Genomic DNA, 114815 nt, shown 5'->3' with positions numbered 1-114815 from the left:
GAAGTGCAGGTGGTGTCCGAGGAGCGGCGCCAGCGCACCGACGACAACCCGAACGCGCTGGCCTGGGAGAAATTCAGCGGCATCCTGCGCCCCGGCACCGGCTACGCACACCCGATCATCGGCTGGCGCCGCGAGATCGAGCAGTACCATCCTGACCAGGCCGTAGCGTGGTATCAGCAGTGGTATGCGCCGGGCAACGCCGTGCTGGTGATCGCGGGCGATGTCACCCGCGAGCAGGTGAGCCCGCTGGTGGAGCAGTTCTTTGCACCGATCCCCGCCGGCACCGTGCCGTTTCGCCCGGCACCTCGGCTGGCCGACCCAGCAGGGAGCCGCCATCTGGATCTGGTGCTGCCAGTGCAGGTGCCCGCGCTCTACATGGGCTGGAACGTGCCCTCACTGGCCACTGCCAGCGACAAACACACCTTTTATGTGTTGAGCATGCTTGCCGGCGTGCTGGATGGCGGCAGCAGCGCTCGCATCGAAACCAATCTGGTGCGTGGGCAGCGGCTGGCAGCCGGCGCAGGTGCCGGATATTCCGGCCTGTCCCGTGGCGATGGCGTGTTTACCGTCACCGCCACGCCGGTGCCGGGCGTGTCGCTGGCCTCCTTGCAGCACGCCATCGAAGCCGAGATTGCCCGGCTGGCTGAACACCCGCCGGCCCCGGCAGAGCTGGATCGCGTGCGCGCTCAGGTGCTCTCCGGCCATGTGTTCGGCCAGGATTCGGTGTTCGGTCAGGCCATGGAGCTGGGTTATCTGGCGATGATCGGCGAGGATTGGCGCCTGTCCGCCGAGATGGCCGACGCGCTGGCCCGCGTCACGCCCGAAGAGGTGAGCGCCGCTGCCCGCGAATGGCTGGTGCCGGCGCGCCGCGCTGTCGCCCATGTGATGCCCGAGGTGGCCAGCCCGGCTGATGAGGAGGGCACCCATGAATAAGCTGTATCTGCCGCTCGCTGTGCTGATAGCGCTGGCCGCCTGGCTGCTCTGGCCAACCACACCACAACAGGCCGCCGCCCCGGCGGCCAGCTTCCCCACCACGCTGGAAACGGTCGTGAACGCCATGCCGGCGCGGCGGCAGCTGGATATCCAGCGCTGGCAGACCGACGCCGGCAGCCGCGTGCTGTTTGTACGCACCGAGCAGCTGCCCATGCTGGATGTGCGGCTGGTGTTCGATGCCGGCAGCGCCCGCGACGGCGAGCACGCCGGGCTTGCCTCGCTGACCAACGCCATGCTCGATCAGGGCGCCGATGGCCTTGATGTCGGCGAGATTGCGCGCGGTTTCGAAGACATCGGCGCCGCCTTCGGCACTTCGAGCCATCGCGACATGGCGCTGATTACGCTCACCACCCTCAGCGATGCCGAATTCCGCGAGCCGGCGCTGGCGCTGCTGCGCCGGATCATCCACGCCCCGGATTTCCCCGAGGATGCGCTGGATCGGTTGCGCACCCAGCGCTTGCAAAGCCTGCGCATGCAGCAGCAAGTGCCCGGCCCGCAGCTGGCGCGTGCATTCAATACACTGCTGTTTGGCGAGCACCCCTACGCCATTCCCTCCGGTGGCACCGCGGAAAGCCTGCCAGCGCTGGCGCCGGCACATCTGGCGCGCTTTTATCAGCAGTATTACACCGGCGCCAACGCGGTGATTGCGCTGGTGGGTGATATCACCGAGGAACAGGCGCGCACTATTGCAGAGGCGCTCAGTGAAGCACTGCCGCAAGGTGAGCGGGCAGCGCGCCTGCCGGTGGCGGCAACACTGGTCAAGCGCCGCACTACCCATATTGATTTCCCCTCGTCGCAAACACACATTTCGCTGGGCAACCAGCTGATCCAGCGCGGCCATGAGGACTATGTGCCGTTGTATGTGGGCAATCACATTCTTGGCGGCGGCGGTTTCAGCGCCATCCTGATGGACGAAGTGCGGCAAAAGCGTGGTCTGGTGTATGGCGTTTCCTCGCATATTTCGCCAATGGCCTCCGGCGGGCCGTTTTCGGTATCGCTGCAAACGGCCAACAGCAACGCCGACGATGCTCTGGCGCTGACGCTGGCACTGATTCAGGATTTTGTCGATAACGGCCCGACCCCGGCACAGCTGCAACTGGCCATTGATGACCTCACCGGCAGCTTTGCGCTGGCCACCGCCTCCAACCGCGATATCGTCGGCCAGCTGGGCGCGATGGGCTTTTATGATCTGCCGCTGGGCTATCTTGACGATTTTCAGCACGCCATCGGCGAGGTCACGGCCGAGCAGATCCGCGCCGCGTTTCAGCGCCATCTGAACCCCGAGCACCTGGCCATCGCCAGCATCGGCCCTCGCGCTCCCGATCCCGATGGCAGCGGCACGGAGGCAGAAAAAGAGCCAGAAACGGAAGCGGAAACAGACAGCGGAGCCGCCCGCCAATGAGTGTTCGCAAAGGCAGCGTGCGCATTATCGGCGGCCAGCACCGGGGCCGCCGCTTGCTGTTCACCGATCAGGATGGCGATCTGCGCCCCAGCGGCGACCGGATGCGGGAAACGCTGTTCAACTGGTTGCAATTCAAACTGCTCGACCGACGTGTGCTGGATCTGTTCGCCGGCTCCGGTGCGCTCGCCGCCGAGGCGCTCTCCCGAGGCGCCGCTCATGCTGTCGTGGTCGAGAAAAAACGCGAACGGGCCGCCGATCTTTCCCGTCAGCTCAAGCCAATTTTCGCCGAACGAGTATTCGTGCAGGCTGCCGATGCTCTTGAATGGCTGGCTGGGGATATCCCGCAGGCGCCGTTTGATCTGGTGTTCATCGACCCGCCCTACGACCTGGGGCTGGCCTCCCCCGCCTGCGAGGCGCTGGAGCAGCGCAACCTGCTCAGCACCGAGGCGCTGATTTATGTGGAGTCGCGCCGACATGATCCGGCGCCGGTCGTGCCGGCCAGCTGGCAATTGCTGAAGGAAGCTAGCGGAGGCGACATGCGCGCCCAGCTGTTCCAGCGCTCGGCCGGCCGATAAGCGCGCCATAAATGCGGCAAAGGGCACCGAGGCCACACGGCGAGGGCGCATGGCAAGAACACGGAAAGAACACGGAGAGAAACATCATGAAGCATCTGGCTCTCGCAACAGTCACTGGCCTGGCACTGCTGGGCGGAGGAACGGCCATGGCAGAGACAATCGTTGAAACCGTGCCCTACGAGATCGACGGCGAAGCGTTCGCGGGCCTGCTGGTTTATGACAGCAGCCTCACGGGCACCGCGCCGGGCATCCTGATGGTGCCCAACTGGATGGGGCCGACCGACGACGCCGCACGCAAGGCGGCTCGCGTCGCCGGGGATCGCTATGTAGTGTTGGTGGCCGACATGTATGGCAAGGCAGCGCGGCCACAAAATCAGCAGCAGGCCGCCCAGGCGGCCGCCGCCGTGCGCAGCAATCGCGCCCTCATGCGCCGCCGCGCCACCGTCGCGCTGGATACCCTGCGCACCGTACAGCCCCGCCAGAAGGCGCTAAAAGTGGATAGCACACGTTTGGGCGCGGCAGGGTTCTGCTTCGGCGGCACCAGCGTGCTGGAGCTGGCCCGCGCCGGCGCGGCAATCAGCGGCTTTGTCTCGTTCCATGGCAACCTGGATACCCCTCGCCCTGGCGATACCACAGCGTTACCCGCCCCGGTGCTGGTGCTGCATGGCGCCGATGATCCCTACGTGCCCGCCGAACAGGTGCGCGCCTTTGAGGAAGAAATGCGCAACGCCGGAGCAGATTGGCAACTGGTCAGCTTTGGCGGCGCGGTGCACTCGTTCAGCGACCCGACCGCCAACACGCCGGGGCAGGCTCAATATCATCCGCGTGTGGCCGCCCGCGCCTTCACAATGATGAACCAGTTTTTCGACGAGCAATTTGCACACTGAAGCCGATGACCGCTTTTCGCACTCACCCGATGCTGCGCTCGCCCCACCTGCAAACGCTTTGGGGGCCGCTGCTGCGCCGGCACCGGCCACTGGCGCGCCGTGAGCAGCAACTGGCGCTGCCAGATGGCGATCATCTGTGGCTGGTGTGCCGGCGCCGGGGCAAACCCGCGTGCTGATCCTGCACGGGCTTTCCGGCAGTGCCGAATCACATTATGCACGCGGTATGCAGGCCGAGCTGGCAGCACGGGGCATTCCCAGCGTGGTGATGAATGCGCGGGGCACTGGCCAGCGCCCCAACAATCTGGCGCGGGGTTATCATGCCGGCGAGATTGATGACCTCACTGCCGTTATCCAGCACCTGCACCGTGCCGATCCAGCCGCCGCCATCCCGGTGATCGGTTATTCCATCGGCGGCAGCCGGTTGTTGAACTGGCTGGCGGAACACGCACCTTCGTGCGTGCCGGCAGCGATTGCCGTTTCCGTGCCGCTGGAGCTGGCCCCGTGTGCCACGCGGCTGGAGCAGGGATTCTCAAAACTGTACCGGCGCAACCTGATCGACGAGCTGCTACGCCAGGTGCGCGCCAAACACACCCATCTGGCGCAGAGTGCACCGGATCAGGCCGCCCAGCTGGCTGCGCTGGGCCCGCTTGAGGGCATTCGCACTTTTCGTGATTTTGATAACCGGATTGTGGCGCCGCTGCATGGGTTTCGAGATGCCGAGGATTACTATGCGCGTGCCAGCGCCGGGCCGAAACTATGCCGCATCACCACGCCCACCTTGCTCATTCAGGCGCTGGATGATCCGTTCATGCCCACTGGCATGGCCCCTGGCCCAGCGGACGTGAGCAGCGCCGTAGCGCTGGATCTTCAGCGCTACGGCGGGCATGTGGGGTTTGTCAGTGGCAGCGCTCGCCAGCCTCGATACTGGCTGGAGGAGCGCATCCCGGCGTTCCTGCAATCCTGCCACGTGCCGGGGTTTGGCTAGCAACGGCCGGGCGGCCGTTGCTGATTTGCTCAGGCTATTTGCCTTGATTCTCTTGTTCAGAAGAACAGTTTTGCCATCAGGTACGGCGAGGTGCGCGAGTAATCGCCACCGGCCGGATCATCATAGCTGGCGTGCTCCAGACGAATACCCAGCTGCAATTGGCCTTTGTTCATCACATCGAACAGCAGATCGGTTTGCGACAGAATATTGGTGCCGAAATCATCGGTGGATTTGACCAGCACCAGCCCGTCGAAATGCGCGCCGACACGGCCGATGTTGAACGGCGCCAGCCACACGATGCGCGTCAGCCACTTGGTGCCGTCATCCACATTGGTTTTGCGCGCCAGAAAATCAATTTCGAAGAACTGGGTGCCGGGCACGGCAAGATCCAGCGAAATACCGGCGTTATCGGAGTAGAAATCGCCGTAGCTCCCCTGCTCGCGCCGGTAGGAAAAATACGCATTACGAATAAAGGATTCGCCATTGGCAATGTTTTTCAAGCCCGGCAGAAATACCCGTGGCTGATACACAAAGAACGACTGGTGTTTGGTGTCGGCACCGAACGAGCCCGCCGCGCCACCGCCCACGTCATCACCGTGGAAAATATCCATGGCGAGATAATTGTCACCGTACTGCCAGCCACTGAAATGCTCTGCACGGAATACTGTCAGGTCTTCATCAGCGGTGCCATAGCCGTTGAACGCATCGGCTTTGGCTTTGTTGGTACTGAACAACTGGATGTTGGTCATGGAGAAGCCTTCGGCCTGCGCCAGGCCGGTGGTCGCGCACCAGGCCAGCAAGGATACGCCGGCCACTTTGCATAGCCCCTTGAAAGAACGGAGATTACGGGTCGTTTTCATGATGAATATCCTTTTTTGTTAGACGTTTATTGGAACCTGGTTACTGTTTCCGCCTGCGGCCAGACACCTTTCTTCAGGCACAGCACTCCCGTTCGCGGGTCGTGCTGCGACCCGCGTCAATGTATTTGCGAGAGAGCGCTTTCCCGGCGCTAGTGCACAGCGGCGTACATGATTTTTTCTTCGGTAGCGGTATCCGGCTGGAATTCTTCCACCACCCGGCCCTGACGTGTGACCAGAATGCGATCCGAGAGCGATAGAATTTCCGGTAAGTTGGACGAAATGACCCACACCACCAGGCCATCATCCGCGAGCTGATTGATAAGCTGGTGAATCTCCGCGATGGCACCGACATCCACGCCGCGTGTCGGCTCATCAAAGATGATCACCCGTGGTTTCTGCACCAGCGTTTTCGCGATCACCACCTTTTGCTGGTTGCCGCCTGAAAGCTCGATCACCCGCGCATCGCCGCTGATGGCCCGCACATTGAGCGCTTTTCGCCAATGCTCGGCGACCACCGCCACTTCGCTGTAGGTGATGACCTTGGGCACAGCTTCGCGAGACGCGAGCTTGCCGGCAAAGATGTTTTCCGAGATCGACAAGGTTTCAAAAAAACCTTCCAGCTTGCGGTCTTCGGTGACATACATGATGCCGTCACGAACCGCTGGCCGGGGGGTGCGATAGCGCACCGGCTCGCCATCGAGAAACACCTCGCCGCCGTGCAGGAAATCCCGCTTCAGCACACCGGCCACCACCTTCGCGGCTTCCGTGCGGCCGGAGCCGACCAGCCCGAACATGCCGGTGACCTGTCCCTCGTAGAGGGAAAAGGCGGTGTTCTTCACCATCGAGCCCATGGAAAGATTCTGGATACTCAGCACCTTTTTGCCTGCCGGGCGCGGCTTGCGGTGTGCACCAATGCCGCTGTACAGCTCTTGCGACAGATCCCGGCCCACCATCGCCTTGATCACATCATCCTGCGTCAGCTCGGCGGCCGGCGCGGTGAGCACATGCTCGCCATCTCGCAGCACGGTGATGCGATCGGAAATCGCCAGCGCTTCTTCCAAGGCGTGCGAGATAAAGACAATCGCTACGCCTTGCTTTTTCAGCCGCTCCACCAGGCCAAAGAAGTGATGTTTTTCCTCCGGTGTGAGTGTTGCTGTGGGCTCGTCAAACACGATCAGGCGTGCTTTGTGTTGCAGCGCTCGGGCAATCTCCACCATCTGCCGCTCTGCCGCGCCCAGCTGCGATACCAGCTTGGTCGGCTCGACGTTGAAGTTCAGCGTCTGCAAAAACTGCTGTGCGGAAATATACAGCCCGCGCAGGCGGTTGAAGAACGGCTCGCGGCCAAGGTACAGGTTCTGCGCCACCGTCAACGACGGCACCAGACTGGTTTCCTGAAAGACCATGGCAAAGCCATGCCGCAACGCCTCGTTCGGCGTCTCGAAGCGCATTGGCTCGCCGTCGATCAACAGGTTGCCGGCGGTGGGCACTACCGCGCCGGCCATCATCTTGGTCAGCGTGGATTTGCCCGCGCCGTTCTCACCCAGCAGCGACAATGTTTCGCCGGGATAAATACTCAGGCTGACATCCTTGATCGCCGGCACACCGCGATATTCCTTGGTGATATTTTGCAGCTCAATCAGCGGCTTCATCAGGCTTCTCCCGTCACATCGCTGGCCAGGCCAAGAATGCAGTGGCCCCCTTTGCTGGCGACCAGCAATTGTTCGCCGTGCTCCAGTGCGCTGGTGACGCCATGGCGGGTGCCATCAGCGCGGCTGTGCAGGCTGAAGCGCGGCTGCCAGGCGCCGTCCAGGCGCACTAGCAGGCCATAGGAACGTGTTGGTGCCCACGGCTTGAGAATGCCCATGGATTTGATCGCACCGCCTTGCAACGGCTCGCGGAAATCGCGGCCGCTTTCCAGCGCTGGCGCCACCCAGAAACGCTGATCGATATCGGCAATCATGCGCAGCCGGTATTCTTTTTCCCGCAGTACGAATTCCACCAGCTGGCTGCGTGGTGCAAACAGCGCCAGCCAGTATCCGCCACCTTTGGCCGGCACAAGGCGGCCCGGATAGCCCGGCAGATCGGTGAGCAGATCGCTGCTTCGGGGCGCGCCAGCGCCAGTTGCAATACGGCGCAGCCGATGGCGCCAGCTCTCGCTGATGATCAGCGAGCCGTCGATGTCCTGTGCCACCCCGGCCGGCCACGCCAACCCGGTGGCAAGGCAAGCACTTTCGCCGCCGGCAAGATCAAGCCGCCAGACACTGCCAGAGCAGCCTTTCATCATCAGATCACGCTGCCATTGATCGCAGCGGTGCTCGGCGGAGCCTTCCAGCACGATCAGGCCGGTTTCGCCGTCGGCCAGCAACGCGGTGGGACAAAAGCCGCGATATCGGCCCAGCCCGGTCAAGACGCGGCTGTGGGAACCATCAACACGCAGTAGCTGGCCATCGACCAGCGCCACGGCCAGGCCGCCATCCGGCAGCGATGTCATGGCAGTCACAGCAGCCTCGAATTCGATCCAGGGCGTCAACGCACCCGACGCTGCATCCAGCCGCAACAGGCGCGCACCGCTGCTGCACAACAGCTCGCCGCCGTGGCACACCAGATTGTCCGGCGCCTGCACTTGCGCCAGTACGCTGGCGTGCTCAAGCAGAGTGTTCGGCCGCAAGGCGCCGTCCATCGGCGGCAGCGTCACGGCGGCTTCACCGCGCCCGAGCAGGCAATCCGTGAACCGTCTGAATTTCGTTACCATCGCCGTCACTTTGCGCCTCCCCAATAACTGGCCACGCCTGTCCATTCCGGATCGGCATCGTCGAGCTTGTATTTGCCGATCCGGTTGTTCAGCAGGCCGCCGAGATACAGATAGCCCTTGTGCTCACGCATGGAGGTGATCATCGGGTGGTTTTCGCCGCTGAGATCCCACAGGGTGTCCAGCACCTTGCCGGCTTCATCGAACTTCAGCACACAGCCGGTATTGATGTTCGGAAAGATCAGCTCCTGCGGTGAAATGCGCCGCGCCATGCGCCGCCGGAAACCGGGCATCTTCAATGCCAGATCCATGGATGGCGTGCGCATCCCCACCAGCGCCAGCCAGTAGCTGCCATCCGATGCGCGGTTGATGTTGTCGGGATAGCCCGGCAGATTGTCGATCACGTTTTCCACCGTGCCGGCCTTGTCACCCGCAAACCAGTAGCGGCTGATACGGCAGGCCCAGGTTTCGGCAAAGAAGAACGACTGGCCATCGTGCGCCATGCAGATGCCGTTCGGGAAAATCAGGTTACGCAGTACCGTGCGCGTGCGGTTGGTGGCCGGGTCGTAGCAGATGATGCGGCCGTTGCCACGGCTTTCCAGTGCGTCATAGGCCCAGTTCGACATGCCGTAGCGAATCGTTGCTTCACTGAAAAACACGCGCCCGTCCGGCGCCACGTCAAGGTCATCGGCCAACTTCAGGCGCGAATCATCAATGATCGACCAGGGCGTGCGGTTGGTTTCATCGGTCATCTTGCGAATTTCGGCATCGGGCGTGATCAGATACAGCCCCATGCCCGCCACGCACACCAGCAGATTGCCTTCGCGATCGAATGCCAGCCCCAGCGGGTGCCCGCCGGTATGGGCAAAGATTTCCGGCGTGTCGTAATCCGGTGCGCGGAACCGCACGATGTCACCAAAGCGCGTGCCGGTATACAGGTGCCCGTCGCGATCGAAAATGACGTCCTCCGGGCCTTCCACTTCACCCAGGCCGATCAGTCTCACATCACGCAGCTTGTCGTTTTGCGCGTAAGGGGAATCCGCACCGGGATCGGTGGCCGGGCACGGCGGCAGGGCCAGATACGCCGGCGACACATACACCTTGGCCAGCAGCTTGTAGCGGTTTTTCAGCCAGCGCACATCAATTGCGATGGCGGCCAGCAGGATGATGCCCAGCGCCAGCGGCGCCGCGCCGCTTTGAAAGCCGAGCCGCACCAGGCCGTTGGTAATCAGCAGCACGATCACTGCACCCATCAGCGCCTTGGTGGCCGAACCCCGGCCACCGCCGAGGCTATTGCCGCCGACCACGGCGGCGGTCAGCGCCATGATTTCCAAACCGATGCCGGTATCGGAGCCGGCGCTGTTGAGGCGTGCCGCAAACAGCGCCCCGGCAACACCACACAGAGCGCCGGAGATCACGTAGCTGATGCAGACCATGCGCCGCACCGGAATGCCGACGTTATAAGCAGATTTGCGAGAGCCACCGATGGCCATGATGTGCCAACCCGGCCGCGTGCGGCTCAGGAACAGGTGCACCACGATCACCAGCGCCACCGCCAGCAGGAAGCTGAACGGAATCCCCATCGGCGAACCGATACCGATATATTCCCAGATCATCGATTCCGGCATCGCCATGGAAATATCCACGGCGTACTGAAGCAGCAGCATGTCCACCAGCGCGCGCACGATAATCAGTGTCACCAGCGTGGTGATGAAAGCGCGCAAGCCGAGATAGCCGATCAGAATACCATTGAGCAGCCCCACCAGAGCACAGGCCACGACCACCAATGGCATCGCCACGCCCACCGGCAGGCCAACCAGGTTCATCAGATACAGCGCGACAAAATTGCCAAGCGCATAATTGGAGCCCACGCTCAGATCTATCCCGCCCCCTACCATGACAATCATCATTGCCATGACAATGAACATGAACTCGCCGAGCTGGCGTGTGGTGTCGCTCATGCTGGATAACGAGTAGAAATCGGGAATGACTTGCCCGAACACTACTATCGTTACCACCAGCGCCAGAAACGGCACCATGTTGTCAATCCAGTTCTTGGACAGGATTTCTCCCACCACATGATCCGGAATGTACTTGTTCCGCCACCGGGTCAATGTTTCTTGCACCGACATTTTGTCCTTCTCCTCACTACCTGGCTGGCCTGTACCGCTACCGGTGTACGCGCTCGCCCGTTATTTATTTGTAATCACTGAGCTTCCAGCAGGAGTTTTCTGTCAGGTTGTCAGCATCAATGACGTTTACCGCCGTCATACGATCCAGGCGCTCGCCACCCGGACGGATATCTTCCGTGAGGATCTTGCGCACCAGCTCGGCGATATCGGTGGATTGTTCACGCACGTTGTAAGTCATGTATTTGTCGAACGTGCCGTTGGCAATGTTGTCGCAGGCCGCAGTCTGCTCTGTGCCGCCGTTGGTGATCAGCAGCACTTTGTTGTCGCCACGCTGGCGCCGGATGGCCGCTGCGGAGCCGACCGCCTGGCCGTCCCAGAAATCGATCACGGCACACAGATCGTTATGCTGCTTGAGCACGGTGTCGGTGATGGCGCGCGCTTGCGACGGGTCCCAGTTTGCCGCCTGGCTCGATACCACGGTGATGTCCTCGCGGCCTTCAAGCGCAGCGTTGATGCCTTCCATCTGATAGACCGACGAGGCAGAGGTGAGCGGGCCTTGCACCAGGCTGACCTTGCCGGACTGGCCGCTGCCTTCGCCACAGGATTCGATGGCGGATTCCGCCATGGCGCGGCCGATGCCAACCCAGTCAGCACCGACAAACGCAGTCGTTTCCACACTGGAGCGCATATTGATCTGGAGCACCGGTATGCCTTCGCCTTCCGCACGGCGCAGCAAGCGCGCATAGGACTGCACGTCCGGGTTCTGCACCATCAGCAGATCCGGTTTTTGCGAGATCAGCGATACCAGTGCCTGGGCGCCGGTGGCGGTGCTCCAGTTGGGATCGCGCACGATAATATTCAGGCCCTCTGGCTCCAGCTCTTTCTTGAGCATGTTGTACCAGCCATCAGTGAGATCGTAGCCCAGCGAAGTCGGCACAAACGCCAGCGTCTTGCCAGCCAGCGGCTTGTCGTCGGCCATCGCTGCACCCGATAAACCGGTGCACGCCAAAGCAGTAGCAAAAGCAGCCGCGAGGATCGTCGTGTTATTCTTCATATCTCTTCTCCGAACACGTTTAGCGTATGAATGCGTCAGATATCGCCTTGCTGGGCGGTCTGTTCATCGCGTGGGTTGATGAGGCTGTCGAAAATCAGCGCCGCCAGCAAAATGGCGCCCTTGATAAAGTTCTGCACCGTGTACTCGATATTCATGATGGTCATGCCGTTGAGCAGAATGCCGATCAGCATGGTGCCAACCACCACGTTTCGTACCCCGCCCTTGCCACCGCTGAGCCCGATGCCGCCCAGCACGACCACAAGAATCACGTCGTAGATCATGGTGGAGTTGACGATGCGGGTGTTCATCGAATCAACCGATGCCGCCGTCACCAGCCCGGCAACAAATCCGATCAGCGCCACCACACCATATTGCGTCACCAGCATGGGGCGCGTGGGCACGCCGGTAATGCGCGCCGCGTGATAGTTATCGCCCATGTAATAGGTGTAGCGACCGAAGCGGGTGTAGCGCAGCACCAGCGTGGCCGCCAGCGCAAACAGCACGAACACGATTACCGGTGCCGGTATGCCGAACACTTCGCCCTGGCCCAGCGCACCAAACCAGCCCGGATCAGCCGGCATGTAAATCACATCGGCGGGGATCAGCGCGATACGGCCGAAGCCGTACACCAGCGTGCCCATGGCCAGGGTACAAAACAGCGCCGGGATTTCCGCGTAGGCGATCAGCCAGCCGTTGAGCACGCCGATGCCCACCGCCAGCAACATGCCGTATAGCAGCGCCATCTCCACACTCAGGCCGCCACGGATCAAGGTCAGCGACCAGGCCACCGAAATCGCCATGGTGGCAATCAGCGACAGATCGATACCACGCCCGATAACCACCAGTGCCATAGCCAGGCCAAGCACGCCCAGCACGGAGACGTTGTAAAGTAGGCCGAGCAGGTTATCGACGGAGGCAAAGCCGTTCAGTGTCAGGCTGAAAGTCACAAACAGCACCACGGCTAACAGGAATACGATCTTTTCCTGCGTCAGTGATAACCACTGCATTTTTGAAAATCGGGAAAGCACGGTGTTGTTACTCATTGTTATCCTCATGCACTCTTTGGCGGGCAGCCTGGCGCCACCGCATCAGTCATACGTTGCTTGCCGGCGCTGGCTGAATGCCTCAAGCCCGGCCTGCGCATCGGCGCTGGTAAAGGCCTCCTGGCCGAGCACGGCTTCGCGAGCAAACGCATCCGCCAGGCCGAGATCACCCAGCTCCAGCACAGCGCGCTTGATGAGCTGCACGGCAGTGGGGCTCAGCGCGGCAATTTTTTCTGCTTGCGCCATCGCGGCCGGCAGCACTTCGTCCGCCGGCAGCACCTGGTTCAGTACGCCGAATTCCAGCAGCCGAGCGGCACTGAAACGATCCGCTGTCAGCAGCAGCTCCATCGCCTGCGCGTAAGGAATCTGCCGCGCCAGCCGCACCAGGGTGCCGCCGGCAGGCACCACGCCAATACCCGGCTCCGGCAGCGCGAACACCGCTTCGCTGGAGGCAATGCGCAGATCGGTGCCAAGCATGATTTCAAAGCCGCCGCCCATGCACAGGCCGTTGATGGCCGCGATGACCGGCTTGGTAATGCGGCCGGTCTTCAGGTGTGCACCATCCCACTGTGAAATATCGAAACGCCCGCTGGCCAGCGCCGGGATCGATTCGGTGAGATCGGCGCCGACACAAAAGGCACGCTCGCCGGCACCGGTGAGCACAATCACCCGCACTGCATCATCCTGCTGGGCGCGCTCGAACGCGGCGCCCAGATCGTCGTACATGGCCAGCGTCAGCGCGTTGAGCTTGTCCGGGCGATCAAAATGCACCAGCGCAATCCGGCCCTGCACCTCATAGCGGATATAGCTCATATCACACCGCCTTCGCGCAATTGCGTCAGCTCATCATCAGACAGCCCCAGCCAACCACCGAGCACGTCATCGGTATGCTGACCCAGCAACGGCGCCTCGCCACCCACTTGTGCGGGTGTTTCCGACAGCTTGATCGGCGAGCCGAACACATCGAAGCTGGCACCACCTAGCAAGGTTTGCGTCATCATGCCGCGTGCCAGAATGTGCGGATCGGCCACCACCTCGGCCACATCCTTGATCGGTGACAACGGAAAGCGATCACCCGCCATGGTTTCCAGCTCGGCCTTGGTGCGCGTGGCAAACCAGCGCTCCACCGCCGGCTTCACCAGCGTTTCATAGGTATCGGTTTCAAAACGCTGCTCCATGGTTTGCATCGCCGGGTGTTCCAACAGCTCGGGCTCACCGAAGGTGTTGCACGCCTCGCGCCAGAATTTATCGGTATAGCCGCCGAAGAAAACGTAACCGTCCTTGCAGGGGAAGCGCCCGTAAGGCCGCACAAAAGGATGGTCGTTACCCAGCGGTCCCGGCACCACACCGCTACAGGTGTAATTGACGATTGCGTTTTCCGTCAGCGACATCACTGCATCCTGCTGGGAAATATCCACCAGCTGGCCCTGGCCACTGCGCTCGACTTCGCGCAGCGCCGCGAGGATGCCGATCACCGCATACAACGAGGCCGCCAGATCACCGATGATGGTGCCGACCCGCGTCGGCTCCCCCGCCGGGCCATTGATCGACCAGAGGCCGCCCGCCGCCTGGGCGCTGTTGTCGTACGCCGGCAGCGACGAGTTCGGCCCTTGCTGGCCGAAGCCGCTGATGCCGGCATAAACCAGGCGCGGATTCACCTCGCGCAGCACTTCGTATGACAGCCCGAGGCGCGCCATCACGCCAGGGCGGAAGTTTTCCACTACCACATCCGCCTTGGCCGCCATCTGCTTGAACAGCGCCTTGGCGGCGGGCTGTTTCAGATCAAGTGAGATGCCTTCCTTATGCCGGTTGTACTGCGCAAAGAAACCGCTCTGCCGGCCCTGCTCCACTTCCCGAAAAGGCGGGAAGTCGCGCACATAATCCGGGTCGGACGGATTCTCGATCTTGATGACTCGCGCACCCAGATCCGCCAGCAGCATGGTGCAATAAGGCCCGGCCACCACACGGGTGACATCCAGCACCACGATGCCACTGAGTGGCCCCGGCCGTCGGGCCGGTGAACTCGCGTCAGGGTTTTGCATAACAAGGCTCCCACAAACTCAGTTTTCGCCGCGCCTTTCTTTCAGCAGGGCTTCGGCGCGATCAGTACGCACGTCTTTCTCTTCCACCATCACGCTCACGACCCAATCCACTTCCTCGCCCTGAGCGCCGGCCAACATGGCAATATTGCGGGCATGCAGGCTCATATGGCCACGCTGAATGCCCTCGGTTGCCAAGGCTCGCAGCGCGCCAAGATTCTGGGCCAGGCCAACAGCGGCGGTGATCTCTGCCAGCTCCTGCGCGTTACCCACATCCAGAATGCGCAGCGCCAGCCGTGCCATCGGGTGTGTCTTGGTGGCGCCGCCCACCAGCCCGAGCGCCAGCGGCAGCTCCAGCGTGCCGACCAGATCGCCGTCACGATTCTTTTCCCAGGTGCTCAAGGAGGTGTATTGGCCGTGCCGGCAGGCGTACACATGGGCACCGGCCTCGATCGCGCGCCAGTCGTTGCCCGTTGCCACCACCACCGGATCAATGCCGTTCATGATGCCCTTGTTGTGTGTCGCTGCACGGTATGGATCAATCGCTGCCAGGGTATAGGCATCGACAATGCGCTCCACCACTTCTTCACCGGGATATTCATCGCTGGCAAGCGAGGCGGCACGAATCGTCACTTGCGCACGCGCCAGCCGCAGATCGGCCAGGTTGGAGAGAATGCGCAGCCGCACATGGCCACCGGTCAAACGCTCGATCAGCGGCGCGACGGATTCGGCCATGGTGTTGACGGTATTGGCGCCCATGGCATCGCGCACATCGACCAGCAGATGCAACACCAGCATGGCGCCACGGCCGCTGTCGGCAAACCGGTGCACTTCGATATCCCGGCAGCCGCCACCCACGCGATTGAGCATCTGATCCTTGCGATTGGCCAGCTCGACAATTTCATCGCGATGGCGCAGCAGGGTCAGCCGGGCATTGTCCGGATCAGCCACGCCCAACACCTGCACTTGCGCCCGCATCATCGGCGCCGTGCTGGAGGTACGAAAACCGCCCGTCTCACGCGCCAGCTTCGCCATAAAAGAGGCCGCTGCCACTACCGAAGGCTCTTCCACCACCATCGGGATCAGTACGTCGCGGCCATTGACGGTAAAATTGGCCGCAATACCCATCGGCAGTTCGAACTTGCCGACAACGTTTTCGATCATGCCATCCGCCAGCGCCAGTGGCAGCGCCGAGGGGGCTTGCAGCAGGGCAGCATCTTCGTCACTCAGCCCTGCCCGCTCACACAAACGGGCCAAACGCTCCGCTGGGGGCAAGGCGCGAAAATTGGGAATTCGGGAATCTGTTGTGGCCACTGGGCCCCTCCGTACTGATGCTTGTTGATATCTTGCCGGCTTCGCGCTGATTGCATGCCGATGCACTCACAACCTCCACACTACGCGGAGCGGGATCAGCCTTTGGGTACAGTTTGGGGCAACACCGCCAATGGCTGTTTTTCTGAATTATTCTTATAACTCACTGATAAATATCAAATAAACAGCAGATAAAGAAAACAAACCAGAACGAAAGGAACAGTCATCGGGTACAGCAAAACGTTATTTGGGAAGGAAGGTAACACTGCATCATCAAGGTGTAACGGCAAATAATTTTCGGAGTAAACCTGTTCACCCGAATGATGCCGTAAATAATCCTCGCGCCCGCCTCGGCAAGGTTACGCCGCCAAAAAAATTTCATCGCCGATTTCCGTGGAGCCATTTCCGATATCCGCGAAAGCACCGCTAGGTTGTCCAAAATACTGTTTTTTTGCCCCCCTCTCCCCTTGTGGGAGAGGGGCTGGGGGAGAGGGGGCGACGGATGTGCAGCTGTCACGATACCCGCTACATGTTGCACTACTTTCACTTATCTCAAGTAGAAATTTCCATAAAAACTCCACATCCCAAAAAAACCGAGCGCTAGTCAGTTTTGTTCGGGATCAAGTACCGGGTATAAATTTTCCTGCCACAATCTCCCCCTCTCCCCAACCCCTTATTCGCTTCGCTCACCCTCCGGGCCAGCCTACGGCTGTTCTGCGCTTCGCTTGTCCCACAAGGGGAGAGGGGCTAAAAAAGGCGCTCTCCCCTTGCGGGAGCGGAGAAAAAAACGGCGCTTGGGAAGCGCCGAAAAGAGAATAGCGTGCCGCAAATCAAGCGGCCGGTGTTCAGGCAAAAAATACGAAAACATCAGCAACAATATTCATCTCGATATCTTTTTCAGGACAGTGCACGCCCCACCGCCGATGCGGTGGCACGGCCCAGCGCCTGGGAAATGAACGCACCCGTCTCGACCAGTGCCGGCAGGTCAACGCCTGTCTGCATACCCAGGCCGCGCAACAGATACACTACGTCTTCACTGGCCACGTTGCCGCTTGCGCCTTTCGCATAAGGGCAGCCGCCGAGCCCCGCCACCGAGGTATCGAACACGCGTACACCGCTTTCCAGCGCCGCGACGACATTGGCCACGGCCATGCCATACGTATCGTGGAAATGCCCTGCAAGTTGTGTCACCGGCATGGTTGCCGCGCACGCCTGCAGCAAGGCGCGGATGTGTGCAGGCGTGCCCGCCCCTATCGTGTCGCCAAGGCTGACCTCATAGCACCCCCGCTCAAGCAGCCACTGCGCCACCTGCACCACCTTGTCGATCGGCACATCACCATCGTAAGGGCAGCGCACCACGCAGGAGATGTAGCCGCGCACACGCAACCCGGCCACCAGCGCAGCATCAATGACGTCGATGTACCGTGCGCGGCTTTCCTGGATGCTGCACTGGATATTGCGCTGCGAAAATCCTTCCGACGCAGAAAGAAACACGGCAATTTCCCGGCAGCCCGCCAGCATCGCCTGCTCCAACCCGCGCATGTTCGGCACCAGAACGGGCAAGCTGACATCCGGCATGATCGGCAAGCGCCGCATCACATCGCCGGTGTCTGCCATCGCCGGCACGCGCCGTGGCGAGACAAAGGAGCCGGCTTCGATAGTGGCCATGCCCGCTGCCGCCAAGCGGGTAATCAGCTCGATTTTTACATCCGTGGCGGGATAGCTTTTTTCATTTTGCAGGCCATCACGCGGCCCCACTTCCACCAGCCGGACGCTGTCCGACGAGAACGCCGGGCGCGCTGGCGCAATCATGCCGGCCGAGGCCACGCTGTCTGATGAAAGGGGTGCTGTTGTCATTTTTATCGCCTTTGCACAAATCATTTGTCAGGGAGTAGAGTAGGCTGCCGTGGGAACAGTTTAGGGTACAGTTGCCCAGAACAGTTCACCGGAACAGTTCGAGCCACACGGCTTGCGCTCACGCAATTTCCAGCACAGCAGCCACCTTCACAGCGGGAGCCCGGCATGGCAGTTTCAAAACCGGAACAGATAGCGCGTCACATCAGCCAGCAAATCAAATCCGGCGTATTGGCCCGTGGCGAGAAGCTGCCCTCTATACGTAACTACGCCAAGCTTTATGGCTACGCCAAGAACACCGTCATCACTGCATTCGAGATGCTGACTGCCTCCGGCTATATCGAGCCGCAGCACGGGCGAGGCTTTTTTGTCACCGGCGGCAAGGCGCGGCGCAACGAAGATGAGGCGCTCTCGATCAATCGCGCCATGGATACCATCTGGCTGATGCGCCAGCAGCTCATCAAAGATCCCAAGCACCAGCACCCAGGAGATGGCTTTCCGCCAAAAGATTGGCTAATGGACATGCGGCTGGACAAATTCCACCGGCAGGTGGTGCGCACCGGCGTGACCACCCTGTTTCGCTACGGCACACGCTACGGATACGAGCCGTTGCGCGAACAACTGGTGCGGCGCCTGGCCGGTTACGGCATTGCCTCGACCATGAAGCAGATCGTCACCACCCATGGCGCCAACGAGGCACTTGATCTGGTGATTCGTCATCAGGTGATCCCCGGCGAGCCGGTGCTGGTGGACGAGCCCGGTTACTACCCACTATTCGGCAAGCTGCGCCTTTACGGTGCCGATGTCATCGGCATCCCCAGGCTTGCCGACGGGCCGGATCTGGAGGCGCTGGAACAGGCCCTGCGCAAGCACAAGGCGCGGTTTTTCTTCACCCAGTCCTGCGGCCACAACCCGACCGGCACGGATCTTTCGGCAGAAAAAGCCGAGCGCATTCTGGCGCTGGCTCGCGAACATGACATGCTGATTATCGAAAACGACGCGCTGGCTGATTTCAAATCCAGCTCGGCTATCAAGCTCTCGGCTCTGGATCAGTTGCGGCGCACGATTTATATCGGCAGCTTTTCAAAATCCATTTCCGCTTCGCTGCGAATCGGGTTTCTGGCCTGCGATCCACCGCTGGCAGACAGCCTCGCTGATCTGAAGATGCTGCTGCATGTGAGCAATTCCGAATACAGCGAGCGAGCGGTGGAAGTGATCTTGCGCGAGGGCAATTTCCTGCGCCATGTGCAGCGGCTGCAAGAGCAGGCCGGCGAGGCTACGGAGCAGGCAGTGAAAACCCTGCACGCGCTGGGCGCAGAAGTGTTCGGCACACCACGGGAAGGGCTGTACCTGTGGGCGCGCTTTCCCGGCTCACCGGATAGTCTGGCACTCGCACGGGAGCTGCTGGCCCATGACATGATGATCGCGCCCGGCGCGTTCTTTTATGTGGACAGCCACCATAAAACGCCGTGGTGCCGCTACAACGTCGCCGAGGTCATCAAGCCGTCTTTCAGTGACACCTTGCACACCTATCTTGCCGCCCAGCGCGACGGCTGATTGCGCTTTCCGCCGTGCCGCTCATACCGGCAGATCGAATTCGCCCACCGCCGCCTGCAAGGTCGCACAAAAAGCATTCACCGCGCTGGAGCGCTCATCGTTACCGGTGAGCAGCCCCACATTGCGTTCGATAATCGGCTCGCGCAGGGCAATACAGCGCGCACCCAGCTCATGCATCTGCCGGGCACACAGCGCTGGCACCGCACTGACACCCAGCCCGCAGGCCACCATGCGGCCCACGGTCGCCAGCTGATGGCTCTCGATCTCCACCGGCAGGGTGCGGCCATGCTCCGCCAGCCGGGCCTCCAGCATGGCACGCACGGCCGAGGGCGCCTGCAAGGCAATGAACGGCCGCTGCAACAACGCCGCCCAATCGGTGGCGTCGGTTTCCGCCAACGCATCGTCCGCCGGCACCACCGCCACAAACCGATCCCGGTAAAGCGGCGTGAACAGCAGCGGTACCGACTCCGCCGGCTCGAAGGCAATGCCGATCTCCACCCGCCGCGCCTGCACCATATCGATCACCCGCTCGTTGATCACATCGTGCACGCGGATACGAATGTTCGGGTGCTGCTCCCGGAATCGGCGCAGCACAGGCGGCAGCAGGTTGCCGGCGAAGGACGGCATCGCCGCCAGCGACACCTCGCCCTGCTGCACGGCGAAGCGCCGTTGCAAGGCGCGCTCGGCATCGGCCCAATCCGCCAGCAGGCGCCGCGCCAGCGGCAACAGCGCCTCGCCCTCCGGCGTCAGCCGCACGCTGCGCGTGGTGCGGGTGAACAGCCGCCCGCCCAGGCGCTCCTCCAGCGATTTGATCGCCAGGCTCAGTGCCGATTGCGACAAATGCAGGCGCTCGCACGCCTGCGCAAAGCTCAGTGTCTGCGCCACCGCCAGAAACGCCCGCAGCTGCCTGACCGTCATATCCGCCTCATTGATTGGTTTTTCTGCATAATCACCCACAAAAACAAACTTAACAAATGAATCTTCCGCCGCAACACTGGCTTTTCAGCTGCCATGGCAGCCACTCCCAACAACAACGCGAGGCAACAACAGTGGCGGGATTCGATAAACGAGTGGCCTCCCTGGAGGAGGCGCTGGACGGCCTGGAAGACGGCATGACAGTGATCGCAGGCGGTTTCGGCCTGTGCGGCATCCCCGAAAACCTGATTCAGGCGATCCGTGATCGGGGCACACGCGATCTGACAGTGGTCTCCAACAACTGCGGCGTAGACGGCTTCGGGCTGGGCGTGCTGCTGGAAGATCGCCAGATTCGCAAGATCATCGCCTCTTATGTCGGTGAAAACGCGATGTTCGAGCGGCAAATGCTCGATGGCGAACTGGAGGTGGAGCTTACCCCCCAGGGCACGCTGGCAGAAAAGATGCGCGCTGGTGGCGCCGGCATTCCGGCGTTCTACACCGCCACCGGCTACGGCACACCGATTGCCGAAGGCAAGGAAACCCGTGTGATCGACGGGCGTGATTATGTGCTGGAGCACGCTATTCGCGGCGATTTTGCCATCGTCAAAGGCTGGAAGGCCGACTGGTACGGCAACGTGATCTATCGCCACACGGCGCAAAACTTCAACCCGCTGGCCGCCACCGCTGGCCGCATCACTGTGGTGGAAGTGGAAGAAATCGTGGCGCCCGGCGAGCTGCCCCCCAGCCAGATTCACACACCCGGCATTTATGTGGATCGGCTGCTGTGCGGCACCTTCGAGAAACGCATTGAGCAGCGCACTCTGTCGGCCTGAGCCGCAGCCCCCAAATTTTTCAGGAGGTGCTTCCATGGCACTGACACGCGAACAAATGGCGCGCCGCGTCGCGCTCGAATTGCAGGATGGTTTTTACGTCAACCTGGGCATCGGCATCCCGACACTGGTGGCCAACTACATTCCCGACGGCATGCAGGTGATGCTGCAATCGGAGAATGGCCTGCTCGGCATGGGGCGCTTCCCCACCGAAGACGAGCTGGATGCAGACATGATCAACGCCGGCAAACAAACCGTTACGGCGGTGCCGGGCGCGTCGATTTTCTCCTCGGCGGAATCCTTCGCGATGATTCGCGGCGGCCATATCGACCTGACCGTGCTCGGCGCCTTCGAGGTGGATGTGCAAGGCAACATCGCCTCATGGATGGTGCCCGGCAAGCTCATCAAGGGTATGGGCGGCTCCATGGATCTGGTGGCCGGTGCGGAAAATATCATCGTCACCATGACCCACTGCTCCAAGGACGGCCAATCGAAACTGCTACCGGAATGCACGCTGCCGCTCACTGGCGCTGGCTGCATTCGCCGTGTGCTGACCGATCTGGCGTATCTGGAAATCATCGACGGCGCTTTCCATCTCAAGGAGCGGGCGCCAGGCGTGACGGTGGAAGAGATTGCCGAGAAAACAGCCGGCAAGCTGGTGATTCCCGATCACGTGCCGGAAATGTCATTTGCCTGACGCACGGCTTTTTTGACAGGGCACTTCTGTGAAAGTGCCTTGTTCAAAGTGCATCATGAAACGCGCATCATGAGAAACACGTTGTTAAAAGTGCCTCACTGAGAGCGGCGCCAATCAGAAGTGCCGCTTTATGAAGCGCCTTTAACCCAAAATGACTGTTATGAAAGTGCCTCTATGAAGGAGCATCACCATGCATGAAGCCGTGATCGTTGCTGCCACGCGCACGCCGATCGGCCGTTTTCAGGGCGCGCTGGCCAGTGTCAGCGCTGTCGAGCTGGGCGCCGGCGTGATCCGCAGCCTGCTGGCCACCCTGCCCGAGCTGTCGGTAGATGAAGTGATCATGGGCCAGGTGCTCACCGCCGGCGCCGGGCAAAACCCGGCCCGGCAAGCCGCCATTCAGGCCGGCCTGCCGGTGGATGTGCCGGCCCTGACGCTGAACAAAGTCTGCGGCTCCGGCCTCAAGGCCGTGCAGCTGGCCGCCCAGGCCATCCGCGCCGGCGATGCCGACGTCATTATTGCCGGCGGCATGGAAAGCATGAGCCAGGCGCCCTATGTGCTGCCCAAAGCACGCACCGGCCTGCGCATGGGCCACGGTGACGTGATCGACAGCATGATCCGCGATGGCCTGTGGGACGCATTCAACGATTACCACATGGGCGTCACGGCGGAGAATCTTGCCGAGCGTTTCGGCATCAGCCGCGAGGCTCAGGATGCTTTTGCGGCAGAATCGCATCGCCGCGCCGTCGCTGCCATTCAGGCCGGGGCTTTTCGTGATGAAATCACGCCCGTAACCGTGCGCAACCGCAAAGGCGAAACGGTGGTCGCCACTGATGAACAGCCCCGCGACGACGTTACCGCCGAAAGCCTGGCCGGCCTGCGCCCGGCCTTCGCTCGCGATGGCAGCGTCACCGCCGGCAACGCCTCCAGCCTCAACGACGGCGCCGCCGCCGTGGTGGTCACCAGCGCCGCGCTGGCGCAACGCCTCGGCTTGCCGGTGCTGGCGCGCATCAGCAGCTATGCCAGCTCGGGTGTTGATCCGGCCATCATGGGCATCGGCCCGGTCAGCGCCACCCAGCGCTGCCTGAAGCGCGCCGGCTGGGCGCTGGATTCACTGGATCTGATCGAAGCCAACGAAGCGTTCGCGGTGCAAGCGCTCAGCGTCGGGCAGCAACTCGGCTGGCAGGCAGAAAAAGTGAACGTGAACGGCGGCGCCATCGCGCTGGGCCACCCCATCGGCGCCAGCGGCTGCCGTGTGCTGGTGACACTGCTGTACGCGATGCAAAAACGCGCAGCGCAACGTGGCCTGGCAACGCTGTGCATCGGCGGCGGCCAAGGTGTGGCACTGGCGGTAGAGCGCGTCTGAGTGCCTGCGGGTTGCTGGTGCTGGTCCAACTTGCCGGTGCGGGCTGCGGGCAAGCGTAACGCGCCCCGGCGCACCAGCCAGCCGCCTCAGTTCGCCGGTGCGAACAGCAAATCCAGCGTATCACCACTGCCCGAGCGGTAACGCGCCTTGATCTCCTCAAGGCGCGTGGCCGCTTCGCCGCGCAAATAAGGCGCCTCCAGACACACGATCTGATAAATCCCCTGCTGCACCAGTGTGCGATCCAGCGCCTCGCTTTGCTGCGCCGGCGGCACCAGGCTTTGCACAAAGCTCGCCCATGACACCGCCAGCACCCAGGTATTCACCAGCAGCGCCCGCATGGATTCGTCATCCACCTCCACCAGCCCGGCGCCGCGCAAGCCCTGATACACCAACAACCCGCGATCCAGATTCTGGCGCACAAACAGGCTATAGCGCTCGCGCAGGCGCACATCCTGGTTCAGCAGATGGCCAAGATCACGGTGCAGAAAACGCGCTCCCCACATGCTCTGCAAGATCGCCTCGAAATAGCCGATCTTGTCTTCCCAGGTCAGCGGCCGGCCATCCGGCACCGCCAGAAAGCCCGCCACAATCTGCTCGTAACGTCCGAACAGCTCGAACACGATCTCGGTTTTGTTGCGGAAGTGGTAATAGAGATTGCCGGGGCTGATGCCAAGCGCTTCGGCAATGTGATTGGTGGTCACATTGCGCTCGCCGTGCAGGTTGAACAGAGAGAGGCTGGTATCAAGAATGCGTTCGCGCGTGCTGGTCATTTCGGGTCAAAACACTGCCGGCAAAAGGGGGTGATTGACAGCTAGAGTAATTACTCTAAGAATCGATGACAACCTGATACACCGTGTAGATATCACAACAAAACCCGCTGCCCGCTGCATGAGCGGCACACATCGGGCCCACTGGGAGAGTCATCATGGTCGCCGAAGTGAAGTCATTGCACACCCATCAGGAAGATGTCAGCCAACTGCGCGCCCTGTTCGACGCTCAGCGTGCGGCATTTTTCAAGCAGCCTTATCCCACAGCGGACGAGCGCATCGAGCACCTGGATCGGCTCAAGCCGCTACTGCTCGACAACATCGACGCCATCACCGCCGCATTGAAGGCGGATTTCGGACATCGCTCGGAAGATGAAACCAAGCTGGCCGAAATTCTCACCAGCCTGGAAGGCATCAAGTATTATCGCAAGCGCCTGCGCAAATGGATGAAGCCGCAAAAGCGCGGCGTCGGCACCATGGGCTTTCCCGGCTCGGCCTCCGTACTTTATCAGCCACTGGGCGTCGTGGGCGTGATCGTGCCGTGGAACTACCCGCTGTATCTTGCACTCGGCCCGCTGATCGCCGCACTGGCTGCGGGTAACCGGGTGATGATCAAGATGAGCGAATTCACCCCGCATATCGGTGAGCTGCTGGCGCAGCTGATTGCCAAGACCTTTGCCGAGGATCACGTCACCGTGATCAATGGCGAGATGGAAATGGGCGCGGCGTTTTCCAAACTGCCGTTTGATCACCTGCTGTTCACCGGCTCCACCTCGGTCGGCCGGCACATCATGCGCGCTGCGGCCGAGAACCTGACGCCGGTGACGCTGGAACTGGGCGGCAAGAGCCCGGCGCTGATCAGTGATGATTTCCCCATCAAGGATGCCGCCGAACGCATTGCCTTCGGCAAGTGCTTCAACGCCGGGCAAACCTGCGTAGCACCGGATTATGTACTCTGCCCTGCCGACAAGATCGACGACTTCGTCGAGGCGTTCCGCCAGCAGGTGTCCAGCATGTACCCGACCATGCTCGACAACCCCGATCTCACCAGCGTCATCAATGAGCGCCAGCACCAGCGCCTGCGCGGCTACTTGCAGGACGTGCTGGAGAAAGGCGGCCGCCTGGTGGAAATCAACCCCGCCAACGAAGATTTCCAGAATAGTCGCAAGATTCCGTTCACGCTGATACTCGATAGCTCCAGCGACATGAAGATTACCCAGGAGGAAATCTTCGGCCCGCTGATGATCGTGCAGCCCTATCGCAATCTGGATGACGCCATTCACACCATCAACGCCGGCCCGCGCCCGCTGGCACTATATTATTTCGACTGGAACACCGAGCGCGCCAACCAGGTGCTGACGCGCACCCACTCCGGCGGCGTGTGCCTGAACGACACCATGAGCCACGTCGGCATCGACGACTTGCCGTTCGGCGGCGTGGGCGACTCCGGCATGGGCCATTACCACGGTCATGAAGGGTTCCTGACGTTCAGCAAGGCAAAGGCGGTGTTTCGCAAGGGGCGCATCAATCCGACGCGCAATATCCTGCCGCCGTTTGGCCGCGGCATGCATCGCTTCATTTACAAATTCCTGCTCCGGTAACCAGCGGATCACCGATAATGACAACAATCGACTCCCCCAGCGCCGGCATCAGCCGGCGCGACTTCATCCGTTTTGGCCTGATCGGCGGCGCCGTGGTGGCCTCCGGTGCCACCTTGTCCACCCTGACAGGCTGTGCCCGGGAGAGCCAGCCCGCCAGCGGTTTCCGGCATTTGCGCGACAGCGACCTGACGCTGCTGCGGCCGCTTGCTCCCTGGTTGCTTGCCGGCGCCTTCGAACCGACGCCGGCAAACGTCGATCACGCGCTGCGGCAGATGGATCTGCTGCTCGACAGCGCCGTGCCCGGCGCCCGCGCCGAACTGTATAAATTGCTCGATGGCCTGCACTTGGCCCCCATGCGCTGGTTTCTCACCAGCAGCTGGCGCGCCTTTGACAAGCAAACACCCGAACAGCTACGCGATACCGTGCGTAACTGGTCGGAACGCGGCATCGGTCTGTCGCGGCTGGCCTTGCGGGCGATCTGCCAGCCGCTGGTGTGGGGCTGGTATCTCACAGAAGAAGGCGTGCGCCATACCGGCTATCCGGGCACGCCGAAGAAAGTGGTGACGGCATGAAGCAGGACCTTTCTCAACTGACGATTCAGGGCATCCCTGATCCCTGGCAGCTTGGCGCCCGTGACGGCTGGCACATCATCGACGGCGCCGCGCTGGAGCAGGATCTGACACTGGAAGGCGATGTGGTCATCGTCGGCACCGGCGCCGGTGGCGGTGTCAGCGCTGAAATTCTCACCCAGGCCGGCCTGAAAGTGATCCTGATCGAAGCCGGGCGCCTCAAAAGCAGCGATGCCTTCAATATGGACGAGGCCGAAGCCTACCGCGATCTGTATCAGGAAGGCGGCACCCGCACCACCAAGGATGCCGGCATCTCCATCCTGCAAGGCCGCGCCGTGGGCGGCACCACCGTGGTCAACTGGACCTCCAGCTTCCGCACACCGGATCAGACACTCACCCACTGGCAGCAGGCGCACGGCGTAGAAGGCATGTCGCCCGAGCAGATGGCGCCGTGGTTCGAGCGCATGGAAAAGCGGCTCAACGTCGAACGCTGGCTGATGCCGCCGAATGCCAACAACGACGTGATCCGACGCGGCGCGGAAAAGCTGGGCTGGCACTGGGATGCTATTCCGCGCAACGTGAACGGCTGCTGGAACATCGGCTACTGCGGCACCGGCTGCCCCACGAACGCGAAAATGTCCATGCTGGTCACCACCCTGCCGGAGGCGATGAAAGCCGGCGCCACGCTGCTACACAGCACCGAAGCCGTCACCCTTGCGCACGACGGCACCCGCGTGACGGCGGTAAACTGTCAGGCAATGGGCACCGACCGCCAGCCCACCGGCCGGCGCGTCACCGTGCACGCACCCACCGTGATCGTAGCCGGTGGCGGCATCAACACGCCCGGCCTGTTGCTGCGCTCGAAAGTGCCCGACCCGCACCAGCGCGTCGGCCAGCGCACCACGCTGCATGTCGTCTCGTGCGCCTTCGGCATCTTTGAGGACGAAGTGGCCGGCTACTATGGCGCGCCACAATCACTGTATTCCGACGAATTCGTCTGGCGCGACGGCGTCACCGGCAAAGTGGGCTACAAGCTGGAAGCACTGCCCGTCCACCCCGGTATCACTTCCGCACTGCTGGATACGTTTGGTGACCGCCTGCACGAAGAAATGGCGGCCATGCCGAACCTGGCCGTCAGCCTGGCACTGATGCGCGATGGCTTCAACGATGCCAATCCGGGCGGCACCGTGGAGCTGCGTGCCGATGGCACCCCGGTGGTGGACTACCCCATCAGCGACTACCTGCTGGAAGGCGCCCGCCACAGCCTGCTCAGCCAGGTGGAGATGCTGTTTGCGGCCGGCGCCCGGCAGGTGCGCGCACGACACTCGGATGCCCGTATGCAGGGCAGCTGGGCGGAGGCCCGCGACGCCATCAATCAATACACATTCGCGCCGCACTATGTGCCTTTCGGTTGCGCGCACGTGATGGGTGGCTGCGCCATGGGCAGCGACGAGAAGGTCGCCGTGGCGCACAGCGATGGTCGCTATCGTCATCTGGACAATCTCTACCTATTCGACGCCTCGGTGTTCCCCACCAGCATCGGTGCCAACCCCCAGCTGAGCATCTATGCCGTCACCGCACGCAACGCCAGCCTGCTAGCGGAAAAGCTCCGGCCGGGCCACCAGGCCGGCTGAGCAAGAACCGCCCCGATGCCGGGGCGGTGCATTTCAGATTGCCATCGGCTTCCGGTATCCTTCGCGGCATTATTCCGGCGAGTGAGTTTTGCGCTATGACCAACCGAGTCGTCTACCCAGGCACCTTCGATCCGATCACGAACGGCCACAAGGACCTGGTAGAGCGGGCCGCAGCGATGTTCGACGAAGTTATCGTCGCCATTGCCAGAAGCGAGAAAAAAAGCCCGCTGTTCGATATTGACCGCCGCGTGGAGCTGGCGGAGGAATGCCTGGCCCACCTGCCAAACGTGCGGGTCGTCGGCTTCTCCAAGCTGCTGGCCTTCTTCTGCCGCGACGAGGGCGCCAATATCCTGCTGCGCGGCTTGCGTGCGGTATCGGATTTCGAGTACGAATTCCAGCTCGCCAACATGAACCGTAAACTGGCCCCCGAGCTTGAAACCGTGTTCCTGACACCGGCCGAGCACCTCTCCTTCATCTCCAGCAGCCTGGTGCGCGAAATCGCCCTGCTGGGCGGCGATGTGAGCCAGTTCGTGCCGCCACCGGTGGCTGCTGCGCTGGCGGAAATCCGTCAACAATCGGAGTAACGCCCCCTACAATTGCCTGAGGACTGTTGCGATGCTGCGCCTGACCTGCCTATTGCTGATCACCCTGATGACGGCCCCGGCGCTGGCGCACAAGCCGCCCGCAGCCGCCATCGCCAGCGCCCACCCGCTGGCCACCGAGGCCGGCTTCCAGATCCTCGACGCCGGCGGCAACGCCTTCGACGCCGCCATAGCCGTTGCCGCCGTGCTGGCCGTGGTGGAGCCCGCCGGCTCCGGTATGGGCGGTGGCGGCTTCTTCTTGCTGCACCGCGCCGAAGACGGCTACCAGACCATGCTCGACGCACGGGAAACCGCCCCCGCCCGCGCCAGCGAAGCGATGTATCAGGACAAACACGGCGACGTGGTGCGCGATCTTGCCATCAACGGCCCGCTGGCCGCCGGCATCCCAGGCCAGGCCGCCGCCTTCGCCCATCTCGCGAAGAACTATGGCGCACTGCCACTGGCCGACTCTCTGGCACCCGCCATCCGCATCGCGCAAGACGGCTTCCCGGTCGGCGAACGCTATCGCCGGCTGGCTGGTTTCCGTGTCGAGGTCATGAATCGCTATCCCGCAGCCAGCGCGATTTTTCTGCACCAGGGCGACGTGCCCCCTGCCGGACACATTATCCGTCAACCTGATCTGGCCGCCGTGCTCGAACGGCTCGCCAAAGAAGGCCACAAGGGCTTTTACGAAGGGGAAACCGCCGAGCGACTGGTGCGCGCCGCCCGTGCCGAGGGTGGCATCTGGACACTGGAAGACCTCGCCAGCTACCAGGTAAAGGAGCGCGAACCGATCATCAGCGAATTCCGCGGCGCCCGCATCATTTCTGCACCGCCGCCCTCATCGGGCGGCATCGTTGTCGCCGAGACGCTGAATATTCTTGCCGAGTTCAACGACGGCGATATCGACCCCGCCCTGTTGCCGCACCTGACCGTCGAAGCCATGAAACGCAGCTACCACGATCGCGCCGAGCACCTGGGCGATCCTGATTTTGTCAGCATGCCCATCACCCGCTTGCTAAGTAAGCGCCATGCCCGCGACAAGGCCGCCAGCATTCAGCTGGATCGACCCACCCCCAGCAGCGAGCTTGGCGAACCGATCGAGCAACCGACCGGCACCCATACTACGCACTTTTCCATTCTGGACGACGAAGGTAATCGCGTGGCTGCCACCCTGAGCATCAACCTGCCGTTCGGCTCCGGCTTCGTCGCCGCCGGCACCGGCATCCTGCTGAACAACGAAATGGATGATTTCTCCGCCAAACCGGGCGCCGCCAACGCCTACGGCCTGGTCGGCAGCCTCGCCAATGCCATCGCCCCTGGCAAGCGCCCACTCTCATCCATGACGCCCACTTTCGTCGAGTGGGACAACAACGTCGCCATCCTCGGCACACCGGGCGGCAGCCGCATCATCAGCATGGTGTTGCTCGGCATTCAGGAAGCGCTCGCCGGCAAGCCCCCGCAAGACTGGGTCAGCCGCCCCCGCTACCACCACCAGTACCTGCCCGACATCGTCGAAGCCGAACCCGCCTTCATTGGCTCGCCCGAAGCCGGCCTGCTCACCGCACGCGGCCACGAACTGAAATCCACCGGCCGCGCCTATGGCGACATGCATGCGATTTTGTGGGAAGGCGAGAAGGGAGAAGTGAGCGCGGCGAGTGATCCGAGAGGGGAAGGTAGTGCGCGGGTGTTGCGTGGCAGGTCCGGAGCGGTGAATGGTGAGCGGTGAATATTGAGCTTTAAGCTCTCAGTTTTGAGCTTTGAGCTTTGAGCTTTGAAAGACAGGAAGAACCATCCAATCCCGCATTGGCCATTTTTAGCCCCTCTCCCCTTGCGGGAGAGGGGTTGGGGAGAGGGGGGAGATTATGGCAGTAAACATATACTCGGCACTCAATCTAGAACGAAACTGGCTGACGCTCGAGAATTTTTTCAGTGGAATTTTCATAGAAATTTCTACTGAAGAGAAGTGAAAGTAGCGCAACATGTAGCGGCCGTCGTGGCAGCCGAAAGTTCATCGCCCCCTCTCCCCCAACCCCTCTCCCACAAGGGGAGAGGGGCGAAAAAGCTCCACAGAAGCACACTTCCTTCACACGTTCATCTCAAAATATGAACTTCAAAATTTATCGCGCAGGAATAAATCTGACTTCACAGCTTCGTTTTTTTGCGCCTCCAACAGCCATGTCCTCTTGTCTGCCAATCCGAGGGATGCCATCCTGCGAGCCGGAGTGGCAGAGCAGACGAATACACCCCTGGCAAACCTTAATGCTGCCCCTTACAGGGAGGCCCTATGCGTCAAGTCCTGGCTGAATTCTCTGTAAGTATCTCGGAACTGAAGAAAAACCCGGCCGCGCTATTGTCGAAGGCCAATGGCTCACCTATTGCTGTGTTGAACCATAATAAGCCAGCTGCTTACCTGATTCCTGCTGATACCTATGCGGCTTTGATGGAGATAATCGAGGATCATGAACTCTCCAGGCTTGTCGAAGAACGTTTGAAAGATAAAGAGCAAGCCGTTTCGGTGTCTCTGGATGACCTATAAGCTGAAGTTTCTATCGGCTGCTCTGGAAGAGTGGCCGGGGCTGGGCGGGCCAGTTAAAAGCCCGTTAAAGAAACAATTGGCGTAAAGGTTAGAAATTCCCGGAGCTCCTGCCGACAAGTTAAATGGATATCAATCGGGCTGAAGATAAAGCTGCGCTCGGCGGGTTATCGGCTCGCTTATGAAGTGGTTGATGACGAGCTGATCGTACACCTTTTAGCCGTCGGCAAGCGGGATAAGGGCGGGTGTATTCTGCGCTCAAAGAGCGAAAAAGTGACTTGAAGCACCACAGCATAAGCCATTTGCATTTATTTCAATCATAAAAAGCATGTGGCAACTATCAGGCTCGCTGACACACCATATAGCGACTGGTTAAGGAAACCAAAAAAAGCCGCCATCCGTTATTGGATGGCGGCTTTCTGTCAGTCAGCCAAGTCCGTTAGTTTTGCACAGGAATAGCTGGTAGGAGCACAGGCCCGATAGCCGCAGCACTCTGGAGCGTCACCAGTATATCCGTGCCCGGCTCGATAGCTGTCTGGCCAGAACTCGGCTTCACGCTAAAGTCGCACACTAGAGGCTCCGTTCGGCTAGCAGCTTGGCAACTGGGTTCACCAAGGATTCTCGCTGATGAATCCGTTACTTCTACCGAAATACTGGAGCCTGCCGCCGGCGCGTTGCCATTCATATCTGCCATGATCACTCTGAAGTCGCCGCCCTCCGGCGGCAGCGATACAACCGGAACCAGCCCAGTCAGGGTCGTCCTGCCCCAACCCTGAGGTGGGGTGTTGGAGTCGCTGATATCACCCCACCCGGTGTAAGACGAGCCAGGTGCCACCACCCAGCCTTGGACATTGTCGGTGGCCAACACAATCAGGGCTGAGCGACGTACATGGGTCAGCGCCTTGCAATGAGGCGATGCTGGATCCGTATCAGCACATCCTACACCACGGAATGGCGCTGCTGGATCGACTTCGGTGTAACCCCCGTCCTGGTCAAAATCCATATACTCTTCGGAGAACAATGGCTCCCGCTCGTGAAAACCGGTTTCGTTATCATCACGGAAGGCTTCAGGCAAGCGCGTCCACTGCTCTCCTTCGTCGAACAGGTTATTACCATTCTGGTCGATGAAGCTCTCCTCACCGATGGTCCAGGCCGTGACGGTGCTGCGGCCATACCGGTCGAAGGCATCACATCTTACGGGGTTCAACACACCCTGCTCGAACGCATTAATCGACGAGCAGCCACGTGTAGCCCGGCCTTCATCAAAGTGTATCGGTTGGGCGCCATGACTGGTCCACATCACAGTACAGGTGCCGTTAGTAGTCTCACAGCTCCCGTCAATATCGCCCAATTCAGTGGTGAAGTTCACATCGACGCCATCAAGCCAGTTACCGAAGCGATCCGCAGCCCTGATCGTCACCGGCACGCTTACCCCCTGATGATCTCCTGCCAGAACGTTGATCTGTTCGGTGGCCAGGGAGAAACGGTTCTGTGTTACCACGCCCGAATGGATCGGAATCTGCCCTGTCGCGAAGATGGAAGCATCAGCCAACAGTTCGGCACGAACACCCGCGACCATTGGCACACTACCGCTACGTACAGTTACCACCACCTGGCCATTCTGATCCGTTTGGCTGACCGGATCGGAGGTAATCTCGAAGCCGCCGATATCGTTCACCGTCGAGAAGCGAACCTCCGTTCCTGCTGCTACAGGATTACCTGCCGCATTGCGAACAATAAAGCTCAACTGCCCCGTCTCTACCGCGCCCGCGTGCGACGAACCTTGCAAACCCAGGGCGGCGGGTGTGGCGCCGATGAATTCGATCGCTTGGGCAGGCGCTGCAGATACTTCAACAGCACGCTCGGCAACCAGCAACTCCGCACCTATCTGCGCCCGGGCATATAGCGTATCCACCACACAACCCGTGCCGGGCGTGTAGGTAGCTCTGGCGTATCCGCCCAGGTTCGGCACCGGGGCATCTGGCACCAGCGTCGCATGCCCGGTTTGCAGACAATGCGAGTTGAATTCAACATAACCTTCGCCCATCCATGGCGCACCATTGGAAGTAAAGGCAACCGATACCAGCAAGCTTCGACCTTCTGAAAGCGCTAGCGGCAGACCCGGTCCCGGATCAACAGCGGCGTCAAACTCGAACGCGATCTCCACCGGTTCCGGTGTCGCCTCCACTCCGCCGCCTTCTGACGAGAAAGACGCGCTCTGGCTAGAGCTTTGTTCCTCGCCTTCCCAGCCGATGCGGACGGTGGCTGTCACTATACCGGCACCGCGCTCGGCACCGGACATCAGTTTGACGGTGGCCACGCCATTGCCGTCTGTCAGTGCAGTGCCGTTGACCGGATCGAGGCCCCCCACACCAGCTGGTGCATCCAAGGCAAAGGCCACCACTCGGTTCTGTATTGGAATTCCGGCGCCATCGACCACGCGGGCCTCGACAGTCAGAAAGCCGTCCGCTGGCACGATGCGAGTTTCGACATTGTTGTTGTCGTAAACACGCAGCGCTTCCAGATAAACATCGTTCACTCCGCTTTCACGAATCGTGAAGACGGCTGTATCCGTCAGGCCCGCCGCCGGGAAGCTCGCTGTGACGATACCGCCCCCCGACACCCCGGTTGACGCCAGCTCTACCCAGGCCTCGCCACTGCTATCTGTGGCGATAGTAGCGGTGGTGCCCGACGACACCGGCCCCTGGAACTCACCCAGTGTCGTTTCCAGTGTCACTAGCTGATCCGCCACTTTGTCGGTATCAGGATGGACGACGCTCACGCGCACGCGCGCCGGGTCGCCGCCCCGGATCGGGTTACCGGTAGTTACGTCGCCGCCACTATTTCTGATACTGATAATCTCAAACGTAAACAGACTCGCGCCGCCGAGTGTCTTGACCGCTGCACGCGCATTGACCGCTGCGTTATCAGTCAGGGTGGCGATCACTTCACCATCGCCGGGCACCGTGCCTGCAACAAGTGTCATCTCCACTTCGCCACTTGCGTTCGTCCTGCCCGATGTTCCGGCCAGCTCGCCTACAGTCGCCGCAAAGGTAACAACCTTGCCTTCAACAGGCCCATTAGCACCTTGCAGGATGGCAACTATTGTCGCTGGATGCTCGCTGGTCACCACACTGGCCGTCGGGTCGCTATAAGTCACCACCAGCGCCAGCTGGAAATCCTGAACAGCCGTAAAGACATGGCGAGTGGATACGGGCTGCGAATCAAACTCGGTTGTTGCGGTGAGCACACCAGCGCCTTCTGCTTCGCCAACATCCAGCTCAATACGGGCATTACCAGTATTGTCGGTTGCCACGCGGCCTGATGCGGGCGTCATGGTGCCAAGCTCTGTAGTGAAGGTCACAATCTGGTTCGCCACCGGCTGCCCGCTGGCGTCCGTCACCTGGGCAACGATCATCGCGGGTGCGCTGGCGTTGATCTCTGCCGGCGCGGTCATCGCGATATTGCCCACCACGGGCTCTTCGCCAGTCAACATAAAATTGACGCTTTTTTCGAGGGAGCCGAAGGTGGCCGTAGCCGTCCCCGCCCCTGGCACGCCACCGGAAGCCAGCGTTGCCTGTGCGCGCCCATCGGCACCCGTCAGCACCAGACCGCTAGCGGGCGCGAGGTTACCGGCAGTGACGCTCAGATTGATGATTTGCCCGGCGACACCATTCCCCTGGTCGTCAACCAAACGTACCACCAGCAAGCCGATATCGTTGCCGCCGATCTCGGTAATATCGGCAGTGTTGCTCTGGTCGCGCAGTGCAAATTCAATGTCCCAACCGGCTTCGGGGTTCTGCACTACACCACCGTCGCCTTTGGTATTGAAAGTGGCTGTATCTTCGACATCTGCAACACCGAACAGGCGCGCAGTGATGGTTCCTGCTGTCTGTACCTCACCTGCCAGAAGATTCAGCGTTGCGACACCAGCGGCATCGGTCAGCGCCCTGCCGGAAGTCGGGCTCAACACCCCGGCATCAGTGGAAAATTCCACGACAACGCCAGCCACAGGCGCGCCATCCTGAGTAACGGTGGCCTGAACGAGTGCAGGATTGTCTTTGTCGATCTGTATGTTGGAAAGCGTCAACGTCAGTTCGGGCTTACGATCTACCGAGGTATTGACCAGCGCAAAGTTGAGCGTCACTTCATGTTGCTCTCCGCCCAGCGTAAAGGTCGCTGTGAGCGTGCCAGCGCCACTTGGATCGTTTTCACCGACAGCGATGCGGGTGCTTGCCCGGCCATTACCGTCAGTCAGAACCCGATCCACCTCCAGCTGGCCTATATCGCTGGCAAGCGTAATCAGCTGGCCGGGTACCGGGATAGCGGTATCGCCACGGGTCAGCTCTACCTCAACCACGCCAGGGCTGTTGCTGGTAAGCGGGTTCAATGCGTAGGGTGCGGATTCTCCATCGAGCTTCAGCGTCAACGTCATCGTCTCGCCGTCCTCGTGAGAAGCACCACGGGTGAGGAAGTTGACGCTACCAGTATAAGGCTGGCCTTGGTACATCACTGCTGCGGCCAACGTGCCCGCGCCTTCCTGTTCGCCAGCACGCAGCTGCACTTGTGCCCGGCCAGCGGCATCTGTCAGAGCGCTGGTGGGTGAAAGCTCGCCGTAATTCGGGCTGGTAAATTCCAGGACTTCATTCGCCAGCGGCTGACCGTCCAGGGTCACGGTTGCAATGACGGTCGCCGGGCGGTCTTGAGTAATCGGGTTTGCGGCGGTGCCGACAGGGTTGTTGGTGCTGTCGAGCAGGGCCAGTGCCACTACGACTGCCGCAGTGCCGCTGCCCGGCTGCTGGCCACCTAACGATTCCGCATTGATGCTGCCGCTAACCGTCGTCTGGCCTATCGTTACCGTGGCGTTCACAGTGCCGGCTGCGGCGGTTGCGCCCGCAGTCAGTGTGGTTGTCGCCACACCTGCGGCATTGGTCAGCCGGGAGCTGTGTTCGATCTCGCCCACTGCGGTATTGAACCGGACAATGGCCCCCGGCACAGGCGCGCCGTTATGAGTGAGCGTGGCACGCAGCGTCAGCGGCGCGTTGACCGTCACAATCGCTTCGGCAGGCCCCAGGAGCGCTCCGGCCGCATCAAAAAGCTGGAGGCTGAGGACGTAATCATCGCTCTGCACTGGCGGTGCGCCAGCTGCATCCCCCTCGGTGGCAAAATTCACGGTGTGCCTTGCAACATGCTCATCCTCACCCTGGAGATAATGATGGGTGACGGTGAGCGAGCCTGCTCCCTTGGTATCGCCAGCGCTCAAGATAACGGTTGCCACCCCGGCGCTGGTTGTCAGTGCGCTATCCACTGACAGCTCGCCCAAGGTCGTGGAGAAATGCACTACTTCACCCGCGAGCAGCTGGCCGCCAGCCCCGCGCAGAGTGACCTGAACCGTTGCGTGCTGGCCGTCCCGAATGGGATTTTCGGCACTGCCAACACCACCCAGGGAAACTTGCAAGCTTCGCGCCTGAGGATCGGCAGGGTCAGCAGGATCGGGGTCGTTCGGATCAGGATCGGGGGGAGGCGCTACCACTTCGCGGCCGCAGCCCACCGCGTGAGCCTGGCTCGCGTTCTTGGAGACAATCGCGTTACGGCCGTTACCGAAGGTACAGACGGTGCCCGTCGCTGCCAGCGACAAGGTATAGCTCTTGTCGTCCTGAACCCGCGTTGTAAAACGGCGGGAGCCATCGGCGGCGAAAGAAAGCTGTTCCGATTGCGCGCCTTCCAGCGTCACCGTCACTTGCTCGCCCTGCTCCAGCCCGCTGACTTCTACCGTAGGCTGCCCATAGTTCAGGCCACTACTGCTACCCGAGCCCCCACCACACGCCGCAAGGCTGACAATTAACGCCGCCAGGAAACCGATACGTCTACGCATTGCTCTTCCCCACCCCCGACCCCGGGGTTGTTTTTGTCACGATCCTTCACTCACGTTGCACCAGCAATAAACTGCTGCCGCAGGCTCAGAAGTTCCAGAACAGTCCCGCTGAAGGGCCTTGCAAGCGCCCGTGCCCGATATCGTAGTACTGGGTAAATTCCAGGTTCACACCCAGATGCTCCCCAAGAGCGAGGTCTACGCCCGCTGCAAAAGAAGTATCCCGAAACGTATCCCGATCCTTACCGCCGGCATATTTGAATCGTTCTTTGCCGAAGGTGTAGCCCACCGCAACATAAGGCCGTACCGGCCCGAGCGGATAGCCCGCCCGCAGAAAGCCACTGAACATATAATCACGGCCAAATTCAGCCTGCGAAGGTGGTTGCGTGAAGGACGAGCGCCCCTCCTTTGGATTGATCGTCGTGGCGAGCCGCAATTCAGAACTGAAATAACGATTCAGATGGCTGCCCAACCGCGCAACAACATCGCCGGATTCAAAACGGCCACCGTTGAAAAAACGATTCAGATCATACTGCTCCAGCTCTACATAGCTGATACCCACATAAACCTGGCCGGGCTCAGAAGCCTGGCTGGCCATGCTTGCCGTTGAGGCAAGGCAGGCGCCCAGCAACGCCGCATAAAATCTCATCCGTTGTTCTCCATTCGGCAAGCAAATCTGTTCGGCTCTGGCCAAACTGAAATTATTTATTGGTTGCTTTTTCTCATCGCCCGCTGCTGCTCATGCTGCGCCGGCGTGCAACCCAGACAGCGCAGGAACGCCGAGCGTGCCGGGGCTTTCACCAGCGTTTCGCCCGCGTCATCGACATTGCCGCCGAGCGCACTGAATGGCAGCGTTACGGTGTAGGCCACCAGCCCCAGGGCAGTGACGACTGTCAGCACCGGGCGGGCGATCAGGATATCCCCCGCGACGGCGAATTCGCCGGGGCGGTCTTCGGCATAAAAGTCTCTGGCATTCGCGTTCAGTGGCGCCATCCCCACAGTAATCAGCGTGGCGGCAAGAACGCCGGCCAGCAGCGGCCGCTTGGCTCCCAGCATCATCAAACCCTCATTGATTTGCGGTTCTTTCAGTCAGTGCTTTCCAGTGTTTTTTATAGTTAATGTATTGCAGACATTATCCATGCTAAGTGTTTAATAAACCGGCAATTGCATCACAATCTACACCTTTGGTGTGACTGCTTCAACCATACAAACAGCTCAGTGACGAGCGCGATTCACGTCTGGCAGCGGCGGCAGTAAACCGTGCTGCGCTGGCCGTGCTTGCCCAGGCTCAGGGCGGCGCCACACTGCGGGCAGGGCGCGCCGCTGCGGCCGTAAACCGCCAGCTCCTGGGCGAAATAGCCCGGCTGGCCATCGGCGCGGCTGAAATCCCGCAGCGTGGTGCCGCCGGCCGCGATGGCCCGCGCCAGCACAACGCGAATCGCTTCCGCCAGCCGCTGGTAGCGCGCAGCACTGATCCGGCCGGCGGGGCGTGAGGGGTGGATGCCTGCCATGAACAGGCTCTCCTGCGCGTAGATATTCCCCACGCCCACCACGATGCGGTTGTCCATGATGAACGTCTTGACGGCCTGCCGGCGGTTGCGGGAGAGCTGAAACAACCGCTCGCCGGTGAAGGCGTCATCCAGCGGCTCGGGGCCAAGGTGATCCAGCATGGGGTGGCGGCCGGGCGTGGCCGTCCAGAGCAGGGCACCGAAACGGCGCGGGTCGGTAAAACGCAGCATCTGGCCGCTATCGAGCACGAAATCCACATGATCGTGCTTGCCGGGAGGGGTTGCTTCGGGCACCACACGCAGTGAGCCGGACATGCCCAGGTGCATCAGCATTTGCCCGCCCGGCAGATCCACCAGCAAAAATTTCGCACGCCGCCCCACCGGGCCCACTGGCGCGTCATGCAGCGCCGCGATCTCGTCCGCCACGGGCCAGCGCAACTGGCGCTGGCGCAGCACCACACGGCCGATCCGCCGCCCTTTCAAGTGCGGCGTGATGCCCAGGCGCGTGGTTTCAACCTCCGGCAACTCCGGCATGGCACAGGCTCCTGGCAATAACAGAGCTGGCGATGATACCTCAATGCATCGACCCGGCACGCCTTCCGCGCTACCGTTGCGCAGTTCGCACACAGGCAACACAGGGCCGTTTCACTATGGCAGCACCGCATTTCTGGCTCGGCGTCGATACCGGCGGCACCTTCACCGATTTTGTTTTGCTGGGCGATGGCGTGGAGCGCATCCACAAAGTGCTCTCCACCCCCGAGGCACCGGAGCGTGCGATTTTCCAGGGCATCCGCGAGCTTGGGCTTGAACAGGCGCAGCAGGAAGGCCGCCTGCGCATCGTGCATGGCACCACCGTGGCCACCAATGCGGCGCTGGAAGGCAAAGGTGCGCGCACGCTCTTCATCACCAACGAAGGGCTGGAAGATGTACTGCTGATCGGCCGGCAAACCCGCGCAGAGCTTTACAATCTCGCGCCACAAGCGCCGCCCCGGCCGCTTCAGGCGGCGCACATCGTCGGCATTCGCAGCCGCATGGGCGCGCATGGCGAGGAAGTGCTGCCGCTGGATGACGCCGCCATCGACGCGCTGGTGGCACGCGTGCGCGCCGCGCAGCCGGAAGCCATCGCCATCAGCTTGCTGTTCAGCTATCTCAACCCGGCACATGAGCAGCGGCTACAGGCTGCGCTGGCGGAATGCGCGGCATTTGTATGCCATTCTGCCGAGGTGCTGCCCATCGCCGGGGAATACGAGCGTGGCCTGGCCACCTGGCTGAATGCCTGGCTCGGCCCGCGTGTGGCGGATTACCTCACACGCCTGAGCGACGGCGTGGCACCAAGCCGCGTCAGCATCATGCAATCCAGCGGCGGCACCGTGGCGCTAGGTGCCGCTGCATCGCGTGCGGTGAACCTGCTGCTATCCGGCCCCGCCGGCGGCCTGAACGCCGCACGCGCCATCGGTGAAACGCTCGGCGAGCCGCGCCTGATGACGTTCGACATGGGCGGCACCTCCACCGATGTGGCGCTGCTCGATCACGGCTTCCGGCTCACACTGGAGGGCCGCATCGGCCACTGGCCGGTGGCCGTGCCCATGGTGGACATGCACACCATCGGCGCCGGCGGCGGCTCGCTGGCCACCGTCGACAATGCCGGCATGCTGCATGTGGGCCCGGCCTCTGCGGGCGCCGATCCCGGCCCGGCCTGTTACGGCCGTGGCGGCACCGGCGTGACCGTCACCGACGCCAACCTCGTGCTCGGCCACTTGCCCCCGGATCTCAGCCTTGGCGGCAGCATGAGTGTTGATCTGCCCGCCGCCAAGCGCGCCCTGGCCCGGCTTGCAGAGGCGCTGGGCACCACCACCGAGCAGGCCGCTCGCGGCGTGATTGATCTGGCCAACGAGCATATGGCACAAGCGCTGCGGGTGATCTCGATCCAGAAGGGCTTTGATCCGGCGGATTTTGTGCTGCTGTGTTTTGGCGGGGCCGGCGGCCTGCATGTGTGCGCGCTGGCCGACATGCTTGGCGCCCGCAGCGCGCTGGTGCCTGCGCACAGCGGCGTGCTTTCCGCTCAGGGGCTGATCCGCGCACCGCGCCAGCGCGAGCTGATCCGCACCCTGCCAGCGGGCAACGATTCCGCCTCACTGAACGCGCTGGCCGAGGCATTGCTGGCGCAAGGCAGGGCGGCGATGCTGGCCGAGGAAGGGCTCACCGCCAATGAGCTGGAGGCCACCACGCATCTGGATATGTGCTATGAAGGGCAATCCTTCCCGCTGAGCGTGCCCTGGCACGGCGATCTCGCGGCAGCGGAAGCGGCTTTCCACACGCTACATGAACAGCGCTATGGCCACCGCCTCAATGCGCCTGTCACCCCCGTGAACCTGCGTGCCCGGCTGGCCGCCACACAGGCGCTGCCGCCCGGTGGCGAGTTGCCGCTGGTGCCGCCCGGCCCGCCGCGCTACAGCGACGTGGCCGGCATCGGCGCGGTGCCGGTACTGGAGCGCGACAGCCTCACCCCCGGCGAGGCCCTGCCCGGCCCGGTAATCATCGCCGAGGCAGTGGCCACCACCTGGGTCGCTCCCGGCTGGCAGGTCAGCCGCCTGCCGAGTGGCCACCTGCAATTACTGCGCACCCGGTGAACCAGTGCCCTGCGGCCATGGTCACAGTACCGCTGCGCTTGCAAACTGTGATCAGAGCCGCAAACTGGAGCCTGGGGCTAATGACAGCCCATTCGCCGGTCGCTCGGGCAATACGCCATGCCGGCGCTCCTGCAGACGGATATCACGACAACTTTTAGCTACCGCTCTGGCCCGGCCAGAGCTGCGGAACCCTGCATATGTGGAACGGTTTTTTTGAACCATCGATCTGGCAACTGATACTGATCACGCTGGCGCTGACACACGTCACCATCATCAGTGTCACGATTTATCTCCATCGCCACTCGGCACACCGGGCACTTGATCTGCATCCGGCCGTGGCGCATTTTTTCCGTTTCTGGCTCTGGCTGACCACCGCCACCGTGACCAAAGAGTGGACGGCGATTCATCGCAAGCACCACGCCAAGTGCGAAACCCCGGAAGACCCGCACAGCCCGGTGCATTACGGCATCGGCAAAGTGCTCAAGGAAGGCGCCGAGCTGTATCGCGCCGAGGCCGCCAACCAGGAAACCCTGGATCGCTACGGCGCCGGCACGCCGGATGACTGGATCGAACGCAAGCTGTACACGCCACACACTTATGTGGGCATTTTTATCATGCTCGCGATCAATATCCTCTGCTTCGGCGCCATCGGCATTACCGTGTGGGCGGTGCAGATGATATGGATTCCGTTTTTCGCCGCAGGCGTTATCAATGGCCTGGGGCATTTCTGGGGTTATCGTAATTTCGAGAGCCGCGATGCCTCGCGCAATATCAGCCCGATTGGCATCCTGATCGGTGGCGAAGAGCTGCATAACAACCACCACACCTATCCGAACTCCGCCAAGCTTTCGGTGCGGCGTTTTGAATTCGATGCCGGCTGGTTCTGGATTCGTGTGCTGGCCACCCTGCGCCTGGCCAAAGTGAATAAAGTGCCGCCGCGCCCCGTACTTGCCGCCGATAAACAGACGCTTGATCTGGATACCCTGCGCGCGCTGATGACGCACCGCTTCCAGGTGATGGCGCGCTATCGGCGCGAAGTCATCACGCCGGTATTTCAGGAAGAAAAGCAACGCGCCTGCGATGCCACGCGCAACCTGTTTGATCGCGCTCGCAAGCTGCTGCACCGTGATGAAACCCTGATCACCGAGCGCCACCGCGCACGCCTGGAGCGGCTCACCGCCGAAAACCAGGCCCTGGCGACGATTTATCAGCAGCGCCTGCGCTTGCAGGAAGTGTGGTCACGCACCAGCCAAAGCTCGGCGGAAATGCTGGAAGCGCTGAAGCAGTGGTGCCAGGAGGCAGAAGAGAGCGGCATTCGGGCGTTGCAGGAATTTGCAGCGCAGTTGCGCGCTTATACAGTGCAACCGGCGCCGGCGCCGGCGACGGTGCGAGTGTGATAATGCACTGCCGGGCCAGCGCCAAGCTGGCCCGGCATGTGGTTTAAAAGCGTATCAGAATACCTGCCTCGAACAGATCCCTGTCCAGCTCCAGCTCTACTTTTTCCCATTCGTTGCTGTAGAGCTTTTCGGTATTGGTGAAATGCCGGCTCCATTCCATGCGAAAGCCCACCGTTTCGGTGATGGGCAGCACGACGCCCAGGCCGGCACGCGGGCCTTCGAGATTCTCGCGCTTGCTGCCGGATAGCGCACCGGTAAGCCGCATATCATAACGGGCCACTTGCCAACCGGCGCGAAGAAACAGCGTGGCATCGCCAGCGTGCCCCATTTCCATGCCCATGAGTATTGAGGCGCCATAAGAGCTCACACCTTCAATCTCCAGGCCATAGGACTCGGAGAAAACGCTTTCCACATCTCCATTCTGATCCAGCTCGATTTCCGAAAAACCTGTTTCAATCCCGTCACGGCCCGACAGAACAGCCATGTTCGCCTCAAGCGCCAAAAAACCCTGCCGGCCACGCCAGCCATAACCGAGGAAAAAATTACCGCCGTTGCTGCTGATGCCAAGATCCGCAGAAGCAAATTCGGTTTCGATAACGGTGCCCGTGACAAGCTGCCACTCTTCGCTGTACTGGCCGCCAAGCTGTGCTGAGGTAGTGCCGACTGCTGCCGCCAGGCCGATAAAGCCGCCTTCAAGCGCGGTGGCAGAGCAAGGTATGGCGAGCGCGAACGCGCTCAACAGAATAGCTTTCCGTTTCATGGTGACTCCCTTCCCAAAGGTTCTCACTGCCCACGCCCGGACAGATGAATTGAATAGCTTCTTGGGTCCAAAAAAATCAAAGCGATATCTAAAGTACTATTTATAAGTGATTATTATACCTTTCAGGCATTCTCTTTTCTTCTTCCAACTCTAACAACCTCATCTCTACTCTAATACCGTTTGGTCACACTGCAAAACAGAGCAATCAACCAAGCTTACTCCCGATTGAGAAGCGTATGAAACTTCAACACTCATGCCGCCTAGGTTTACCCCCAAGCCCTTCAGTACCGGCTTAAGGACATCATTAAGGACACTATTAATCAACTGTAACGCAGCTGATTGCAGAAGTGCGTCCGTTAGTTCAATCGCCTCCCCTAGCAAATCAAGTATCGGCTTCAATATTGGACCAAGAACACACCCAAGGCCAAGAAATCCACAGTCTTCTGGTTCGGCCAAAGTGAAGTCCAGTTCTGTAAAAAGCAATTTATCATCCAAAGAATAAATCTCTAGATTAGAGCCTACCTCTAAGGTCTTGATTTTTCGCTCATGCAAGTTAAAGGTCATTTCGTCCTGAACACTTTTGGGCTGACCAATCTTGATCCCTGGTAGCTCTATTTTTAATCTAAGTACTGGCAGGGCACTGCTCACTGCTGGCAAGACGGTTGCGGATATCGCAGAAGGGGACGGGGCGCCGGAGTTTGTCAGTTTTTGTGTTGATAGTTCGAGCACATTCGTTTGTAGCATGAATCCAAGCAGGACATCATTACTATCGCCCGACGCACAATCTGCATATGCCAAATAACCGCCTCCCCCGCCTACTTGTGCCAATAGAGGAATTTCTAAATCAGCCAAGCCAAGCAGATTAGCCTTAACCGTCAATCCTAATATAATATCTGCCGCATGAAACTCCACCATAGGGGCACCACTAGGGTCAAAACGAGCCGGCCCTACCACTACCGATGGTGGCTGCCCCACGGAAACACTTACAGAAGCAGCGACTAGATCCCCAACATCCAAATCTATATTAATTGGAGATTCTATATTAAGCACTTTGCCATCCAGAAGGTTAAGCCCCAAAGCAATGAGGGTGTCATACACCGGCACCCTTGCCTGCTCCAAGGCTTTAACATCACCCACAAGATTCAATACATCTCCAAGCCGTATATTTGTATTGATCAGTGTTGACTGCTTTAGAATATCATCTAAAACCACACCCGCTTGGCTGCTTTGCTCTCCTAACCCGGACAAGATAGCCGCAATAAAATCGTCCGCTTCAATTACACTATCTACGACATTTACCAGATCTATTCCTGGCAGGCGCTTCAGGAATTTACCAATCAGAAAAGTTGAGTTTGCTAGGCTTTTTACCTCTGTTGCGTCCAACCTCAGAGGCCCCTCATCGGTCAGCAATGCGCCAAGTAAGTCTCCAAGAAGTCCTGCATTGCCTTCACTGCCCCCAAGTACAGCAGTAGAGCCGCTGGCCGATACAGTAGCAATCACTTCGTTTCTGGCGACCGCCACCGCTTTCAATGTGATAGTGCCGAACACCGTCGGCAACATCAGAGATATGGGTTGTTCAGCTTCGTACACCACCTTTACAGCGTTGGATTCAAAGACGGTATTAACGATAGGCGAAAAACGGTATTCCCTGTGCTCATTCGGTTCAAAGGTTCCCGCTTGGATTAATGAAAGCCTGCCGCCCAATCCCCGAGCCCCCTGCTCTTCCGCTGCAGCTTTAGCTGCAATCTCAATAAGCTGCTGAGAAACAGACTCGCCTCCACACGCCTGCGCTGCTCCTGCCGCTGCAGTGGCTGCAGCATTCGCAACAGCCTGCATCTCACGCTTATGTGCAAAAAGTCTCGCGCCATCAAACATCAGGGCTACTAGCAGAAAAATAAGAATCACCAAAAGAGGTGTTGTTACCGTCAAGGCTCCGCGCTGCTTCGACAGTGCTGCGATGCGCACACGATTTTTCATGTCACACCCCTCCCCGCTGCGGCTCAACGGCCGGAGCGCTCTCGCGTTTGCTCACCGAATGAATCGGGAATCGGTGTTCTGAAGCTGTCACCGAGGCGGCGCTGGCTATCGACATAAAGCTGTGCGGGCAATTCGCTTTTTGTCGTGGCCGGGTTTTGGCGTTGTTGTTGCAGCAGCCAGTCGGTCACGGTTTCGCGTTGCATTGTGACAACCGTATCCGAGAAGCCGGAAGGATATTGTTTCGGCTCGCTGGCGGTTGCCGGCGCGGCCAGGGCGGCGGCCAGCAGTGCGGCGGTGAAGGGTATCTGCTTCCACATGATCAGAACCTCCTGAGCTGGTTGGCGAGGTCGCGGGCGTGATTCAGCTCGTCGTCGGTGTAGTGATAGTGTTGCTGCAAGTGCTCAAGCCCGGCGCTGTCGCCAGCGAGAAAATAGGCGGCGGCGAGGTTTTGCCGGGCGCGGCCGGAGCCGTTTTCCAGTTCCAGTGCGGTGAGCAGCTCGAAGCGGGCTTGATCGTGCCGCCCTGCCATCATCAGAGCGTAGCCGTAGTCGTTACGCACGGCGGCGGAGGCGGGCAACATGCGTGCGGCGCGCTGAAGCTCGGCAAGGCCACGTTGCAGCTCGTTCTGTTTGACCATCACCATGCCCAGGCCGTGGCGGGCTTCGCCGGTATCGCAGCGGTCTACCAATGTTTCAAATACGGCGCGTGCGCGGGGCAGCTGTTGGGTTTTGGCCTGGAGCTGGCCGTAGCGCAACCAGTATTCGATATTGCGCTGTTCGGTTTTTTGCAGTTGCGCGAGCGCGGCATAATGCCGCCCGCGAGCGCTGAGGGTGTCCACCATCTCCAGCTCCACGCGCTCCTCGGGCGCGATGCGGGCCGAGCAGTTCACGCGGGGCCGGAAGTCGCTGCGCTGCGGGCGAGCCGGGGCAGCGGTCTGGTTCTGCGATGCCGATGCCGATGCTGTCGGCGCAACAGCGGGTTCGCCACCGTACCCGCCGTTGAGGGGGCGATTGGCACACCCGCCTGCGGCGAGTGCGAACGCTATGATCAGCGCGGTTTTGAAGCATCTCATCCGAAGCACTCCCTTCTTTTTCTGTTATCGGCTCAACGCCTGCCCGATCGATACAATCGCCGGGCCTCCAATAATGATGAACAGCGCCGGCAGCATGAAAACCATCATCACGATGGTCATTTTTGCGCCGACGCGGTTGACGTCTTCCTTGATGCGGTTTTTCTCGATGTTGTGGCCTTCCCTGATGATCTGCTCAATGCCATGGGTTATGCCGCCACCCAGGCGGCCGCCCTGCTTCAGGAGCCGGGTAAGGTTGTACAGCACCGGCACATCCCTATCGCTCCCCATTTCGCTCAGGGCCTCGCTGCGATCCGCACCGGCTTCCATCAGGCGGCTGAACCGATCCAGCCGGCAGATCATGGTGGGCATCAGCTCTCTGGCTTGCAGTGTGGCGATGCGGATTGCGCGCTCGATGGAGAGCCCGGATTCGATCAGCATTCGCAGCACATGGCCGAATTCGATGGCTTCGAGGTTCTGTTGCCGGCATGAACTTTTCGCCATTGCCCGGATGGTGCGCCGGGGCACGATAAAACCGGCGGCCAGCAATACCAGGAAAGGCATCAAGCCACCCAGCACCAGGCCCAGGAGCGCCAGACCAGCGGGCAACATCCAGCAGGCAACCAGATAGATGGTCTGGATTGATTCGGCGCTGCGGCCGGTAACGCGCAACGCATCTGCCACTTCACGAAAATCGGATTGCGCGAATAACGAGCCGGCCACACGGCGAGACAGCACTGCCATCAGGGCGCTTTGTGTGGCGGGCCGGCCTTCGTCGGCGCGTGCAATCATCCGCTCGGCCACGCGCTGCCGCCGCTGCCAGACATCCACACGCGCTACGGTCAGCCACAGCGCGAGCAAAGCGCACAGTATTGCTACCAGAAAGCTAACCACGCCCCACCCCCTGGATCATTCTGAAGATCACCAGCATCCCCAGCGCCTGAAGGCTTGCTGCGACGATCAGCATCATCTTGCCGGCATCGGTGCCAAAAAGAACTTCGCGGTAAGTGTCGCTGGTGGCGATCATGTACACGGACAACAACACCGGCACAGCAGCGAATACGCTTGCGGTCATGCGTGTTTCGGCGGTGGCCGCCATGAATTCGCGGCGCATTTCCTGTTGTGAGCGCAATGAATCCGATACCTGGCCAAGCACCGGCCGCACCGAGGCGCCAAAGCGGCTGGTGGTGCGCAATGTCACGGCAACCAGCACCAGCGGCGGCACCTGATAAAGCTGGGCGTAGCTGTCGAACAGCCCGGCGTAATCGCGGCCGGCCTCCACTGCGCTGCGCACGCGGAAGCTCAGTGGTGCAAAAACAGCGGGGGCATCTTTCAGGCCGTCGATCATCGCCTGATCCAGCGAGCGGCCGGCATCCATGTTGCGCAATACGTTGTCGATGATGGTGGGCAGGTTTTCAAAGATGGTGCGTCGTTGCCGCTGATAGCGGAAGTTCCAGAAGGCCCAGCCGAGGACGCCCCAAACGGCAAGGGCCAGCAGCGTCGCCAGCACGCCGTAAGTCGCCAGGATGATACCGCAGGAAAGCAGCACGGCGACTGCCAGCATGGTCAGGCCGCCTTGCGTTACCCGGATGCCTGCCTTGACCAGCAGCTCTTCCAGCCGGCCTGAAATGAGCAGATTTTCGGTGCTGTCTTGTTCCACATCACGATGGCGAAACAGGCGCGCGCCCACGGCTTCGTGCATTTTTTTCTGCCGGCGGCGGTGCATCAGCAAGCACTGCGCCGCTATCACGAAAAGCGCGAGCAGGCCCAGCATACGGGCAGCGGCAAGAAGGGCTTCAGCGCTCATGGGGGCTCCTGTACAGGTATTCCATGCCATACAGGTTGTTATCATCAGGCACCAGCTGCACCACTTCCTTGATGATGCGCTTGCCATCCGGCAAGCGCTCCAGCTGTACGATGATATCCAGCGCCGAGCTGATCAAGCGGGCGATGGCCTTTTCGCTGGCTTCATAGCCGCTCACCGCCAGCAGCGTTTCTATTCGCACCAGCGCTTCGCGAGTGCCATTGGCATGCAGTGTGCTCATGGAGCCGTCATGGCCGGTGTTCATGGCTTGCAGCAGCTCGATGATCTCGGAAGAACGCACCTCGCCAACGATGATCCGGTCAGGCCGCATACGCAGCGCATTCACCACCAGATCCCGCGCTGCCACGCGCCCTTTGCCTTCGGCGTTGGCCGGGCGCGTTTCCATGCGCACAACGTGTGGGTGGTTCAGCACCAGCTCGGCGGAATCTTCGATGGTCAGGATGCGCTGGTTTTTCGGAATGTACTGGCTGATGAGGTTGAGCATGGTGGTCTTGCCCGTGCCGGTGCCACCGCTGACGATAATGTTGCGCTTCGCCTGAACCGCCTCGATCAGCACGCGCAGGCATTCTTCTGTCATCGAGCCGGCGCGAATCAGATCATCCGCCATCAAGTGATTGCGCGTGAATTTACGCACCGAGATCGACGGGCCATCCAGTGCCAGCGGCGGGATCACGGCGTTGACGCGGGAACCATCCGGCAGCCGCGCATCCACCATCGGGCTGGCTTCATCCAACCGCCGGCCCAGCGGCGCAAGAATACGGCGAATCACTCGCAAGACATGATCGTCATCAATAAAACGCGCCTGCGTTTTTTGCAGCACGCCGGCGACTTCGATAAAAACACTGTTTGGCCCGTTGACGAGAATATCGTTGATGCGCGGGTCTTTGAGTAACGGCTCCAGCGGGCCAAAGCCTGTCACTTCGTCGAGCATGTCCCGCACCAGCTGGTTGGTGTCCTGGCTGGAAAGCGGGATGCGGCTTTCCTTGACATGCTGCATCACGGAACGGCGGATGACATCCAGCAGCCGCTCGGAGGGCACGCGGCTGACTTCGATGCCCTCCTCATCCAGCCGCTCCACCACCCGGCGGTGTGTCGCTGCTTTCAGTTGCTGATATTCGTCGTCGATGCGTCCCGCCACAATGCGCCCTGCTCCGTTATGCTGTTTGCCTTCACGCCTGCTTCCATGGCCACTTGAACCGTGGCCCCGTTGCCGCAGTGTCGCCGGACATCCGCTGCACCAGTTGATCCATGGCACGCGGATAAGATGACTTTGCCGCTACATCACTGATGGGCTGCCCCAGGTTGATGGCCTCAAGCCGGTGTTTCCACTCCATCGGCAAGGCGCCGGCCACCTTTGCGCCAGCGGCTTCGGCAATTTCATCCAGCGGCGGCGGCAGTTGCGGCTCATGGCCATCCAGCACCAGTTGCAAGCTGCTTTCGCTGGAGAGATAGGGGCGCCAGTCCATCACCAGTTCTCTCACGCGATGCACTTGCAGCACTTGCGGATGCATCACCAGCAGCACATGGTCGGCATGCACGCCCAGCGTGCGCACCCAGGCTGCATGATGGCGGCTGCCAAGATTGAGGATTACCTTGTCGAACATGCCCATCAGACGGTTGAGCGCGATGAACAGATCAGCGCCACGATCTCCCAGCACATCGCTTTCGCCCAACCCGCCGCGCAGCAGGCGCACACCGGGCCGGTATTCTTCCAGCGCGGTGTCGATCAAGGCGCGATCAAGAGTATCGGGGCTGGAGAGCAGATGGTTGAGATCAAAATCGCTGCGCACATCCAGATAAAAAACACTTTCATGTGGTGATTCGATATCGACGGCGAGGAAATCGTCGCCCTTGTGGTAGCGCCCCATCGACAGCGCCAGATGCTGGGTAAAGAAGGCGGTATCCACCATCGGATCAGCGCCGGCCACCAGCACCAGATTGCACAGGCGTGATTGCAACCGCTCACCCCAGGCAGCAGGCCGCACCAGTTGATGGCGCCGCAGCCGGTCACGCATTTCCACCACATCGCCACCGATCACGATGCAATCCCGTGCGCCAGCGCGCATGCACTGCAACAGCAGCTCCTGATCGGCAGTGCGCGATACCGCCACCACTGTCACCCAGGGGCGCGCATTGGTGAGCGCGGTAATCACGGCAAGCGATTGGTTGATATCGGCTTCCACCACATCCACCAGGGCTATTTGTGCACCTGTGGCCTCAAGCAGACGCAGCACCCGGCCGAGGTCTGTGCGGCTGACGCTTTCCAGCCGCCAGTTTTCCTCCAGCGCACGATCCAGCCAGCGCTGTGTGTCTTTATCATCTGTGACCGATAGCAGGATCTCGAAATCCACCATGGGGCCTCCTTACCAGCTCAGGCCGTGGCGAATGGGCTGCGAGCCGCGCCGGGTTTCGGTCATGGTATCCAGCCAGCCCATGCTGCTGTCGTGATAACCCGCGCCCGGCAAAACGCCCGGCGGCGTGGTGGAATGCTGCGGTGTCACCAGATGTGGCGTCACCACCATCACCAGCTCTTTATCATCACGAGCGATGCGGCTGGAGCGGAAGAACGCACCCAATACCGGCAAATTACCCAGGCCGGGGATGCGGTCGCTGTTGTTCACCGTCGAGCGGCTGACCAGCCCGCTGATAACAAAGGTTTCGCCTGGCGCCAGCGACACCGTGGTTTCGGCCCGGCGCACGCGCAGGCCCGGCACCGACACGCCCCCTGTGGTCACGCCCGCGGAAAAATCCAGTTCGCTCACTTCCGGCGCTACTTTCAGAATGATCTGGCCTTCGTCGATCACGGTAGGCGTCAACGACAAGCCCACACCAAATTGCTTGTACTCCACCTGAATGCCGTTGTTATCGCTGCGAATCGGCACCGGGAATTCGCCACCGGAAAGAAACGAGGCGTTCTGCCCGGAAAGGCTGGTCAGGCTCGGCTCTGCCAGCGTGTAGGCAAAGCCGCCGCTTTCAAGGGCGCTGATGATGGTGGTGGAGTTGCTGCCCATGCGGAACAGGTTGAAGCCATCGGCATTGATCGGCGCCGCACCCGCTGCCGGGCCGATTGGCGGCACATAACCTGGCCCACCAGGCGGGCTGATGCCAACGCCGGTGCCGTTGAAAACATGGCTATAGGCAAAGCCAAGCGCATTCAGCTCGCTGCGGCTCACTTCAAGGATGCGGATATCGGTCTGCACCTGCGTGCCGAACGGCAAGGCGCTGCCGGCCGTTGCCGACACCACGACGGTGCTCACCATCGGCTCGCTCATGCCCCGCAGCCACACAGAAAGCACCGACGAGCCTTCTTTTTTTGCGGTCAGCAACAGCTGCGTGGTTTCACTGACGGTAACGGCGGCAATATCCGGGTCGGAGGTCGCCACGCGCACCACGCGATCTGCATAGGTGAGCACGCGCTGGTCGCCCGGCGCCAAGCGCATCACTTCATTGTTCATCTGCGCCTGGGCATGTGCCGGCTGCGATATCTGCACCGATATCTGCCACAGCACCATGCATAGCAGCGCCCATTTCAGCGGCGCTGCGGTGATATGTTTTATTGGCGCCGGCCGCGCAACAGCGCCCGGCCCTGCTCGCCCACGGTGCATCAAAGCAGCCAGCCCCCCCATAACCTTCTCTCCCTGCTTGCCCTGGTTGCTCTGTTTGCCCTGGGGCCACACACCGCTAATGGACATAAGTGCTCCTGGAAGTTGAGCCCTCGATCACTTCCACCCGCTCGCCGGGGCGGGCGGCCGGAGCGGCCCGCTGCGGTTTCGGGAACAACGAATCGAGTTTCATCACATCGGTTTTGCTATCGGCGGCGGCCACTTGCGCTGTCTCGCCATCCTTGTCGGCATCGAAGCGCGCCTCACCGGCCACAGCCAGCCGCAGCGAGCCGTTTTCCGAGGCCACCAGCAGGCGCGTGAGATCATCACGCGGCACGGCAAGCACCGCCGAGCTGTTGCGCCCGCTGCGTTGTTGCTGCTGGGCGTTTTCCTGCCCTGCTGCCACGCCTTCGAGCTGGCCACTGACCGCCAGCACCTCCACGCTGCTGAGGAGAATCATTGCCGTGGGCTGGGCATCCTGGCCGCTGCGAAAAGCCGCCAGCACATCCACCAGATCGCCCGGCTTGAGCAGCCCGCCTGCGGCCACCACATCATCAATGGGAATAGCAACAGCGCGGTAGCCGGCCGGCACGGCGCGAGCGAGCTGGTTACCGGCTTCGAGATGGGTGCGGGCCAGCACTTCGCCCCGGCGCAAGTTTCTGCGCAGCAGCTGTCCGACCATGGCGTTATCGGCCGGCACGGCGTTGGCCAGCGGCACGCTGACAGCAATCCGGGCAATATCGTCTTCGGCAATGAGGGTGCCCACCGGCAGCTCGCGGGTGCCCACCCAGTATTCGTAACTGAGCGCAGGCTCGCGCTCTTCCACAACCTGGATCACGGTGCCCGGCCCTTGCTGCTGCGCCGGCCCCGGCATCCGCGCAAGGCCGACCAGCGCCAGGATTACCGCCAGCACGCTCAGCAAGATTGCGGGCAGCATATAAAGCCATCGGGACCCCATATCCCCTCCTGTGTTCACCGGATCGGGACGCGCCACCGCAGCTCATGGGAAGAACTGGCGCGACGTCCTTGTGCTTGCAATATTCTTTCGTTTTTTCTTGATGCTGATTAAAACGCTACCTGTGCGCTGGCCTGGATACCGTTCGGTGGTGCGGGTGGAAACTGGCCGAGAAATCCGAATCGGATCGCGGGCAATGCCGCCTGAATTTCCGATGCTGACATTTCGATCTCGCATTTGATAACGGTAATGCCAGCAGCTGCAACGGTCTGCGAAGCACAATTGCTCTCGGAGGCTTCGACTTTCCCACGCACCGCCAGCGGCAAAGATTTCGCAAGTTCTGCCAGAGACAAGTTAGCTTGCGACGTAACCTTGGCTGCAACATCGGCGTACTGCGAGCGATCCACATACATGCCGCTCGCGGCTGCCGCATCTACAGCGCTCTGCATCCGGTATTGCCAGGAAAACAGAACGCTGTAGTAGCCTGCTGCGTACAAGATCGCAACGATGAAGGGAAAGAGCAGGATAAACTCTAGCATCACGGCGCCACGATGCTGCCTGCTTCCTTCCAGCCACGCCTGACCCACGGCTATAACCTCTACTGCGAAAAATTATCAACCTTACTCGCCAACCTCGACGCCGGCCTCTTTAAAGAGGTTGTCAAAGAAGGTCTTGATAGGATTATTCTCACCGCTGTATGCCGCAGCTAACACAACTAAAAGCCCCACAATCACCGCAGCCAACATAATATATTCCAGCGCACTAGCCCCACGCTGCCGATCACGCGCCGACCAACCCACTACCGACAGGTTAGCCGCCACTCGTTGAGTTATTGCAAGCCCGAATGCCCGCAACAGGTTAAGGAAGGAAAAAAACTGCAAGCCGTTTTTCATTGTCATTTTCATTTTGAATCTCCCTGAGCAGGAACTACGTGAAATACCAATCCGATTTGGCCTGACACCCTGTTTAGACAAAACATGATCGCGCCGATAATGCTCGGGTTGATCACAAACAATCAGAGGGATGGCAAAATGCAAGCACTCCCCGATTGTAAAATTCTTTTACTTTTTTAAATTAGCTCTCCCGAGAGCAACCTATGGCGCCTAAGCTTTTTGTCGTAGCGCCTTGGTACTCTAATACTACGTCTGCCTTTTCCCAAACCACAATATGCTTTTGTAGCCGGAGCCTTATTTTTGTGTAAGTTGGTGGGCCTTTGTTCATTTCGCCAACCAGCGCACATCAATTCAAGAAAGCCGCTAAAAAATTTAGCAGCGCAGCAAATTTTGCCGCGATCAAAGCAACATTGAGAGCGTTAAGGATTGCAGCAGGCAGCACTAAGCCTTTGTAAAACCGCGCTTTCAGATCGTTATTCGCGCCGCTTTATCGGCCAGGAAAACCAACCGCCTCAGAGCGGATACTCCACAGCAGAAAATATTATTGGCTTTTACGCCCACGCCATCGGGCAAAAGCACTTTTCAACGAGGCGAGCAGTTACCGCCCTGTGCAACATTCGGATACAAAAATACCACAATGCGTTTAGCCGGTTTTACGGCGGCTAAGCCAAAGGAGGGCGGCTGGCGCTGCTCTTGCGCCCGGCGTGGCTCGCCGGTGTTGGAAAAAGAGGGCAAGGGCAGGGGGCAAGCGAGAGGGAGGCTCAAACGGCGGGCGCGCAGCTCCCGGCCCAACAAAAATACCCGGCACGGGGCCGGGTATCTTGGTGCAAGCGGCATACTTACGCGCTGGTGGGTCGCGCGCTGGCGAGCCTGGCCCGCGCAGTGACCCGCGCAAACTGGCCGCGAGCGCTGCTTGCCTGGCGCTTTATGAGCCTGCTACGAGGCCATTTGGCGCTGTTATTTGATCTTGGCTTCTTTATACGCCACGTGCTGACGCACTACCGGATCGTATTTACGCATTTCGATCTTTTCCGGTGTGGTGCGCTTGTTCTTGGTCGTGGTGTAAAAGTGGCCGGTGCCGGCGCTGGACACCATACGGATCTTTTCACGAATCGCTTTGCTAGCCATGGCTCAGGCCTCCGTTAAACTTTCTGGCCGCTGGCGCGGATGTTCGCCAGCACTTTGTCGATGCCGAGCTTGTCGATGATCCGCATGCCTTTGGGTGTCACGCGCAGGCGGACGAAGCGGTTCTCACTGGCCACCCAGAAACGGTGGTAGTGCAGATTCGGCTCGAAGCGGCGCTTCGTCTTGTTGTTGGCGTGCGATACGTTGTTACCGGTGATCGGACGCTTACCGGTAACCTGGCAAACCTTGGACATTGTCGTGCTCCAGAGAATCGTTGCTCGGGTGTTCCGCAGGCATAAGGCGACGGCCGGAACCCCGGAATAAGGCGGCGATTTATACCAGAGCAAGCCGGGCCAGGCAAGGCTCTTGTGCGTGCCGGCGTGGCGTGCGGCCGGGGCGCGGCGGGCGGGCGCCTGCCCCGGCGGGGCTCAGAACATCTTGCGGTGCGCCATGGAAACCCAGCTATTGTCGCCTATTACCAGGTGATCGAGCACGCGCACATCGATCACTTCCAGCACGCGCGCCAGCTCGCGGGTGAGGCAACGATCCGCCGAGCTGGGCTCCGGGTCGCCGGAGGGGTGGTTGTGCGCAAAGATGATCGCCGCTGCGTTGTGAGCGAGCGCTCGCCTCACCACTTCGCGGGGGTGCACTACGGCAGCATTGATGGTGCCGCGAAACAGCTCTTCATAGGCCAGCACGCGGTGGCGATTATCCAGAAACAGGGCAGCAAACACTTCGCAGGGGTGGCCGCGCAGGCGCGCCATCAGCATTGGCCCCACATCGCAGGGCTCTCTTAATGGCTGCTCGCGCACATAGTGTTGCTCAAGATAGCGCTTGCCGGCCTCCAGCGCGGCCTTGAGCATGGCGGCCCGGGCCAGGCCCAGGCCCTTGTAGCGCTGTAGCTCCTGCGGGGTGGCATCGAGCAGCTGCCGCAGGCCGCCGGCCTGCACCAGCAGCGACTGGCCCAGCGTGACGGCGTTGCCGCCATGGAGCCCGGCACCGAGAAAGATAGCCAGCAGCTCGGCGTCGCTGAGCGCCTCGGCGCCGCGCTGAATGAGCTTTTCGCGGGGTTGTTCGGATTCGTGCCAGTGTTTGATCGCCATTACACAGTTCCTTGTGCAGAGTGAAAGTAACCTGGGTACAACAAGGCGCCCGGTGGTTATCTCCCGCGCAGCATGTGAGTGGGCGGTTACCCGTGTTCCCCATTCAGTGCTACTCTTTGCGCCTTCCCTGGCGCGGCTTTATAGGAACATAGGCACTATGGAACGACTGGTCAACAAACGGATTCTGCTGGGTGTGACGGGCGGGATCGCGGCCTACAAGAGTGCCGAGCTGGTGCGCCGCTTGCAGGACGCCGGCGCCGAGGTGCGTGTGGTGATGACGCAGGGTGCGCAGGAGTTCATCACGCCGCTGACAATGCAGGCGCTCTCCGGCCACCCGGTGCATACCGATCTGCTTGACCCTTCCGCCGAGGCAGCGATGGGGCATATCGAGCTGGCCCGCTGGGCCGATCTGGTGCTGATCGCGCCGGCCTCAGCCAATTTCATGGCGCGCATGGCGCATGGCCATGGTTCTGATCTGCTGTCCACACTGTGCCTGGCCACGGGCGCGCCGATTGCCATTGCCCCGGCGATGAACCAGCAGATGTGGGCCAATACGGCCACGCAGAAGAACCTGCTGATGTTGCAGGAGAAGGGCGTGCATGTGTTCGGCCCCGGCGCCGGCAGCCAGGCCTGTGGCGAGGTTGGCCCCGGCCGTATGCTGGAGCCGGAAGACATCACGCTGCGCGCCGCCAATGTGTTTGATCACAACCTGCTCTCCGGCTGCCATGTGGTGATTACCGCTGGCCCGACGCGGGAGGCGATCGACCCGGTGCGCTATATCACCAACCAGAGCTCCGGCAAGATGGGCTATGCGGTGGCCGAGGCGGCGGCGGAGGCCGGCGCCAGGGTGACGCTGATCAGCGGCCCGGTAAATCTGCCCACGCCCACGCGGGTGCACCGTATCGATGTGGTGCGCGCCGATGAAATGTATGACGCCAGCATGGCCGTGGTGGGGGAGGGCTGCGATGTGTTTATTGCCACGGCCGCCGTGGCGGACTATCGCCCGACCATTACCTCGGATCACAAGATCAAGAAATCCACCGAAGAGATCCATCTCACGCTGGTGAAAAACCCGGATATCGTGGCCGCTGTGGCAGCTCATGCGCGGCGCCCTTTTACCGTCGGTTTTGCCGCAGAAACCCACGATGTGATCACTTACGCCCAGCGCAAGTTGGAGAACAAGCATCTGGACATGATCGCCACCAACGATGTATCGGGCGAGAATGTCGGCTTCAACAGCGACAACAATGCCCTGACGGTGATCTGGCCGGGCGGCCACAAGGTGCTGCCGCTGGCGGCCAAACGCCAGATCGCCAAGCAGCTGATCGAGCTGATCGCGATCCGCTACAAACGCTGAACAACCCGCGCCCGGCCGCTCAAGGAGCCATAGAGAGCCATGATGCAATTACAGTACAAGGTGCTTGATCCCCGACTCGGCACGGATTTCCCGCTGCCCGCTTATGCCACGGCGGGCTCTGCCGGCCTGGATCTGCGCGCCATGATCGAGGCCCCGCTTGAAGTGGCGCCGGCCCAGACGGTGCTGATCCCCACCGGGCTTGCGATTCATATTGCCGATGCCGGTTTCGCCGGTATGGTGTTGCCGCGCTCGGGGCTGGGCCACAAGCACGGCATTGTGCTGGGCAATCTGGTGGGGCTGATCGATTCGGATTATCAGGGTGAGTTGATGGTGTCCTGTTGGAACCGCGGCCACGCCAGCTTCATGTTGGAGCCGGGGGAGCGGCTGGCGCAGCTGGTGATTGTGCCGGTGTTGCAGGTGTCGTTGCAGCAGGTGGAGGAGTTCGACGCCAGCCATCGCGGCGACGGGGGGTTCGGGCACACCGGCCGGCAATAGCGCCGGTGTTTCTGGGGGAAAGCGATGAGCAAGAAAACCAGGCTGGCGGATAACAAGCCGGGCACACCGGAGCGGCCAGCAAAACGGAAAAAGTCCCGATCTGCACAGCCGGCCAGCGGCCTCCAGCGCTTTATGCTGGCGAGCCTGCTCGCGCCTGTGGTGCTGGTGCTGGGCCTCGCGGCGGCATTGCACATGCTGCACACCGCCGAGCGCGAGCGCGCTGCCGATCAGGCCGCGCAGGCGCTGATCAGCCAGCCGGCGGCCGTGCTGAAGCTGGCCATCGAGCAGGGCCAGGCCAGCTTGCAGGCGCTGGCCGCAAGCCATGCGGTGCGTGAAGCTGTGGCGAGCGGACGCAGCCCGGAAATCGTGTCTCAGCAACTGAGCTCCCTGATTTCCGGCGGGCGCGTGCATCTTACTCATATCGGCGAATTGCCCCGGGCCTCGCTGTCATTCACCGCCCGCGATCTGATCCAGCAGGCCCGCGATGGTGAGCCGCAGCTGGCGCTGCTGCCCGGTGCCTCGCCACAATTGCTGCTGGCCCGGCGCACCCCGGATGGCAATGCGATTGTGCTGCTGGAGCAGGATTTCAGCCCGGTGGTGGCGGAGCTGCGCCGGCAGAATCTGCTCACTGGCGGCATCCGCATCATGCAGCGCGGCAGCCAGGCGCCGGTGTTGCAGATCGGCACGCCTGATGGCCCGCAGCGTGCCACGGCGGCCACCAGCGGTGGCCTGACCCTGAGCTATCACGGCACCCCCGGCGGCACGTTCGATGCGATGCTGATGCCGGCGCTGATGGCGCTGGCAGCGGTGCTGGTGCTGCTGTTGCTGGCCCAATGGCTGGTGCTGCGCGCCATTGGTGCGGCCATCGCTGGCGATGCGGCGCATCTGCGGCAGCACGCGCAGGAAGCCGGCCGCCTTGGCGCCGGCACCGGCCGGCGCTATCGCTTTGCCGCGCTGGAGCAGGTGCGCGATCAGCTGGATACGGTGGCCGGCACGCAGCAGGCGCAGCGTCCGGCCTCGGCGCCGGCGCCACGCGCTGCCGCGCCGGCTGATGCTTTCCTGGATATCCTGGTGGAAGAAGATGCCCTGCTGACGCGCAATACTGCGCCGCAGCCGCTGTCGTTACCGGCGGAGATTTTTCGCGCCAACGATATTCGCGGCGTGGTGGGCAAGACGCTGACTGCCGAAATGGTCGAGCTGCTGGGCCAGGCCATCGGCTCGCAAGCCGGCGATGCCGGCCAGCAGACGGTGATGGTGGCCCGCGATGGCCGCACCTCTTCCGAAGAGTTGGCCCAGGCGCTGATACGCGGGCTCACCCGCAGCGGCCGCGATGTACTGGATATCGGCGCGGTGCCGTCGCCGGTGCTGTATTACGGCCTTTCGGTGATGGATACGCAGACCGGCGTGGTGGTCACCGGCAGCCATAACCCCTCGGTGTATAACGGCCTGAAAATCACCATCGGCGGCGAAACCATCGCTGGCGATGCGCTGCTGGCATTGAAAGCACGTATCGAGGAAGACAGCCTCAGCGAAGGGCTGGGCGAGGTGTCTTCGCGGGATATCAACGAGCGCTACCTGCGCGCCGTGAGCGACGATATCGTGCTGGCCCGGCCACTCAAGGTGGTGGTGGATTGCGGCAACGGCATTGCCGGGGTGATCGCGCCACAACTGGTGGCCGAGCTGGGCTGCGAGGTGATCCCGCTGTTTGCCGAGGTGGATGGGCATTTCCCCAATCACCACCCCGACCCAGGCCGCCCGGAAAATCTGCACGCGCTGATCCAGGCGGTGAAAGAGCAGGGCGCTGATATCGGCATTGCCTTTGATGGCGATGGCGACCGCCTGGGCGTGGTAACGCCCGCCGGCGAGATCATCTGGCCGGACCGGCTGCTGATGCTGTACGCCAGGGATTTGCTGGCGCGCTCGCCAGGCGCCGATATCCTTTATGATGTGAAGTGCAGCCGCGAGCTGACCAAACTGGTCAGCCGCATGGGCGGCCGCCCGCAGATGGCGCCCTCCGGCCATGCGCGCATGAAGGCAGCCTTGCGTGAAACCGGCGCCGCGCTGGCGGGCGAACTCAGCGGGCACTTCTTTTTTGCCGACCGCTGGCACGGCGTGGAAGACGCGCTGTATGCTGCCGCCCGGCTGCTGGAGATTCTGGCGCTGGAATCCGCCGGTGCCGATGCGGTGTTTGCCCGCCTGAAAACCGGGCTGGCGACGCCGGAGCTGCTGATTCCTGCCAGCGATAGCGACAAGTTCGAGCTGGTGGAAAAACTGCTTGCCCGGCAAGCCGCCTTCAGCGAGGGCAGTATCAATACGCTGGACGGCCTGAGGGTGGAATTCGAGGATGGCTGGGGGCTGGTGCGCGCCTCCAATACCATGCCGGCGCTCAGCGCCCGCTTCGAGGGCCGCGACAAACCCGCGCTGCAACGCATCGCCGGGCTGTTCCGCGCTGAATTACAGGCCATTGAACCGAAACTGAAACTGCCTTTTTGATACGGAGACACCATGGACCAGCAACGGGCGGGCGAAACCGCGCGTATCCTGATCGAGGCACTACCTTATATCCAGCGCTTTTCCGGCACCACCGTGGTCATCAAATACGGTGGCAATGCGATGGAAAACGAAGCGCTGAAGAATTCGTTTGCGCGCGACATCGTGCTGATGAAAGCGGTGGGCATCCACCCGGTGATCGTGCACGGCGGCGGCCCGCAGATCGGTGATCTGCTCAACCGCCTCGGCAAGGAATCCCGCTTCGTGCAGGGGATGCGCGTGACCGATCAGGAAACCATGGATGTGGTGCAGATGGTGCTGGGTGGGCTGGTCAACAAGGAGATTGTGAGCCTGCTGAACCGCAACGGCGGCCGCGCCATCGGCCTGACCGGCAAGGACGGCGATCTGATCCGCGCTCGCAAGATGGTGCTCAAGGGCAACCAGGATGACCCGGCTCTTCAGGCGTCGGAAATCATTGATATCGGCCACGTAGGCGAGGTGGAGCACATCGACGTCAGCGTGCTGGAGATGGTCGTCAACAGCGGCTTCATCCCGGTGATCGCGCCTATTGGCGTGGATGAACAGGGGCTTTCCTACAACATCAACGCCGATCTGGTGGCCGGCAAGGTGGCCGAGGTGCTGCGCGCCGAAAAGCTGATGCTGCTGACCAATGTTTCCGGCCTGAAAGACAAGGAAGGCAACGTGCTCACCGGGCTGACGGCGCAGCGCGTGCAGGCGCTGATCGACGACGGCACCATCTACGGTGGCATGTTGCCCAAGATCGGCTGCGCGCTGGATGCCGTGCAAAACGACGTGCAAAGCGCGCATATCGTCGATGGCCGCGTGCCGCACGCCGTGTTGCTGGAGATTCTGACCGACCGGGGCATTGGCACGCTGATCACACGCTGTTGAGCCACGGGGGGTGGCAACGCAGGGGCAGGGCATGACAGGGGATAACGGATGAGCGAACAGAAACTCTCGCGCAAGGAACAGATTTTGCAGGCGCTGGCACACATGCTGGAAGCCGAACCCGGCGGCCGCATCACCACTGCGGGCCTGGCGCGGGAAGTGGGTGTGTCGGAAGCGGCGCTGTATCGGCACTTTCCCAGCAAGGCAAAGATGTTCGAAGGGCTGATCAACTTTGTGGAAGACACGGTGTTCAGCCGTGTGAACCGCATCTTGCAGGAAACGCCCGATGCCCGTGCGCAAGCGGAGCAGATCCTGACCCTCCTGCTGACCTTCACGGAGCGCAATCCAGGCATCACCCGGCTGCTCACAGGCGATGCCCTGGCCGGCGAGAACGAACGCCTGCGCCAGCGCATCGAGCAGTTTTTCGACCGGGTGGAAAGCCAGCTGCGCCAGCTGCTGCGCGATGCCGAATTCAAGCAGAACCTGCGCACCGTCATGCCTCCCGCAACCACTGCCAATTTGCTGCTGGCGGCCGCCGAAGGCCGCATTGCCCAGTTTGTGCGCTCGGGCTTTCGCCAGCTGCCCACCACCGGCTGGGCCGAGCAATGGCCCGTCCTCGTCGCGGGCCTGTTTCGCGACGCCGACTGACGGCCGCAGCAATACGCAGCTGCAACGACCCCGGCCCGGCCCACCCATGGGCTTGTGCGGGGCGGCTCTATCCAGCCCCATTTGATCCAAGGCCGCTTTTCGGCTGGAAATAATCACCTGAAAGGCCGTGTCGTCCAATAAACCGGCGGCGCGCTGCGAGCGCCCAGCTTCATGACCGAGGTGAGGACGGTGCGGCGTGAAATAACGAAGCGGGCCGGATTTTTGATTGGCATGGCGCCGATAATTAGCGCAGCCCAGGGCAGGGCAAGGCAGCGCAGAACGATCAGCGCACGATAACCCGCAGCCGCTCGATGATGGCCTCGAAAGAAGTGCGCACTTGCTCGATATCGCGCTCATATTGCGCGATATCTTGCTCAAGATCGCTGATCTGGCGGGTATAACGTTCGATCACCAGGTTGGTGTTCTCCGGCACCGGACGCCCGCTGCGCTCGATCTGTGCCGCATTGCTGATTTCCTGCGCTAGCCGTGCGCGGGTCTGGGAGATATTGCCGCGAGCGTAATCGATGTTCAGTTGCAGGGCGCTGATCTGCCTGTCGCGGGCACGCTCGGCATCTTCCGGCGCAGCATACATGCGCAGCAGCTCGGCATCGCGCCGGGCCTGCTCGGCCTCGCGCAGTGCCTGTTCCCGAGCAGCGCGCTGCGCCTGCGCCTCCTCGCCTGTCAAGGCGGGTGGCTCGCGGTGCAGCACCCGCCCCTGGCTGTCGATGATCTCGTAACCTGCCCGGACGCCTTCATCAGGCAGCATATGAGTCAGGACTGTGTTGCCCTGGGGATTCACGTAGCGGTAGACACCGCCAGGCGGCAGCGGACGAATGCCCGGAACAGTAGCACTGCATACCGCCGCCGATGCCGCCAGCGCGATGCTGAATACTACCCCCCGGGACAGTTTTCTCATGACTACTGCACGCCATATTGGCGGCGATAGGCTTGCATGGCCGCCAGTTGATCCTGTTGTTGTGTCTGGGCGAGATACTCGATGATCTCTGCCATTGAGACGATACTGTAAACCGGCACGCCAAGACTGTGTTCAACTTCCTGTATCGCCGACAAGTCGCCCTGGCCTTTTTCCTGCCGATCCAGCGCTACCACCACGCCTGCCATGCGCGCTTCGGTGCCGGCGAACAGCGCCGCCACCTCGCGGATGGCTGTGCCGGCGGTGATGACATCGTCGATCACCAGCGCCCGGCCCTGCAAGGGCGCCCCCACCAGCCAGCCGCCTTCGCCATGATCCTTGGCCTCCTTGCGGTTGAAGGCCCAGGGCACGTCGCGCCCGTGGTGCTCTGCCAGCGCCACAGCGACGGCGGCCACTAGCGGAATGCCCTTGTAAGCCGGGCCGAACAGCATGTCGAACTCGGCACCTGAGGCGACGATAGCGTCGGCATAACGCCGCCCCAGCTCCGCCAGCGCCCGCCCCGTATTGAAGGTGCCGGCATTGAAGAAATACGGGCTCACGCGGCCTGATTTGAGCGTGAACTCACCGAATTTCAGCGCCTCACGGCCCAGAGCAAATTCCAGAAACGCTTTCTGATATGCCTGCATGTTCTCTCCCTTACCAGCCCAGAGCCTTTTGCTGCAGAGCTATCAGCTCACGAATGCCCTGATCGGCCAGTGTCAGCAGGGCCTGCTGTTCCGCCATAGTGAACGGCTCCGCTTCTGCCGTCCCCTGGATCTCGACGAAACCGCCCTGCTGCGTCATGACCACGTTCATGTCTGTGTCGGCGCCAGAATCCTCGATGTAATCCAGATCCAGCACCGGGACGCCCTGGTACAACCCGACAGACACGGACGCCACCAGCCCCAGCAGAGGGTCTTCTTTCACTTTGCGAGCGTTGAGCAGGAAGGTGAGGGCATCCACCAACGCCACACAGGCGCCGGTGATCGCGGCGGTGCGGGTGCCGCCATCGGCCTGCAATACATCGCAGTCGATCAAGATGGTGTTCTCGCCCAGCTTTTTCATATCCACGGCGGCGCGCAGCGAACGGCCGATCAGGCGCTGGATTTCCAACGTGCGGCCGCCCTGCTTGCCACGGGCTGCTTCGCGCTGGTTCCGGGTGTTGGTGGCACGGGGCAACATGCCGTACTCGGCGGTGACCCAGCCTTTACCCTGGCCTTTCATGAAACGCGGCACGCCATCCTCCACCGAGGCGGTGCACAGCACCTTGGTGTTGCCAAACTCCACCAACACACTGCCTTCGGCATGCATGGTGTACTGGCGCGTGATGCGAATATCACGCAACTGATCCGGGGCACGGCCTGAGGGGCGCATTCGGTCTCCTTGATTTTTCGGGGGATTATCGGCGGCGGCAGTGTAACACAGCACACCCCCGGCACCGGTCATGTCAGCAAGCCATGACAGCAGCCGGCACAGCCCCTAGACTGTGCCTCTTTTGCGTTACGACGGAATTGAATGATGATCCAGAGCATGACCGCCTTCGCCCGCCGCGATACTCATGTGGCCGGCACCACCCTGGTGTGGGAGCTGAAATCCGTCAATCACCGCTACCTTGAAGTGACGCCACGGCTGCCAGAGGCGTTTCGCGAGCTGGACGGCCCCGTCCGCGAGCTGTGCCGCAAGCACCTCAATCGCGGCAAGGTGGAAGTGGGCTTGCGCTATCAGCTGGAAGGCGGCGATGTGCAGGTGGTGATCGATGAAGCGCTGGTGGCCCAGCTCAACGACGCGCTGGATCGCATTTCCCAGCAGATCGGCCCCGCCACCGCCGTGAACCCGGCGGATATCCTGCGGCTGCCTGGCGTCATGCAGACACAGGAAGCGGATTTCGCGCCACTGATGGCCCCGGCGCTGGCGCTGCTCGACGAAGCCCTGGCGACGCTGGTGGAAACCCGCGCTCGCGAAGGCGCTGCCTTGCGGCAACTGCTGGAAGATCGCCTCACTGGCGTGCTGGTGCAGGTGGCCCGCACCCGCGCCGCCCTGCCGCGCATTCAGGATGCCCTGCGCCAACGCCTGATCAAGCGGGTGGAAGAGGTGCTCGCCAACCCGGATCAAGATCGCCTGGAACAGGAACTCGTGCTACTGGCGCAGAAAATGGACGTTGCCGAAGAGCTCGACCGCCTGGAAGCCCACGTCACCGAAGTGCGCCGCGCCCTGGCCGAAGGCGGCCATGTGGGCCGGCGGCTGGATTTTCTGATGCAGGAGCTGAACCGCGAAGCGAATACCCTGGCGTCGAAATCTGTTGATACGGAAACCACGCAGGCGGCGGTGGAGTTGAAGGTGCTGATCGAGCAGATGCGGGAGCAGATTCAGAATATTGAATAACCAGGCTGACCGACGAGCGCCCGACGCGGTCTGAAAAAGCCGCCGAACAATATTCGAGCCGCGACACACTGTTTTCACAACCGACTACCGACCAACCCATCGCACTTCTCTGAGGCGCAGCTGCCTGTCCGGGCAGCTGACAGGGCTCCGAGCCCCCTTTTCGACCATCCACCACGAGGCTTCTGCGGCAGTAGCCGACGGCCCGGCAAACCCCGTGCGACTTCGCCTTTCGGGGTTCAAGCTCCTTATTCATCACATTGCTCACGGACGGGCCACGCCCACCCGGCGCTATTTGCCTTTGCTTCGCACCAAAACGTATAATTGCAACATATATAGCAGCCAAGCATACAGGAGCAGCTTTCCTTGGACTCTGCAGCCGCCCTCAACGACACCGATCGCAGCCGTATCAGCAAGATGCTGATGACGCTGTTCGAACACTGGAAACTCTCCACCAGTGAGCAGTTGAGCCTGCTGGGCCTGTCGAAGGAAAACCGCGCCGCATTGAGCAATTACCGCCAGGGGCGCCCCTTGGCCAACGACCGTGACAAGCTGGAGCGCGCAGGGATTCTGCTGGGAATTCACAAGTCGTTGCGGCTGCTGTTCCCGCACAATCCGGAGCTTGCCTATGGCTGGATGCAACAACCGAACCGGGCCTTTCACGGTTTGACGCCGGTGCAGCTGGTTGATCAACAGGGGATGATCGGCATGTACATGGTTCGCGCCTACCTTGATCGCCAGAGGGGCCAGTGATGACGATGGGTTCGCTTGATGGTGTGGGGCTGATCGAGGTTCGGCAGGATGTGTATCGCAACATCGTATCGCTGCGCGCCTCGCGTGATCTGTTTGATGATCTCAGCGACGATCCCGGCGACTGGCAGGCGGCGATACAGCTCGAGATAGCACACAAGCCGCCGCACTATCAATCGACCCAGCCATTGATCCATCGACCGTTCGAAGAGGCCGGATATCATTCGGCCGTTCGTTATCCATTTGATAACTGGTCACAAAGCCGCTACAGCCGCGGGTCGTTTGGTGTCTGGTACGGCGCGCCGGAGCTGGAGACCACCATCTACGAGACGGCGCACCATTGGCGCCACGGGCTACTGGCCGATGCGGGCTGGGCAGATATCGATGGTGTTTCAATCGAGCGCCGCGTGCATCAGGTGTATTGCCGAGCGGCACTCATCAATCTGCTGCCCTATACCGACCGCTGGCCAGCCCTGCGCTCGAATGACTACGGCCCATGTCAGGCGCTGGGCGAACGCCTGCACCGGGAGGGCCACCCTGGCCTGTGGGCACCGTCGGCACGCTGCGAGGGCATCGTCTCCGTGGCTTTCACGCCGAATATTCTGAGCGACCCGCGCACGAGCTGCTTTCTCACCTATACATTGCGGGCAGGCAAGGTGGCTGTAAGTCGCCAGCCCAATACCGTCTTCATGACGATTTAAAAGCAGCAGCCCGCCAACGGATAATGTCCGGAGCGCCACCGGCGTCGTACCGATGGGGTAGAGTTCCGTCGGTTCGGGATGCCAGGTTGCGGCGATAACTTAGCCTGGAAAACGAAAGGCTGCGGCGGTAACACCGCGCTCTTTTCGAGCTGTTTTCCCCACCGTTCGGGGCACGATAATTCGCTGCACGCTCTGCCAGGGCCGGCGGCGATGGCGACCCTCTGAGCGCCACTCTTACGGCGCTATACAGCGACTGTCCGGCAAGCTGTCACCGAACCGGGTTCCAAACCGTCAAGCCGGTTTCTCCGCAGCACTCGTCTGCTCGCTCTCACCCACCACACCCGGCCAGGCATCAGTGCGCAGCGCGATCGCCCCTTTCTGATGCTCACTGACCGCCGCCAGGTGGTCTTCACGCCAGTGGAACACCACGGATTCCGGCTCGTAGTCACCTTCGGCCTCGATGCCGAATTCCAGCAGATCGCCCCAGAGGAGGGCCGTGCTCAGGCGGCCGAGCTGGCCGTCGATCCAGACGCTGCCGCTCAGGCGCTGGTATTTCTGCTCCAGGCTGACGCAGTACAACCGGCCGTCCGGCGCTTCCCAGCACCAGGTGCCGGCCACCGGGGCGGGCACCACCCACAGGAACAGGGAGATATCGCGCAGGCGGGCGCGGCGATCGGGGCGCCAGTCGCCCATGTCAAAGGCGTGGGAGACGATGCGCGTGCCGGGGCGCAGCTCGGTGAGCAGGCGCGGGCGCAGATCAAGGTTGGCGGAGTGCAGCAGATACATGGTCACCACCGTGGCGCTGGAGAAGTCGACGGTGAACAGATCTTCCTCGATGAAACTGGTCTTGTGCTCCACGCCCATTTGCTGCGCATAGGCTTCGCTCAGCTTTACGCGGCTGGAATCGATCTCCACGCCAACGGCATGGGCGCCGTATTCGCGGGCGGCGGCGACGACGATGCGGCCGTCACCAGAACCAAGATCAAAGAGGGTGTCGGAGGCATCTACGCCGCCGAGTTCAAGCATGGCCTGCACGACACGCTCGTCGGTGGGCACGAACGGCACATCAAGTTCCATGCCGAGGTCATCGATGTGGTAACCGGAGGGCAAGTCGCTATACAAAGTAATTCCTGAGTAGAGAAGGGCTGCCCAGTATACCCTACCGCCCGGCAACTCTCGAAAACGGCGCCGTGAGGGCTTTTGACAGCGCCCGGCGATCAGGCGAAGATGCGCCGCAGCATGGCCCCACATGATGACGTGGCCGGCCGTTGCGCTCCCTGCCAGGTTGAACGAGTAACCGCAATGCATCCTGTTTCCCGTCGCGGCACCCTGTATATCGTTTCTGCGCCTTCCGGTGCCGGCAAAACCAGCCTGGTGGCGGCGCTGATCGAGAACATTCCGAACGTCTGCATCTCCGTATCGCATACCACCCGGCCGATGCGGCCCGGCGAGGAAGATGGCGTCAATTACCACTTTATTGATCGCGACACTTTTCTTGCGCATGTGAAGGAAAGCCGTTTTCTGGAGCATGCCGAGGTGTTCGGCAACCTGTACGGCACCTCGGAAGACTGGGTGGCGGAGCAGCTCGCCAAGGGCCTGGATGTGATTCTGGAGATCGACTGGCAGGGTGCGCAGCAGGTGCGCCGGCTGCGGCCGGATGCGGTGAGCATCTTCATTCTGCCGCCATCGCTGCCGGAGCTTGAGCGGCGCCTGCGCGGCCGCGGTCAGGATCACGATCAGGTGATTGCACGTCGGCTGGCGGGGGCGCAGGCCGAGATGGCTCATTACGGCGAGTACGATTATGTGGTGGTCAACGATACCTTCGTGCACGCGCTGGGCGATCTGGTGGCGATTCTGCATGCCTGCCGCCTGCGCCAGACGCGGCAGCGGGAGACGCTGGCGGCGACAATTGGCGAATTGTTGTCCAGCCCCCCTGTAAACGGGTAGAATCGCCCGTCCGGCGCCCTCCGAAGGGCGCGCATCGATTCAAGCATTTACTGAGGTAGCAAGATGGCCCGCGTCACCGTTGAAGATTGCCTGGAAAAACTCGACAACCGCTTCGAGCTGGTGCTGGTGGCCTCCAAACGCGCGCGGCAACTGCAGACTGGCGGCAAGGAGCCGCGTGTGGCCTGGGAAAACGACAAGCCCACGGTAGTGGCCCTGCGTGAGATTGCGGAAGGCTATGTGACCCGTGATTCGGTCGATAACGAGCTGGCTGATCGCAGCGGCGAGATCGACGAGCTGGCACTGCTGACCGACTCGTTCGGCGAATAATCCGCCCCAGGCGGGAGATTTTCCCGCCTTTTCAACCACTCACGGCAGGAACAGCGGGTTTCTGCCGTAGACAAAGCCGCACTTCAGTCTTAGGCTTGGGTGTAACTGTCCGTTACAACCCAGCGGCGCTGTACTGAAGCGATAAAGGCTCCCCTTTGCCCACCATCAATAACCTGGTCAAGCGGCTGAAAAGCTACCTGAGCGACGATCAGATCGAGCAGGTGGTGCGCGCCTACGAGTTCGCTGAACGGGCCCACGAAGGCCAGTACCGCCGCACCGGCGATCCGTATATCACTCATCCGGTGGCGGTGGCGAACATTCTTACCGATATGCACATGGATCATCAGAGCCTGATGGCGGCCATGCTGCACGATGTGATCGAAGATACCGGCGTCACCAAGGATCAGCTGGCCGAGCTGTTCAGCCCGGATGTGGCCGAGCTGGTGGATGGCGTCTCGAAGATTGCGCAGATCAAGTTCGAAACTCGCGCCGAGCAGCAGGCGGAAAACCTGCGCAAGATGATGCTCGCCATGACGCGGGATATCCGCGTGATCCTGGTGAAGCTCGCCGACCGGCTGCACAACATGCGCACGCTGCACTCGATGCCGCCGGAAAAGCGCAAGCGCATCGCAGCGGAGACGCTGGAAATCTATGCCCCGATTGCCAATCGGCTTGGCATGTACAACATGCGCGTGGAGTACGAAGACCTCGGCTTCAATGCTATTTATCCGATGCGTGCGCAGCTGATCGCCAAGGCCGTGAAAGCCGCTCGCGGGCATCGCAAGGAAATCCTGACGATGCTGAAAGCCAGCATCGAGCACTGCCTGGAAGAAGAGGGCATTCCGGCCCGCATTCTCGGCCGCGAGAAGCATCTTTACAGCATCTACATGAAGATGAAGGAGCAACAGAAGCCCTTCAACGAGATCATGGATGTTTATGGCTTTCGCATCATCGTCGATAAGGTCGATACCTGTTATCGGGTGCTGGGTTCGGTGCATAACTACTTCACGCCCATCCCCGGCCGCTTCAAGGATTACATCGCCATTCCCAAGGCAAACGGCTATCAAAGCCTGCACACCACGCTCAAGGGCCGCAGCGGCATCCCGCTGGAGATTCAGATTCGCACCGAAGAAATGGAAGCGATGGCCAACAACGGCATCGCGGCGCACTGGCTTTACAAGGCCGAAGATACCGGCAGCGATACGCCGATACATACCCGCGCCCAGGCGTGGATGGGCCGGTTGCTGGAAATGCAGCAGAAAGCCGGCAACTCGATGGAATTCATCGAGAACGTGAAGGTGGATCTGTTCCCCGACGAAGCCTATGTGTTCACGCCCAAGGGCGAGATCAAGGAGCTGCCGGTGGGCGCAACGCCGGTGGATTTTGCCTACGCGGTGCATACCAAGGTGGGCAATACCTGTGTGGCGGCACGCATCGACGGCCAGCTGGCGGCGCTCTCGACGCCGCTGGAATCCGGCCAGACGGTTCGTATTATCACCACTCCCAACGCAACGCCCAACCCCTCCTGGCTCAACTTCGTCGTTACCGGCAAGGCCCGCTCCAACATCCGTCATTTTCTCAAGCATCAGCGCCGCGAGGATTCCGTGCAGCTGGGCGAGCGCCTGCTGGAAAAAGCGCTGGCCGGCTACAACCTCACCATGAACGAGCTGCCGATCGAGCGTGTGGTAGCGGAGCTGGCCGCAAACGGCTATGGCTCGCTGGATGATCTGCTGGAGGATATCGGCCTGGGCAACCGGCTGGCGCCCCTGGTGGCACGCAAGCTGGTAGGCAACCGTGACGACGAGCGCCAGGATGCGGCAGACGACCGCAAGCCGCTGGCGATTCGCGGAACCGAAGGGCTGATGGTGTCGTATGCCAAATGTTGTTACCCGTTGCCAGGTGATTCCGTGGTGGGGCACCTCAGCGCCGGGCGGGGCATCGTGGTGCATCGCGATACCTGCAACAATTTGCTCAATGAAATGCGCAGCGGGCCGGAAAAGTGCCTGGCGCTGTACTGGGATCGGGATGTCGGGCAGGAGTTTTCTGCTGCCATCCGGGTCGAGCTGGTGAACAAGAAAGGCGTGCTGGCGACGCTGGCCACCACTTTCTCGGAGCTGGGTTCAAATATCGAAACCATCACCATGGCGGAAAAAGACGCCACGGTGTCGGTGATCAATGCCACTATTACCGTACGCGACCGGATTCACCTGGCGCGGCTTATCAAACGCCTGCGGAAACTGGAAAATGTCATCCGCATCAGCCGCCTGAGCGCCTGAGCGCACGGCACGCCCCCTTTACAGGAAACATCTCATGGCAAACCGCTCTACTATCCAGACCGATCAGGCCCCGGCGGCAATCGGCACCTATTCGCAGGCCATCAAAGTCGGTGGCACGGTGTATCTCAGCGGCCAGATTCCACTCGACCCGGACACCATGGAGTTGGTGCAGGGCGATATCAACGTGCACATCCGGCGCGTGCTGGATAATCTGGCGGCCGTCTGCGAAGCCGCTGGCGGCTCGTTGCAGAATATCGTGAAACTCAATATCTACCTGACCGATCTGAGCCACTTTGCCACGGTGAACGAGGTGATGGCAGAGTATTTCGAGCAGCCTTACCCCGCACGCGCTGCGGTGGGTGTGGCAGCGCTGCCGAAAGGCTCGACGGTCGAAATGGATGGCATCATGGAGATCGAATAACGGTGTTACGGCAGTGCATCCAGCAGTGCCTGATAGCCGCTGCGGTAATCCGGATGCTGTAATAGATACTCGCCTGCTTGCAGATATCGGCTGCGCACGGCACGGCCCGGTACCGGCTCATTGACCACCAGCCCCAAGGGCCGGCCAGTGCGCTCGCCCAGCCAGTTCAGCACTTCAAGATTGGCGACCGGGCAGCTATCGGTGCCAATCACCACTGGCGGCGGCGCATCGTTAGCCAGCCAGCACCAGCCCAACTGGTGCAGCAGCCCGATGCAGTCGGCACTGTGGATACGGTTCGTCAGGGCCGGCTCGGGCGGCGCCTCGCCCGCCGCAATCGCCGCTGCCTGCCGCAACAGCCGCAACCTTCCAGGCCCGTAGATACCGGAAAAGCGCACACTGGTGCCCAGGGTGCGCAATGACAGCTCCTCTTCTGCCGCCAGCAGCACCCGCCCATTGAAGCGCGCCGGGCGCGGCGGGGTCAGCTCATCCACCACGCCTGCCGCCTCGCCGTAGACCGCCGTGCTTGAGACAAACAGAACCGGTGGCAGCGGCTGGCGCTCGGCCAGCGCATCCAGCAGCCGCGCTGGTGCGGCCAGAAAGGCGCGCTGGTAAGCGGCCTCGTCACGGCCATCCGGGGTCAGGATGATATAGAGCAGATCCACCTGATCGGGCGGCAACAGCAGCGCGCCCTGCATCAGATCCTGCGGATAAAGATCCACCCCCGGCGGCGCCTCGTTGCGGCGCCGGATGGCACTGACGCGGTGGCCATCGGCCATCAGTGTCCGCGCCACGCCCGCCCCCAGATCGCCCAGGCCGGCTATCAGAATATGTGCCACGCTATACGTCCTGTGCGCTGCGCAGGGGCAGTGTGGTCGACCTTGCTCTGGCCCCTATTAATTCTTGATGATTCATAGCTAGACCTGATTGCCGTAGCCCGCTAACGTATAGGCCATGACACTAACAGAACTTCGCTATCTGGTCGCTCTGGCGCGCGAGAAACACTTCGGCCGTGCGGCTGACAGCTGCCGCGTCAGCCAGCCCACGCTCAGCGCCGCGATCCGCAAACTGGAAGAACATCTCGGCCTCAGCCTGTTCGAGCGCCGCCCCCGTGAGGTGCGCGTGACAGCCGATGCCGAACCGATCATCGCGCAGGCACAGCGCGTGCTGGAGCAAGTGGAGCTGCTGGAACAGCTGGCCGACACCCAGCGCGATCAGCTGGCCGGCCCGCTGCGCCTGGGCGCCATTTTCACGGTTGCTCCTTACCTGTTTCCCGTGCTGGTGCCGAAAGTGCGCCAGAATGCGCCGGGCATGCCACTGTTCATCGAAGAAAACTACACCCATGTGTTGCGCGGCAAGCTGGAGCGCGGCGAGCTGGATGCCATCATCGTGGCGCTGCCTTTCTCCGGTGGCGGGCTGGTGCGGGCGCGCATGTACGAGGAATCCTTCTCCGTGCTGCTGCCGGCCGGGCACCCGTGGGAGAAGCAGAAAACCATCCGGCCCGAGCAGTTACTGGACGAAAACCTGCTGTTGCTGGGTGAGGGCCATTGCTTCCGCGATCAGGTGCTGGAGCTTTGCCCGGCGATTGATTCGGAGAAACAGAAGCATCTGGTGCAGATCGAGGGCGGCTCACTGGAAACGCTGCGCCACATGGTGGCCGGCGGGCTGGGCATCACGATCCTGCCCGATTCCGCCTTGAACGGGCACGGTTACAACGCCGATGCGTTCAGCATCCGGCCATTCGTCAAACCTGCGCCGATGCGCACCATCGCGCTCGTCTGGCGGGACAGCTTCCCCCGGCCGAAAGCCATCGAAGTCGTGCGCCAGGCGGTGCCCAAGGAAGGCCTCGGCCATTGAGCGAGCTGACCGCGCGCGCCGTCGGCTCGCTGCGGGGTGTCGGCCCCCGCGCTGCGGAGCGGCTGGCCAGGCTGGGCATTCACACGGTGGAAGATTTGCTGTTCCACCTGCCTTTTCGTTATCAGGATCGCACTCGTATTGCTCCCATTGGCCGGCTGCGGCCCGAACAGCATGTGGTGGTAGAGGGGGAAATCCTTGCCGCTGATGTGCTGTTCGGCCGCCGGCGCAGCCTGCTGTGCAAGATCGGCGATGGCACCGGCATCATTGCGCTGCGTTTTTTCCATTTCAGCGCGGCCCAGAAAAACAATCTTGAACGCGGCCGGCGGATTCGTGTTTATGGCGAAGTGCGTGTCGGCGGCACCGGGCTGGAGTTCTTCCACCCCGAATACGAGCTTGCCACGGATGAAACACTCCCCCCGCTGGAACAAAGCCTGACGCCGGTCTACCCCACTACCGAGGGTATTCAGCAGCGCAGTATGCGGGCGCTCATGGAGCAGGCCATAGCTCTGCTCAACCAGCACCCGCCCCGCGATCTGCTGCCCGATGCGCTACTCAAGGAGCGGCAGCTGCCGAGCCTGCGCGACGCGCTGCTGACGTTGCACCAGCCGCACCCGACGGATGCGGTGGAGCAATTGCTCGGCGGGACGCACCCGGCTGTGCGGCGCCTGGTGGTGGAGGAAATGGCCGCGCACCAGCTTGGCATGTTGCAGCGCCGGGCCGGCCAGAAAGCGCATCGCTCTCCACCGCTGGCGGGCGGGCAATTGTTCGGGCGGCTTTGTGACGCATTGCCGTTCGCCCTGACCAGCGCACAGCAGCGCGTAATCGATGAAATCGCCGCTGATCTGGCCCAGCCGTCGCCCATGCTGCGGCTGGTGCAAGGCGATGTGGGCTCAGGCAAAACGCTGGTGGCGGCAGCCGCCGCGCTGGCTGCGATAGAGTCGGGTTATCAGGTGGCATTGATGGCCCCCACGGAGCTGCTGGCAGAACAGCATCTGGCCAGCTTTCGCCGCTGGCTGACGCCGCTGGGCATCGACGTGCTGTGGCTCTCCGGCAGCCTGGGGCAAAAGGCCCGCCGCGAGGCGCTGGAGCAGCTTGCCAACGGTCAGGCAGACATGATTGTCGGCACCCACGCGCTGTTTCAGGAGGCCGTGCAATTTCATCGTCTCGGGCTCACGATTATCGACGAGCAACATCGTTTCGGGGTGCACCAGCGCCTGGCGCTGCGTGAAAAAGGCCGGCAGGACGAGCAGATGCCGCACCAGCTGGTGCTGACGGCCACGCCCATTCCGCGCACGCTGGCGATGAGTGTTTACGGCGATCTGGATACCTCGGTGATCGACGAGCTGCCGCCGGGGCGCGAACCCATCGACACGCTGGCGCTGCCGGCGGCAAGCCGCCGCGCTGATGTGATACAGCGCGTGCATGCCGCCGCCGCACGGGGCACGCAAGCTTACTGGGTGTGCACACTGATCGAGGAATCGGATGCCTTGCAGGCGCAGGCTGCCGAAGCCACCTGGCAGGATCTGCAAGCTGCGTTGCCGGATTTGCGTATCGAGCTGGTGCATGGCCGCATGAAACCGGCCGAAAAAGCCGCCGCCATGGCACGCTTTGCGCAAGGTGAGGCACAGTTGCTGGTCGCCACCACTGTGATCGAAGTGGGCGTGGACGTGCCCAACGCCACCCTGATGGTGATCGAGAACGCGGAGCGTCTGGGGCTGTCGCAATTGCATCAGCTGCGCGGCCGCGTCGGCCGTGGCGGTGGCAAAAGTTATTGTGTCTTGCTGTATCAGACGCCGCTGTCACACACTGCGAAGCGCCGGCTGTCCGTGATGCGGGAAACTTGCGACGGCTTTCGCATTGCCGAAGAGGATTTGCGCCTGCGCGGCCCCGGCGAGTGGCTCGGCACGCGGCAAACCGGCGAGCTGGCGTTTCGCATTGCCGATCTGATGCGTGATGAAGCCATGATGGCGCCGGCCCGCGACATGGCGGAACAACTGCTGGCGGCTTATCCCGACAATGCTCAGGCGCTGGTGCGCCGCTGGCTCAAGGGCGCAGAGGGCTACGCTGACGTCTGAGGCCGGACGACACAGGAGAACGCACATGGATGGGCGACGCATGGGCACGCTTGCCGCTTTCGCGGCGCTTTCAATCGCCACGCTGCTGATACTCGCACTGCTGGCCACCGCAGCCCTGACATTTCTGCAAGGCGACCAATATCGCGAACGCTTCGAGGGCCTCGTTTCCGAACAGCTCAATGCCGAGCTGCATCTCGACGGCTCGCTCTCGTTGCAGCTGCTGCCGCGCCCCGGGGTGATAGCGACCGATCTGGTACTGAAGCAAAACGGCAACGATATCGGCCACGCCGAACAAGTGCGCATCGAGCTGAGCTGGCGCAGCCTGTTGCGGCGCCAGCTCATCGTCGAGCGCGTGCATCTGCAAGCGCCGCATCTGGCCCTGCAACGGGCCCAGGATGGCTCGCTGAATTTGCACATGCGTCAGCAGGACGAGGCCGGCGCCGTGGATGAGAACATGGCCAGCGCCACGGACGTGAGCGTGGGCCAGCTGCGGATCGAAGATGGCCATCTTGAGTTGACACAACAGAGCCGCAGCGGCAGCCATTCACTGGCATTGGAAGAGGCTGCCCTGACTTTGAAACATTTTCGTATTACTGCCGGCGATGCACCGCTGCCGCAGCGGCTGGCATTCAATGGTGAGTTGTCCGCCGCACGCCTGCGCGTGAATCAACAGGCGATCACCAATCTCCAGGCCACACTTGACGCCGGCGAAGGGCAGCCCGCCGTGATCGCCGTAGCCGGCACCTTGTTCGATGGCCAGCTCGACGGTGAGCTGACAGCGGATTACACCGGTAACACGCCTTCGCTGCACGCAGACTTTACAGTGTCCCGCTTGGCGCTCCAGACATTCTTGCGCCAGCTTGTGCCCGATCTGAACGCCGCAGGCGAACTGGACTTCACAGCGCAATTAAGCAGCGAGCCAAACAGCCACGGCGGCTGGCACACGTTGGAAGGCCAGCTCACGCTGCGAGGCGAGCAGCTACATCTTCACGGCCTGGATATTGATGCCGAGCTGGCGCGCTACCAAAGCACCCAACGATTCAATCTGGTGGACCTCGGCGCGCTGGTATTCGCCGGCCCCGCCGGCATTGCCGCCACCAAAGGCGCGGGCTTTGCCCGCTTGCTTGATCGCTCCGGCGGCGAAACCGTGATCCAGCAACTGATTTCGCGCTGGAGCATCTCGCAAGGCATCGCCCGGGCGGAGGACGTTGCACTGGCGACCGAACACAATCGGCTGGTGTTGCTGGGCGAGCTTGATCTTCACCAGCGCCAGTTCAGGGGTAGCGAAGTGGCGGTAGTGGATCCTCAGGGCTGTGCGATCATTCGCCAGGCCATCAGCGGCACCTTTGCCGAGCCGGAGATAGAAGCCGTGAACTACGTCAAGGCGCTGCTCGGCGCGCCACTGGATCTGCTCCGTCAGGGATTGTCGCTGGTTGATATCAAACAGCCATGCGAGCCGGTTTATCAAGGCAGCATTGCCAGCCCCTGATCCAGCTCCCGACAGACTCCTGCACGCCAGACTCTATCTGGCAGGCAATTCCAGCTCCTCGCCTGCCACGGCCCTGCACCCCCTACTTCTATTGCCCGGTTCCCGTTGCCCGCCCTCTTTCGCCGCCAACCGGGGCGGCAAAAGAAGGCGGGGCAGTTATGCCTTACGCACTCAGCTCCAGCAACAGCTTGTTGATGCGCTGCACATACGCCGCAGCATCTTGCAGGCTGTCACCACCGGCCAGCCGGGCCTGCTCGTAGATCACCATGACCAGATCACGTGTCCGTGCGTCAGTGGGTGCTTCGTTCATGCGCTGCACCAGCGGGTGTTCCGGGTTGATCTCCAGAATGGGCTTGCTTGCCGGCAGCTCCTGGCCAGCAGCTTCCAGAATACGCCGCATCTGCGCGCCGATATCATGCTCGGCCACCACCAGGCACGCTGGTGAATCTGTCAGCCGGTGGCTGGTGCGCACGGATTCCACATCAGCTGCCAGAATTTTTGCGATCTCTTCTGTCAGGGCGGTGTACTGCTTGTCGGTTTCTTCGTGCGCCTTTTTCTCGGCCTCGTCTTCCAGCTCGCCCAGATCCAGCGCGCCTCGGGCCACGTCTTGCAGGGGCTTGCCGTCAAACTCGCTCAAATGGCTCATCAGCCATTCATCTATGCGATCCGACAGCAGCAGCACTTCGATGCCTTTCTTGCGGAATACTTCCAGGTGAGGGCTGCCGGCTGCGTTGCGGTGGCTATCGGCAACCACATAGTAAATCGCTGTCTGGCCTTCTTTCATGCGAGCAACATAATCGGCCAGGCTCACTGTCTGCGCTTCGTCACCTGTGTGCGTAGTTGCAAAACGCAGCAGCTTGGCCACGGCTTCCCGATTGGCAAAATCTTCCGCCGGGCCTTCCTTGAGGACGGCGCCGAACTCTTTCCAGAACACTGCATATTTTTCCTCGTCGGCGGAGAGCTTTTCCAATATGCCCAGGGAGCGCTTGGTAAGTGCCGCTTTCAAGGACGCGACGGTGCGATCATTCTGAAGAATCTCGCGGGAGACATTCAATGACAGATCGTTGGTGTCGATCACACCTTTCATGAAACGCAGGTACAGCGGCAAGAACTGCTCCGCATCATCCATGATGAACACTCGCTGCACATACAGCTTCAACCCCCGTGGCGCCTCGCGCTGGTACAGATCAAACGGCGCCTTGGACGGCAAATAAAGCAGCGAGGTGTAATCAAGCTTGCCCTCTACACGGTTGTGGCTCCAGCTCAGCGCATCGCTGAAATCGTGCGACAGATGCTTGTAGAAATCCTGATACTCCTCGTCACTGATGTCGGATTTACTACGCGTCCACAGTGCCGTGGCGGCATTGATCTGCTCTAGCTCGGGCTGCTTCGGCTCCTCGCCTTCTTCAGCGGGTGCCGGCTCACCCAGCATCATCACCGGGATCGCCACATGGTCGCTGTATTTGCGTACCAGCGACTTCAGCCGCCAGCTGTCGAGAAACTCCTTTTCATCATCGCGCAGGTGCAGCACGATGCGGGTACCACGCTGGGGCAGCTCCAGGGTGCCAAGCTCGAACTCGCCATCGCCTTCGCTGGCCCAGTACACGCCTTCGCTGGCCGCGGCGCCGGCCTTGCGTGTAAACACCTCGACCCGGTTGGCAACGATAAAGGCACTGTAGAAACCCACGCCGAATTGCCCGATCAGCCTGGAGTCTTTTTTCTGATCGCCGCTGAGCTGCTTGAGAAACTCTGCGGTGCCGGAGCGGGCGATGGTGCCCAGGTTCGCCACCACGTCGTCGCGGCTCATGCCGATGCCGTTATCGCGGATGGTCAGCGTGCCGGCCTCGTGGTCTGGTTCTATCCAGATCCGCAGCTCGCCATCGCCCTCGAACAGGTCGTTATCCTGTAGCGCCAGAAAAGAAAGCTTGTCGGCGGCGTCCGAGGCATTGGAGATCAGCTCCCGCAGAAAAATCTCCTTGTTGGAATAGAGCGAATGCACCATCAGGTGCAGTAGCTGCTTGACCTCGGTCTGAAATTCTCGTTTTTCGGTATGAGCCATCTCAGCCATGATGATGCAGACCCCTCTTCGTTTCGGTGTGACAGATGCGGGGGAGATGGGGGGTTTACCGTATCTTTCAAGGGGCTGAGGTGGGCTGCAGGCTGTTCTGGCCGGGCGCTTTTTGCTTGCCGCGCCAGGTGCCGTATCAAAGTTTGTAAACGCAGCTGCGCGGGCAACCTCGCCGGCGGTATGATCCGGGGCTTTCCCGGTTTTTCCGGCTTTAGTGTTTCGCCCATCTTTCCGTCCAACCCGCCTTTACCCGCACAGGTGCCAGTGCATGCTGCAACTGCAAAACCTGCTCCAGTATCTGTTCAATCTGGTACGGCGCCACCCCAGACTGGTCGCGCTGTTCGGTTTCATTTCGGGCGCGGCCAGCCTGTTCCTGGTCGAGCGCAAGGAAAGCCTGGCGCAGTTTATCGCCATCGGCATGCTGGCCAGCTGGCTCTGGCTGACGCTGGAGAATGTGTTGCGCCGAGGGATCGCAGCACGCTTTGGCATAGCGCTGCCGCCACCGTTATTGCATTTCGTCACGCAAATGGTGCACCAGGAAAGCCTGTTCTTCGTGCTGCCGTTCTTTCTGGTCGCCACCACCTGGGCCAGCGGCCAGGCCGCGTTCACCACGCTGCTGATGCTGGCCGCGCTGATCTCGCTGATCGATCCGCTTTATTACCGCTGGCTGGCGCGCCGCCGCTGGCTGTATCTGGCATTTCATTCGCTGACGCTGTTTGCGGTGCTGCTTGTGGCACTGCCAATCCTGCTGCGCTTGACCACCGGCGAGAGCTATCGTCTGGCGACTATTGCTACCGCCATCCTGTCGTTTCCCAGCCTGTCGCAGACCGTGCCGCTTGGCCGCTGGTGGCGCGTGCCGATACTGGTAGCGCTCATGCTGGCTCTGGGCGCGCTGGTGTATGTGCTGCACCGCGCCATTCCTCCCGCCACCCTGCGGCTTGCCGAGACCGCCATCACCCGGCAGGTCGTCAACCGCGAACCGGGGCCGTCTCTGAGCACGGTAAGCGACGCTGCGCTACGCAGCGAGGGCCTGATCGCTTACACCGCCATCCGTGCACCCCGGGGCCTGCACGAGCGGATCTACCATCTTTGGGTGCATGAGGGCGAGGTGGTGGATCGTATCCCGCTGGAAATCGACGGCGGCCGCGAGCAGGGCTACCGGGCCTGGAGCCGCAAACAGCAGTTCCCGTCCGACGCCATCGGCGTCTGGCAAATCAAGGTCGTTACGGAAGGTGGCCAGCTTGTCGGCGTGCTGCGCTTCCGGGTAGGGGAGTAATTACCCGGAAGCGCCTCGCAAATGCAGCGCACATCGTGCTCAGGCGATATTGTTGACTCGCTTGCCAGTGCGGAACAGCTGATCCATCTCGCCTTCGTAATACGCCTCCACACGCGGATTGATAATCTTTTTCCACAGTGGCGGGATCAGCGCCAGCACATACATGCTGGCATAGCCGCCCGGCAGCTGCGGGCTTTCATCATAGTGGCGCAGCACCTGATAACGGCGCTTGGCATAGGCGTGATGATCGCTGTGCCGCTGTAGCTGGAACAGTGCCAGGTTGGTGAGAAAGTAATTGGAATTCCAGCTATGCGCAGGGGTGACCCGTTCGTACTTGCCGTTTTCCAGCACCCGGCGGTGCAGACCGTAGTGCTCGATGTAGTTGATCACCTCCAGCGTCAGTGCCGCCACCAGCCCCTGGGCAAAGAAGAACAGCACGCCCGGCCAGCCGAACAGCAGCCAGAACGCAACCGCCAGCCCGGCCGAGATCGCATACCACCAGATCAGCTCATTGTGCCAGCTGACCACCGGCTTGCCCCGGCGCCGCAGGTGCTGCGCCTGCAAGCGCCACGCATTGACGAAATTGCGCGGCAGCGCGTGCAGCAGAAAATGGTACACGCCCTGATTGTATCGAGCGGAGGATGCATCTTCCGGGGTCGAGACGGTGACATGGTGCCCGCGCACATGCTCCACCTTGAAGCCGGCATAGGTGACACTGGCCAGCAACAGGCCACCCGCCCAGTTTTCGATTTTCGGGTCTTTATGCACCAGCTCATGGCCGAGGTTTATGGCGATAACGCCGCCGACAGTGCCTATGGAAACTATCCAGCCGAGCATCCCGAACCAGCTGTAATCATTGTTGACGAATACCCAGCCACTGTAGAACAGCACCGCAAGCCAGATCGGCACCATCAGCAACGTGATGGCGCGGTAGGTCAGCTCGCTGCTCATGGCAGGCACTTCCACCTCTTCATTCGGGTTCGACGGATCTTTGCCGATGATATAATCCAGTATCGGCACCACACCGAAAATAACGATATAAATCAGCCAGGCCCAATAATCCTGTGTGCCGCTTTCTCGGCCCATGTAAACCGACATCGGCAGGATCGGCAGCACCATCAGCCAGAACAGCAGATAACCCCATTTTTTCAATTTGAGCACCCTTCCCGGGTCGACACGGCGCAACATAAGCCACCTCCATCGCTCACGCTTTATTATTTTTACATCGGACACTGTAACTCTTACGATATTAGCACTCTCCAAGGAGTAAACCGCCCCTTCATAAAAGGCCACGAAACCCGAATACTGTCCGGATTCGCCTGTGCAGGCATCCCTTACAGCCACAGACCGAGGCCGCTACAAGCGCCGATACGAGAGCCCGATATGCACGCCGCCACCGCCCAACTGATCCGTGATTACTACGAAGCCTTCAACGCTGGCGACATGGATCGCTTTTTGAGCCTGCTCAGCGACGATATTGTTCATGACATCAACCAGGGCCAACGAGAGGAGGGCCGCGAGGCATTTGCCGCCTTCATGACGCGCATGAATCGCTGCTACAGGGAACAGCTGCAAGAGCTGGTGATTTTCTCCAGCGGCGATGGCCGCCGCGCTGCGGCGGAGTTCGTGGTCGAGGGCGAGTATCTGGCCAGCGACGAAGGCCTGCCACCCGCACGGGGGCAGCGATACCGCCTGCCTGCCGGCGCTTTTTTCGAGGTGAGCCAGGGCAAGGTGACGCGTGTGACGAATTACTACAATCTTCAGGACTGGATTGCGCAGGTAAGCTGACAACGCGCTGAAGCCAGGCCAGCCGAACGCCCTCCAGGCCGCCGCAAAACAGGCGTAAACGCCATGGGGATTACTCGGCTGCCGTGCGCTGGTGCCGCTGGCGCCAGCGTAATGGCGTTTCGCCAGCATGGTCGCGGAACGCCTTGCTGAAGCTGCCGGCGTCCCGGTAGCCGAGCCGCGCCGCGATCTCCCCGACCGGCAGCCGAGTGCCGTGCAAGAGCGAGCGGGCCAACTCCATCACCAGCGCCAGGCGCACCGCCCTGAAACCAGGGCCGCCTTGATCCAGCCCCCGGCGAAGCGAGCGAGCACTCACACCCATCGCCCGAGCCACCTCCTCCAAGGTACTGATGGCCGGCAACCCGGCCCGCAGCACTTGCCGCACCCGTGCGCCCAGTTCGTCGGCTGCGCCGCCATCGAGACCGGCCAGATAAGCCTGCACCCCGGTTTCACTCTGGCGCACCCAGGCATCCGGCGCGCCCGGGCGGGGCGCCTCCAGCTGGTCGCGCCGATACCAGAGCACGGTGTCGCGGCTGTCGAATTCGGGCAGCACACCAAAGGCACGCCGCCAGGGCCCGGCCTGCGCAGGCGCCGGCCGGCTCAGACACACTCGCACTGCGCGCATGGCATCACCACCCACCAGCCGCATCAGCCGCAGCTGGCTTGCCGCAAAGGCATCCAGCGCCATGGGATGAACAGCCATTTGTGGCAGCTGCCGGATACTCAGCCCCAGCAGCCCCGGCTGGCTGACCAGCTGCACATGCACGCTGTCGGAAATCAGCCGGTAGTAGCGCACCAGTGCAAGCATGGCATCCAGCGGCCGCTGGCCGGCGAGCAGCATAATGCCCAGATCATGGAAATGCAGCGGTTGCGCGTGCCCAGCGACTTTCAGCCCGAACGCCGGCTCCCCGGTGGCGAGCAGCACATTGCCCCACAGCCGGGTCATCAGCACGGTGGGCACGCGGCCCTCGGGTGCCGCAGCCAGCCGGGGCAGCGACAACCCGCTGCGCTCAAGGATCGGGCCGGCCTCGGACCCTGCCGCCTCCAATGCACTGGCGATAGCAAGCGCCCAGCTGGCGAGGGTGGTGGGGGACGTAGCAGGCGGTTGAGGCATGGCTGGCCACTTTTCACGAAACTCTGGCCATTTAGCCCGAAAAAACGGCGGCCTGCCAGACTAGACTCATGGCTGTTGCTTGCTTTGGTCTTGTTCTGCGTTGTTCTCGATCCCCCTGCCTGGAGCGGCCACCATGCGTTATCTGTTTCTTCTTCTGGCGGCGGCGCTTCTCGCCGCGTGCGACAAGCCGCCGCCTGCCAGCGCCCCGGCAGCGCTTACCTCTCCCGAGGGGCTGCATGCTCATTCCGCGCTTTTCGAGCGCGAGGTCATCAGGGTCACGGAGCGTGTGCATGTGGCCGTCGGCTTTGGCCTGGCCAACAGCATCATGATCGAGGGCGATGATGGCCTGATCATCATTGATACCATGGAGAGCGTCGAGGCCGCGACAGAGGTGTTGACGGCGTTTCGCGCGCTGAGCGACAAGCCGGTGGCGGCGATCATCTATACGCACAACCATGCCGATCATGTGTTCGGCGCGGCCGCGTTTGCCGAGGGCGGCGAGGTGCCGGTGTACGCGCATGACACCACCGCCTTCCATATCAACCAGGTCGTGAATATAGTGCAGCCAATCATCAGCACACGCTCGATGCGCATGTTCGGCAATCATCTGGATGACGCCGGTCTGGTCAACGCGGGCATCGGCAAGGCGCTGCGGTTAAGCCCGCAAAGCACCTTGCATGCACTGCCACCGACGCGCACATTTGCCGACCGCCTGACCGTGAATGTGGCCGGCATCGAGCTGGAGCTCATACACGCTCCCGGCGAAACCGATGACCAGATTCTGGTCTGGTTTCCCGAAGAACAGGTGCTCTTTCCCGGCGACAATATTTATCAGGCTTTTCCCAATCTCTATACCATTCGCGGCACCCCGCACCGGGATGTGACGCGCTGGGTGAACAGCCTTGACCTGATGCGCTCGCTCGGCGCCGAATATCTGGTGCCAAGCCATACGCGGCCGGTGGCCGGCGCCACGGCCATCCAGGCACTGCTGACCGATTATCGCGATGCCATCAGCTTTGTACACGATCAGACCGTGCGCCTCATGAACCATGGCCTGACACCCGACCAGATCAGCACGCAGCTGACGCTGCCGCCACACCTGGCCGAACACCCCTGGCTTCAGGAGTATTACGGCACCGTGGCCTGGTCGGCACGCGCTATCTTCAACGGCTACCTGGGCTGGTTCGATGGCAATCCCGCTATGCTCCGGCCGTTGCCGGCGGATGATCGCGCACGCGCCATGGCACACCTCGCCGGTGGCACCGAGGCGTTGCTGGCGCAGGCACAGCAGGCGCTGGAAGAGGGCGCCGCTCAATGGGCACTGGAGCTGAGTGACCACCTGACGGCCCTGCTGCCCGGCCATGAAGCAGTGCCACAGCTGCGCAGCCAGGCATTACAGGTGCTCGGAGAGGCCGAGAGCAATCCGAATGCGAGGCATTATTATCTTACCGAAGCTGCCGAAGTGCGCGATGGCCTGGTGCCGGCCTTCCGCATGCGCACGCCCACCGCATTTCTGGCGTCGTTGCCGATCGAAAATTATCTTGATGCCATGCCGATTTTGCTCAAGGCCGAGGAAACGCTGGAGAACACCGAGCATATCGGTTTCCGGTTTACCGATTCAGGCAAATCGTTCACGCTGGCGATACGGCGAGGCGTCGCCGCGCTGACACCAGGCGAGACGAAGGGCGCTATCGGCACCCTCGTCACCACGGAACAGACCTGGAAGGATATCGCCGCCGGTGAGCGAAATTTTCTGCTCACCCTTGCCGGCGCCGATCTGGCCATCGAAGGCAGTCGCACCGGCCTGCTGCGCTTTCTGGGTTATTTCGAGCGACGCTGATCGCTCGGGCGTTGCGGCTAGTGCTCCGGCCATGACCCGCGCCGCCACAGCCCGGCTGAAACAACCAGACTGAAACAAAAAGACAATAGAAAGGCCGGCATTTGCCGGCCTGTTCAAGTGCGCTGTATCTCTGAGAGCAGTGCTATGCGTCGCAACACAACGCCATGCCCCTCAGCCCAGTGCTACGGCTTGCCAGGTTTCCAGACAACCGCCTTGCTTTCGCCCGGTGCCGCCTGTGTCGCGGGCGTCTCCGGTGCGGCATCCAGATCCTTGCGCATGTCGCAAGCGACACACTCCATCCAGAGTGTGCCGCCGTGCTCGACCCGCACGATCTTGTCCAACGCGCCGCATTCCGGGCAAACAGCCCCGGCGATAAAGCGCCGCTTCATGCTGCGATACCGCTATGCCGGAGCAGCGGCTCGACGCTCGGCTCACGGCCCCGGAACGCTACAAACAGCTCCATCGGCTCACGGCTGCCGCCCTGAGAAAGAATATGGCGGCGGAAATCGCGGCCAGTGTCGGCATTGAAAATGCCTTCTTCCTCGAAGCGGGCATAGGCATCAGCCGAAAGCACTTCGGCCCACTTGTAGCTGTAGTACCCGGCCGCATAACCACCCGCGAAAATATGTCCGAAGCTGTTCTGGAAGCGGTTGAACGCCGGCGGCCGGATCACGGCAACTTCCTCGCGCACTTCATCCAGCACCTGCTGGATATTCAGGCCATCCTGATACTCGGCATGAATACGCATATCGAACAGCGAAAACTCCAGCTGACGCACCATGCCCATGGCGCTCTGGAAATTTTTTGCCGCCAGCATCTTTTCCAGTTTTTCGCGGGGCAGTGGCTCGCCGGTTTCGTAGTGGCCGGAAATCAGCCGGATGCCTTCTTCCGTCCAGCACCAGTTTTCCATGAACTGGCTGGGCAGCTCCACCGCATCCCACGCCACACCGTTGATGCCGGAAATGCCGCTGACTTCCTGTTCGGTGAGCATATGGTGAAGGCCGTGCCCGAATTCATGGAACAGGGTGACGACTTCATCGTGCGTGAGCAGGCCTGGCCGGCCGCCAGCAGGCGGTGCAAAGTTGCAGGTCAGGTAGGCCACCGGGAGTTGCAGTGTGCCGTCACGGCGTCGACGGCGCACCTGGCAATCATCCATCCAGGCGCCACCGCGCTTGCCGGTGCGGGCATACATGTCCAGATAGAAACCAGCCATCAGTGCGCCGCTTTCATCGAACACATCGTAATAACACACATCGGGATGCCAGGTATCCACATCGTTACGCGCCGCCAGGCGGACGCCGAACAGTTTTTCCACGACGGCGAACATGCCGCTGATAACTTTTTCCGCCGGGAACCACGGCCGCAGTTCTTCTTCGGAAATGCTGTAGCGTGCTTCGCGCAGGCGCTCGCTCCAGAAGGCGATATCCCACGCCGCCAATTCGCCCGCACCCTGCTCCTGAGCAAAGGCGTGCAGCTCGGCCAACTCTTTTTCCGCCTGCGGTTTGGCGCGCCTGGCCAGGTCACGCAGGAAGTTGAGCACTTCATCCACGCTGCGCGCCATCTTGGTGGCCAGCGAGCGTTCTGCATAGTTGGCGAAGCCAAGCAGCTGCGCTTGTGCATGGCGCAGCTTGAGGATTTCATTCATGCGCACGCTGTTGTCGAACTTGCCGCCATCCGGCCCCTGATCCGATGCCCGCGTGCTATAGGCACGGTATATTTCTTCACGCAAGGTGCGGTTGCGTGCGTGGCAGATCACGGCGTAATAGCAGGGGAAATCCAGCGTCAGCAGCCAGCCTTCGAGGCCGTTTTCACGAGCCTTGTCTGCGGCGCCGGAAAGCGCTACTTCGGGCACGCCCTCCAGCTGTGCCGGATCGGTAATGTGAAGCTGCCAGCTTTGGGTGGCATCAAGTACCGCATCGGAAAACGCCGATGTGAGTTCTGACAGCCGCTTGCTGTTTTCCATGTACTGCGCTTTCTTGTCGGCCGGCAGGTCCACGCCGGAGAGATGGAAATCACGCAGGGTATCGTCGAGATCTTTTTGCTGGGCCGGTGTCAGCTCGGCAAATTCCTTGCTCTCACGAATGCTCTGATAAGCACGGAACAGCTCTGCATTCTGGCCGACCTCGGTGCCGTATTCGGAGAGCTGCGGCAGGCAGGCGTTATAGGCGTTGCGCAGCGCTTCGTCTTGCGCCACCGCATTGAGATGCCCGGCCGGGCCGAACGCTTTACTCAGGCGATCGTCTTCTTCATCCAGTGCATTGACGAGGCTGTCCCAGGTGAAGGGGCCGTCGCTTTCCAGCAGTTGCTTGATACGGGCGCGCCCGTCAGCGATCAGCGCCTGCACGGCAGGCTCGACGTGCTCGGCACGAATATCGGAAAACGGCGGCAGGCCAGGGTAGTCAATCAGGGGATTCTTGCTCATAGTCACGCTCTTGCCGGTTACTGGCGGGCCGGGCACCATTGGCCGCCCGGCCGTCATGCTCTGGATATCAGGGTGGACGATAGCACTATCAAGGGCCAGTTTCAGAAGCCGCTGCGGCGCAGGAGGGTGGTATGGCGATACGGGCATTCGGTGGCAAGCAGCCACAATGCGGGGCGCGGGTATGGGTTGATCCCTCCGCGCAGGTGATCGGTGATGCGACGCTGGGCGATGATTGCTCCATCTGGCCTTGCGCCGTGATCCGGGCCGATATGCACTTCATCGAGCTGGGTGCACGGGTGAGCGTGCAGGACAACGCCGTACTGCATATCACCCACGATTCCACCTTCAACCCCGGTGGCCATGCGCTGACCATTGGCGACGATGTCACCATTGCTCATCAGGCGATGCTGCACGGTTGCAGTATCGGCAGCCGGGTGCTGATCGGCATGCAGGCAATCGTCATGGATGGTGCGCAGATCGAGGACGACGTGATCCTCGCCGCCGGCTCGCTGGTGCCGCCCGGCAAGCGGCTGAAATCCGGCTACCTGTATCGCGGCAAGCCGGCCACGCAGGTGCGCCCGCTCTCCAGCAAGGAGCTGGCCTTTCTGCCGTATGTTGCGGGCAATTATGTGAAGCTGAAGGACCAGTATCTGGCCGAAGCAGAGGGCTCACAGGCGCCAGGTGAGTGACAGCGTGCCGAACGTCAGCGGGTCTTTGTTGGTTTCTTCCTGTGCAGTGGTGGCGCGCAGCGTCAGGGCAACCTGAAAATTGTCGGTATGCAGCCCAGCGCCAAGGCTGACATGGCCCACCAGCGTGCGCTGCTCGAACGTATAAGGGCCGGAGCGCTCTTCCAAATAGGAATACGGAATCGCTTCGCCGATCAGCCCGGCAAATACCGACCAACCCTTGCCTGTAGTATCCAGCAGGCCCGGCAAGCCGATGCTGGATGACAGCCCGGCATATTCGGGCACGAAGTTACCCGGCAAGTTGCGCCCCGCACGCCAGAAAATGCCCAGCATGGCATTGCTGAGAAAGGTGCTGGCGTGCGCGCTGGCCCCCCAGACAAATTCGTTGCGGATCGCCTGCTGTTCGCCGAGCACCAGGAAACGATGAGCGTGGGTCACGTGCAGCCCGCCCACGATGTCCGTGCCAAGCTGGTTGTCCCAGCCCTGTGGATCGGTGCTGCCGCTAATCTTGTGCACCCATTTTTGCGCCCGCTCGGCGCCGGAATCCGGCCCGATGATGCCGGCTGTAATGCCGTAGCCCGTCATGCGAGTGTGATTCCAGGAATACAGAAACGATTCCACTGACAGATAGCCCATATAGGGAATATCGTCGTACTGGGGTGCTGCTGCCTCGATATTTTCCGGCGTGACCATCATCTGCCGCAGGCTGACCGCCACCGCATGGCGCGAGCCTGGCGAGCCGACGCCCGGCAACCAGGAAAACCCGTCACGCAGGCCCGCCACAACACAGGTTTTGCACTCGTCATTCTGCTCGGCGGCTGTGCTCAGCCAGGAAAGGCGCAAACCGTTGGTATAGCCTTTGTCGGAGCCGGTCAGCAGATCATTATCCCAGGCCACATTCAACAACCCGGCATGCGCCGGCGCCCATGCCACTACAGCGAACACTGCGACACCACGCAACCGAACCGCCCACCGTCTCATCTGCTCCCCCATTGCCATCCGCGCCTCAAGGCGATAACTGCATCGCCTGTGTCTCACTACGTCACGCCCGCGCGCGGCACTATTCTAGACGGTGTGGCAGAAAGTTTTCGTCATCATTGGAGGAGGGAGGGTAAAGCACCAGTAAAGTTATGCAAAACAAGCACAGGCTACACCTGCTCACTGAGAAGCAGGTATTGCGCGTGCCAGATCAGTTTCGCAACGAGGCGATCAGCTCGGCGGTCACCGGACGCCAACCATGCCAGATCATGAATGCTTCCGCCGCTTGCTCGACAAGCATGCCCAGCCCATCGGCTGTCGCAGCGCCTTGCGCACTGGCCCAACGCAAGAACGGTGTGGGTTCATCGCCGTACATCATGTCATAACACTGGCTGCCCGCATCGACGAGGCCCGGCGGTAGCGGCGGCATATCGCCCGCGAGGCTGGCCGAGGTGGCATTGATGACAAGATCAAAACGGCCGGCAAGATCAGCAAAACCACAGGCATTTATTGCGCCTGTTTTCTCGAAAATTTCTGCCAGAGTTTGTGCTCGCGATACGGTGCGGTTGGCCACGGTAATGGCGGCTGGCGCCATACTTTGCAGCGCGCCGATCACGCCGCGCACGGCGCCACCGGCACCAAGCACCAGTACGCGGCGATCCGCCAGCGGCCAACCGAGATTGTGCAGCATATCCGTGACCAGCCCTGCACCATCCGTGTTGTCGCCGTGCAGTTTGCCGCCCTCCTGCCACAGAGTGTTCACCGCTCCCGCCTGCCGGGCGCGATCAGTCACGCTGCTGCACAAGGCAAATGCCTGTTCCTTGAACGGCACCGTGACGTTGGCGCCGCAGCCCTGCGCATCAAAAAAGGCGGCAACACTGCCAGCAAAATCATCCAGCGGTGCTTCGATGCGTTCGTAGCTCAGCGACTGTTCGCGCTGCGCTGCAAAGGCAACATGAATCTGGGGCGAGCGCGAATGCGCGACAGGATTGCCAAATACGGCGTAACGTGGCATCGCGCCGCTCATAACCACTCCCTTGGGCGCAGGAACTGTTCATACAGGTTCGCCTCTGGCGTGCCCGGCTCGGGGTGCCAGTCGTAATCCCAGCGCACCAGTGGTGGCAGCGACATCAGGATCGATTCGGTGCGACCGCCCGACTGCAAGCCGAACAGCGTGCCGCGGTCATAGACCAGATTGAATTCCACATAACGGCCGCGCCGGTAAAGCTGGAACTGCCGCTGCTGTTCTGTCCAGGGCTCCGCCTTGCGCCGGGCCATGATCGGGCGATAAGCGGGCACATAGGCATCGCCTACGCTGCGCATCATGGCAAAACACTGCTCGAAATCAGGCTCGTTGAGATCATCAAAAAACAAGCCGCCCACGCCACGCTGTTCGTTGCGGTGAGGCAGGAAAAAATAATCGTCGCACCATTTTTTCCACGCCGGGTAGATACCATCACCAAACGGCTGGCAGGCAGCACGCGCCACCGTGTGCCAATGGCGCACGTCTTCCTCGACGCCATAATAAGGCGTGAGATCGAAACCACCGCCGAACCACCACACGGGTGCCGCGCCTTCTTTTTCGGCAATGAAAAAACGCACGTTGGCGTGGCTGGTGGGCACATGCGGATTACGCGGGTGTATCACCAGCGAAACGCCCATCGCCTCGAAGCTGCGCCCGGCCAGCTCCGGCCGCGCTGCGGTGGCTGATGGCGGCAGGGCAGCGCCACGAACATGGGAAAAATTCACGCCGCCTTTTTCGATCACGGCGCCTTCCGCCAGCACCCGCGAGCGGCCGCCACCGCCTTCCTCTCGCACCCATTCATCTTCCACAAAACGGCCTTCGCCATCCTCGGCTTCAAGTTGAGCACAGATGTCATCCTGGAGGCCGAGCAGATACTGCCTGACCGCGTCGGTCGCGATCTCGGTCATAACGCAATCCCCGTTCTCAGAGCGATGCAGACGATACAGGCGCCCGCCATGGATCAGCCGCGCAGAATGCGGCCGCTAATCAGATCGACAATGGTAGAAGGTTTCGCGGCCAGATCACATTGACCTGGCACAAGGCCGTCAATCTGTTCACCGAATTGTTGCCGCACTTCGTCGGCTGTGCGCGCAGAGGGCTGCCCGGAAAGGTTGGCGCTGGTGGAGATGATCGGCGTGCCGCTCGCCTGCGCCAGCGCTCTCGCCAGCGGATGGCCGGCCACTCGCACCGCCACGCCAGGGTGATCGCCACGCACCCAGGCGGGCGTGCGCTCGCTGGCCGGTACAACCCAGGTTGTGGGCCCCGGCCAGCTTGCCTGCATCTGCGCCAGTTGCGCATCGGTAACGTCGATCCAGGGCCGTAGCTGCTCGGCAGATGCGCCCAGCAATATCAGGCCCTTGCTGACGGGGCGCTGCTTGAGCGCCAGCAGACGCCGGACAGCAGCCTCGCTGGCAGGGTCGCAGCCGAGGCCGAACACGGCCTCGGTGGGATAGGCGACGATGCCGCCTTGATGAATAATGCGGGCAGCGGCGTGCAGCGGCTCGCTCACCTGGCCCGCCATGGCATCAGCCGCCCGCCAGCCTGGCTTGCAGGGCAGCGTCTTTTTCTTCTACAGCGCGTGCGTTGTCGGCGCGATCCTGTAGCAGTCGCTCGCCGAGGCTGGCATCCGCCAGCGCCATCATCTGTGCGGCCAGGTACGCTGCGTTCTTTGCGCCTGCGCTGCCGATCGCCACGGCGGCAACCGGCACCCCACCGGGCATCATCACGGTGGAGAGCAGGGCATCCTCGCCGCGCAGCGGGCCGGTTTCCACCGGGATGCCGATCACCGGGCGGACGGTGTTCGCCGCGACTGCACCGGCAAGATGTGCCGCCAGGCCAGCGGCGCAAATGAACACCTGGCAGCCACGCGCCTCGGCGTCCTTGACGTATTCATGGGTGCGCACGGGTGTGCGGTGCGCCGAGGTCACGCGGGCCTCAACCTTGATGCCGAGCTTTTTCAGAGTATCGATGGTGGTCTGGACCTGCGGCAGATCGGAATCCGACCCCATCAGGATCGCGACAAAAGGCGTGCTCATGGCGGGCCTCGTTTGGTGGATGATGGCAAGGGGGTGCAAGTTACCCAAGCCGGGCTTTCCAGACAAGCCTGAAGCAGTGATTTTATTCAACCCGAGCGAGCGTAGCCGCCCGCCAGCCGCACCACCACACCGTCGATCTCCAGCTGCGCCAGCTGGCTGCTCAGTTCGGCCACCGGCAGGCCGGAGCGCGCCAGCAACTCATCCAGATTGTTCACTCCTGAGCCAAAGTGTGCCAGCAACCCCTCGGTGCGCGGCGCCGGCCCGGCGGGCTCGCCCCCGACGCCAGCGGCAAGCGTGGTGAACTGGCCGAATTCCTCCAGCACGTCGTCAATGGATTCCAGCCAGAGCGCTCCATCACGCAGCAATTGATGGCAGCCCCGGCTCAGGGGGTTGTGCACCGAGCCGGGCACGGCGAAAACCGCCCGCCCTTGCTCCGCCGCCAGCCGGGCGGTAATCAATGAGCCTGAGCGCAATGCGGCTTCCACCACAACAGTCCCCAACGACAACCCGCTGATAATGCGATTGCGCAGCGGGAAGTGCGCCCGCGCCGGCGGCACACCGGGTGGATATTCCGTTACCAGTGCCCCGCCGCCGGCCACGATCCGGCGCGCCAGCGCCTTGTGCCGTGCGGGGTAGAGGGTATCAGGGCCGCTGGCCATGACGGCCAGAGTGCGGCCGCTGTGCAGTGCGCCCTCGTGCGCGGCGGCATCGATGCCCAGCGCCAGCCCGGAGGTCACCACAAAACCCATGGCCGCCAGGTCGCTGCCCAGCTGCCGGGCGCTGCGCAAGCCATCCGGCGACGCCCCACGAGCTCCGACCAGCGCCAGTTGCGGCGCCTGCAACAGCTCGGTATCGCCCTGCACAAACAACATGCCGGGAGCATCCGGCAAGGTCGCCAGCAGCGGCGGGTAATCGGCATCACCAAAGGCTATCAGGCGCCAGCCTTCGCTGGCCACGAACGCCGGCCATTGCGCCAGCTCTCGCCGGGGCACGGTGGCCGGCACGGCACGCGCTATCAATTCTGGTTGCCGGATCAGATGCTCGACGGGGCCGTGCTCGCGCAGCAGGCGCCCGAGCACGGGCGAGGCGGTATGAAATCTCAGCGCAAGGCTGAGGCGGGCGTGTTGTCCATCCATGGCAGCTGCGGGCTTTCCTTTGCTGGTGAATCATTGCTCGGGCCGCCCGGTGGCTGTTTCACCACGAGGGCTGGCCAGGCCGGCCGCGTCCTGCGGCCGACGGTGAGATCAGAATCCGCTCGGGTTCTTGACCACGTCACTCATGTAGATCGGCTTGCTGGATTCGATGATCAGGCCATAGGAGACCTTCTCGAACACCCGGAACAACACCATGGTGCCGGATTTGCTGTGCGGCAGCCGGATCATTTCGTTGCGCTGCTGATCCCGCACGCGCTCGCCACGCTGGTAAACATCCAGCACATGGCCTTCTCGCAAACCCTCACGGGCGCCACGGTTGATCACCACCACGTCGTTGCGCGCCACGCTGGTGAGGCGATCAAACAGGCGAATGATGGCGGCATCCACTTCTTCAGGCGGCGCGGAAGGATAGAACACCGCTTGCATACGCCGCTCGGGGCTGCTGAGCACTCGATCCTGAGCGCGCAGATCCTGATTGGAGCGCTGTACACGCAGCGTCAGCAATTCGCCCTCTTGCGCCGCGACCCGGCCACTGCCGATCTGTAACGCCTCAAAGCCCAGCACCTCGTTGGTGGCCGGATCGACGTACCGGGTGCCGACGCGATAAAAACCGTAATCCTGCAACAACCCGGCCCACTGATTGGTCGTGTCACGGGCGTACACGGTATCGCCCTGGCCGAAGATCACGCGCCGGTCGTCGCCACCTACCAGATACGGGGCCTGCGCCAGCTCGTCATGCGTGAGCACCAGCGCTTCCTTGAGGAACGGCTGAATGCTGTCCAGCGGAATCGCCGGAATCGCCGTGCTCAGCGGCAGCTCGCGGGCCTGCGGGCTCAGCCGCACGACGCCGTCGCTATCCGGCTGGATTTTCACCGCTCGCTCCACCGAGAGCTGCGGCTGCCCGTCCACATAACGCAGGCGGATCACATCACCGGGATAAATCAGATGCGGGTTGTCAATCTGCTGGTTGGTGTGCCACAGCTCGGGCCACTGCCAGGGGTTGTGGAGAAACGCGCTGGAAATATCCCATAGCGTGTCGCCGGTCTTGACGTAGTAAACCTCCGGGTGGTCGTTCTTCAACGCCACCTCAGCCACCGCAAGCCCGGACACAGCCAGCACGGCGCCAGCGGAGAGCATCCGCAGGAGCGATTTAATCATTGCCGGATTCCCTTTATCATTATTGGCACACTGGCGACCCTGAAGGTCGGCCCCCCCGATGTGCTGGCATCTGATGCCAGGGTTACTTGCGATGCGATCCGCTGAAAAATGCTATGATCGTCGTATGATTTTCGATCGATATTAGCAATCTGATCATGCATTTAGCAACCGACTTTCGAGTGCCATCACAACTCTGTAAATGAGGCTGGACCCTTTCATGGCCGTAATGCACATTCTCGAGTTCCCCGACCCCCGGCTACGCACGGTAGCAAAGCCGGTGGCAAAGGTGGATGACGAGCTTCGCAAACTGATCGACGACATGCTCGAAACCATGTACGCCGCACAGGGCATCGGCCTGGCGGCGACGCAGGTGAACGTGCACCAGCGCCTGCTGGTGCTGGATGTGTCCGAAGAACGCGATCAGCCGATGGTGTTCATCAACCCCGAAATAGTGCCGCTGGGCGATGACACCAAAACCTACGACGAAGGCTGCCTGTCCGTGCCGGGCTTCTACGAAACCGTGGAGCGGCCGGATCGCGTGCGGGTAAAAGCACTGGATCGCGACGGCAACCCGTTCGAGATGGATTGCGAGGGCCTGCTGGCGGTGTGCCTGCAACACGAGATCGATCACCTCGATGGCAAGCTGTTCGTCGATCATATCTCGCGGCTGAAGCGCGACCGCATCAAGAAGAAGATCGAGAAGCTGCAAAAGCAGCAAGCCTGACCCGGCGCAGAGCCCGCGCCATCAATCCACAACGTCGAGAGGCCCGCTATTGTCCAGCTTGCGCATTGTGTTCGCCGGCACCCCCGATTTTGCCGCCATCAGCCTGCGTGCCCTGCTGGCGTCACGACACACCCTGGCAGGTGTGCTCACACAACCGGATCGCCCGGCAGGGCGCGGTAAAAAGCCGCAGCAAAGCGATGTAAAGATACTCGCAAGTGAGCACCAGCTCACCGTGTTGCAGCCGGAAAACCTGCGTGGCGAGGACATCGCCCAACAGCTCCGCGACTGGGCACCCGATGTGATGGTGGTGGTCGCCTACGGCCTGCTGATCCCCCAGGCGATCCTGGATATCCCCCGCTATGGCTGCATCAATGTGCATGGCTCGCTGCTGCCCCGCTGGCGCGGCGCCGCGCCTGTGCACCGGGCCATTGCCGCCGGCGACAGCGAAAGCGGCGTCACCATCATGCAAATGGAAGCCGGCCTGGATACCGGGCCGATGCTACTCAAGCGCGCCACGCCGATTCACGCCGATGATACCGGCGGCAGCCTTTACCAGCGCATCGCCGATCTCGGCGCCGCCGCACTGGTGGATGTACTGGATGATCTGCCGCGCTACCTGGCCGGCGCCGAGGCCCAACCGGACGAAGGCGTCACCTACGCCCACAAACTCACCAAGGACGAAGCACAACTGGACTGGTCACTGCCCGCGCAGGCGCTGCATGATCGCATCCGCGCCTTCAATCCATGGCCCGTCACCTGGACATCCTTTGGCGGCCAGGCACTGCGCATCTGGGCCAGCGAGCCGGGCACGGGGCAGGGCGCGCCCGGCACCGTGCTGTCCGTGGACGCCGCCCGCAGCATCGAGGTGGCCTGCGGTGAGGGCAGCCTGCATATCCTGCACGCGCAGCTGCCGGGTAAAAAGCCATTGCCTACTCGCGATCTGCTCAGTGGCCGCGCCGACCAGCTGGCGCCGGGGCAACTGCTTTCTGCCGGTTTTGGCGGGGCGGCAAAGTGAGCACTGACACGCGGCTGCTCGCCGTACAAATCCTCAAGGACGTACTCCCCACCGACGGCAATGGCCGCAGCTTGCGAGAGGCTCTTGCCTCGCCGCAGCGTGCCGCACTGAACCCTGCCGAGCGCGGCTTGCTGACCGATCTGTGTTTCGGCGTCTGCCGCCACTATCGGTTTCTGGATCACTGGCTCAGCCGGCAACTGCAAAAGCCGCTGAAAGCATCGGCGCGCCCGGTGCAGCTGGCGCTGCTCTGTGGCCTCTACGAACTCTGGTTCACCGAGCGGGCACAGCACGCCGTGGTAAACGCCTATCCCGATCTCTGCCGGAAACTCAAGGCACCCTGGGCCGCCGGATTGACCAATGCAGTGTTGCGCAAGGCCACCCGCGAAGATCCCGCAGCGCTGGCCGAAACGCTGCCGCCGCCCTTGCGCTATTCGCTGCCCGACTGGCTGTGGCAGCAATGGCAACAGGACTGGGGCGATCAGGCCGAGGCGCTCGCCGCCGCCAGCCTGCAACAGCCGCCGCTGACGCTGCGCGTGAATCGGCGCCAACTCACTCGCGACGCCGCTCTTGAAAGCCTGACCACCGCAGGGCTCGATGCGCAGCCGGTTGCCATCGCGCCCTTTGCCATCACCTTGCAAAACCCTGTGCCGGTACAGCAATTGCCGGGGTTCGGCGACGGTGCGCTCTCCGTGCAGGATGCCGCCGCCCAGTTACCCGCCGAGCTGATCGAAGTGCCTGCCAATGGCCGGCTGCTGGATGCCTGTGCCGCACCGGGCGGCAAGACCGGCCAATTGGCCGAGCGGTTCCCCGATGCCACACTAGTGGCGCTCGACAACGACGCCAGCCGCCTGCGGCGCGTCACCGATAACCTCACACGGCTGGGGCTCGCGGCGCAGCTGATCGAAGGTGACGCCAGCACACCCGAGCCATGGTGGGACGGCGAGCTGTTCGACGCCATCCTGCTGGATGCACCCTGCTCAGCCACCGGCATCCTGCGGCGGCAACCGGATGTAAAATGGCATCGCCGGCCGGATGATTTGACCGCGCTGGTCAGTTTACAGGCTCGCATGCTGGATGCATTATGGCCGCTGATCAGACCGGGCGGCATGCTGGTTTACGCTACCTGCTCGCTGCTGGATCAGGAAAACGCAGCACAAATCAGCGCCTTCCTGACTCGCCACAGCGATGCGCGCGACGACACGCCACCCGGCACAGGCAGCGTTCCGGTCAGTGCCGGCGCACAGTTATTCCCACCGACCCCTGCAGGGGCAGGCCAACACGATGGCTTTTATATGGCGAGGCTGCGCAAGAACTAGGCAGCTCTGGGCGGGCGGCGATAGATGAAGATCATCATTCTTGGCGCTGGCCAGGTGGGCGGCACACTGGCGGAAAACCTCGCTGGCGAGCGCAACGATATCACCGTGATCGACACCAACGCCGAGCGGCTGCGTGAGCTCAGTGATCGCATTGATATCCGCACCGTCGCCGGCCACGGCGCACACCCGGCCATCCTCCAGCAGGCCGGCGCCGAAGATGCCGACATGCTGATCGCCGTCACCAGCAGCGATGAAGTGAACATGATCGCCTGCCAGGTTGCCTACACGCTGTTTCGCACGCCCACCAAAATTGCACGCATTCGCGCAACCGGCTATCTCAGCCACGAAAAGCTGTTCGGCGGCGATGCCTTACCGATCGATATGGTCATCAGCCCCGAGCAACTGGTGACGGATTATATTCGCCGCCTGATCGACCTTCCCGGCGCCTTGCAGGTGGTGAACTTTGCCGGCGGCCGTGTGCAGCTGGTGGCCGTGCGTGCCTATTATGGCGGCCCATTGGTCGGCAACGAACTGCGTGAGCTGCGCCAGCACATGCCCAATGTGGAAACCCGCGTCGCGGCCATTTTCCGCCGCAATCGGGCCATTCAGCCCGAGGGCAATACCATCATCGAGGCCGATGATGAAATATTTTTCGTCGCCGCCCGCAATGACATCCGCGCCGTCATGAGCGAACTGCGGCGGCTTGAACACAACTACAAACGCATCGTCATCGCCGGCGGCGGCAACATCGGTTACCGCCTGGCGAAAGGCATGGAGCACCGCTACAACGTCAAGCTGATCGAGCGCTCGGCACAGCGCTGCACCTGGCTTGCCGGCAATTTGCAGCGCACTATCGTGATGCACGGCCAGGCCACGGATCGCGATCAGCTGCTGAAAGCCAATATCGAAAACGCCGATGTGTTTTGTGCGCTCACCAATGACGATGAAGCCAACATCATGTCATCACTGCTGGCTAGCCGCCTGGGTGCCCGCAAGGTGATGACGTTGATCAGCAACCCGGCCTATGTGGATCTGGTGCAAGGCCACGACATTGATATTGCCGTGTCGCCGCAACAGGCCACCATCGGCAATCTGCTCACCCATGTGCGCCGCGGGGATGTGGTCAGCGTGCACTCATTAAGGCGCGGCGCCGCCGAAGCCATCGAAGCCATCGCACACGGCGACGCGCGCAGCTCTCGCGTGGTCGGCCGCATGATCGAAGATATTGATCTGCCGGAAGGCGCCACCATCGGCGCCGTAGTGCGCGGCGAGAAAGTGCTTATCGCCCACGGTGATGTGATGATTGAACAGGATGATCACGTCATCCTGTTTGTGACGGATCGGCGTCGCATCAAGGATGTGGAAAAACTGTTCCAGGTCGGCTTCACCTTCTTCTGACAACAAGCTTCTGACAGCAAGGCAGCGCGATGCACTTTGCAGTGATCACCAAGGTTCTCGGCATATTGCTCATGGTGTTCAGCTTTACCATGGCGCCCCCGGTGGTGATTGCCTACTGGTATCGCGACGGCAGCGAGCTTGCTTTTTTGAGCGCCTTTGCCGTTATTTTCCTGCTTGGCCTGAGCCTGTGGCTGCCCATGTGGCGTAAACGCGCCGAGCTGCAAACGCGTGACGGCTTTCTGGTAGTGACGCTGTTCTGGACAGTGCTCGGCGTGATCGGCTGCATTCCCTTTCTGTTCAACCCCGCGCTGGATATCAGCATCACGGATGCCATTTTCGAATCCATATCCGGGCTGACGACCACGGGCGCCACCGTACTCACCGGGCTTGATGAATTGCCCCGTTCCTTGCTGTTTTACCGCCAGCAACTGCAATGGCTTGGCGGCATGGGCATCATCGTGCTGGCGATTGCCATCTTGCCGATGCTGGGTGTGGGCGGCATGCAACTTTATAAAGCCGAGACGCCCGGCCCGATGAAAGAAACCAAACTCACACCGCGCATTGCCGAAACCGCCAAAGCGCTGTGGATCATTTATGTGACTTTCACCATCACCTGTGCGCTGCTTTATCGCTGGGCCGGGATGGACTGGTTCGATGCGGTGGCCCACAGTTTCAGCACCGTCTCCACCGGCGGCTTTTCGACCCACGACAGCAGCCTGATCTACTTTGACAGCGCCCTGATCAATGGCATCGCGGTATTTTTCATTTTTCTCGGTGCACTGAGTTTTGCACTGCATTTTGCCGCATTTCGTAGCCGCAGCCTGCGCGCTTATGTAGTTGATCCGGAGTTTCGTTTCTTTGTTGGTCTGATTGTCAGCTACATCGTTATCGTAGCCAGCGGCCTCTGGGCCTATGACCACTACCAGGGCAATACCAGCGCCACCTTGCACCACGCCATTTTTCAGGTGGTATCGTTCAGCTCAGGCACCGGCTTCATCAGCACCGATTCCTCTGACTGGCCTACCTATGTGCTGTATTTTCTTGTGCTTACCAGCTTTCTGGGTGGCTGCGCCGGCTCCACCGGCGGCGGCATGAAAATCGTCCGGGCTGCATTGGTGTTTCATCACAGCCTGCGCGAATTGCGGCGGCTTATTTATCCGACCGGCGTGTTCGCCGTGCGCTTTGGCCATCGCGCCGCCGATGATCGGGTGCTGCAAGCCGTGTGGGGATTTGTCGGCGTTTACATCATGCTCTCGGTAATGTTCACGCTGGTATTCATCATGACCGGCATGGACCCCGGCACCGCGCTCTCCACCTCTGCGGCCTCGCTGAATAATCTGGGGCAGGGCATCGACGGCGTCGCCAGCGGCTTCGGCAATGTCACCGACTTTGCGAAATGGATGATGTGCTTCGCCATGCTGCTCGGGCGGCTGGAAGTGTTCACCATGCTGGTGCTGTTTACGCCGTTGTTCTGGCGGCAGTGAAAAACGGTTCATCGTCGATTTCCGTGGAGCCCTTATCTCTAAATTCGTACTCTTAAGTCCAGACTTCATGGGTTTTGGAGCGAATCATTCTGGACAGGAAGGCGATAGCGAGGCTGGGCGGCCGGGCTGGCTATCGGGATCAGGAGTATTCCTTCCTAAAAATTCGTGCCGCATTCCCCGGCATTCAACGATAAACCTTTTTTAGCCCCTCTCCCCTTGTGGGAGAGGGGTTGGGGAGAGGGGGAGATTATGGCAGGAAATATAGACTCGGCACTTGAGCGAGAAAGAAACTGTCTAGCGCTCGGGATTTTGGCTGTGGAATTTTTAAATTTCTACTGAAGATAAGTGAAAGTAGTGAAACATGTAGCGGGTGTCGTGACAACTGAAAGTTCGTCGTCCCCTCTCCCCCAACCCCTCTCCCACAAGGGGAGAGGGGAGCAAAAAGATGATTCGTCGGTGTTCGGTGTTCGGTGTTCGGTGTTCGGTGTTCGGTCAGGCAATATTATTGATCCGCTTCCCGGTACGGAACAGCTGATCCATCTCGCCCTGGTAGTAGGCTTCCACACGCGGATTGACCACCTTTTTCCACAGCGGCGGGATCAGTGCCAGCACATACATGGCCGCGTAGCCGCCCGGCAGTTGCGGGCTTTCATCGTAGTGGCGCAATACCTGGTAACGGCGTTTCGCATACGCATGGTGATCGCTATGACGTTGCAGCTGGAACAGCGCAATGTTGGTCAGCAGGTAATTCGAGTTCCAGCTGTGTGCCGGAGTAACGCGCTCGTATTTGCCGTTTTCCAATTCGCGGCGGTGCAAGCCGTAGTGTTCAACATAGTTGATTACCTCCAGCGCAAAGGCAGCGAAGAAGCTCTGGCCGAGGAAGAACAGCACGCCCTGCCAGCCGAACAGCAGCCCGAACACCGTCGCCAGCACGGCGGAGATGCCATACCACCAGATCAGCTCGTTATGCACGCTGATGTTCTTTTTACCTTTGCGCTCCAGATACTGTTTCTCCAGGCGCCAGGCATTGATGAAGTTGCGGATAAAGGCGCGCGGCAGGAAGTGATAGACACTCTGGTTGTATCGGGCCGACGATGCATCCGACGGGGTGGAAACATGCACATGGTGGCCGCGCACATGCTCGACCTTGAAACCGGCATAAGTCACCGATGACAACAGCAGACCGCCAGCCCAGGTTTCCAGCCGCGAATCCTTGTGGATCAGTTCATGGGCGAGGTTGATGGCGATGATGCCACCCACGGTGCCGATCGACACGATCCAGCCGAGCTTGCCGAACCAGTTGTAATCGTTGTTCACGAATACCCAGCCCGACCAGAACAGGGCACCAAACCAGATCGGCACCATGAGCAGTGTGAACACCCGATAGATGCGTTCTTCGTTGAGGGAAGGCACTTCGGTCAGCTCATCCGGGTTCGAGGGATCTTTACCGATGATGTAATCCAGAATCGGGATGAGGCCGAAAATGACAAGATAGAGGCCCCAGGCCCAATAGTTCTGTGTTCCGGATTCGCGCCCGTACAAGGCGGTGAGCGGCAGCAATGGCAGCATTGCCGCCCAGAAGAGCGGATAGCCCCACTTCTTGATGGTCATCATGCGCTGGGCGTCAAAGTTCTCGAACATGGCGTTTCTCCCATTGGGCCTCCCGGCCGTTTTATCCTTGTCATTGGGCAATGTCACAATCGAGGCTATCCCTGAATAATTGAAGTGTCAAACAATTCATGTATTCTGTTTGTCACAGACCGGCGTATATAATCTCCCGCCCACTAACGGAGCCGTCTTGATGCCCCCTCTGAAAGCCGTCGCCCTGAGCGATCAGATTGCCGATCACCTGGCGCAACAGATCATTCACGGCGAGTTGGCCGCCGGCGCACGGCTGCAAGAAAACGAGCTGGCAAAACAACTTGATGTGAGCACCAACTCACTGCGGGAAGCTTTCAGGCTCTTGGAAGCGCGGCATCTGATCGAGATAGCGCCCCGGCGAGGCGCTCGTGTTTGCGAGGTCAGCGAAGCGCAGGTGCAGGAGCTGTACGATTTTCTTTTCCTGCTGCTGTCGCAACTGGCCGCGCGGGCGGCGCGGGTCTGGGAGCCGGGCGAGCTGGACGAGCTGGCCCGGATGCTGCCGGAGCTTGAGCGGCTGCATAAGATGGGTGATATCGCTGGCGCGCACCGGATGGTGTTTCAGGTGCTGCCGAATATGCTGGTGTTTGCACGTAATAACTACATGGCCCGGGCGATCAGCGATCTTATTCCGTTATTGCAGCGTTTTTCCTATATGGCGCTGACCGCCGAGACCTCCGAGTTTGATGTGTCGCTGCGGATTTTTCAGCGCTTGCTGATCAATGTGCTGGCTCGCGATGCAGACGCTGCAGCCAGCGATATCCGCGAGTACGGCGAGAACCAGTGCCGCATTGTGTTACGCGCACTTGCCCGGCGCGACGCGCCTGCCGCTGCCGCTCAATAAAGCAGCCACCAGGCAACGCCCCCGCCAAGTGTCGTCAGCGCCAGCACCGGCAGGATGCCCCAACCACGCCGTCCCAGCAGCCACAGTGCCAGGACACCCAGGCCAAGTGGCAACCACTGCACACTGCCGAGCACGGGCACGGTAAGCCCGGCCAGCCGGCGCGTTTCGGCAAACAGCACATGGGTGGCAAACCAGAACGCCAGGTGCGCCATCACCCCCAGTACCGCCGCCGTAATACAGCGCAGGGCGCCAGCCAGCAGCAGGTTGCTACGCAGCCGCTCCACATACGGAGCGCCGGCGAAAATGAACAGAAAGCAGGGGACGAAGATCACCCAGGTGGTCATCAGCGCGCCGAGCACCCCCGCCGTCCAGGGTGAAAACGGCGCCGCTTCCCGAAACGCCGCCATGAAGCCGACAAACTGCACCACCTGAATCAGCGGCCCCGGCGTGCTCTCCGCCAGGCCCAGCCCATCGAGCATTTCACCCGGCTGCATCCAGCCCTGCACCGCGACTGCCTGCTGCGTGATATAGGCCAGCACTGCGTAGGCGCCGCCAAATGTCACCACCGCCACTTCCGAAAAAAACAGGCCCAAGGTCACCAGCACATGATCCGGCCCTAGCCACACCATGCAACACAGCACCGGCGCGCCCCACAACAGCAGCGCAGGCGGCACGATGCGCAGCAGGTGACGATGCCCGGAGGCGGCAACGGTGGCCTGCGAAGCAGGCTGCCAGCCATGCCCCAGCAAGGTGCTTTCAAAGCGTGCGGCAAACAGCCCGATGACAGCCGCCAGCAGCAGCACTAGCGGAAACGGCAGCTTCAACCAGCCGATGGCCAGCAAAGCAACCAGCGCGATGATGCGAAGCAGGGGCGTCGCCAGCGCTCTTTGGGCCAGCCGCCAGACGGCCATCGCCACCAGCGCCAGCACCGCAGCCTTGAGGCCGAACAGCAGTGCCGCCACGGCGGGTATTTCCCGCATGCCGGCATAAAGAAGCGACAGCGCCAGAATGGAGATAAAACCGGGCAGGATAAACAGTGTGCCGGCCACCAGGCCGCCACGGATACCATGCAGATACCAGCCAAGATACGTGGCCAGCTGCTGTGCTTCCGGGCCGGGTAGCACCATGCAGAAATTCAGGGCGTGCAGGAAGCGCTGCTCATCCACCCAGCGTTTTTCTTCCACCAGGATGCGGTGCATGACAGCAATTTGACCCGCAGGCCCGCCAAAACTGAGCAGCGCCACACGCCACCAGACAGCTGCGGCCTCACGAAAGGAAACAGGGCGCATCAGGACAGCTCCGGCTTCAGGCATCGGCGCACAGTAACAGTGGCCCGTGACAAACAGATGGCATCGGGCGCGCCAGCCGCTGCGTTTTGTGAAAATGTGCAGTTCTGAAAGTGCGGGTGCGTAGAAAGCACCCTGCGCCGGCATGGCCAAAGGCAGGGCGCAGGGCGCGCCGACGTGCGGCGGGCCTGGCACCGCGCCCCGGCTCTCTGGGCGCGGTCTTGTCAGGCCTTTGGACAACGCCCGCCAGATTACCTAGCCACGGCCCAGCAGATCACGGGCCACGATCTCCAGCATGATCTCGCTGGTGCCGCCGTAAATCCGCTGAATGCGCGCATCCACATAATCGCGAGAAATCGGGTATTCCTGCATATAGCCGTAGCCGCCGAACAACTGCAGGCATTGATCCGCCACCACCCCTTGCAGCTCGGTGGTGGTGTACTTGGCAATCGAAGCATTCACGGCGGTCAGCGCACCGTCGTCGTACTGATCGGTGCATTGCGCAACAAATGCCTTGTTCACTTCAACCTGGGCCTTGAGGTTGGCCAGTTTGAAACGGGTATTCTGGAACTGCGCGACCGATTGGCCGAACGCTTTACGCTCCTGCACATAGGTGGTGGTGCGCTCCAGCATACCTTCGCAGGCGCCGATGGCGCCAATGGCCAGGATCAACCGCTCGCGGGGCAGCTCGTTCATCAGGTTGGCAAAGCCTTTGCCTTCACCGCCGAGGATCTGATCCGCGCCCACGCGCACATTCTCGAAAAACAGCTCCGAGGTATCGGCGCAGTGGTGGCCCATTTTTTCCAGATTGCGGCCGCGTGCGAAACCGGGCAGGGAGGTATCCACGGTAAACAGCGTCATGCCCCGGCTGCCGGCGTTCGGGTCGGTCTTGGTGGCCAGAACGATCACATCGCAATGCTGGCCGTTGGTGATAAAGGTTTTCTGGCCGTTGATGACATAACCGTCGCCGTCTTTTTCAGCGCGGGTTTTCATGCCTTGCAGATCAGAGCCGGCGCCCGGCTCGGTCATGCCGATGGCGCCGATGGCTTCACCGGTCACCATGCGCGGCAGCCAGGTCTGCTTTTGCTCCTCGGTACCGAGGTGGAGGATATAAGGCGCGACAATATCCGAATGCACGGAAATATTGGACGCCAGGCCGCCAAAGCCCATGCGCGAGGCTTCTTCCACGACAATGGCGGAGAGCCGGAAAGGCGCGCCAAAACCACCATATTGCTCCGGCACGTCAACACACAAAAAGCCGTTTTCGCCCAGGCCCGTCCACACTTCGCGAGGCAGGATTTCGTCCTTTTCCCATTGCGCGTAATGCGGTGCGATTTCCCGTTCCAGATATTTGCGGACATTAGTCCGAAAGAGTTCGATCTCGCTTTGATCCAGCATGAGGCGTCCTGTTCTGTTTTTTTGCCTGAGAGAAGTTTTCGGCGCAGGGCAGGCTGCCCTGCACCGCGCTGTGGGGGATTGTAAGGAAAACCGCGCCAGTGAGCGAAACCGGCGGGTCACGCTATTTGCGGCCCTCGACCCGAGCCGAAGCCATCAGCGCCGAGCGAAGTCAGGCTCTACGACAATGCGCGCAGTCAGGCTATTGGCGATAAAGCACTGCTCGTGCGTCTGCTGATGCAAGGCTCGCAATGTGTCATCCGGCATTGCGTCATCATCGAACACCACACGGGGGCGCAGCGCGATTTCGGTTATCGCCACTTGCCCGGCGGCGTTGGGCGCTAGCACGCCAGAGGCACGATCCAGGTAGCTGAGCACATGCAGCCCTTTGTTCGCGGCAAGCGCCAGGAACGTGAGCATATGGCAGCTGCTCAATGATGCAATCAATGCCTCCTCCGGGCTCACCCGCGATGCGGCACCGAGATAATGCGGGGAAGCCGACGCAGAGACGACTTCGCCACCCGGAAAAGTCCATTCGTGATCGCGATTGTAGCTGCTGGTGCTGAAGGGAGTATCAGGGCCAAGATGCCAGGTTATCGTGGCGCCATAGAGCGCTACCTGACCGGTATCGGTGGTGTGCGGAGAGAGCGCCGCGCGAGATGCCGACATAATCGATCCTCCTTGCTGCCGCAAACACCGGCCGCACCGCTGGGTGGATCGTGGATTGCCTTTGATCGGGCAACCGGTCAACCGAACGGTGCCGCCGTGACACCTTCATCATGGCGCGAGCGGCGAGCAGACTCAAGCGCGGCTGCACCGCCTGGCCAGGCGCAGCATCAGGCCAGATCCGAGCCGTCCTGAACGGCTTCTTCCTGCGGCTCGCTCTGCTTGCTGTCTCCACGCAGGCACGCCTCCACTTCACGCAACACACGGCTGCTGTAGAGCAGCGCACAGTGCCCGTGCAGCGGCACATGAATATTGCCCGCGCCTTCCAGCACGGCGCTGCTGGCCGGCAAAATGAAGTTGTCGAAATTCGAATAGATGGAATAAAAGCGCGCATCGCCTGGCGGCGTGCCCAGCGCCTCCAGCTCCTTCAGGAAATCACTTTGGTACCGCATTTGCCCGGCGGCCCCAATGCGCGGGAACAGGCTGGCGATTCGCGAGCCGGCGTGGGGCGAGCCCAGTGTAATCACTTTGCCAATCTTGCCGGCCAGCCCCAGATGATGCATCGCGTAACGGGTCAAAGGCCCGCCCATGCTGTGGCAGACAAGATGCGCACGCTCGGCCTGTGTCACGCGCAACACTTCTTCCACGTGCTTGACGACCTGCTCTGCAAGCTTGCGCGCATCGATGATCGGCGGTGTGTAGCTCACGGCGTAAACATTGCGCCAGCCCCGGCGCTTGAGCCGCCACTGCATCAGCAGCAGGTTGGCGCTGTCGCCACCGTAACCATGCACGAGAATGATCGGCTCTTCGCCCGGCTTGCGATTCTTCACGGGCGATGCATCGTGCAGCAGCCGGAGCGGATAGGTGACAACCAGGAAGGTGATCGACAGCCATTCGCGCACCATGCCCAGCAGCCCGCCCCAAAGCGAGACAGGTTCGCCGCCCGGCACGTCCGCCAGAGCCGGCGCCACACGGCGCTCATAGAACCAGATGACGTAAAAGGCAAACGTCTGCAAGCCCGTTATGGCAAACAGGACTGCCGCCAGAGAAACCAGCAATTCCCACATCATGCGTCTCCTGCGCATTTGCTAATTGCCGGGCACGCTACCGGCAGGCGGCGCTGCCGTCAAAACTTCTGGCCGGGCTCCTTCATTATTCTTTCGGCGGCGGTTCTTTCGACGGCGACTCTGGCGGCGGCTCTTCGACCAGAGTTCTGCGCACGCATACCGCGGTTGCGGCCGGCTCGATCAATCGCCCCCTCGCCAGGGTATGGGCACGGGTGAAGGCGGCACCAAACAGCAGGATCATGGAGGAGTAATACACCCACAGCAGTAACAGCACCAGCGAGCCTGCGGCGCCGTATGTCGAGGCGGTGGCCGTGTTGGCCAGATAAAATGCGATCAGCAACCGGCCTACCGTGAACAATACTGCCGTCACCAGCGCACCGGGCAGCACATCCCGCCAGCGCAAGCGGACATCCGGCAAAACGCGGAAGATGGTGGCAAACAATAACGTAATCACCAGCAGCGATACTGCTGACTCAAGCATCAGCGCAAGCAACGCCGGGATGGGCAACCAGCTTGCTGCAAACGTCATTACCGCACGCAAAACCACGCTCAACAATAGCGACACCAGCAACACGAAGCCGATCGACAGCACAATGGTGAGCGATACCATGCGGCTCTTGAGCAACAGCAGCAGGGTATTGCGGGAGGGGCGCGGCGCAACACCCCACAGCGCATTCAGCGAGCGCTGCAATTGCGCAAATACCGTGGTCGCGCCCACCGCCATGATGGTCAGCGATAGTAATGTGGGCCACCAGCCACCCTGATCCATACGGGTACCGGCTACGGCGGTGCGCACTGCTTCCGCGGCATCGGCACCAATCGCCTCGCTCAACTGCTGCATGATCTGCTGCATGGCCGCCTCGGTGCTCAACACCAGCCCGATCACCTGCACGGCCAGGATCACTACTGGCGCAATGGAGAAAAGCGTGAAGAACGCCAGCGCACCGGCGTGGCCCATAGCCTGGCTGGCCAGCCAGTTTTCAAGCGCGGCGCGCACAATGCGATACCAGTACACCACTTGCTGTTTCACTCGCTGCTCCAGCCATCTTGCCCGCGCATAGTCTAGCAGCAGCCAGGCGCGCAAACTCGCGACTCCGCCCGCCATGCTGCCTGGTTCACGCCCAGCGCGGCATCATGTGGTTTTCCGATATCACCTTGCTCCACATTCGGGCCACCCGGCATTTCAGGCGCCAGGCCCGCAGTGAGCAGACCGGTCAGTGACGGCAACGCCGGTCGGTGGCAGACTTCGCCAGCACGGCCCGACCGGTTGCGCCTTTTTCGGGAGAGGCTTGTCTGACGAGGCTCTTCTGAAGAGCTTCTGCTGGAGAGCTTCTTTTCTGGCGCACTTCTCTCGGGAGAACCGGTATCAGTAGAGCCACTATCAGGAGAAACGCCATGCGCGAGCAAGAGCGCGAAAAAGTCATTATCAACGAAGTCGGCCTGCGCGACGGCCTGCAAAATCAGCCGCGTCACGTCAGCACCGCCGACAAGGCGCGCATCGCTGAGGCGCTGATCGCGGCTGGCGTGCGCCACCTGGAGCCGGTGAGTTTTGTCAGCCCGAAGGCGGTGCCGCAGATGGCCGATGCCGCTGCCCTGACGGCGGTGCTGCCGCAAAACGATCAGCTGCATTACACCGCGCTGGTGCCCAATCTCCGGGGTTACCAACTGGCTCGCGAGCAGGGTTATGACACCGTTGCGCTGGTTCTCGCCACCACGGATGCCTTCAACGAACGCAACCTGAACATGAGCCTGGCGCAGGCCATCAGCAGTTGCGAGGCGATCATTCAGGCCGCCCGCGCCGATGGCGTGCTGGCGCGCACTTATATCTCCGGCGCTTTTGCCTGCCCTTACGACGGCCCGGTGCCGGTCGATACCACCCTTGAGCTGGTGCAGCGCATGATCGCGGCCGGCAGCGAAGAAATTGCGATAGCGGATACGATTGGCGCCGGCCACCCGCAGCAGATGAAAGACATCATCGCGCCGCTGGTGCAGGAATACGGCAGCGAACGTTTTTACGTGCACCTGCACGATACCCGCGGGCTCGCCAGCGCCATGGCCTGGGCGGCGTGTGATCTGGGCATCCGGCGTTTTGATGCATCCATTGGCGGGCTGGGCGGCTGCCCCTTTGCGCCGGGCGCGACAGGTAACGTGGCCACCGAAGATCTGGTGTACTTGCTGGAGGCGGTCGGCCTGGATACCGGGATTGATCTGCATGGGCTGCGTGAAGCAGTGAAAATTGCCGAGCAAGCGACGGAACGCACCCTGGGCGGCCGGATTTTCAGCTGGATTGATTCACAGGAAAAGCAGGGCAAAACAGTGTGTCTGCCGTGATCTGTCGGCAAAAGCTTACAACATATTAAGCGTTGACCTACAGTCGTAACCCGCGAGACGCGGCACTATGTGGAAGACGAGGACGTGTTGAGCGACGGAACGACAATGCCAAGAGCAATTTTGACACTACTGCTGATGAGCGCCGCAGTGACCACACAAGCCGATGTGATCTGGCGCTGCCCTGGCGCAGACGGCGAGCCAGTGTTTTCCAACCAGCCCTGCGAGGGGGCCGAGCCGGTTACGCTGCCACCGCTTGGTGAGATCAGTGCGATGGAACTGCCCGCGCAGCGCCAGACACGCCCCCAAACAGCAACGCCCGCCGCACGCGAACGCGAAGCAGCCCCACGCCGTGCAGAGGGCCCGCTCAGTTTCGGGGAGCGCACCCGCTGGCGGCAGTTGCGAATCGAGCTTGACGGGCTGGAGCGTGATTTGCAGCGTGGCTTGCTGCAAGGCCGCGAGCGCTCGGCAGCCCAGGCTCGCATCAGAGCTGCCCGGCAAGAATTTGCACCACTGGAACGCCGCGCCCGAATCCACCCGCCAACGCCATGACAACTTAGCGGCGGCGCCAGAACCACAGCGCCCCCACAGCCACCAATGCGCCAGTGCCATTGGCAACCATGTCGAGCATCTCGAACTGCCGCGACGGCGTGAAAGATTGCGCGTACTCGATCAGCAGCCCGAATAGAAAGGTCGCCACCCATATCTGCCAGAGCGGTCGGCGCGGCCAGCCACTGCCAAACAATCCGGCAAGCAGTAAGTAGCCGATAAAATGACCGACCTTGTCGTTGAGGTGCGTGGCACCCAGGCGCACCAGCTCGTCCGCCGGCCACAGGCTCAGGATGCCCAACGCCAGAGCGCAGCTTACCGCCAGCACGCGCCAGAAATAATATGCCTTGCCACGTGCCGAGCGGCTCGGACTTCCCATATCTTTCTCCCTCGATCGCCCTGGGTGGGCAGCGGTATTTCTTTCCTGTCATTGTGGCCGGCAGCACTTGTGTCCGGATTTCATCACCAGCGCTCGCTATCGTCATCGCTCAAGCGCGGCTGCCTCGCAATTCCTGCACCTGCTGCTGCAGCCCAAGGGCGCTCACAGCCTCTGCCGGTACCGGCTGGCCCACTCGTAAAGCAACCCGCGCACGCAGCCGCCGGGGCAGTTTCGCCAGCGCTCGCCCGCCCTGATGGCTGAAAAAACTGCCCCAAAGCCCTTGCAAGGCCATGGGAATAACCGGCACGGGCGTTTCGGCGACGATCTTTTCGATACCCGCACGGAACTCTGCGATATCGCCATCGGTGGTAAGCCGCCCTTCGGGAAATATACACACCACGTGGCCGTCTTGCAGCGCTTCGCGAATTGCCACAAAGGCGCGCTCATACACCTCCGGCTGACGCGTCTTGCTGCCCACAGGAATCGCCTTGCCGGTTCGAAAAATATAGTTGAGCAGCGGCATGTCATAAATCTGCTGCTGCATCACAAATCGCACTGGCCTTTGCACCGAGCCGGCGATCAGCAGCGCATCCACATAGCTGACATGATTGCAGACCAGCACGCAGGGGCCTTGCTCCGGTATGTGCTCAAGGCCATCCCGTTTCACACGGTACATGAGCTTGGTCAGCATCCAGATGATGAACCGGATCATGAACTCCGGCACCGCTGTGTAAATGATGGCGGCGGCTATCAGGTTGGCAAAGGCAAGCAACAGGAAAAACCCCGGGATGGAGATGCCCATCACGCCAACCACGACGATGCCGGCTATCGCAGAGGCCACCATGAACAATGCATTGAGCACGTTGCAGGCGCCGATCACCCGCGCCAGATGCGATGCCCGTGTGCGCCACTGCACAAAGGAAAACAACGGCACGATATAAAACCCACCAAATATGCCAATGCCCAGCAGATCAACCAGGATGCGCCGCCCGGCTCCATCGGCGATGAATTCGCGCACTGTCATGCTGGTGCCATCCGCCGGCGCCGCAAGGCCCTGGTAGGAAAAAAACAGATCAATACTGAACAGAGAAAGCCCCAAAGAGCCAATCGGCACCAGGCCCAGCTCGACCCGCTTTCCCGACAGCTTTTCGCACAGAACAGAGCCCACCCCGATGGCGATGGAGAAGGTGGCAAGCAGCAACGCATACACCATCTCGGTGCCGAAAATATAATCGTCCACATATACTTTCAGCTGTGTGGTGTACGCCGCGCCCATAAACCAGAACCAGGAAATGCCCAGCACCGAATACCAGACCGACTTCACCTCACGGGCATGGCCGATCACGCGCTTTGTTTCACTGAAAATATTCCAGCTGATCTTTACCGATGGATCAGCGGCCGGCGCCGGCGGGACCGCCAACGAGGCAAGATAGCCTGCTATCGCGATAACGATCACCGCAGTGGGGCCCCACCAGCTGGCCGAGCCGGACATATTCAGCGCCACACCGGAAATGGAGCCAAGCAGAATGGCGATGTAGGTGCCTTGCTGCACCAGAGCATTGCCCGCCACCAGCTCGGTGCTCTTGAGATGCTGCGGCATGATCGAGTATTTCAGCGGCCCGAAGCAGGTGGACTGAAATCCCATACAGAACAGAACGCCCAGCAGAAACCACACAGCGTCGAAATAAAACCCCACCGCCGCGACCAGCATGACCAGCACTTCGACCAGCTTCACCCGGCGAATCAGCATGGCCTTGTCGTATTTGTCCGCAAACTGCCCGGCCAGTGCGGAGAACAGGAAAAACGGCAGAATGAACAGCGCCAGCGCGATATTGTTCAGCGTATTGGGGGCAACGCTGGTCACCACCCCGGAAGTGATCAGCAGGATCAGTGCCTGTCGATAGACGTTATCGTTGAACGCGCCAAAAAACTGCGTCAGAAAATACGGCGCAAAGCGTTTCGCACCCAGCAGCCGGGCCAGTGACACATCAGCAGCCATGAAAACGTCCTTATTCGGGGGTCGGAGAAGGCATCCGGGAAGCCTATCATTCCTGCAACGGCCAAGGGCAGGGCCGGCATCACTGTTTGGCGCGCCGCGGCGCGACACGGTACTCAGCAGTCGCTGCCCGTCGCCTTGTGCCCCCGTTTCCTGGTTTTGCCGTGCTGCACGCCGCAACCCGCCATTTTGCTTTATATTAGCCGCTCGTTTCTCTATCTCGACGACAGGCAGACCGAAGGAATCGACCATGCTGAATCACATTTTCTCCACCCGGCGCCCGTGGCTGGCCCGCGCAGCCGTGCTGTGTGCCGCACTGCTGGCCGGAGGCTGCGCCGGCCTGAACGAGTATCTGGCGGCAGGCGGCGGCACAGCCGGGCAAAACGGCAGCTCTTCACATCTCGCCACCGCCGTGCGCCAGACACTGGAGATCAGCAGTGAGCGCGCCACCACAGCACTCTCCCAGCCGGGTGGCTATGGCGATGATCCGCTACTGCGGCTGGCACTGCCGAGCGAGGTCAATCAGGTCACCAGCGCCTTGCGTCAGTTTGGCCTTGGCCAGCATGTGGACCGGCTGGAGGCCAGCATGAACGCCGGTGCGGAACAGGCCGCCGGGGAAGCCGCCGAAGTATTTCTCACCACTATCCGGGGCATGAGCATTTCTGACGCGCTGGGTATCGTGCGTGGCGGCGACACTGCCGCAACCAGCTATTTTCGCGAGCAGACCGAAGCAACACTGCGTCAGCGCTACCAGCCGATTATCCGCAGCAATCTGGAGCAGGTCGGTTTCTACGATCAGTACCGGCTGGTGGTGGATGTGTATAACTCATTGCCCATCAGCGGTCGGCTGAATCTTGATCTTGAGCGTTATGTGCTGGATCGCAGCCTGGACGGCCTGTTCACGCGCATGGCAGCGGAAGAACAGCAGATCCGGCGCGATCCGCTGGGCCGTGGCGGCGAGTTGATCAACGCCATCTTCACGCGCCAGTAATGTCGCTCACTGCATCGCGGCACAAATCTTGTGCCGCGGGCAGCTCACCAGGTGATCGTTCACCACACCCATCGCCTGCATATACGCATACATGATGGTCGGCCCGACAAAGCGAAAGCCGCGCCGCTTGAGATCCTTGCTCAACTGCTCTGCCAGCGGTGTCACCGCCGGGACATCGGCCAGCTGCCGTGGCCGATTTACAATCGGCTGGCCGCCGACAAAATTCCATAAATACGCATCGAAGCTGCCGTATTCTTTCTGCACGGCAAGAAACGCCTGCGCGTTGGTGATCGCGGATTCCAGTTTCAGGCGATGCCGTATAAGCCCGGGATCTTGCAACATCCGCTCCACATGCGCCGCGCCAAAACGCGCCACCCTGGCCGGATCAAAACCGGCAAACCACTCGCGATAGCATTCCCGTTTGCGCAACACGGTAATCCAGCTCAGGCCGGCCTGGGCACCCTCCAGTATCAGAAACTCGAACAGCACCTTGTCGTCGTGCACGGGCACGCCCCATTCCTCATCGTGATAACGGCGGTAAAGCGGATCATTCAGGCACCAGGGGCAAGGCGCTTCGGCAGTCATCGGTATCACCTCGTTGCAGCAGGCTGCCCTTATGGACAGTGGCATTATGACGGCGGCGGCCGCGTGCCCGCCAGCCCCGGTATCACCCGCCAGAGCGGGACGCTATACTTGGCGGCTTGATTTTTACCGGTTTGCAGGGGCATTGCGCCATCAACCGCGCAGCCGACTTTCAATTTTCCAGGCGACAGGATTGATCATGGCGGCTCAACCGCAAGTGGATATCAGCACGTTTCAGGGCCTGATTCTGGCCTTGCAACAATACTGGGCAGAGCAAGGCTGCGTTATCGTACAGCCGCTGGACATGGAGGTGGGCGCGGGCACATTTCATCCGTGCACCTTCTTGCGTGCCATCGGCCCGGAAAACTGGAACAGCGCCTACGTGCAACCATCACGCCGCCCCACCGACGGGCGTTATGGCGAGAACCCGAACCGGTTACAGCACTACTATCAGTTTCAGGTCGTGCTCAAGCCATCGCCGGACAATATTCAGGAACTTTATCTCGGCTCGCTGGAGCGGCTCGGTTTTGATACCCGCGTGCATGATGTGCGCTTCGTGGAAGATAACTGGGAGTCGCCCACGCTGGGTGCCTGGGGCCTGGGCTGGGAAGTCTGGCTCAATGGTATGGAAGTCACTCAATTTACTTACTTTCAGCAAATCGGCGGGATTGATTGCTATCCGGTGACCGGCGAAATCACGTACGGCCTGGAACGGCTGGCGATGTACCTGCAGGGCGTCGATTCCGTTTACGACCTGATCTGGTCGGATGGCCCGTTCGGCAAAGTGACCTATGGCGACGTTTTCCTGCAAAACGAAATCGAGATGTCCACGTTCAATTTCGAATACGCAGACGTAGACGCCTTGTTTGGCCAGTTCGATCTGTTCGAGCGCGAAAGCAGCCGCCTGATCGAAGCGGGGCTGCCGCTGCCGGCCT

General features: G+C 61.4%; 104 protein-coding genes (2 of these 104 only partly in view). 47 read left to right on the top strand and 57 right to left on the bottom strand.

Annotation, left to right across the window (positions count from 1 at the left end; translation table 11 throughout):
• The 6 genes from MU846_RS04815 to MU846_RS04790 all read left to right on the top strand — a co-directional run.
• Positions 1 to 933, top strand: partial view of a M16 family metallopeptidase gene (locus MU846_RS04815; RefSeq protein WP_246949105.1) — the 3' portion only. 420 nt of this gene lie to the left of the window's left edge; 933 of the gene's 1353 nt are visible here — the last part of the coding sequence; its start codon lies beyond the left edge, outside the window; the stop codon is at positions 931 to 933.
• Positions 926 to 2395, top strand: a complete 1470-nt coding sequence (locus tag MU846_RS04810) for a M16 family metallopeptidase (RefSeq protein ID WP_246949104.1) — start codon at positions 926 to 928, stop codon at positions 2393 to 2395. The genes MU846_RS04815 and MU846_RS04810 overlap by 8 nt, the downstream gene beginning before the upstream one ends.
• On the top strand, positions 2392 to 2970 hold the full coding sequence (rsmD, locus tag MU846_RS04805) for a 16S rRNA (guanine(966)-N(2))-methyltransferase RsmD (protein WP_246949102.1): 579 nt from the start codon (positions 2392 to 2394) through the stop codon (positions 2968 to 2970). Before MU846_RS04810 ends, rsmD begins: the two co-directional genes overlap by 4 nt.
• An 86-nt stretch (positions 2971 to 3056) precedes the next feature.
• On the top strand, positions 3057 to 3857 hold the full coding sequence (locus MU846_RS04800; RefSeq protein WP_246949092.1) for a dienelactone hydrolase family protein: 801 nt from the start codon (positions 3057 to 3059) through the stop codon (positions 3855 to 3857).
• Between the two features lie 5 nt (positions 3858 to 3862).
• Positions 3863 to 4033 (top strand): hypothetical protein, encoded by a 171-nt coding sequence (locus MU846_RS04795; protein ID WP_246949090.1) that lies wholly within the window; start codon positions 3863 to 3865, stop codon positions 4031 to 4033.
• Positions 3994 to 4842 carry a YheT family hydrolase gene (locus MU846_RS04790; protein WP_246949088.1) on the top strand — a complete coding sequence of 283 codons (849 nt, stop codon included), beginning with the start codon at positions 3994 to 3996 and terminating at the stop codon, positions 4840 to 4842. The genes MU846_RS04795 and MU846_RS04790 overlap by 40 nt, the downstream gene beginning before the upstream one ends.
• 56 nt (positions 4843 to 4898) lie before the next feature.
• Here MU846_RS04790 and MU846_RS04785 read toward each other — a convergent pair whose 3' ends face one another.
• The 10 genes from MU846_RS04785 to MU846_RS04740 all read right to left on the bottom strand — a co-directional run bounded on the left by MU846_RS04785 (position 4899) and on the right by MU846_RS04740 (position 17887).
• Positions 4899 to 5702: a hypothetical protein gene (locus tag MU846_RS04785; RefSeq protein WP_246949077.1), complete on the bottom strand. Its 804-nt coding sequence runs from the start codon at positions 5700 to 5702 to the stop codon at positions 4899 to 4901.
• A 149-nt stretch (positions 5703 to 5851) separates the two neighbouring features.
• Positions 5852 to 7351, bottom strand: coding sequence for a sugar ABC transporter ATP-binding protein (locus MU846_RS04780; RefSeq protein WP_246949074.1), 1500 nt, complete (start codon positions 7349 to 7351; stop codon positions 5852 to 5854).
• The gene (locus MU846_RS04775; RefSeq protein ID WP_246949071.1) at positions 7351 to 8454 is read right to left on the bottom strand and encodes an SMP-30/gluconolactonase/LRE family protein; all 1104 of its coding nucleotides are present in this window, start codon (positions 8452 to 8454) and stop codon (positions 7351 to 7353) included. Before MU846_RS04775 ends, MU846_RS04780 begins: the two co-directional genes overlap by 1 nt.
• Before the next feature lie 5 nt (positions 8455 to 8459).
• Positions 8460 to 10583, bottom strand: coding sequence for an ABC transporter permease (locus tag MU846_RS04770; protein ID WP_246949068.1), 2124 nt, complete (start codon positions 10581 to 10583; stop codon positions 8460 to 8462).
• A 64-nt stretch (positions 10584 to 10647) separates the two neighbouring features.
• Positions 10648 to 11562 carry a sugar ABC transporter substrate-binding protein gene (locus MU846_RS04765; RefSeq protein WP_246949065.1) on the bottom strand — a complete coding sequence of 305 codons (915 nt, stop codon included), beginning with the start codon at positions 11560 to 11562 and terminating at the stop codon, positions 10648 to 10650.
• 110 nt (positions 11563 to 11672) lie between these two features.
• A complete protein-coding gene (locus MU846_RS04760; RefSeq protein WP_246949057.1) occupies positions 11673 to 12680 on the bottom strand; it encodes an ABC transporter permease in 1008 nt (335 codons plus the stop codon).
• 45 nt (positions 12681 to 12725) lie between these two features.
• Positions 12726 to 13493, bottom strand: a complete 768-nt coding sequence (locus MU846_RS04755; protein WP_246949053.1) for an enoyl-CoA hydratase/isomerase family protein — start codon at positions 13491 to 13493, stop codon at positions 12726 to 12728.
• On the bottom strand, positions 13490 to 14722 hold the full coding sequence (locus MU846_RS04750; protein ID WP_246949051.1) for a CaiB/BaiF CoA transferase family protein: 1233 nt from the start codon (positions 14720 to 14722) through the stop codon (positions 13490 to 13492). Before MU846_RS04750 ends, MU846_RS04755 begins: the two co-directional genes overlap by 4 nt.
• 18 nt (positions 14723 to 14740) lie before the next feature.
• Entirely contained in the window at positions 14741 to 16033 is a 1293-nt protein-coding gene (locus tag MU846_RS04745) for a hydroxymethylglutaryl-CoA reductase, degradative (protein WP_246949048.1), read from the bottom strand.
• An 894-nt stretch (positions 16034 to 16927) separates the two neighbouring features.
• Positions 16928 to 17887 (bottom strand): hydroxymethylglutaryl-CoA lyase, encoded by a 960-nt coding sequence (locus MU846_RS04740; protein ID WP_306799243.1) that lies wholly within the window; start codon positions 17885 to 17887, stop codon positions 16928 to 16930.
• Between the two features lie 165 nt (positions 17888 to 18052).
• Here MU846_RS04740 and MU846_RS04735 point away from each other — a divergent pair, with 165 nt between their 5' ends.
• The gene (locus tag MU846_RS04735) at positions 18053 to 19441 is read left to right on the top strand and encodes an aminotransferase-like domain-containing protein (protein ID WP_246949045.1); all 1389 of its coding nucleotides are present in this window, start codon (positions 18053 to 18055) and stop codon (positions 19439 to 19441) included.
• A 21-nt stretch (positions 19442 to 19462) separates the two neighbouring features.
• Here the strand turns inward: MU846_RS04735 and MU846_RS04730 are convergent, their stop codons facing one another.
• Complete coding sequence (locus tag MU846_RS04730; protein ID WP_246949042.1) at positions 19463 to 20359, bottom strand: LysR family transcriptional regulator; 897 nt, start codon at positions 20357 to 20359, stop codon at positions 19463 to 19465.
• Between the two features lie 131 nt (positions 20360 to 20490).
• On the opposite strand from MU846_RS04730, the gene MU846_RS04725 reads away from it, so the two are divergent.
• From MU846_RS04725 to MU846_RS04715, 3 genes are all read left to right on the top strand, one after another.
• Positions 20491 to 21189: a CoA transferase subunit A gene (locus MU846_RS04725; RefSeq protein WP_246949039.1), complete on the top strand. Its 699-nt coding sequence runs from the start codon at positions 20491 to 20493 to the stop codon at positions 21187 to 21189.
• 34 nt (positions 21190 to 21223) lie between these two features.
• Entirely contained in the window at positions 21224 to 21883 is a 660-nt protein-coding gene (locus MU846_RS04720) for a CoA transferase subunit B (protein WP_246949035.1), read from the top strand.
• A 190-nt stretch (positions 21884 to 22073) separates the two neighbouring features.
• Positions 22074 to 23246: an acetyl-CoA C-acetyltransferase gene (locus MU846_RS04715; RefSeq protein ID WP_246949028.1), complete on the top strand. Its 1173-nt coding sequence runs from the start codon at positions 22074 to 22076 to the stop codon at positions 23244 to 23246.
• 86 nt (positions 23247 to 23332) lie between these two features.
• On the opposite strand, the gene MU846_RS04710 is transcribed toward MU846_RS04715, so the two are convergent.
• Complete coding sequence (locus MU846_RS04710) at positions 23333 to 24016, bottom strand: TetR/AcrR family transcriptional regulator (protein ID WP_246949024.1); 684 nt, start codon at positions 24014 to 24016, stop codon at positions 23333 to 23335.
• Positions 24017 to 24171: 155 nt separating this feature from the next.
• Between MU846_RS04710 and MU846_RS04705 the strand changes: the two genes are divergently transcribed.
• From MU846_RS04705 to MU846_RS04680, 6 genes are all read left to right on the top strand, one after another.
• Positions 24172 to 25614, top strand: coding sequence for a coniferyl aldehyde dehydrogenase (locus MU846_RS04705; protein ID WP_246949021.1), 1443 nt, complete (start codon positions 24172 to 24174; stop codon positions 25612 to 25614).
• A 17-nt stretch (positions 25615 to 25631) separates the two neighbouring features.
• Complete coding sequence (locus tag MU846_RS04700; RefSeq protein WP_246949016.1) at positions 25632 to 26186, top strand: Tat pathway signal protein; 555 nt, start codon at positions 25632 to 25634, stop codon at positions 26184 to 26186.
• Positions 26183 to 27817, top strand: a complete 1635-nt coding sequence (locus MU846_RS04695) for a GMC family oxidoreductase (RefSeq protein ID WP_246949014.1) — start codon at positions 26183 to 26185, stop codon at positions 27815 to 27817. The genes MU846_RS04700 and MU846_RS04695 overlap by 4 nt, the downstream gene beginning before the upstream one ends.
• A gap of 95 nt (positions 27818 to 27912) precedes the next feature.
• Positions 27913 to 28401, top strand: coding sequence for a pantetheine-phosphate adenylyltransferase (gene coaD, locus MU846_RS04690; RefSeq protein ID WP_246949010.1), 489 nt, complete (start codon positions 27913 to 27915; stop codon positions 28399 to 28401).
• A gap of 31 nt (positions 28402 to 28432) precedes the next feature.
• Positions 28433 to 30127 carry a gamma-glutamyltransferase gene (gene ggt / locus MU846_RS04685; RefSeq protein WP_246948999.1) on the top strand — a complete coding sequence of 565 codons (1695 nt, stop codon included), beginning with the start codon at positions 28433 to 28435 and terminating at the stop codon, positions 30125 to 30127.
• A 558-nt stretch (positions 30128 to 30685) separates the two neighbouring features.
• Positions 30686 to 30937, top strand: coding sequence for a type II toxin-antitoxin system Phd/YefM family antitoxin (locus MU846_RS04680; protein WP_246948996.1), 252 nt, complete (start codon positions 30686 to 30688; stop codon positions 30935 to 30937).
• 436 nt (positions 30938 to 31373) lie between these two features.
• Here the strand turns inward: MU846_RS04680 and MU846_RS04675 are convergent, their stop codons facing one another.
• The 4 genes from MU846_RS04675 to mutM all read right to left on the bottom strand — a co-directional run bounded on the left by MU846_RS04675 (position 31374) and on the right by mutM (position 38848).
• Positions 31374 to 36809, bottom strand: coding sequence for a hypothetical protein (locus MU846_RS04675; protein ID WP_246948994.1), 5436 nt, complete (start codon positions 36807 to 36809; stop codon positions 31374 to 31376).
• A gap of 85 nt (positions 36810 to 36894) precedes the next feature.
• The gene (locus MU846_RS04670) at positions 36895 to 37455 is read right to left on the bottom strand and encodes a porin family protein (RefSeq protein WP_246948992.1); all 561 of its coding nucleotides are present in this window, start codon (positions 37453 to 37455) and stop codon (positions 36895 to 36897) included.
• Positions 37456 to 37511: 56 nt separating this feature from the next.
• Positions 37512 to 37865 (bottom strand): hypothetical protein, encoded by a 354-nt coding sequence (locus MU846_RS04665; RefSeq protein WP_246948990.1) that lies wholly within the window; start codon positions 37863 to 37865, stop codon positions 37512 to 37514.
• 173 nt (positions 37866 to 38038) lie between these two features.
• Positions 38039 to 38848, bottom strand: coding sequence for a bifunctional DNA-formamidopyrimidine glycosylase/DNA-(apurinic or apyrimidinic site) lyase (mutM, locus tag MU846_RS04660; RefSeq protein WP_246948989.1), 810 nt, complete (start codon positions 38846 to 38848; stop codon positions 38039 to 38041).
• 116 nt (positions 38849 to 38964) lie between these two features.
• Here mutM and MU846_RS04655 point away from each other — a divergent pair, with 116 nt between their 5' ends.
• Entirely contained in the window at positions 38965 to 40944 is a 1980-nt protein-coding gene (locus tag MU846_RS04655) for a hydantoinase/oxoprolinase family protein (RefSeq protein ID WP_246948988.1), read from the top strand.
• A 197-nt stretch (positions 40945 to 41141) separates the two neighbouring features.
• Complete coding sequence (locus MU846_RS04650; RefSeq protein WP_246948987.1) at positions 41142 to 42341, top strand: DesA family fatty acid desaturase; 1200 nt, start codon at positions 41142 to 41144, stop codon at positions 42339 to 42341.
• 43 nt (positions 42342 to 42384) lie between these two features.
• On the opposite strand, the gene MU846_RS04645 is transcribed toward MU846_RS04650, so the two are convergent.
• The 15 genes from MU846_RS04645 to radC form a co-directional block, all read right to left on the bottom strand.
• Positions 42385 to 43101: a hypothetical protein gene (locus MU846_RS04645; protein ID WP_246948985.1), complete on the bottom strand. Its 717-nt coding sequence runs from the start codon at positions 43099 to 43101 to the stop codon at positions 42385 to 42387.
• A gap of 165 nt (positions 43102 to 43266) precedes the next feature.
• Positions 43267 to 45078 carry a pilus assembly protein TadG-related protein gene (locus MU846_RS04640; protein WP_246948983.1) on the bottom strand — a complete coding sequence of 604 codons (1812 nt, stop codon included), beginning with the start codon at positions 45076 to 45078 and terminating at the stop codon, positions 43267 to 43269.
• Between the two features lie 23 nt (positions 45079 to 45101).
• Positions 45102 to 45395, bottom strand: coding sequence for a hypothetical protein (locus MU846_RS04635; RefSeq protein ID WP_246948981.1), 294 nt, complete (start codon positions 45393 to 45395; stop codon positions 45102 to 45104).
• A 2-nt stretch (positions 45396 to 45397) separates the two neighbouring features.
• Positions 45398 to 46150: a tetratricopeptide repeat protein gene (locus MU846_RS04630; protein ID WP_246948979.1), complete on the bottom strand. Its 753-nt coding sequence runs from the start codon at positions 46148 to 46150 to the stop codon at positions 45398 to 45400.
• Between the two features lie 24 nt (positions 46151 to 46174).
• On the bottom strand, positions 46175 to 47041 hold the full coding sequence (locus MU846_RS04625) for a type II secretion system F family protein (RefSeq protein WP_246948977.1): 867 nt from the start codon (positions 47039 to 47041) through the stop codon (positions 46175 to 46177).
• Positions 47034 to 47954 carry a type II secretion system F family protein gene (locus MU846_RS04620; protein WP_246948974.1) on the bottom strand — a complete coding sequence of 307 codons (921 nt, stop codon included), beginning with the start codon at positions 47952 to 47954 and terminating at the stop codon, positions 47034 to 47036. Before MU846_RS04620 ends, MU846_RS04625 begins: the two co-directional genes overlap by 8 nt.
• Positions 47944 to 49110: a TadA family conjugal transfer-associated ATPase gene (locus tag MU846_RS04615; RefSeq protein ID WP_246948972.1), complete on the bottom strand. Its 1167-nt coding sequence runs from the start codon at positions 49108 to 49110 to the stop codon at positions 47944 to 47946. Before MU846_RS04615 ends, MU846_RS04620 begins: the two co-directional genes overlap by 11 nt.
• A 31-nt stretch (positions 49111 to 49141) precedes the next feature.
• Positions 49142 to 50326, bottom strand: a complete 1185-nt coding sequence (locus tag MU846_RS04610; RefSeq protein WP_246948970.1) for a CpaE/TadZ family protein — start codon at positions 50324 to 50326, stop codon at positions 49142 to 49144.
• Positions 50327 to 50335: 9 nt separating this feature from the next.
• Entirely contained in the window at positions 50336 to 51664 is a 1329-nt protein-coding gene (locus tag MU846_RS04605; protein ID WP_246948968.1) for a type II and III secretion system protein family protein, read from the bottom strand.
• Positions 51654 to 52532, bottom strand: a complete 879-nt coding sequence (gene cpaB / locus MU846_RS04600; RefSeq protein ID WP_246948966.1) for a Flp pilus assembly protein CpaB — start codon at positions 52530 to 52532, stop codon at positions 51654 to 51656. The genes MU846_RS04605 and cpaB overlap by 11 nt, the downstream gene beginning before the upstream one ends.
• Positions 52533 to 52639: 107 nt before the next feature.
• Positions 52640 to 53116, bottom strand: a complete 477-nt coding sequence (locus MU846_RS04595) for a TadE/TadG family type IV pilus assembly protein (RefSeq protein WP_246948962.1) — start codon at positions 53114 to 53116, stop codon at positions 52640 to 52642.
• Positions 53117 to 53149: 33 nt separating this feature from the next.
• Complete coding sequence (locus tag MU846_RS04590) at positions 53150 to 53434, bottom strand: hypothetical protein (protein ID WP_246948961.1); 285 nt, start codon at positions 53432 to 53434, stop codon at positions 53150 to 53152.
• 945 nt (positions 53435 to 54379) lie between these two features.
• Complete coding sequence (rpmG, locus tag MU846_RS04585; RefSeq protein WP_246948959.1) at positions 54380 to 54550, bottom strand: 50S ribosomal protein L33; 171 nt, start codon at positions 54548 to 54550, stop codon at positions 54380 to 54382.
• A gap of 14 nt (positions 54551 to 54564) precedes the next feature.
• Entirely contained in the window at positions 54565 to 54801 is a 237-nt protein-coding gene (gene rpmB, locus MU846_RS04580) for a 50S ribosomal protein L28 (protein WP_246948950.1), read from the bottom strand.
• 174 nt (positions 54802 to 54975) lie between these two features.
• Positions 54976 to 55650, bottom strand: coding sequence for a RadC family protein (gene radC / locus MU846_RS04575; protein WP_246948948.1), 675 nt, complete (start codon positions 55648 to 55650; stop codon positions 54976 to 54978).
• Between the two features lie 157 nt (positions 55651 to 55807).
• On the opposite strand from radC, the gene coaBC reads away from it, so the two are divergent.
• Genes coaBC through slmA form a run of 5 tightly spaced genes read left to right on the top strand, consistent with a single transcriptional unit; the run spans position 55808 to position 61549 of the window.
• The gene (gene coaBC / locus MU846_RS04570; RefSeq protein WP_246948943.1) at positions 55808 to 57007 is read left to right on the top strand and encodes a bifunctional phosphopantothenoylcysteine decarboxylase/phosphopantothenate--cysteine ligase CoaBC; all 1200 of its coding nucleotides are present in this window, start codon (positions 55808 to 55810) and stop codon (positions 57005 to 57007) included.
• Positions 57008 to 57049: 42 nt separating this feature from the next.
• Positions 57050 to 57502 (top strand): dUTP diphosphatase, encoded by a 453-nt coding sequence (gene dut / locus MU846_RS04565; RefSeq protein ID WP_371738649.1) that lies wholly within the window; start codon positions 57050 to 57052, stop codon positions 57500 to 57502.
• 24 nt (positions 57503 to 57526) lie between these two features.
• Positions 57527 to 59995, top strand: coding sequence for a phosphomannomutase/phosphoglucomutase (locus MU846_RS14595; protein WP_306799242.1), 2469 nt, complete (start codon positions 57527 to 57529; stop codon positions 59993 to 59995).
• Between the two features lie 12 nt (positions 59996 to 60007).
• Positions 60008 to 60904, top strand: a complete 897-nt coding sequence (argB, locus tag MU846_RS04555; RefSeq protein WP_246948934.1) for an acetylglutamate kinase — start codon at positions 60008 to 60010, stop codon at positions 60902 to 60904.
• Positions 60905 to 60952: 48 nt separating this feature from the next.
• Positions 60953 to 61549: a nucleoid occlusion factor SlmA gene (gene slmA / locus MU846_RS04550; protein ID WP_246948931.1), complete on the top strand. Its 597-nt coding sequence runs from the start codon at positions 60953 to 60955 to the stop codon at positions 61547 to 61549.
• Positions 61550 to 61832: 283 nt separating this feature from the next.
• On the opposite strand, the gene MU846_RS04545 is transcribed toward slmA, so the two are convergent.
• From MU846_RS04545 to rph, 3 genes are read right to left on the bottom strand one after another with little or no spacing between them, the layout of a single operon-like run.
• Entirely contained in the window at positions 61833 to 62465 is a 633-nt protein-coding gene (locus MU846_RS04545; RefSeq protein WP_246948928.1) for a hypothetical protein, read from the bottom strand.
• 2 nt (positions 62466 to 62467) lie between these two features.
• Entirely contained in the window at positions 62468 to 63109 is a 642-nt protein-coding gene (pyrE, locus tag MU846_RS04540; protein ID WP_246948924.1) for an orotate phosphoribosyltransferase, read from the bottom strand.
• Positions 63110 to 63119: 10 nt separating this feature from the next.
• Entirely contained in the window at positions 63120 to 63836 is a 717-nt protein-coding gene (rph, locus tag MU846_RS04535; protein WP_246948920.1) for a ribonuclease PH, read from the bottom strand.
• Between the two features lie 144 nt (positions 63837 to 63980).
• On the opposite strand from rph, the gene MU846_RS04530 reads away from it, so the two are divergent.
• The 3 genes from MU846_RS04530 to MU846_RS04520 all read left to right on the top strand — a co-directional run bounded on the left by MU846_RS04530 (position 63981) and on the right by MU846_RS04520 (position 66292).
• Positions 63981 to 64844, top strand: coding sequence for a YicC/YloC family endoribonuclease (locus MU846_RS04530; RefSeq protein ID WP_246950183.1), 864 nt, complete (start codon positions 63981 to 63983; stop codon positions 64842 to 64844).
• Positions 64845 to 65207: 363 nt separating this feature from the next.
• Positions 65208 to 65594 (top strand): MbcA/ParS/Xre antitoxin family protein, encoded by a 387-nt coding sequence (locus tag MU846_RS04525; protein WP_246948916.1) that lies wholly within the window; start codon positions 65208 to 65210, stop codon positions 65592 to 65594.
• On the top strand, positions 65594 to 66292 hold the full coding sequence (locus tag MU846_RS04520; protein ID WP_246948914.1) for an RES family NAD+ phosphorylase: 699 nt from the start codon (positions 65594 to 65596) through the stop codon (positions 66290 to 66292). Before MU846_RS04525 ends, MU846_RS04520 begins: the two co-directional genes overlap by 1 nt.
• A 291-nt stretch (positions 66293 to 66583) precedes the next feature.
• Here MU846_RS04520 and MU846_RS04515 read toward each other — a convergent pair whose 3' ends face one another.
• A complete protein-coding gene (locus MU846_RS04515) occupies positions 66584 to 67414 on the bottom strand; it encodes an SAM-dependent methyltransferase (protein WP_246948912.1) in 831 nt (276 codons plus the stop codon).
• A gap of 180 nt (positions 67415 to 67594) precedes the next feature.
• Here MU846_RS04515 and gmk point away from each other — a divergent pair, with 180 nt between their 5' ends.
• The 4 genes from gmk (at position 67595) to ridA (ending at position 71263) form a co-directional block, all read left to right on the top strand.
• Positions 67595 to 68239, top strand: coding sequence for a guanylate kinase (gene gmk / locus MU846_RS04510; protein WP_246948910.1), 645 nt, complete (start codon positions 67595 to 67597; stop codon positions 68237 to 68239).
• A gap of 63 nt (positions 68240 to 68302) precedes the next feature.
• A complete protein-coding gene (gene rpoZ, locus MU846_RS04505) occupies positions 68303 to 68566 on the top strand; it encodes a DNA-directed RNA polymerase subunit omega (RefSeq protein WP_246948897.1) in 264 nt (87 codons plus the stop codon).
• Positions 68567 to 68721: 155 nt separating this feature from the next.
• Positions 68722 to 70842, top strand: a complete 2121-nt coding sequence (spoT, locus tag MU846_RS04500; RefSeq protein ID WP_246948894.1) for a bifunctional GTP diphosphokinase/guanosine-3',5'-bis pyrophosphate 3'-pyrophosphohydrolase — start codon at positions 68722 to 68724, stop codon at positions 70840 to 70842.
• Between the two features lie 34 nt (positions 70843 to 70876).
• Positions 70877 to 71263 (top strand): deaminase RidA, encoded by a 387-nt coding sequence (gene ridA, locus MU846_RS04495; protein ID WP_246948890.1) that lies wholly within the window; start codon positions 70877 to 70879, stop codon positions 71261 to 71263.
• A gap of 5 nt (positions 71264 to 71268) precedes the next feature.
• Here the strand turns inward: ridA and MU846_RS04490 are convergent, their stop codons facing one another.
• Positions 71269 to 72099 carry an NAD-dependent epimerase/dehydratase family protein gene (locus tag MU846_RS04490; RefSeq protein ID WP_246948889.1) on the bottom strand — a complete coding sequence of 277 codons (831 nt, stop codon included), beginning with the start codon at positions 72097 to 72099 and terminating at the stop codon, positions 71269 to 71271.
• Positions 72100 to 72214: 115 nt separating this feature from the next.
• Here MU846_RS04490 and MU846_RS04485 point away from each other — a divergent pair, with 115 nt between their 5' ends.
• From MU846_RS04485 to MU846_RS04475, 3 genes are read left to right on the top strand one after another with little or no spacing between them, the layout of a single operon-like run.
• Positions 72215 to 73117, top strand: coding sequence for a hydrogen peroxide-inducible genes activator (locus MU846_RS04485; RefSeq protein ID WP_246948888.1), 903 nt, complete (start codon positions 72215 to 72217; stop codon positions 73115 to 73117).
• Positions 73114 to 75192: an ATP-dependent DNA helicase RecG gene (gene recG, locus MU846_RS04480; RefSeq protein WP_246948887.1), complete on the top strand. Its 2079-nt coding sequence runs from the start codon at positions 73114 to 73116 to the stop codon at positions 75190 to 75192. Before MU846_RS04485 ends, recG begins: the two co-directional genes overlap by 4 nt.
• 25 nt (positions 75193 to 75217) lie before the next feature.
• On the top strand, positions 75218 to 76681 hold the full coding sequence (locus MU846_RS04475) for an AsmA family protein (protein ID WP_246948886.1): 1464 nt from the start codon (positions 75218 to 75220) through the stop codon (positions 76679 to 76681).
• A 163-nt stretch (positions 76682 to 76844) separates the two neighbouring features.
• On the opposite strand, the gene htpG is transcribed toward MU846_RS04475, so the two are convergent.
• Complete coding sequence (gene htpG, locus MU846_RS04470) at positions 76845 to 78749, bottom strand: molecular chaperone HtpG (protein WP_246948885.1); 1905 nt, start codon at positions 78747 to 78749, stop codon at positions 76845 to 76847.
• 268 nt (positions 78750 to 79017) lie between these two features.
• Between htpG and MU846_RS04465 the strand changes: the two genes are divergently transcribed.
• A complete protein-coding gene (locus MU846_RS04465; RefSeq protein WP_246948884.1) occupies positions 79018 to 80025 on the top strand; it encodes a DUF5924 family protein in 1008 nt (335 codons plus the stop codon).
• Between the two features lie 39 nt (positions 80026 to 80064).
• Here the strand turns inward: MU846_RS04465 and MU846_RS04460 are convergent, their stop codons facing one another.
• Positions 80065 to 81213 carry an alkane 1-monooxygenase gene (locus MU846_RS04460; protein WP_246948880.1) on the bottom strand — a complete coding sequence of 383 codons (1149 nt, stop codon included), beginning with the start codon at positions 81211 to 81213 and terminating at the stop codon, positions 80065 to 80067.
• Positions 81214 to 81408: 195 nt separating this feature from the next.
• On the opposite strand from MU846_RS04460, the gene MU846_RS04455 reads away from it, so the two are divergent.
• The gene (locus MU846_RS04455; RefSeq protein WP_246948877.1) at positions 81409 to 81813 is read left to right on the top strand and encodes a ketosteroid isomerase-related protein; all 405 of its coding nucleotides are present in this window, start codon (positions 81409 to 81411) and stop codon (positions 81811 to 81813) included.
• A gap of 70 nt (positions 81814 to 81883) precedes the next feature.
• Here the strand turns inward: MU846_RS04455 and MU846_RS04450 are convergent, their stop codons facing one another.
• On the bottom strand, positions 81884 to 82924 hold the full coding sequence (locus MU846_RS04450) for an AraC family transcriptional regulator (protein WP_246948874.1): 1041 nt from the start codon (positions 82922 to 82924) through the stop codon (positions 81884 to 81886).
• 133 nt (positions 82925 to 83057) lie between these two features.
• On the opposite strand from MU846_RS04450, the gene MU846_RS04445 reads away from it, so the two are divergent.
• Entirely contained in the window at positions 83058 to 84764 is a 1707-nt protein-coding gene (locus tag MU846_RS04445) for an alkyl sulfatase dimerization domain-containing protein (RefSeq protein WP_246948873.1), read from the top strand.
• Positions 84765 to 84946: 182 nt separating this feature from the next.
• On the opposite strand, the gene MU846_RS04440 is transcribed toward MU846_RS04445, so the two are convergent.
• Both MU846_RS04440 and prlC read right to left on the bottom strand, forming a co-directional pair.
• On the bottom strand, positions 84947 to 85153 hold the full coding sequence (locus tag MU846_RS04440; RefSeq protein WP_246948872.1) for a YheV family putative metal-binding protein: 207 nt from the start codon (positions 85151 to 85153) through the stop codon (positions 84947 to 84949).
• Complete coding sequence (prlC, locus tag MU846_RS04435; RefSeq protein WP_246948870.1) at positions 85150 to 87186, bottom strand: oligopeptidase A; 2037 nt, start codon at positions 87184 to 87186, stop codon at positions 85150 to 85152. Before prlC ends, MU846_RS04440 begins: the two co-directional genes overlap by 4 nt.
• A 131-nt stretch (positions 87187 to 87317) precedes the next feature.
• Between prlC and MU846_RS04430 the strand changes: the two genes are divergently transcribed.
• The gene (locus tag MU846_RS04430; RefSeq protein WP_246948868.1) at positions 87318 to 87875 is read left to right on the top strand and encodes a gamma carbonic anhydrase family protein; all 558 of its coding nucleotides are present in this window, start codon (positions 87318 to 87320) and stop codon (positions 87873 to 87875) included.
• Here MU846_RS04430 and MU846_RS04425 read toward each other — a convergent pair.
• The 7 genes from MU846_RS04425 to MU846_RS04395 form a co-directional block, all read right to left on the bottom strand.
• The gene (locus MU846_RS04425; RefSeq protein WP_246948864.1) at positions 87855 to 88853 is read right to left on the bottom strand and encodes a lipid A deacylase LpxR family protein; all 999 of its coding nucleotides are present in this window, start codon (positions 88851 to 88853) and stop codon (positions 87855 to 87857) included. The genes MU846_RS04430 and MU846_RS04425 overlap by 21 nt on opposite strands.
• Before the next feature lie 208 nt (positions 88854 to 89061).
• A complete protein-coding gene (gene aroE / locus MU846_RS04420) occupies positions 89062 to 89877 on the bottom strand; it encodes a shikimate dehydrogenase (protein WP_246948863.1) in 816 nt (271 codons plus the stop codon).
• Entirely contained in the window at positions 89874 to 90782 is a 909-nt protein-coding gene (hemF, locus tag MU846_RS04415) for an oxygen-dependent coproporphyrinogen oxidase (protein WP_246948862.1), read from the bottom strand. Before hemF ends, aroE begins: the two co-directional genes overlap by 4 nt.
• A 53-nt stretch (positions 90783 to 90835) precedes the next feature.
• Positions 90836 to 91396 (bottom strand): L-threonylcarbamoyladenylate synthase type 1 TsaC, encoded by a 561-nt coding sequence (gene tsaC / locus MU846_RS04410; RefSeq protein WP_246948861.1) that lies wholly within the window; start codon positions 91394 to 91396, stop codon positions 90836 to 90838.
• A gap of 4 nt (positions 91397 to 91400) precedes the next feature.
• Entirely contained in the window at positions 91401 to 91910 is a 510-nt protein-coding gene (purE, locus tag MU846_RS04405) for a 5-(carboxyamino)imidazole ribonucleotide mutase (protein WP_246948860.1), read from the bottom strand.
• A gap of 86 nt (positions 91911 to 91996) precedes the next feature.
• Positions 91997 to 93046: a DNA-processing protein DprA gene (gene dprA / locus MU846_RS04400; RefSeq protein ID WP_246948859.1), complete on the bottom strand. Its 1050-nt coding sequence runs from the start codon at positions 93044 to 93046 to the stop codon at positions 91997 to 91999.
• A gap of 108 nt (positions 93047 to 93154) precedes the next feature.
• Entirely contained in the window at positions 93155 to 94222 is a 1068-nt protein-coding gene (locus MU846_RS04395) for a LysM peptidoglycan-binding domain-containing protein (RefSeq protein WP_246948858.1), read from the bottom strand.
• A 217-nt stretch (positions 94223 to 94439) separates the two neighbouring features.
• Between MU846_RS04395 and def the strand changes: the two genes are divergently transcribed.
• From def to MU846_RS04370, 5 genes are read left to right on the top strand one after another with little or no spacing between them, the layout of a single operon-like run.
• On the top strand, positions 94440 to 94946 hold the full coding sequence (gene def, locus MU846_RS04390) for a peptide deformylase (protein ID WP_246948854.1): 507 nt from the start codon (positions 94440 to 94442) through the stop codon (positions 94944 to 94946).
• 49 nt (positions 94947 to 94995) lie between these two features.
• Positions 94996 to 95961 carry a methionyl-tRNA formyltransferase gene (gene fmt / locus MU846_RS04385; RefSeq protein ID WP_246948852.1) on the top strand — a complete coding sequence of 322 codons (966 nt, stop codon included), beginning with the start codon at positions 94996 to 94998 and terminating at the stop codon, positions 95959 to 95961.
• Positions 95958 to 97277: a 16S rRNA (cytosine(967)-C(5))-methyltransferase RsmB gene (rsmB, locus tag MU846_RS04380; RefSeq protein ID WP_246948846.1), complete on the top strand. Its 1320-nt coding sequence runs from the start codon at positions 95958 to 95960 to the stop codon at positions 97275 to 97277. The genes fmt and rsmB overlap by 4 nt, the downstream gene beginning before the upstream one ends.
• A gap of 24 nt (positions 97278 to 97301) precedes the next feature.
• A complete protein-coding gene (gene trkA, locus MU846_RS04375) occupies positions 97302 to 98675 on the top strand; it encodes a Trk system potassium transporter TrkA (protein ID WP_246948843.1) in 1374 nt (457 codons plus the stop codon).
• Positions 98676 to 98704: 29 nt separating this feature from the next.
• The gene (locus tag MU846_RS04370) at positions 98705 to 100159 is read left to right on the top strand and encodes a TrkH family potassium uptake protein (protein ID WP_246948840.1); all 1455 of its coding nucleotides are present in this window, start codon (positions 98705 to 98707) and stop codon (positions 100157 to 100159) included.
• Between the two features lie 492 nt (positions 100160 to 100651).
• On the opposite strand, the gene MU846_RS04365 is transcribed toward MU846_RS04370, so the two are convergent.
• Entirely contained in the window at positions 100652 to 101800 is a 1149-nt protein-coding gene (locus tag MU846_RS04365; protein ID WP_246948836.1) for an alkane 1-monooxygenase, read from the bottom strand.
• A 160-nt stretch (positions 101801 to 101960) separates the two neighbouring features.
• On the opposite strand from MU846_RS04365, the gene MU846_RS04360 reads away from it, so the two are divergent.
• A complete protein-coding gene (locus tag MU846_RS04360) occupies positions 101961 to 102641 on the top strand; it encodes a GntR family transcriptional regulator (RefSeq protein ID WP_246948833.1) in 681 nt (226 codons plus the stop codon).
• Here MU846_RS04360 and chrA read toward each other — a convergent pair.
• The 5 genes from chrA to MU846_RS04335 all read right to left on the bottom strand — a co-directional run bounded on the left by chrA (position 102635) and on the right by MU846_RS04335 (position 108160).
• Positions 102635 to 103930 (bottom strand): chromate efflux transporter, encoded by a 1296-nt coding sequence (gene chrA / locus MU846_RS04355; RefSeq protein ID WP_246948830.1) that lies wholly within the window; start codon positions 103928 to 103930, stop codon positions 102635 to 102637. The genes MU846_RS04360 and chrA overlap by 7 nt on opposite strands.
• A 252-nt stretch (positions 103931 to 104182) precedes the next feature.
• Positions 104183 to 105325 carry an acyl-CoA dehydrogenase family protein gene (locus tag MU846_RS04350; RefSeq protein WP_246948829.1) on the bottom strand — a complete coding sequence of 381 codons (1143 nt, stop codon included), beginning with the start codon at positions 105323 to 105325 and terminating at the stop codon, positions 104183 to 104185.
• A 153-nt stretch (positions 105326 to 105478) separates the two neighbouring features.
• On the bottom strand, positions 105479 to 105991 hold the full coding sequence (locus MU846_RS04345) for an OsmC family protein (protein WP_246948820.1): 513 nt from the start codon (positions 105989 to 105991) through the stop codon (positions 105479 to 105481).
• Positions 105992 to 106158: 167 nt separating this feature from the next.
• A complete protein-coding gene (locus MU846_RS04340; RefSeq protein WP_246948817.1) occupies positions 106159 to 107055 on the bottom strand; it encodes an esterase/lipase family protein in 897 nt (298 codons plus the stop codon).
• Between the two features lie 85 nt (positions 107056 to 107140).
• Positions 107141 to 108160 carry a YihY/virulence factor BrkB family protein gene (locus tag MU846_RS04335; RefSeq protein WP_246948815.1) on the bottom strand — a complete coding sequence of 340 codons (1020 nt, stop codon included), beginning with the start codon at positions 108158 to 108160 and terminating at the stop codon, positions 107141 to 107143.
• Positions 108161 to 108450: 290 nt separating this feature from the next.
• Here MU846_RS04335 and MU846_RS04330 point away from each other — a divergent pair, with 290 nt between their 5' ends.
• Together MU846_RS04330 and MU846_RS04325 are read left to right on the top strand one after the other, a co-directional pair.
• Complete coding sequence (locus MU846_RS04330) at positions 108451 to 109386, top strand: hydroxymethylglutaryl-CoA lyase (RefSeq protein WP_246948813.1); 936 nt, start codon at positions 108451 to 108453, stop codon at positions 109384 to 109386.
• Positions 109387 to 109491: 105 nt separating this feature from the next.
• On the top strand, positions 109492 to 109935 hold the full coding sequence (locus MU846_RS04325) for a hypothetical protein (RefSeq protein ID WP_246948812.1): 444 nt from the start codon (positions 109492 to 109494) through the stop codon (positions 109933 to 109935).
• Positions 109936 to 109939: 4 nt separating this feature from the next.
• Here the strand turns inward: MU846_RS04325 and MU846_RS04320 are convergent, their stop codons facing one another.
• Both MU846_RS04320 and MU846_RS04315 read right to left on the bottom strand, forming a co-directional pair.
• Positions 109940 to 110311: a VanZ family protein gene (locus tag MU846_RS04320; protein ID WP_246948810.1), complete on the bottom strand. Its 372-nt coding sequence runs from the start codon at positions 110309 to 110311 to the stop codon at positions 109940 to 109942.
• 109 nt (positions 110312 to 110420) lie between these two features.
• The gene (locus tag MU846_RS04315; RefSeq protein WP_246948808.1) at positions 110421 to 112310 is read right to left on the bottom strand and encodes an MFS transporter; all 1890 of its coding nucleotides are present in this window, start codon (positions 112308 to 112310) and stop codon (positions 110421 to 110423) included.
• 247 nt (positions 112311 to 112557) lie between these two features.
• Here MU846_RS04315 and MU846_RS04310 point away from each other — a divergent pair, with 247 nt between their 5' ends.
• Positions 112558 to 113298 (top strand): DUF4197 domain-containing protein, encoded by a 741-nt coding sequence (locus MU846_RS04310; RefSeq protein ID WP_246948806.1) that lies wholly within the window; start codon positions 112558 to 112560, stop codon positions 113296 to 113298.
• Positions 113299 to 113304: 6 nt separating this feature from the next.
• Here the strand turns inward: MU846_RS04310 and MU846_RS04305 are convergent, their stop codons facing one another.
• The gene (locus tag MU846_RS04305) at positions 113305 to 113883 is read right to left on the bottom strand and encodes a DNA-3-methyladenine glycosylase I (protein ID WP_246948804.1); all 579 of its coding nucleotides are present in this window, start codon (positions 113881 to 113883) and stop codon (positions 113305 to 113307) included.
• 196 nt (positions 113884 to 114079) lie between these two features.
• Here MU846_RS04305 and glyQ point away from each other — a divergent pair, with 196 nt between their 5' ends.
• Positions 114080 to 114815, top strand: the 5' portion of a protein-coding gene (glyQ, locus tag MU846_RS04300) for a glycine--tRNA ligase subunit alpha (protein ID WP_246948800.1). The gene runs 269 nt beyond the window's last position; the window shows 736 of its 1005 coding nt (coding positions 1-736); its start codon is at positions 114080 to 114082; its stop codon lies beyond the right edge, outside the window.

The sequence above is a fragment of the Alcanivorax quisquiliarum genome, assembly GCF_023051175.1.
Lineage (GTDB): Bacteria > Pseudomonadota > Gammaproteobacteria > Pseudomonadales > Alcanivoracaceae > Isoalcanivorax > Isoalcanivorax quisquiliarum.
Note: the sequence above shows the minus strand (reverse complement) of the source record. Positions and strands in the feature narration are given on the sequence as shown.

What these genes read in the sequence shown, in the direction of transcription:
- MU846_RS04780 (WP_246949074.1), bottom strand. Translation starts at nt 7,351, where the DNA reads ATGAAGCCGCTGATTGAGCTGCAAAATATCACCAAGGAATATCGCGGT.
- hemF (WP_246948862.1), bottom strand. Translation starts at nt 90,782, where the DNA reads ATGACCGAGATCGCGACCGACGCGGTCAGGCAGTATCTGCTCGGCCTC.
- rph (WP_246948920.1), bottom strand. Translation starts at nt 63,836, where the DNA reads ATGCGCCCCTCAGGCCGTGCCCCGGATCAGTTGCGTGATATTCGCATC.
- pyrE (WP_246948924.1), bottom strand. Translation starts at nt 63,109, where the DNA reads ATGCAGGCATATCAGAAAGCGTTTCTGGAATTTGCTCTGGGCCGTGAG.
- MU846_RS04310 (WP_246948806.1), top strand. Translation starts at nt 112,558, where the DNA reads ATGCTGAATCACATTTTCTCCACCCGGCGCCCGTGGCTGGCCCGCGCA.
- argB (WP_246948934.1), top strand. Translation starts at nt 60,008, where the DNA reads ATGGACCAGCAACGGGCGGGCGAAACCGCGCGTATCCTGATCGAGGCA.
- MU846_RS04765 (WP_246949065.1), bottom strand. Translation starts at nt 11,562, where the DNA reads ATGGCCGACGACAAGCCGCTGGCTGGCAAGACGCTGGCGTTTGTGCCG.
- chrA (WP_246948830.1), bottom strand. Translation starts at nt 103,930, where the DNA reads ATGCGCCCTGTTTCCTTTCGTGAGGCCGCAGCTGTCTGGTGGCGTGTG.
- MU846_RS04330 (WP_246948813.1), top strand. Translation starts at nt 108,451, where the DNA reads ATGCGCGAGCAAGAGCGCGAAAAAGTCATTATCAACGAAGTCGGCCTG.
- gmk (WP_246948910.1), top strand. Translation starts at nt 67,595, where the DNA reads ATGCATCCTGTTTCCCGTCGCGGCACCCTGTATATCGTTTCTGCGCCT.
- MU846_RS04590 (WP_246948961.1), bottom strand. Translation starts at nt 53,434, where the DNA reads ATGAAAATGACAATGAAAAACGGCTTGCAGTTTTTTTCCTTCCTTAAC.
- MU846_RS04340 (WP_246948817.1), bottom strand. Translation starts at nt 107,055, where the DNA reads ATGTGGGAATTGCTGGTTTCTCTGGCGGCAGTCCTGTTTGCCATAACG.
- ridA (WP_246948890.1), top strand. Translation starts at nt 70,877, where the DNA reads ATGGCAAACCGCTCTACTATCCAGACCGATCAGGCCCCGGCGGCAATC.
- MU846_RS04635 (WP_246948981.1), bottom strand. Translation starts at nt 45,395, where the DNA reads ATGTGGAAGCAGATACCCTTCACCGCCGCACTGCTGGCCGCCGCCCTG.
- radC (WP_246948948.1), bottom strand. Translation starts at nt 55,650, where the DNA reads ATGGCGATCAAACACTGGCACGAATCCGAACAACCCCGCGAAAAGCTC.
- coaBC (WP_246948943.1), top strand. Translation starts at nt 55,808, where the DNA reads ATGGAACGACTGGTCAACAAACGGATTCTGCTGGGTGTGACGGGCGGG.
- MU846_RS04795 (WP_246949090.1), top strand. Translation starts at nt 3,863, where the DNA reads ATGACCGCTTTTCGCACTCACCCGATGCTGCGCTCGCCCCACCTGCAA.
- MU846_RS04460 (WP_246948880.1), bottom strand. Translation starts at nt 81,213, where the DNA reads ATGTTGCGCCGTGTCGACCCGGGAAGGGTGCTCAAATTGAAAAAATGG.
- dut (WP_371738649.1), top strand. Translation starts at nt 57,050, where the DNA reads ATGCAATTACAGTACAAGGTGCTTGATCCCCGACTCGGCACGGATTTC.
- MU846_RS04520 (WP_246948914.1), top strand. Translation starts at nt 65,594, where the DNA reads ATGACGATGGGTTCGCTTGATGGTGTGGGGCTGATCGAGGTTCGGCAG.
- MU846_RS04450 (WP_246948874.1), bottom strand. Translation starts at nt 82,924, where the DNA reads ATGCCTCAACCGCCTGCTACGTCCCCCACCACCCTCGCCAGCTGGGCG.
- MU846_RS04475 (WP_246948886.1), top strand. Translation starts at nt 75,218, where the DNA reads ATGGATGGGCGACGCATGGGCACGCTTGCCGCTTTCGCGGCGCTTTCA.
- MU846_RS04315 (WP_246948808.1), bottom strand. Translation starts at nt 112,310, where the DNA reads ATGGCTGCTGATGTGTCACTGGCCCGGCTGCTGGGTGCGAAACGCTTT.
- MU846_RS04650 (WP_246948987.1), top strand. Translation starts at nt 41,142, where the DNA reads ATGTGGAACGGTTTTTTTGAACCATCGATCTGGCAACTGATACTGATC.
- MU846_RS04440 (WP_246948872.1), bottom strand. Translation starts at nt 85,153, where the DNA reads ATGAAGCGGCGCTTTATCGCCGGGGCTGTTTGCCCGGAATGCGGCGCG.
- MU846_RS04695 (WP_246949014.1), top strand. Translation starts at nt 26,183, where the DNA reads ATGAAGCAGGACCTTTCTCAACTGACGATTCAGGGCATCCCTGATCCC.
- MU846_RS04760 (WP_246949057.1), bottom strand. Translation starts at nt 12,680, where the DNA reads ATGAGTAACAACACCGTGCTTTCCCGATTTTCAAAAATGCAGTGGTTA.
- MU846_RS04360 (WP_246948833.1), top strand. Translation starts at nt 101,961, where the DNA reads ATGCCCCCTCTGAAAGCCGTCGCCCTGAGCGATCAGATTGCCGATCAC.
- rpoZ (WP_246948897.1), top strand. Translation starts at nt 68,303, where the DNA reads ATGGCCCGCGTCACCGTTGAAGATTGCCTGGAAAAACTCGACAACCGC.
- MU846_RS04425 (WP_246948864.1), bottom strand. Translation starts at nt 88,853, where the DNA reads ATGAGACGGTGGGCGGTTCGGTTGCGTGGTGTCGCAGTGTTCGCTGTA.
- MU846_RS04545 (WP_246948928.1), bottom strand. Translation starts at nt 62,465, where the DNA reads ATGAGAAAACTGTCCCGGGGGGTAGTATTCAGCATCGCGCTGGCGGCA.
- MU846_RS04735 (WP_246949045.1), top strand. Translation starts at nt 18,053, where the DNA reads ATGGCAGTTTCAAAACCGGAACAGATAGCGCGTCACATCAGCCAGCAA.
- rpmB (WP_246948950.1), bottom strand. Translation starts at nt 54,801, where the DNA reads ATGTCCAAGGTTTGCCAGGTTACCGGTAAGCGTCCGATCACCGGTAAC.
- aroE (WP_246948863.1), bottom strand. Translation starts at nt 89,877, where the DNA reads ATGAGCGGCGCGATGCCACGTTACGCCGTATTTGGCAATCCTGTCGCG.
- MU846_RS04675 (WP_246948994.1), bottom strand. Translation starts at nt 36,809, where the DNA reads ATGCGTAGACGTATCGGTTTCCTGGCGGCGTTAATTGTCAGCCTTGCG.
- MU846_RS04465 (WP_246948884.1), top strand. Translation starts at nt 79,018, where the DNA reads ATGCTGCAACTGCAAAACCTGCTCCAGTATCTGTTCAATCTGGTACGG.
- MU846_RS04445 (WP_246948873.1), top strand. Translation starts at nt 83,058, where the DNA reads ATGCGTTATCTGTTTCTTCTTCTGGCGGCGGCGCTTCTCGCCGCGTGC.
- MU846_RS04800 (WP_246949092.1), top strand. Translation starts at nt 3,057, where the DNA reads ATGAAGCATCTGGCTCTCGCAACAGTCACTGGCCTGGCACTGCTGGGC.
- MU846_RS04630 (WP_246948979.1), bottom strand. Translation starts at nt 46,150, where the DNA reads ATGAGATGCTTCAAAACCGCGCTGATCATAGCGTTCGCACTCGCCGCA.
- slmA (WP_246948931.1), top strand. Translation starts at nt 60,953, where the DNA reads ATGAGCGAACAGAAACTCTCGCGCAAGGAACAGATTTTGCAGGCGCTG.
- MU846_RS04345 (WP_246948820.1), bottom strand. Translation starts at nt 105,991, where the DNA reads ATGTCGGCATCTCGCGCGGCGCTCTCTCCGCACACCACCGATACCGGT.
- MU846_RS04430 (WP_246948868.1), top strand. Translation starts at nt 87,318, where the DNA reads ATGGCGATACGGGCATTCGGTGGCAAGCAGCCACAATGCGGGGCGCGG.
- MU846_RS04730 (WP_246949042.1), bottom strand. Translation starts at nt 20,359, where the DNA reads ATGACGGTCAGGCAGCTGCGGGCGTTTCTGGCGGTGGCGCAGACACTG.
- MU846_RS04720 (WP_246949035.1), top strand. Translation starts at nt 21,224, where the DNA reads ATGGCACTGACACGCGAACAAATGGCGCGCCGCGTCGCGCTCGAATTG.
- MU846_RS14595 (WP_306799242.1), top strand. Translation starts at nt 57,527, where the DNA reads ATGAGCAAGAAAACCAGGCTGGCGGATAACAAGCCGGGCACACCGGAG.
- MU846_RS04325 (WP_246948812.1), top strand. Translation starts at nt 109,492, where the DNA reads ATGCCAAGAGCAATTTTGACACTACTGCTGATGAGCGCCGCAGTGACC.
- MU846_RS04455 (WP_246948877.1), top strand. Translation starts at nt 81,409, where the DNA reads ATGCACGCCGCCACCGCCCAACTGATCCGTGATTACTACGAAGCCTTC.
- MU846_RS04665 (WP_246948990.1), bottom strand. Translation starts at nt 37,865, where the DNA reads ATGATGCTGGGAGCCAAGCGGCCGCTGCTGGCCGGCGTTCTTGCCGCC.
- mutM (WP_246948989.1), bottom strand. Translation starts at nt 38,848, where the DNA reads ATGCCGGAGTTGCCGGAGGTTGAAACCACGCGCCTGGGCATCACGCCG.
- purE (WP_246948860.1), bottom strand. Translation starts at nt 91,910, where the DNA reads ATGAGCACGCCTTTTGTCGCGATCCTGATGGGGTCGGATTCCGATCTG.
- MU846_RS04485 (WP_246948888.1), top strand. Translation starts at nt 72,215, where the DNA reads ATGACACTAACAGAACTTCGCTATCTGGTCGCTCTGGCGCGCGAGAAA.
- MU846_RS04700 (WP_246949016.1), top strand. Translation starts at nt 25,632, where the DNA reads ATGACAACAATCGACTCCCCCAGCGCCGGCATCAGCCGGCGCGACTTC.
- MU846_RS04610 (WP_246948970.1), bottom strand. Translation starts at nt 50,326, where the DNA reads ATGGTGGATTTCGAGATCCTGCTATCGGTCACAGATGATAAAGACACA.
- MU846_RS04605 (WP_246948968.1), bottom strand. Translation starts at nt 51,664, where the DNA reads ATGTCCATTAGCGGTGTGTGGCCCCAGGGCAAACAGAGCAACCAGGGC.
- MU846_RS04350 (WP_246948829.1), bottom strand. Translation starts at nt 105,325, where the DNA reads ATGCTGGATCAAAGCGAGATCGAACTCTTTCGGACTAATGTCCGCAAA.
- prlC (WP_246948870.1), bottom strand. Translation starts at nt 87,186, where the DNA reads ATGAGCAAGAATCCCCTGATTGACTACCCTGGCCTGCCGCCGTTTTCC.
- MU846_RS04810 (WP_246949104.1), top strand. Translation starts at nt 926, where the DNA reads ATGAATAAGCTGTATCTGCCGCTCGCTGTGCTGATAGCGCTGGCCGCC.
- MU846_RS04740 (WP_306799243.1), bottom strand. Translation starts at nt 17,887, where the DNA reads ATGACAACAGCACCCCTTTCATCAGACAGCGTGGCCTCGGCCGGCATG.
- def (WP_246948854.1), top strand. Translation starts at nt 94,440, where the DNA reads ATGGCCGTAATGCACATTCTCGAGTTCCCCGACCCCCGGCTACGCACG.
- MU846_RS04770 (WP_246949068.1), bottom strand. Translation starts at nt 10,583, where the DNA reads ATGTCGGTGCAAGAAACATTGACCCGGTGGCGGAACAAGTACATTCCG.
- MU846_RS04775 (WP_246949071.1), bottom strand. Translation starts at nt 8,454, where the DNA reads ATGGTAACGAAATTCAGACGGTTCACGGATTGCCTGCTCGGGCGCGGT.
- ggt (WP_246948999.1), top strand. Translation starts at nt 28,433, where the DNA reads ATGCTGCGCCTGACCTGCCTATTGCTGATCACCCTGATGACGGCCCCG.
- MU846_RS04645 (WP_246948985.1), bottom strand. Translation starts at nt 43,101, where the DNA reads ATGAAACGGAAAGCTATTCTGTTGAGCGCGTTCGCGCTCGCCATACCT.
- MU846_RS04530 (WP_246950183.1), top strand. Translation starts at nt 63,981, where the DNA reads ATGATCCAGAGCATGACCGCCTTCGCCCGCCGCGATACTCATGTGGCC.
- MU846_RS04710 (WP_246949024.1), bottom strand. Translation starts at nt 24,016, where the DNA reads ATGACCAGCACGCGCGAACGCATTCTTGATACCAGCCTCTCTCTGTTC.
- rsmD (WP_246949102.1), top strand. Translation starts at nt 2,392, where the DNA reads ATGAGTGTTCGCAAAGGCAGCGTGCGCATTATCGGCGGCCAGCACCGG.
- MU846_RS04320 (WP_246948810.1), bottom strand. Translation starts at nt 110,311, where the DNA reads ATGGGAAGTCCGAGCCGCTCGGCACGTGGCAAGGCATATTATTTCTGG.
- dprA (WP_246948859.1), bottom strand. Translation starts at nt 93,046, where the DNA reads ATGGATGGACAACACGCCCGCCTCAGCCTTGCGCTGAGATTTCATACC.
- MU846_RS04335 (WP_246948815.1), bottom strand. Translation starts at nt 108,160, where the DNA reads ATGGCGGGCGGAGTCGCGAGTTTGCGCGCCTGGCTGCTGCTAGACTAT.
- cpaB (WP_246948966.1), bottom strand. Translation starts at nt 52,532, where the DNA reads ATGGGGTCCCGATGGCTTTATATGCTGCCCGCAATCTTGCTGAGCGTG.
- MU846_RS04620 (WP_246948974.1), bottom strand. Translation starts at nt 47,954, where the DNA reads ATGAGCGCTGAAGCCCTTCTTGCCGCTGCCCGTATGCTGGGCCTGCTC.
- MU846_RS04715 (WP_246949028.1), top strand. Translation starts at nt 22,074, where the DNA reads ATGCATGAAGCCGTGATCGTTGCTGCCACGCGCACGCCGATCGGCCGT.
- MU846_RS04365 (WP_246948836.1), bottom strand. Translation starts at nt 101,800, where the DNA reads ATGTTCGAGAACTTTGACGCCCAGCGCATGATGACCATCAAGAAGTGG.
- rpmG (WP_246948959.1), bottom strand. Translation starts at nt 54,550, where the DNA reads ATGGCTAGCAAAGCGATTCGTGAAAAGATCCGTATGGTGTCCAGCGCC.
- MU846_RS04670 (WP_246948992.1), bottom strand. Translation starts at nt 37,455, where the DNA reads ATGAGATTTTATGCGGCGTTGCTGGGCGCCTGCCTTGCCTCAACGGCA.
- tsaC (WP_246948861.1), bottom strand. Translation starts at nt 91,396, where the DNA reads ATGGCGGGCCAGGTGAGCGAGCCGCTGCACGCCGCTGCCCGCATTATT.
- MU846_RS04640 (WP_246948983.1), bottom strand. Translation starts at nt 45,078, where the DNA reads ATGAAAAATCGTGTGCGCATCGCAGCACTGTCGAAGCAGCGCGGAGCC.
- trkA (WP_246948843.1), top strand. Translation starts at nt 97,302, where the DNA reads ATGAAGATCATCATTCTTGGCGCTGGCCAGGTGGGCGGCACACTGGCG.
- MU846_RS04370 (WP_246948840.1), top strand. Translation starts at nt 98,705, where the DNA reads ATGCACTTTGCAGTGATCACCAAGGTTCTCGGCATATTGCTCATGGTG.
- MU846_RS04680 (WP_246948996.1), top strand. Translation starts at nt 30,686, where the DNA reads ATGCGTCAAGTCCTGGCTGAATTCTCTGTAAGTATCTCGGAACTGAAG.
- coaD (WP_246949010.1), top strand. Translation starts at nt 27,913, where the DNA reads ATGACCAACCGAGTCGTCTACCCAGGCACCTTCGATCCGATCACGAAC.
- MU846_RS04655 (WP_246948988.1), top strand. Translation starts at nt 38,965, where the DNA reads ATGGCAGCACCGCATTTCTGGCTCGGCGTCGATACCGGCGGCACCTTC.
- MU846_RS04750 (WP_246949051.1), bottom strand. Translation starts at nt 14,722, where the DNA reads ATGCAAAACCCTGACGCGAGTTCACCGGCCCGACGGCCGGGGCCACTC.
- MU846_RS04755 (WP_246949053.1), bottom strand. Translation starts at nt 13,493, where the DNA reads ATGAGCTATATCCGCTATGAGGTGCAGGGCCGGATTGCGCTGGTGCAT.
- MU846_RS04305 (WP_246948804.1), bottom strand. Translation starts at nt 113,883, where the DNA reads ATGACTGCCGAAGCGCCTTGCCCCTGGTGCCTGAATGATCCGCTTTAC.
- MU846_RS04395 (WP_246948858.1), bottom strand. Translation starts at nt 94,222, where the DNA reads ATGATTAAATCGCTCCTGCGGATGCTCTCCGCTGGCGCCGTGCTGGCT.
- MU846_RS04705 (WP_246949021.1), top strand. Translation starts at nt 24,172, where the DNA reads ATGGTCGCCGAAGTGAAGTCATTGCACACCCATCAGGAAGATGTCAGC.
- MU846_RS04785 (WP_246949077.1), bottom strand. Translation starts at nt 5,702, where the DNA reads ATGAAAACGACCCGTAATCTCCGTTCTTTCAAGGGGCTATGCAAAGTG.
- htpG (WP_246948885.1), bottom strand. Translation starts at nt 78,749, where the DNA reads ATGGCTGAGATGGCTCATACCGAAAAACGAGAATTTCAGACCGAGGTC.